Below are 115,343 nucleotides of genomic sequence, written 5' to 3' on the forward strand. Positions count from 1 at the left end.
GGGTGTGCCGATCCGGTTCATCGGGATCAGACGGGTGATGTGGTCGAGGATGTCGGGCGCGGTCGCCGCATTCATAGGGGTCGCGATTACAGCGGGGGCAACGGCATTTACTAGAACGCCGGTTTTCGCGAGTTCCTTCCCGACGGATTTGGTTAGTGCGATCAACGCCCCCTTGGATGCTGAGTACGCGGCGAGGTTGGGATTGCCTTCTTTTCCCGCGATGCTGGAAATGTTCACGATTCGTCCCCACCCGCGCTCGACCATCCCTGGTGCCAAGGCGCGAATGGCCGTGACTGCACCGAACACGTTCACGTCGAAAGTACGCCGCCACTGCTCGAGCTCAGTATCAATCAGAGGAACATCTGGGCCGACGACTCCCGCGGAGTTGACGAGGACACCCACGCCTTCGAGTGGTCCGAGCGCATTCAAGACAGCATGCTCGTCGGTGATGTCGAGAGTGATGTCCGCCCCGCCCTGAATATCTACCCGAATGACGCGCAGCCCGTCCTTCTTGAGGCGGGTGGCTATCGCTTGGCCGAGGCCACTCATCGCCCCCGTGACGACAGCGGTATTAGTCATGTTCTGTCCCTTTTCCTTATAGAGCGTCAGTCAGTCCGGAGAGCAGCCGTGTTCGGCGTCCGGTTCGCCCTTTCAGTGTCACCGTCTCTGGCCGGCGCAACATGGCACCGATGTCGGCTAGAAATACCTACCGGCGAGGATCCGTCAGTGGTTTTCCATTAGGAGCACCGTCACTGCCAGCCAAATCAACCCTCCTCTTCGAGGTCCCGGCGCTTCGTTCAATTTACGGGAACACTGTCTACGCTAGAAGAAAAGGACTAGTGATATCACCAGCTGATTGCCCGAATTTCACTCGGCTGAGCGCGTCTTTCTTGTGAAAATCACGGACAACGTGAGAGAGGCGAGTAACTGGACCGCCCTGCGGAATACTCGCATAAAAGTGTCACTTTTGCGGCCAGTGCCGGTTTTTCTCCATAGAGCGGGTGCCGTGTTTTAAGCATGGAGTAGATGACGTTGCGGCAAGTGCGGGCCAGGCAGATGACATCGGCGTTGTGTTTCTTTCCTTGTGCCCGCTTCTTGTCGTAGTAATCCTCGGACGCCGGGTGGTGGCAGCTGTCAATCCATGCAGATCTGAAGCGCTTTGAGTTGTTTGTCGCCGGAACGGCGGGGACGACCGCGGATCGAGGTGCCGGAGCGTCATTTGACGGGTCCGATGATGTTTGGATTTGCCGACATCGAGAACCCGCAGAAAACAGCGATCTCCTTGCCTAAACACGCGCCACTTCACGTCCGCCGTCTGCAGCCACGACACTCAGTGATGGCACTCACGTTAGAAAGAGGCACCGAACTCCGAAAAGTGGCTGGCTCTGTCGCTATCAGCCATAAAATGAGAGTCTCCGGAACCCCTGACAGCACCCCTTAGGGGTCCCAAGAAAGTCATACCAGGTCCACCACACCAATCCCCGATTCTCGGGGCCCGAAAAATGTAAGTGGGTTGGGGTTATCCCAAGATGGCGTCGACTATTTGTTTAAAACCCCGTGGAACTGCCGACGCGATGAAGTCGGCTTCGTGGATATCGTGAATTGTGCCCGGTTACTGCCGGTCCGCCATGCAATGTCTGCTCACGGCCAATGCACGGCTAGGGGCGGAGGCGCAATCCCAGGCTCTTCGGAGCGACGCTACAGAGAGGTGGCAATCGCATGATGAACACATTAACGGAACACTTCGCCCTTGACGGGCCGGCAAAATGGAAGTACCCTATTTCCGCGCTCGTGGCCCTGATGTTCGGGGGCGCCACGTTAGTCGCGATGCTGGGCGTGGCAACCGTTCCGATGACGACCGAACTTGGATGGACGCTTGCGGACTTCACTAACGGCGCGTCGCTGTCGATCTTCCTAGCCGGGCTGAGCGCGTTGCTGGTGGGGTGGCTCGTCGCCCGCTTCGGCCCCCGGATTCCCGGCGCTCTTTTCGCTCTCGCATATGGCACGTGCATCATGCTCATGTCCACAGTGAATGACAACCCGCTGTCATGGCTTCTCATCGCCGGGTTCAGTGGGGCGACTGCGGGGGCGAATCTGGTCGTCGTGCACTCGGCTGTGGTCACGGCCTGGTTCACGAAGACGCGCGGGCTGGCGCTCGGGCTGATCGCTGTCGGCTACGCGCTCGGACAGATCCTCATGCCTCCAGTCGCACAGGCTCTGGAGTCCAACGTTGGCTGGCGCGGAATGTTTTTGACTGCAGGTACGGCGTTCGTCGTCGTTCCGACTGTCATCTATGCGGTTATCACCAAGTTTCCCCCCGGCTCGGCGATGCAGACCCGTCATCCTGGCGCGCGACAGGATCCCGTCGTTGCTCCGGAGGCTCGTCTCGGGGCGAGCGTCCATACGCGGCAGTTCTGGCTGTTGGTCGTCGGCAGCATCTTGGTCTCCAGCTCGACGGTGGGCATGTCCACACAGGTGTTTCCTATCGCTGCTACAAGAGGCTTCACGCCTGGCGAAGCAGCGGCGCTTCTGTCCTGCTTCGCTTTCTCGACCCTCATTGTCCATCTCATCGTCGGCCCGCTGATGGACCGTCTGTACGCGCCTGGGATCGCTGCAGTACTTTTCGCGCTTGGAGCAATCGGGACGGGCATCCTGTTCGCGATGCCAGACCTCCCCTTGGCATTCCTCGGCGCGGTCCTCGTCGGTGCTGCGCTCGGCGCGGAGAACGACCTGCTGGCCTATATCACCAGTCGCTACTTCCCCGATGCGGTCTACACGAAGGTCGTCTCCCTCGTGATCTCCCTCGCGACGATGGGTGGTGCCGGCGGCGTCTTCCTTGTGGGCCAGCTCTACACCGCGTCGGGCGGCTATACCCTGCCAGCCATCGTGCTGACCGTTCTGGTCGCCTCAAGCGCCATGTGCTTCCTCGCATTCGGACGCTACAAGTACGCCTTCGGGTCGTCCGTTCCTGTGCATTCGGCAGCACCGAACGACCCCGAAAGGTTGGACGGGCACGCCAGCCCTTCGAACAAAGAGAGATGAATGGGAAAGCTAGATCAACAGGTCGCATTCATCACGGATGCAGCTCAGGGACAGGGTCGCGGCCATGCATTGTGACTGGCACGGGAAGGTGCCGGGGTAATGGCCGGTGCTGCAACTGGGTTGAAGGAGACCTCGCGCCTGGTGCGCGCAGAAGGAGGCGCGATCGCCGTCTACGAGCGCGATATGCGTGGCGGTGCAGCGCTGGAATCTGCCGTGAAGGCTGGGAGCGTGAGCTCGATGCCGGAGTTAACATTGTTCCCCCCAATGTCGGCCCGGCGGCGGGGCGGCTCCGTCGTCATCACCAGCTCGTATGCGGGCCCGAACGCTATTCCCAGCACGGGAGCCTACGTCGTCTCCAAACACGGAACTGTAGAACTGATGCGGGCTTTTGCAGCCGAGCTCGCCCCCCGCTTGCTCGATACACCCTTCCCACGTGCTCACGCCAGTGATCGACAACTAGGCCGAGTATGGCCTTCTCGCGGGGCGTGCCGGCTACGGCCACGAAGTGCTCGAAGAAGCCGGATACCAGATGCACGCTCTTCGGTGCCGCGGCTCGAGAGGACATCACCAACGCTGTCCTCTGAATTATCTCTGACGAAGCACGACCCGTCACCGGGATCTCGCTCCCGGTGGATGCTGGCGCACCCCTCGCATTCAAAGCATCACATCTGCCGCGGGAGTAATCAAGCTGCGGTGAGGGTGCGGTCTTGTGACTGCTCTGTACGAGGGCGCACCCTTTTCGGCGTTCAGGACGCGAGCAGTCCACCGCACACGGTCCCATGTCCGGCGGGCAGTGTTGTGCGGGCCGACTATTCTTGTCGCAAGACACAAGCGAGTGCCCCGTGTGTATTCGGTGGGGCGCAACGACATCTAGCGGGGAGGTAGCAACTGGTGCTGCAGCAGGAGGTTTGTGCGGCGGTCCAAGTGGCTCTGGCCGAGTCCGTGAAAAACACGACCAGGATGATCCGAGCCGAGGTACCCGAATATGCCGTCGTTGACGTGGACGAGCATACCGAGCGAACGTTTCGGAACCAGACGCAGCTGCTGCGTTTGTTGGCCGATGGTCGGGAACCGGGTGAGACCGATCTGCGAGCGGCGGCGGACCTGGGTCGGTTGCGGTCGTCTCAGGGCATCGCGGTGGAGTCCGTGATTGCTGCGTACAACGTCGGCAACCAAGAACTGTGGCGTCTCCTGTGCGAGGCTGCGGGAGCGGACAGCGAGGTGTTGGTTAAGCTCGCAACCCGGCTGCTGCACGCGGTCGAGGTGATCACATCGGAGATGGCGGCCGCGCACACTTCGTATGCGCGGGTTCGACAGGCGCAAGATGTCTCGCTGCGGCACCGATTGGTGGAGTTGTTGTCAAGGGAGACGGTGGCAGCCGAGGCGCGGGATATCGTCGCGGTTCTGGGCGCGGATCCGGACGGATCTTTCCGGGCGATGCGTATCGCGCCAGCACAGATCGACGACGACTCCACCCAGAAGCTGGCGCGCGCCCTCGGCACCCGCGCGATCGTGGCTGATTCCCACGAGACCACGGTGCTCTCCCAAGGCCTCACCGAAGAAGAACTCCAGGCCGCCGCCGAACGGTGGACCCCGGGACGCCGTGTGGGCATTGGGCTCGGCCATGGAGGGTTGGAGGGTGCGCACCGGTCGCTGTCAGAGGCGCGGATGAGCCTGGCGACCGCGACGGATCGGACATTGGTGCAGAGCTTCGAGCGGGACTGGTTGTGGGCGACCGTGGTGGCTGCCCGCTCGTCGCTGGAGCCGATTGTGGCGGTGCAGCGCACCACGGTGGAGCAGAACCCTCATCTGGTGGAGACCCTGGAGGCGTTCATGACGACGGGGTTCTCAATGGCGAAGACCGCGCAGCTCCTGCATCTGCACGCCAATAGTGTGGCTTACCGGCTGGACCGGTGGTACGAATTGACTGGGTGGGATCCGCGCACGTTCGCAGGCCTCTGCCAATCACTGCTCGCGATTGCTCTGCTTGCCGACGCGAAGGACAGTTGAGCAGCGACACCACGCGTTTCGCGCCGGGGGTCAGGCCGGGACTGTGTCTGTGAGGCTGATGATCTGCCGCAGCTGCGATCCGTCGGCGAGGTGGTCCATGGCCTCGTTGATCTGATCGAGGTTGATCACGGAGCTGACGAGCTTCTCCACAGGGAGGCGGCCTTCGCGCCACATCTGCGCGAAAATGGGGATGTCGCGAGCCGGGATGGCGGAGCCGAGGTAGCTGCCGACAACGGTGCGGCCCTCAGCGACCAGGCTGAGCGGGGCGAAGGGTATGGTGTCGTCTGCGCGGGGCAGCCCGACGGTGGCGGTTGTGCCACCGGGAGCGGTCCACCGGTAGGCGGATGCGAACACGGACGCGCGGCCGGCGGCCTCGATCGTGCAGGTCACGCGGAGGCTACGCTGATCAGCTTGGTCGGGGGTGAGGGTTTCGTGTACACCTAGGGCGGTGGCGGCGGCGAGTTTGGAGGGGAGTGGGTCGATGCCGATGACGTGCACGTCGGGGTGAGCGAGGGCGACGAGCGCGGCGGCAAGACCAACCCCGCCGAGGCCGACGATCGCGATGCTGCTTCCGGGGGTAGGGCGGGCGGCGTTGAGGACCGCGCCGCCACCGGTGAGGACAGCGCAGCCCAGCAACGCCGCGACGTGTGACGGGATGTCGTCGTCGACGGGGACGATGGAGCGACGGTCCACCACAGCGTGGGTCGCGAACGCAGACACTCCCAGATGGTGGGCGACGCGGTCGCCGTTCTCGTGCAGGCGTCGCCCGCCGTCGAGCAGCTGACCCGCCTCGTTCGCAGCGGAGCCTCGCAGGCAGGGGGCCTTCCCGTCGGTTGCGCATCCGGCGCATTGGCCGCAGCGGGGGAGGAATGTCATCACCACCTGCGCTCCCGGGGCCAGGTCCGTGACCTCCTCGCCGGTGAAGACGACCCGGCCGGCGGCCTCATGGCCGAGCAGCATGGGGACGGGCCTCGATCGGTTGCCGTCCACGACAGACAGGTCGGAATGACAGACCCCGGCAGCGTCCAGGGCGACCAAGACCTCGTGCGGACCGGGTGCGTCGAGCTCGAGTTGGGCCACCCGGAGGGGTCGTGAGGTGCCGAACGGGGCGGGAGCTCCGATGGTATCCAGGATCGCGCCTCGAATCTTCATTGTCGGCCTTTCATTGTCGAGGGAAGTGGGGATGGCCGCTGGGCCTGTTAGGACGTCGCGGCGGTGAAGCGTTGGGTGAGCGCGCCGATGTTCTCGATGCGGCTGGTCAGCACGTCTCCGGGTTGCAACCACCGTTGCGGCTTTCGACCCATCCCGACGCCGGCAGGGGTGCCGGTGAGGATCAGGTCGCCGGGATACAGGGTGAGCACGGCGGAGAGCCGGGAGATCAACGCGGGGACGGGAAAAATCAGATCACTGGTGCGGGAATTCTGCACCGTCTCATCGTTAATTGCACAGCTGAGGCCGAGGTCGTCCGGGTCGTCGAACTCGTCAATGCTGACGACCATGGGGCCGACCGGTGTGAAGTTTGGGTAGGACTTGCCGAGGCTGAACTGGGGGGCGGGGCCAATGTGCTGCAGGATGCGCTCTGAGAGGTCCTGTACAGCGGTCAGACCTGCCACATGCAGCCATGCGTCATGTTGGTGAATTTGGTGTGCGGGCTTCCCGATCACGACGCCGAGTTCGATCTCCCAGTCGGTGTGTCCATTCGGCGGCAGCTCCACGACCCCTTCTGGCCCCGTCAGGGAGCTGACGAACTTCGTGAAGATCGGCGGCAGGTCCTTCGGGGCGGCGAGGCCGGTCTCTTCGGCGTGCTCTCGGTAGTTCAAACCCACCGCGATCACCTGTCGGGGCGACGGTACCGGGTTGTCCAATCTCGTCGTTTCTAGTGGAAGTCCGCCGTCGAGTTGGGCGGATGCTGCCCAACTGCGCACTTCACCCCAGGCCCCGTACACCGCTTGCAGGTCGGGTCCGAACTGCCCGCCGCTGGCGCCTTCTAGATCGAACACCTGCCCGTCGGCCACGATCTGCGCGCGGCCCTTCAGATTTGCGATACGCACTGTTGTTTATCTTCCTGCTTGGTTCGTGGGTGTTCCTATGATCGCGATGGCGCCCGGCCAGGGCCGCCCCCTTGGTTCTGTGGCCCAACGGGGCGGTCGGTCCATAGCCGGGCCCACGCCTTGCGTCAGCTATGGTTGGTTGTGACCGGGTTGCTGGGGGGGCGCGTCCAGGTTGCCCCATAGTCGGGTGTCCGGTGTAGGCGCCCAAGCGCGGGCGAGGTCCTCATTGAGGTTGTAGCCTAGCCCGGGTCTAGTGGACGGGTGCGCGTACCCGTCGCACCATTGGATCGGCTCGTCCAGTAGGTCGGCGTGCGGGCCGGTGAACCGGCCCATGCCCTCTGTGATGAGCAGGTTAGGCACTGTCGCCCCGAACTGCACCGATGCGGCACACACTAGGGGGCCGCCGTACACGTGCGGAGCGATCTTGATGTAGTTCGCTTCCGCGATCGCCGCGATCTTCCTCCCCTCCAACAGGCCCACCTGGCTCAGGTCCGGGTTGACGATGCTGACCGCTTCATCCCGAATCAACCGGGCGAAATCCCACTTGGACAGCAGCCGCTCCCCAGACGTGATCGGGATTGACGTCGCCTTCGCGACCTTCGCCATCTCGCTGGTCAACTCCGGGGGGACAGGCTCTTCGAGCCACATCGGCCGGAACGGCTCCAGCCGTTTCGCGACCTCGATCGCACCACCGGCGGTCATCTGCCCGTGCGTGCCGATGATCACCCCGACCTGGCCGACCCGGACGCGGATGCGCTCCACCGTCGCTACGGCGTGATCCAGGGTCTCCTGCGACCAGTGCACGGGCAACGGCTGCCCGTCGTGGGTGTCACTGCCGAACAGCAGCGGGAACGGGTCCAGTTTCAGGGCGGTGAAGCCCTGATCGACGAGCTCTGCGGCACGCTCGGCGACCGCGTCGGAGTCCTGCCAGAATTCGAACCCGAGGTGCTGCTTGTCCGCAGGCGCGCTGATGTAACTGTAGGTGCGGACCTTCTCTCGGAACCGGCCCCCCAAAAGCTCCGGCAGTGACAGCTTGGCGGCCTTTCCCATGATGTCCCAGCACGCCATCTCCAGTCCGGCGTAGATCGCTGCCTTCGTCAACTCCCCATTGTGGCTGACCGCGCTGTTGTAGCACTTGTGATAAAGGTACTCCAGACGCGTGGGGTCTTCTCCGAGGAAGAAGTCCTCCGCGAACTGTTCAACTACCCGCACGAGCGTGTCCGGTCGCAGATACGTCTGCACGGTGAACATCTCCCCATATCCTGACACCCCTGCATCCGTGTCCAGACGCACGAACAACCACACCGGACCGCCGACATGCGGAGTTGGGTTAGCAACCGGGAATACCTCTATACCAGTGACCCGCATCCGTCAGTCCTCCCGTCCGATTCGGCCGGGCAAGGCCCGCCGGCGTGGCTCATGCCGCCAGGAACAGGCGGACCTGCTCGGCGAACTCGGCGTCATGCTGGAACAAGAACGCGTGACCAGCGTCGCTGTACAGCAGCAGTGTGGCGTTCGGAAGGTTCTCCACTGCGACCACGGATGCCCGGGAATCGATCATCACATCGTGCACACCGTTGGCGTACAGCACCGGCTGGGTGATTTTGGACAGCTGCTCCAGGACGGGCTCGAAAGGCTGGCTGAACAGCGCCCCGATCGCCTGGAACTGTCCTGCAGCCGTCTCGGATGACGCCAACTTCGGCACGCCGCGGGTATTGATGTTACGCAGATGCCGATCACCGGCTGCGACGCCCTCCTTGGTGCGCGGGTAGAAGAGGAACTTCAGATCTTCGTCGCTGGCTTCGTCCTTCACCATGATGGCCTCGACTTCGGGCGGGTTCGTGGCCCGTACCTCGGGCACTGAGCCGGGTGGCTGGCTGCCGGCGACGATCAGGCGACGCACCAGGTTCGGGTGGCGGAAGACGACCAGCTGAGAGATCACCCCGCCCAGCGACCAGCCCAGTAAGTCCACCTGCTCGAGCTTAAGCATCCCAATGAACTCCGCCGCTCCGTCCGCATAGTCCTCCACCGTCGTCAGCGGCTCACCTGACGAGTACCCGACGCCGATGTTGTCGAACAGAATCACATCGTGGTCCTTTGCCAGGTACTCGAGGAACTCCGGGTCCCACCAGTCGATCGTTCCCCGGAAACGGTGAAGCAGCACCAACGGGACCCCGCCTCGCGGCCCGAAACGACGATAAGTAAAGTTCGCGGACGTCCCCTGGACGGTCTCGTTCGGGGCGCTATCGGCGACAAACGTGGTCATGAAATCTCTCCGTTCTTCGGCTCGGAACACCGGACGTCCAAATACGAGGCGCCGTCGCCGAACCTGTAAACAACGATACTGTCGCATCTCACAGCACACCCCCATGTCAGCCACAAAAATCCGGGGTTCTAGCGAGGGCTTTCCTGTTGATTCCACAGATTTGGCGGAAAATAGTAGGAAAATCCAACTCGAGGATAGCCAGGCGGCAGTTCGCTGCTCTAACGTCGCGTTATGACTGTTGTAATGGTGCACGGAAACTTGGAAACCCCCGCCATCTGGGAACCGATGCGGGAACATTTGTCTACCCGCGAAATCGTCCCGCTCTCACCTCCAGGATTCGGCGCTCCTGTGCCAGCTAGCTTCGGCGGTACGTGGGTCGACTACCGAGAATGGCTCATCCATGAACTGGAGCAGATCGCGGAGCCCGTCCATCTGTTCGGTCATGATTGGGGCGGGGGTCACGTCATGAATGTGGCGATGATCCGGCCCGACCTCCTGAAGAGTTGGGCAAGTGATACACTCGGAACGTTGGCTGACGACTTTGCCTGGCACAACCTTGCCCAACTCTGGAGGGACCCCGTTGAGGGCCCAAAAGCCGTTGACGAATTGATGGGCGGTACCCTCGAAGACCGTACACGACGCCTCCTGCCATTCGGGATTCCCGAGGCGACGGCAGCGAAAATCGCTCAGGCTATGGGCCCGGAAATGGGGCGCAGCCTCCTCGCCCTCTACGGCTCCGCCGGCCCGGAAGCGCTCATCGAAATGCGAGAAGGCCTCTCCAACGCAGGCGCTCGGCCCGGCCTGTCCATTCACGCCACTGAGGACCACGACCTTGGAACGATGAGCGGTCGTCACCGTGCTGCCGGGATCGCGCGCGCGATCACGGTGGATCTGCCCGGACGCCATCACTGGTGGATGTTGGAAGACCCGACCCAGGCAGCGTCGATTCTCGAGAGGTTCTGGGAGTCAATCGACGTCCCCTAGCCTCGTCCCGTGTCAGTCCGGCGGTCATCGGTGAGGTCTCTACGGCACCGATGCTCATTTAGTTCTCCAAGTGACGCGACGTAATTATCGGATGGATTTTCCACTGATTCCCCCAAGATATTTCCTTTAGGTGCAATATAGCCTGAACGGGCCGCGCTCTCCTCTTCCGAAGCCGCATCAGGATATAAGTCAGGCTGTCCAAAGCCGAGCCGGATATGGGTCGACAACGACGTAAACCTCATGACTCTCGGCGAGTGGACCCAGGGGCAAAACAACGACCGACGCGACATGCTCTTCCTAAAGGTAGGAACCAGAGTCGGCTCCGGACTCATCATGCACGGACGCCTTCTCCGAGGCGAACGAGGAGCCGACGGAGACATCGGCAATACCCACATCACTAACGACTCCAAACGACTCTGCCGGGGCGGCAAACCCGGGTGCCTTGAAGCAGTCGCCGGCGGCTGGGCACTTCTCATCGAAGCGACACAAAGTGCCCAAGAGAGCCGCACACTCCACTCGGCCATCAGTAAACGTGGACATCTGACACTAGGTGACATCGGTCAGGCCGTCATCGCGAACGACCCCCTGACCATCAAATTGATCGACCAGCGCGCCAAGCAATAGCGGAGGTCGCAGCCAACCTCGTCAACTTCTGCAACCCCAAACGACTCGTCATCGGAGGCGGTGCACTCCGTACAGGCTCCCGATTCCTCAAAGTCGTGGAAAGAACCATCATGGAGCGCTGCACCGATCTTGTGGCCGCAAGCCTTGAAATACGAGCCGCCTCCCTCAACCACCTAGAAGGTGTCACAGGCGCAGCCCTCCTCGCAGCTGAAAGCCTTCTCGACCCAGCAACCCTCACCCTGTGGGTCGTAGAAGGCACTCCGCTCGGCCACGCAGCAGTACTGCAACGTCACGCGGCCGCCTTCAACTAAAGACGGCGAAGGTGATAGCGAACGCGTTCGCTGCAGGCTTCCACCTCATCATCCAGCGTGCCCGACCGCCGCCGGTTGGATCAAGAGACCTGGTGACCAGATACAGGCATTTCAGGGCAGCGGTCTCGTTCGGAAAGTGCCCGCGTGCCCTCACTGCCCTCCGGTAGCGGGCGTTGATCGACTCGATCGCGTTCGTTGTGCAGATCACCCGCCTGATCTCCACGTCGTACTCCAGGAACGGCACGAACTCGGCCCAGGAGGACTCCCAGAGCCGCACGATCGCCGGGTATTGTTGGCCCCATTCGGCGGTGAACTCCGCGAACCGGTCCTTCGCCGCTTGCTCAGACGGGGCCGTGTAAACCGGTTTGAGTGCCTTGACGATGCCCTCGCGGTGCTGGCGTCCGGCGTAGCGGAAACTGTTGCGGATCAAGTGCACGATGCACTGCTGCACCACCGTCCGCTCCCACGTGGTCGTGATCGCCTCCGGCAGGCCCTTGAGCCCGTCGCAGACAGCGATCAACACATCTTCCACCCCCCGGTTCTTCAGCTCGGAGAATACCTGCAGCCAGAACCGGGCACCCTCGCCGCCGTCGCCGGCCCAGATGCCCAGGATCTCCCGCTTACCGTTCACGGTGACGCCCATGACGACGTAGAACGGGGTGTTGCGCACCTGCCCGCCACGGACCTTGACCACGATCGCGTCAACGAAGAGCACCGGATAGATCGGATCCAAAGGTCGGGCCGACCATTCGGCCAATTCCCCGGCGACCTTCTCCGTGATGCGGCTGATGGTGTCTTTGGAGACCTTGGCCCCGTAGACCTCCTCGAAGTGCGCGGCGATTTCCCCGGTGGTCAGCCCCCGGGCGGAAAGCGAGAGGACGATCTGGTCGATCCCGTCCAGGCGCCGTTTCCGCTTGGGCACGATCACCGGCTCGAACGAGCCGTCCCGATCCCGGGGCACCTCAATCTCGACCGGGCCGATCTCGGTCAGCACGGTCTTGGACCTGGTGCCGTTGCGCATGTTGGCTGCAATCGGCGTCTGGCCATGCTCGTGCCCGAGATGCTCGGTCAGCTCGGCTTCCAGCGCAGTCTCCAGCACAATCCTCGTGAGCTGGTTCAGCAGCCCGCCCGGGCCCACCAGGCTCACGCCCTGCTCCTTGGCCTGCGCGAGCAACCGCTCCGCAAGCTCCTTCTGATCGATGATCTCTCCCGTCACAGGATCGATCATCACCCCTGTCATCGCGGTCGTGGACTCAGACACGGCCGTCTCCTTTCGGATCAGGCCGGACCCACACACCGTTATTCCCAGTCCCGGGCAGCGGCCTCGTTCGGAAAGTGCCCGCGGGCCCTCACGGCCGGGACTGCCCCCGGTTTTGTTGACTCCTTGACCTAGCGAGCTTGTGCTCGTGGAAGGATGTTGACCATGCTCACGGCTTATGGGGCGGAGTTCCGCCAGGATGTTATTGATGTGGCCCGCAAGGGCGAGGCGCCGCTGGCGCAGATTGCGAAGGATTTCGGACTATCGGTCACGACCTTGAAACGCTGGAACGCCATCGCCGAGCGCAAGGAAACCGGGGCCGGCCCGGCGGCGGCGGAGTCTGCCGAGGTGTGCGGGAACTGAAGAAGCGGGACCGCCTTTTGGAGCAGGAGAATGAGATTCTGCGTCGGGCTGCGGCCTATCTGGCCAGGGACATCAACCCAAAATGACTCTTCTATGGGTTCTGTCAAGCCATGATGGTTTCGAGTTGCCGGAAGATGGAGCGGCAGACATAGCGTTTGAGGTTCCGGCGGATTTCGCGGTTTGATTTGCCTGTTGCCCGGCTGCGGGCGACGTAGTTCTTGGTTTCGGTGTCGAAGCTCATGCGGGTGCGGACGATGACGTCAAAGGCCCGGTTGAGCTGGCGGTCACCGGAGCGGTTGAGTCGGTGTCGTGTGGTGTTGCCTGAGGACGCCGGGCGCGGTGCGACGCCTCCGAGTGCGGCGAAGGCTGCTTCTGAGCGGATGCGGCCGTGGTGAGAGTAGGCGCATGTGATGATGGCTGCTGTAACGGGTCCGACCCCGGAGATGGCTTGAAGTCCCGGGGCCAATTCTTCGGTGAGCTGTGCCAAGGCTTTATGGTTTTCGTTGAGCCGGCTGGTGAGGTCTTTGACTGCCAGGGCGAGTCGTTTGGCTTCGGCGCGGGCGATCTGGATCACGGGGTCGGTACTGTTTGAGTTCCGCCAGGCAGCAATGGCCGTGATCTGTGCGTCCCACAGGGATGAACGGGCGTCCATTCCGAGATCTGTGCCGCAGAGGAGGGCCGTGAGGACATTGCGGTTGGCGGTGCGTTGGTGATCCAGCAGGGACCGGGACGCCAGCAGTATCCTGATCGCGGCGCGGGTTCCTGCAGCGCGTGGCTCCATCACTTGGTCTTTTGGGCGGCCGAGGACAGAACGGGCGGCGGCTTCGGCATCGATCTGATCCGATTTGCCCGTGTGGGAACGTGATGAGCGGGTTGGCGGCCGGACCTCGCCGACCTCGATGTCAGCGGCAAGCAGGACCTGGGTGACGGCCCCCGTAGGAGGACGTGCCCTCGACGGCCGCGAAGACCTTTTGTCCGCCTGTGCGCCGCCGGATCCAGTTGACCGCACGGTCCATTCCTGCGGAGGTGGTCGGGAAGGCCGCGGTGTCGACCACTGCGCCTGTGGGGCATGAACAACGGTGAAAGTGTGTGTGCGGGCGTGGGTGTCGACTCCGACGACGAAATCGAACTCCTCAGGGATGATCGCCATAGTGCGTTCTCCTTACATTTGAACCGGACAGGTGGCAGGGGCCTGCCTGCCGAGCGGGATGAGCGTTTGGCGTCCTCCTCCCCGGTAGACGGGACCAGGTGGTGGGATCACCTGTGTGATCGGTCGGCGCGCAGCAGCTCGACCGGCGTGCCGAGCTCGCTCTCAAACTGGAAGGCGAGCGTCGCAGGGTGACCGTGAGCGCGCAAGGCGTTGATTGCGCCCTGCGCGACGTCCCCGACTCGCTTGATCTCCTTGCGTAGCTCGACCAGCTCATCGAATCGCTCGACGTTCTCAGCACCGCACCAGTCCCTCAGCACTTCACGGATCGGCGCGGAAAATTCGCGATCTACCTCCTCAGAGATTTCGGGTGAGATATGGTCGTCCCCTCGTCCCCCAGACTGATACTCACCGTGGATCGCGGCGTATCGCGCCTTCCTCTCCTCGGCCTGCACCCGCTGGAGGATCTTCTCCGCGTTCTGCTCAGCTACGGTGCGGGCGACGAGTTCGGTAGCCGGCCATGGCGCGATCACAGCCCCGTCCTCAATGAACGCCTCCGGGTGGTCGGTCAGCTGTTCGGCCCGAAGGCCAAGCCGTGACGCCAGCACCTCTGGCTCCTTGATCGAGGCGAGCTCGGAGTCCACGTACCCCTCCAAGATCTCGCTGGCAGCGTATTCCCGAGGATCCTCTCGGTCCGGGCCGACGGCGCTCACAAGGGCCCAGCGCCCTTCACGCGCCTCGAATTCTGCAGCTTGGCTCCACAGCACCTTGAGGCGGGCCGGCGGGACCCATTCCTCTTTGCCCTCGAACTCGTCAGCGACTAAGCGCACCAGGAGCCGCGCTGGCTTCTGTGCCCCCTGTCGCATGACGCGCACTTCCACCAAGGGGTCGACACCTCGGGCGCGGTAGGCCCATGACTCACCGGGTTCCATACGGTGATCATCCCCCACCATGCCCGGCCGAGCCAGCAGTCAGGACTGCTAATCACTCCTGCACATGCAGGAACGCCGGTGTGCACCTCAAGACGGCAGCATTCCAGAGGTGAAGCGCTGTAGGGCAGCTTTCCTCGAAGCCACGGCGTCAACGCCGGCTATCGGACGTCGATGTACGATTTGCTCTCAGAATATCGGCCAGAATATTTCTGCGTATTTTTGTTGACTTCTAGTTCTAATGATTTTAGGATTGGCGTATGGAACAGCCAGCCCACCCCGAGACAGAACCACTCCTCGGACGGGTCCGGGTGGCAAGAGGACTTACGCAGAGCGCACTGGCAAAGCAGGCGGGAATCTCCCAGGCCCTTCTTTCTAAAGCCGAAAGCGGCCTCGCCGAGCTTGACCCAGTCCGGGCCAAGTCGGTGGCGTCCGCCTTGGAGGTCCCCGAGTCGGCACTGACAGTGCCTGTCTCCGCGCTCTCCGCGAGCATCGTCTTCCACCGGAAACGCGCCACCATGCCGGTCTCCAAAGCGAACCAGGTCCGCGCAATCCTTGATCTGGCCCAGTTGCAGGTAGCCGCCATCCTGGCTGACAGGCGTCCCCCGCTGAAGGTTGAGCGGACGCCTCTTCCCGAAGATGGTTATACGACTCCTGAGGACATCGCCAAGTCTTTGCGCAAGCAGCTGGCCCCTGGCACCGGGCCGATCCGAAGCGTTGTCGCAGCCCTTGAGGACGCAGGGGTTCCCATCGTGGTGCGCGATCTTGAGTCGGCACAGATCGACGCCATCTTCAGCTGGCCGGCCGACGCCCATCCGCTGGTGGTCCTCAGTGACAGGGCCCCCGCGGACAGGCAACGTTTTACACTCGCCCATGAGCTCGGGCACGCCGTAATGCATCAAGTTCCTTCGGAAAACCAGGAAGCCGAAGCGGACAGATTCGCTTCGGAATTCCTCATGCCGGCACGGGGAATCCGCGATGACCTGACAACGGTCAACGTGCCCGTCTTAGCGCGGCTCAAACCGATTTGGAGGGTCTCCATGGCCGCGCTTCTGCGTCGAGCCAGGGACCTAGGACAAATCACCGAGTCGCGATACAAAAGTCTGTCAATCGAGATGTCCGCCGCGGGTTACCGCAAGAACGAACCCGTTTCCATATCTTCGGAGACGCCCGGTCTCATCGGGGCAGTCCTGAGGAACCGGTTGAATGCAGGAGAGACCATCGACAGCTTGGCTGCCGAAGCCCATATGACGCCAGAAGAATTTCGGACCACTTACGGAGGGACGCTCGCATGAGCCCATCTGACCAGCTGACCACACTTCGCCAACCCGCAACCGCCGCGGCGGGGTCACATATTGCCACACGCACCCCAGCCGAGCTGACCAAGGCTGCGGCGTTGCTCCGAGGGCGGATGCTGACACTGACCAGCGCAGATGCACCTCTGCTGGCCCCTCTTCTTGACGTAGAGACCAGCGGCATAATACTCACAGGAACTTCAGGCTATGAAGAGTTGAAACCTCTCCAGCGGCAGAATCCCGGCCTGCTGCTGGCAATGGAGCCGATTTCCGTCACAAAGTACACGGCAACATTCGACAAGCCGTTCCGGCTCTCGACGGACGGCCTCTTCGACCAGACCTTGGCCGAGTTCCTTGAGGGTCAGGCTTCGGCAGGCGCGGCAATCACTATTACACCAACAGGCTTCTTTCCTGCCGGTGACGCCGACCCGCTCAAGGAGGCCGTCAAGCAAGCGAACATCCAGGGCAGGGACGACACCGTCTTGACCATGCCGGTCCACCCCCGTTGGCTCAAGAGCGAGAGTGTTGGACAGCTCATTGCCATTGCGCAGACAAGCATCCACCCCGTCGCATTGGTTGTTTGCAACAGTTACTCAGATCCCCTGGACGAAAAGGGCGTCCCTGTGGGCTACCGGCGCTTCTTTGCCGAAGTCCCTGCTGCGATTGCGTGGCGGACGGACATGGCCGGCTTCGAAGCCATGTCCCAAGGAGCCCTGGCGGCAGCGATTGGAGAGCTACCCAGCCAGCGCCGCGGCATCGTGCCAGGCCACGGCCCGCGCTCGTCCGACAAATCCGACCGGTCTCCCCACGTTCTTTTGCCTGGCATGCTCCGATATGCCCGAACCAGCGCGATGACCCGCAACTGGTTTGCATCCTCAGCTGCCCCGAGTTGCGATTGCATTCACTGCGGAGGCCGAACCTGGGACAGCTTCACAGGTTCACCCGAAGACAAGTTGGCAGCGCACCGTCATAACCTCGGCATCGTCACGAGCATGTTCAACGACATGGGCTCACTGACTGCGGAGAGCCCCAAGGCGTGGTGGCGGCGGCAGCTTTCCCGGGCCGAGATCGAGCACGAGGCGCTTTCGGCCAGCACCTCAGTCAAGATTGGACTTCCTGGCCCTTTGAAAGCCTGGCTGCGCCTCGACTAATGGCTCAGCCTGCCGTTTCCTGGACCGACTGCCATGCTTCCAGGAATGACTCGGCAAACCTCCATGAAGCGCCAGTGAAACGCTCGGGCATAAAAGGAGCGGGGTCAAGAATCCAGTCAAGTCCGTCCCCGCCGTTTCGGCCCAGCGCAATTCCCACACCATAGAAACGGGCCTCAAGCAGCAGCATATCTTCATCAGCGGGCATTGAGGACAAGAGGATGGAACGCCGGCAGTAAGGGGCGAATTTCGTCGCGTGAGTCAGCGCGGTGATCCAGTTCCTGCCCGGCACCATCACGTGCTGCACCGAAGCCGGAGGAACAGCTAGTCGATGCACCGTCGGCTTCCCGTTGCCGTCCGTATCAAAGTGAACAAGGCCCGGGCTCAACCGTCTCAGTTTGTCCCGCTCCCGCCGTGACAGCACAGCCTCAGAGACTGCCTCACCAAGTGGCACGCGCAAAAGGATGTCCAACGTTTCCAGTTCATGGGGAACGTCGATAGAACCAAGTGACCGCCGACGCTGGACCTCTTGCATGTGCGGAACCACCTCTGCGTAAACCCAAGTCCCGGCGCACTTGACCTTCACCTGCGGAGTGACAGCGACATCGACCTCTGTTGTCCCGTTTGCATTCATCATCGGCGTTCCTTCCCTCTCTCTGGCTCCCTCTCGCCACCCATGGTGGGGTTTGAATCCCTCGCGGCGACGGACAGCGTGGACACAGCTTCCCAGAAAGGATGCCCCAGCCGGCGGAAGTACAGCGCGCGGCTGCCAGATGGCTGCGGTTCCTTGGCAATTAGTCCGACCGTGAACAGATCAACAAGCAATCTATGCACCGTGCTCCCGGGAATTCGTGACCTTAGCGCAAGCTGGGACCCCGTGAAAGCCCCGTCCATGGACATGATCATTCCAGCCAACTGCAACATGAACCTATTGCCGAAGAGCGTTTTCGACCAAGCCTGCTCGGCGTCAATCGATACTTCCATGAGTTGCACGATATTTCATATTCCGGAAAATGAAAAACGCCTAGCGATGAACCATTGACTCAACTCCATCCTGATCCAGCCCCGGCGATCTGGCCGGACGTCCTCCGAGACCACGTCGTGACCTGACGCGCCCTTGCTGCAGACAAGTGGAACTAGAGGCCCGACTCGAAGTGCAGCATCCTGTCCGCGCCGCCGCAGTCGGCATTTGATACTCACCATTGAGGAACAATCAGCCGACTAGAGGCGGACCCGCTCCTCGTAAACGAGCAGAAAGACTCCTGCGGATTCGGCACAAACAAGACCTACCACTGTGATCATCACGTACACGCCAATTGCCGAACTCTGGTCGCCGCGATAGAAAACGGAGGTCATGTCTGAGGTCTTGACACCTCGACTCCCCCTGCAGCGGAAGCCCAACGGCATCGTGTCAGGTTCGGATTCGAAACTCCGATGGTCAGCAAAATGCGGATTCAGGCGTTGTCTGGATTGCCGAGTTGCTTGCGCAGCCGTTGGACCTCGGCCACCGCCGCGGCAAGTCGGGCCTCAATCTTCCTCCGGTCGATGTTCGGCGATGAGCCGGGTGCCGGAGCCGTTTTCGAAACCAGCCAACCGATCCGCTTGTAGCCGGTGATCCGCCGCACCTGCATACACGCGAAGCAGTCGCTCTCTGGCGCGGGACGCGGCCAGCACAGGTCGACCATCCTCCGGATGTGGTCGCGCTCGGAGCCCTTTTCAGGCCATACAGTGTTATCCGTTGCTGCCCAACTTTCCTCGAAGTCTCGCCGAATCTCCGAGATGCGCTCTTCGGAAACCCGCTTGGGACCGTCCTCGGGCTTCCAATCCACGTCATTGCAGACCTGGTGATAGGCCCACAGGCAAGGTTGACCCACCAGAACGCCGTCGAGTGTGGCCTAGGCTTCCGAATCTTGCCCCAAATCTCGGCGTCCATCCAGTCGTACTCCGGCTCCTTGAGGTCCGCCGGGAACTCCGTGATCTTTCGATCGACCCATTCGACGATGTCGCGATACGGCTTCTGCGTAGGTCCGTGTTCAGTCGGGCACCAGTACTCGCCCACGGGAAGCCGGCGTCGGGTGATGGGGTCGAGGTAGCTGCGATCGTCTGGGTACTTATCCTCCCCGTGCGTGAAGACCTCGTGAGTGCAGCCGCACTCCAGCCGGACGCGCCAGCGGAACATGTTCTTGGCATCTGGGACGAAGAGCGGCCAGAACACCGGTTCGTACTGCTGACGCAGCTGGGCGGCGCTCTCTTCGAGCTCCCGGAGCGCCTGCTTCAGACGGAACCTGGTGGGTGCATCTTACTGACGATCAGGGCAACGTAGAGAACCGAGGGCCAATCTCTTGGAAGGGTGACGGTACCTTCTACAATCATGGACTGAACTCCGTGGTTTCTTGGATCCCGAGGGGCTACGCATACCGAGGCTCTGGGAGTTGGCAAGAGACGTTAGATGGGTCCTACACGGCCGTGCTGTACAAGCTGGATTCGAGGTTCAGCTAGAGACGAGACTCCGTCGGCTCTGCCGCGGCAGAGCCGTAAAAGAGATGAGTGGCAATGGTACTGGTGGAGATGACAGCGGCGGGTGTGCCACTGCGTTTCGAGTACCGAGGCCGCCGTCGTCGAGCCTGCCCGAGATAGCTTGCCGTTCGAACTCATGTCCGACGGGGATCGTAGGCGTCGGAAGTGCAGGCTTCGGCGGCTTAGTGCCCGTGATGAGACGCGGGACGGCCTGCGTGCGACCCTGGTGGGCGATCTCATCCCAGAATGCGGCGTTGCTACCGGATCGGTTCTAAGATTTCCGGAGGATCTTCTTGTAGCCACCATGTTTGTACCTGAGCCTGCTCGAGGTGCGCAGTGTGTCCAGCGATGTGGACGCCGCGGCGATAAGCAGCACTGCATCGATTTTGAGGGCACCTTGGTCATCGGGCCCGTCTCGAGTACTACGAGACGAGCCCGTCTTCAAGTTGGATACTTGTCAACAGTAGGTGAAGATAGGCAGAAACAACTTCATCTCTGGGGGTTACTGCGTTGCCTAACTACAGCACGCTCAGTTTGGCATCTGTGTTCATGCATCAAATTGCGCTCCATGAACACAACGGTGAAAAGAAGTTCAATGCGTTGCTGACCGATATCCCGGTTGAGTTGGATGCCCGTGATCTGGGATTCCTGACGGACAGGTTCAGTGATGCCCTCGAAAAGCGCGCGCTCAACGTCGTTCCCAGCGAGCACGTTGACAGCCCTTCCCCGGGTGCAGTTGTCTCCCACCTCCGGACAGCCGATCTCAAGACCCTAAGTCAACTCCTCGCTGGACGTCTGGTGGAATCCCAACGACTGAATGCCAAGACCGGTCTGCTCGTCGTGGCCGACGCGGTCCTGGACGGCACGCCAGGGGTGCTTATCGCCAAAGTGGAACACCAGGAAGCCATGCAGGCCGAAGCGACAACTCTCGAAGGTGGCCTCAGGAGCATCTCGATAAAGCGAATTCCTGACCTCGTCTTCGGGGAGCAAACCAGGATTTATAAGATCGCTGTGCTGCAGGCGACTGATAAGAATCCAGTAGGCATTCAGGGATTCTTGGCTGATATTCAGAACGGAGGTGGCTTCGCCAACTACTTTTTGGGTGAATTCTTGGGGCTGAAATTGGCGGACGAGCCGGAGGTACTTACAGAGCGCTTCCTGGACAAGATGACAGAAGCCATTCATCAGAGCAGCCTTGGTGCTGACGAAAAGATCGAGGCCCAAGCGGCACTTGCCGTCGACATCAAGAGTAATTCATCGTTCGTAGATGCCGAATCCTTCATTCGCACGCATATTCCGCCCAGCCACCAGCAGGACATCCGCTCTGCTGCCTTTGCTCGCGGCGTGCCCATGATGAGCTTCACCAAGGATCCCAAGCGAATCAGCGCCCGGCTTAACAACTTGCGCATTAACCTGGGCACAGAAATCTCGCTGGTTGCACCACCTCACCAGATCGGAAGCCAAGGCCAAGTTCGCGTGGAACGTGATCCATCTTCATCAAATGGCGAACTATACGACGTAACCATTAAGGGTGTTCCCTTGGAGTCCGTCACTAACTCCCGTCCGCGATGAGTGCTCCAGAGACCGGGACATGGACTCCCGAACGAACGTTCACTTCATATCTGGGTGCGCAGGAGGAATATGAATCAGCAATTCGAGAGATTCAGAAACGAATCGAGGCGGCTCTCGCGGAATGTGGGATAAAGCCGCACAAGATTGAAACCCGATGCAAGGATCCACTAAGCCTTTTCGTAAAACAGGAAAAGAAGAAGTATCCCCTACCTTGGGCTGATTGTTCCGACCTGTTGGGCGTGAGAGTAATAGTTCAACTTGCTTCAGAAAAGACCAAGGTTCTCCACGCCATCGATCAATCAAAAGACTTTGACATCCTAGAGATCGATGACAAGGAGCTTGAGCGGGACTATCGAGAGCTGGCATATGCTGGGCTGCATCTCGACCTTCATTGTGGCGAACTCTCAACCTCGCTCTCGGAGTCGCTACGATGTGAAGTTCAAATTCGAACTGTTGCTGAGCATACGTGGGCCGAAACCGAGCATGAGTACATATACAAGGGCCCCGGGCTCATACCCAAAGAGACCCAAAGGCAATTCGCAAGGGTTCTCGCCTTAGTGGAGCTGATGGATATCGAACTCGATAGGGGCGTGAAAAGCGTGTCTGAACTCGAATCATATTCCATATTGCGGCTTACAAGGTTTTTATCCAAGTCAGCTCACGACCTGAATTGGGGTCGCGGCAGTCATCACCTATCACTGCAAAATGTCGAGGAGATATGCCGCCGCACATCAATTCCTCCTGAAGATCTTGAGCTAATGACTGGAGGATTTATCTCCAATAGCAAAGCTCAGCTCGATGCGCTTCAGGTCAAAATTGGCCCGAAGTCAGCTTCCTTCGATGTGCGAGTGCACCTTCTGGCGGGCCAACCCGAAGCGCTCCTTGTCGCAGCGCTTTTGGACCATAACGCCTACAAGCTTGCGACTGACATGGAACAGAGCGATCTCTATCAGCAGATTATCCCGATAGCTCGCGTCATGGGGAAACGCTCACAATTCCACTAGTTTGGCCCACTCTTTGAATAGAGACCGGACCCTTCCCGCATGCAAAGGCCCGGGCATCCAGTCCCGCGCGCCGGCAGCCAGATATCAACCGGTCATGACTGACGTGCACATCCTCCTGAAAGCCATCGCCAAGGATCTGGACCTGAACTCTGCACCGTTTACGGCGAGTTCACGGCCCCTAAGCCTCCCTACATTACAGTCGCCTCATGGATGCTGAGTTTTGGGTTGCAGTCGCCGCTGTCCTCATATCGGTAGTTGCGTTGATCCGCGGGGAGATTCTCCAGCGCCGTGGAGGGCCCGAGGCTGCCCGGCGACGTGCCGTGGAGAACGCGGCGGAAGCCCTGGGTGCCGTCGTGGCTCTCATCGAGCATGCTGACACCAAGATGCCGTCGAGCTCCGAGATTAGCGCTGTCATGCAGAACTTCGAGCGTGAATGCCTACGTTTGGAACCCATGCTCCCCACCGGGGCAAGACACGTCCGAGTCAGTGTGCGGCAAGCGATGGCCCATTTTTTCGGTCCTCCTGCATGCGGAGCCATCGACCCGACAGCTGGAGAAAAGCCTGCGCATCCTTTCGACAGATACTGGTGGGACATCGGCACCACGTATCTTGACCATGCAAGGAATTGCCTGGGTGCATGGCTGGTAGACGACCGCCGCAACCGCCAGATGCGACTTCTTCCCTACTATCTCTAGCGGCGCGACGAAGATAACGCTGCAAGAGTTGGCTATTCTCAGAAGCCGCAGGTCAAATCCTCTGACGACTGAGTCGATCCTTGGTTCTGGACGCGGCTATGCGCCCGGACCTACTGATTGGACATTCCATTGCCACAGCACCCTAAGCCACTCAGCGTTTTACAGTCCAAAGTCTTGAAATGGGTCAATGACGGCTGCCCGGGCAGCACCTTCGAAGGCTATTCGCATCGGATAGCTGCCCGAGCCTTGGCAGACGATCGATACATCACTATCGCTGGCAAGGGTCCGAGCTGGACCGCCACGATCACCCAACTGGGGGTGGAGCTGCTCAACAGTATCGATGACTCCGAAGCCTGCAACCGCACCCGCCAATCTGAAGCCGACCTGTTCATACAGAAGCTCATTGCCGCCGGCGGCGTCTTGGAGGTCGACGGCGGCTACCAGCATATGGCAGCAAACGATGCCCTGATCCGTGACGTCATGAAGTCAGCTCTGCGCCCGAAAGGCTACAAGCTCGAGATAACGAGCGTTGGGTCGTGGCAGCGACCAAAGTACGAGGCACACTGGGCGCGTCATTTCCCCGATGATGTCGACGAGCGTCCGGTCCCGGTACCAGATTCAGTGGCCAAATATCACCCGGTTGCCAAAGTGTTCCGAGACAGTACAAAAGGGGTGTCGAAGGAGCACGTCGCCCTTGCAGCCAAACTGCTGCACGCACTGTCCACGGAAAGCGCAGCCCGTGGCTATGAAGTCACGCTGCCGTCGAGCCACAAACGCACGAACTCCCGGGGCATCACGACCCTCGATGGCGACATTGCCATCACCATCGGCACAACCATCGTTGCATTAGAAATACGGGAACTCCCCCCGAACGGCGGCGCTGCAAGGCCATACATCCCCAAATACAACTCCCGCAACCAGTCCTGGACGCTTGTAAACAACATTGATTTCATATCAACAGGGCGACTCCAACTGGAGTTGACGCAAAAATACGCAACTAACGGCCGCCAGGAGCGGTTCCGCGACGGCAAGCGACAGCAACTCGACACCGCCCTGCCGGCCATTCTTCGCGAGATTGAAATTCAACATCTGGAAAAAGAATGGAAGCGCGAGCAAGCCCGCCTCAAGGAGGAGGAAACCCAGCGACGATGGGAAGCGGCAATGGCGCGCGCCCGGATACGAATCCAGGACCACCACAAGGCCCAGCAGCTAAAGATCCAGGCTGACGCATGGGCAGAAGCCGGCATGCTGCGCAGGTACGCGGACGCCCTCCAGGCAAGACTGTCCTCAGAACGCGACGCAGCCCTGGTCAACCGCGGTCTTTCCTGGCTGACATGGCTCGAGACTACATCGATGCCAAGGATCCCCTGCTCCGCCCCATCGAGATTCCCGTCCTGGCAGACTACCGCGATGAAGACCTTGTTCCGTTTCTCGACGGCTGGAGCCCCCACGGACCGCATGGGATGAGATAGAAGTGTGGTGGCCTTGGTACGCGCTGATTTCTGCCGGTTCGGGGCCCTTCCAGAACTGTGATGTCCGGGCGGTGGCAACATTCCCTGGGATTCTCAATCGGGGACTTCCGCAATGCGGTCCATGAGATTGATAAGGCCAGGCACGATGCCGTCAAGGGCATAGTACTTGCCCCCACACGAGCAGTCAGAGCCTGTGGCATCAACAAGGACGAGAAGCTGTCCGGTGCCTCGGGGCGGTTAGTCCTCGATCCTCAGCTGCATCACCCACAGCAGTTTCGATGGGTTTGACGACTACTCGTCGAGTTGCTGCATCCTGACCGCCGCATGGTCCCCAGCGGCAGCGAGCCCGTCGACAATGCGGTGATAACGGCTCAGGTTCTCGCCTTCGAATGCACCGTCCGCGCACAGTTCGGAAGCCCATTCCTCAAAGGTCCAGAGGTGGTTGGCGAAGAGTTCGAATCTCCCATCCATGATGACTTCGATCCATTCCAGGCCAGTTGAAGCCTGCCAACCCGCGGGTGCGCTGCGAGCGAACCTGGTGACAACATCGACGGACTTCGGCTCCCAGCGAGCAAGTGGCAACCAGCGGTCGATAAGCCCCTCCAAGACTTCTGGTTGTACCCAGTTCTCCCTGCATTTCCTTAAGACCCCGTCAATGTCGGGGTCATACGAGTGTGGTCTCGGAACCGGCATGAGAGATGCCGGCACATAGCCGTACAAGTAATCCTCGCGAAGAGCCCCACCATCTCCTACTGTGTCGAGTGCGACACCCATGGCTATCGGCCAGAAGTCGAAGAGTTCATTTCTGATCGATTCGTCATAGGTGAAGACCTCGGCAAGGCTTTCCATCAGTTGGTGCAGGGGTTTTGCAACTGTTGCGAATGATTGGATGTGGCTGGTCAGCGGCTCCCAGTCACCGCTGAGTGCCAGCTCGACAAGACGTCTGGAAATCGGTGCCTGATTGATATGGGACTGGTGGTCGTAGTCCTCTGTCCACCAGTGTTTAAGTGACCGCTCGTGGGCCTTCCAGAGCGGAGTCCACAGTTCCCGAACTTGCTCGGACACACACGCGACATCCCTGGCATCGACCATGCATGACACGGGCATTCTCAGACGGTTCAGAAGGAGATCATCGTCCTTCACGTTTAGAAGAGTGACATGGTACGGCTGGCCCAAGTCGCCCGGGACTCGTCTCTGACTGTCAACGTCGAATGGACCGAGTTCTGCCGCTGCGAGGCTGCCGATGGCGGCGCTCCAGGCTGCAGCGTGGCGAATGCACTGACCCGACCTCGCGTCTATCGCGCATGGGACGTTCCACAACTCCGAACATCCAATAGCCAAACCGGCGCGCACCTCGTCGAACAAGCTGTTCGCCAAGCCCTTCAGACAGCCGATGATCCGGTTTCGGTCAAGAGTCAAAGAATCGAATGCAGGCATCAGAAGCAGGGGGACCGAGACGGCAGCGGCACGGTCCGCCCCCATCGAGAACATGGTGCCCTCGAAGCTCATGCCATCAATTAGAGGGTTCTCGGCCGCGTGCATGATGACATCCGCGGCCCATCGAACATCCTCGTCTTCTAGCTTTGAAAGGCCAAGTGCGTGAGCCCTTACGGCGGCGGCTGCGACAGACGCAACGGGATTCTCTGGCGACATGAACTGTTGTGGGGACTCTCCTTCAATGATCGTGCGTGCTGATTTGATGTCCTCAGACAGAGTGTCCAGTGGCCACTCCTGTGGTTTATCGTTGTGAAACGCGTAGCGACTCTGCAACGCGTAAAGAGTGTTGGTGAGTTGAAGTTGGTGTGCGCTCGGAGCAAGCACCTTCTCCAACTCTGGGGGTCGTTCAAACTGGATGATTAGCCCATCGTCGGCCTTGCTTGCACTGTAGTTCTCGAAATCGAACTCAGCTGCCCAGCTCTCGATCATGGCAAGGTATTCGGGGTCTACCGGGCGGTCTCCAGCCGACGCCTTAGCATTCGCAACGAGTCTTTCGCCGAGCGACTTCAATTGAGCCAGTCGTGTTTCGTCACCTCGCAGCCTGGCGTTGACCACCAAGTGCCCAACAATTTCGTGTGGCGTGATGCGCCTTCGTTCCGTGCCTGTCAGTTGATCGGCACCGGCGTCGCGGACTCTGAACCCATGCTCGCCAACGACTCGTGCGGTCTCCAGGTGCCAGACCTCGGGATGTGCGAGGAAGGCATCGAGCTCCGCGTCCACTTCGCCAAGGTGACGGACGAGGAATCCAACCCCGAGGCCAAGCGTCGCCAAGTTGTTTGAGTCGCGTAGCAGGATCTGTATGACGTTAGCGAGAGGCAGCCTCAGTTGGTTCTTGATTTCATCGGCAAACTTCTCCAGCGCGAGCAGCGCACTCATACAGGGGTACGGGCCGACGGTCGTGCCACGGTACCAGCCCCACACGTGCGAGTCGCCAATATAGGTTCGCCGACCAAACGTCGCGACCGCCATCTCAACCCCCCTGGGCTCGGTGCCTTGACCTAGTGCATCGCCCAGTTCATCGAGGATGCCCACTCGGAACTTCGCTGCGTGGTCGAGCATCCGGTTGATGAAGGCGACTGTCTCTCTCGGTCGTGCCATCAAAAGCCGATAGAACGGGCCGTAGTACCAGGCGGCAAACGGGGGTCCGAATCCGTATCGTGAACCGTGATGCATGTCTCGGATTCCATCATCACCGATGTGTCTACCAGCACCCCAGTGGTCGTTTCGGCGTGGCTTTTCGATGTAGTATGCCTCTGCAAGTTCTAACATCAGCAGCGGGTTGTGCTGCGACATGGCGATGGCGACCGCCACGGACTCGACTGCCTCATTCAAGCGGTGCGGGTCATGGCTTGCGATCTTCCGCAGCCAATCCTCGACTCGGTCATCCAAATCAGCACCGAGGCATGCAAGCGCCTCAACCGCGAAGTCGTCGTACGTAGGGGGGTCGGTTTCGAGGATCCTATCCCGAACTGCCTGCCGCAAGGGATTCGGGGCGCCGTCGGCCAGTGCCATCCCCCTCAGCCAGGCCAGCACGAGCTCCCTGATGAGTTCGCCCAGCGTCTTGTTCTTGATTCGCCCAGCTGCTGCAATGTCCCGCGCTTGCACGTAGGCGACGGAAACGATGCCCGCGAGTGCGTGGACATCCCCGAAGCCACCTTCGGCGAATCTTGCTTGGGCTAGACGCAACAACACCTTGAGGCCCGCGAAGTCGTCATCAGCGAGTTCTGTCCATACTTCGCCGAGAGCTGCTTCAGTGTCGCCGAGGGCCAACAGTGCCTCGTACGGAACATCCATCCACCGTTCCCCATAGGTGTCTGCCAGCAGGGAGAATTCCTGCTCGAGAGCCCGCCACTCAGTTGCTAGACCCCCACGAAGCCTGGCCTGCGCGGCAACCCGCGCAGCTCGGATGGTCCAACGTGGGGCGCCAGCGTCGGCCAGCCCGTTCCATCCTTGCGTCAGGATGTATTTGCTCACGGCGAAGTCGCGGTATAAGTCTGAGGAAAACTCATCGCCGCGTGAGAAGGCAGGGTTCATCTGCGGCTTGAAGACCCCGTTCGACCTGAGCTCGGCCGCGGCTGATCCCGGACGGTCTTGGGCTCCGAGGCCAAGTGCACGCCCGGCGAGAACGAGAGCCGCGCCCTCGCGATCATCAGGGGAGGCCTTCCCGGGCTCGCGGTGCTCGCGGTTTCGAATAAGGCTGTTCCAGACCGTAGAGAAGACATCTGCCTCGCAGAGCGCCGACTCCGGCGCAATCACTTCACCGGTCCTCAAGAGCGCCTCCACGAGACCAGGCCGTCCAAGCAACCATTGAACACGGGTGTCACCTGCGAGGTGGGCCAAGGTTGGGAAATGCGAAGGCAGACTCTGACGCTCTTCGTCTGTGAGCGGTGGAACTTCGAATACCTGTGGAACTGGGTCCGCGCCACTCCGCTGCGCGGCCTGCGCCAGGACCTCTTGGGTTTGCGCTGATCCATCGGTGCGCGTTACAGCAATTACAGCCAGTCCGGTCTTGAGCGCAGAAGTGGCGAGGCTTTGGAGTACCCGTTGCTTTCCTTCTAGGACCGCTTCGGCACCATCAATCAGCAAGAGCCGAGCTGGACCTACTTCGGCCGTTGAAAGTAGTTCCTCTATTGACACCGATCCCAGCAACGCTTCGAATTCGATGACGGTTGGGGGCAGGTCCCGCAGGCTCAGTTGCACAGTCACGGCGCCGTTGGTCTGCAAAACCTCGACTGCTTTCAGGGCGAGCGATGACTTACCGACATCAGGATCGCCTGTGACGACCATGCAGCGGTTGGCACCGCAGGTAGTTGTGATCAACTCACGTAGTTGCGAGGCAATGTCGGCACGCTCCAACTCAACCTGTCCAGCACCGGCACCAAGAGTTGGCTTTACTGAGTCACGGAGTGCATTTCCAAGTCGGTCGAGCACACCCCACGCTGTAGCGTATCTGGCAGATCTTGACAGAGGGTAGTTGCTCAGGCTGCGGCGAATCAGGGACTGCGTCAGCACTGCTGCCTGCGGCGCCCATTCCCCTACGAGCTCTTCAATACGGGAGAATAGCCCATCGGCCACTGCAGTTGTGCCGTTATGAAGCATGCGTTGGAGTGTGTTAACTGCGGTGGTGCGGTCCGCACGGTCATTTCGTTCCAGCCGCAGCCGACGACTGCTGAGACTGGAGAGGAGGCGCCAAGTCAGATCTTCCGCGCTCAATCCACTGACCGAGGAAAGCCCCTCCGATGCCTGCTCAACGAGGCTCTTGATATGGCCGTACCGATCACGAAGGCCTGCATTCGTCCTGCCCGGCTGCGACAAACGGCTCGCCATTTCCTCTCCGTTCGGAAGGGAGCGAGCGAGCTCGGTGAGCTCGGCGAGCTGCGTGATCGCATTTGCGTTGGTGGACACTGCGAGAACCAACCGCCATCTGCCCTGCGACAGCTCAGGCCAGTGGTCGCCGACAACAGCCAAGAAGTCTCGAACCAGGGGGATTGACGCACTGTCACTCTTAGTCAGGGCAGGGCTTCTGCGAACAGCGATGGACGACCGATGCACGTCCCCTTGAGCGTCGCGACCCTCGATCAGGATGTCATCAACTTCGCTTACGTCGCTCGCTTGGAGGCGAATTGACTCCACGGACAAGGCATCGCCGAGCTCGGCCACGGATTCGCCGGCAAGGAGCCCCGCAACCAAACATGCTGCGTACGAATGTTCCAGTCGGACGCCGCCGCCGCCTGTCGAGTAGGGGCTCGAACCGGCGGCCGGCGCTGATGCGGCAGGCATGATTTCCTCCAACCACGCGCTGATCGAGGGGTTCGAGACAACCAACTGCCACAGGGTTGCCCTTCCTGACTTCTTCGACGCCACGAACCCTGCTTCCAACAACGTGGCCAAGGCGCCGTTCGCCGTTGTCGGCGATACGCCCAGGGCTGCCGCAATCTTACGGCCGGAGAGCGCTGTGACACTCTCCGCGAGCACCTTGAGAGTGCTGTACGCCGTACGGCTGAGCGTTGCCTGTAGGGTCTCTCCCGCAGTTGCCATAGCGCAAGGCTAGCACTACATGTCCAGAAAAACTGGACACGCCCAGCGGTGCGTGTCGGGCGACGCGTCAACAGCAGATAAGCCTGGTATACGAGCCCATCGTCATATCTATGTTTAAGGACATAGACCCGGGGGAATGCGCATCGTAGACGTGATGTGCTCGTTTATGAGGCCAAAAGATCCCTGCTAAATCAGCACAAACAAGCCCATTGCGGTGCGATTACCACATACACACTGGTTGGCGAGCTCAGATCCCGCGGTGAAAAGCTGAGGAGACGCCTGACGCCTTGGCATTTCTTCTCCCACACAAGGGGAACCGGGGCGGTGATGGCCATATTGCACGGCGCCTGTCAGCCGAAGCCGCGGGCCACGACATGAGAAGGGGCCGGCCGAAGAATCGCCCGCGCAGTCGAGGCACGCCTATCACCAGCGCCGGCCGCAGGGCCGCAATTGCATGCGGTTTCCACAGACACCACGACTCCCCTATCGGCAGCGGCCCGTTGATGCTGCACTGGAGCCATGCTCAGCTACGAAGACGTCATCCTGCTCGGGGAGGAACGAGTCCTCGTCATCCAGGAACACCAAGACGGCCGCTGCTGGTGCGGCCAGACCTGGGATTCAGCGGCTCCGGGCTAAAGAACTTCGCCACGTTCAATCCGTTTGTGATTGTGTGGGCTATCTAAGCGCTCTCCACATCCTACGGTCAGGCTCACAACGGAACGCCGGTGTTTGCATCGGCGAGTAAGGGACCCAGCTAGTCATCCGAAAATTTGTCGGACCGTCATGGCACACTTTCCAAGGACGTGAAAATCGCGGCCGTCTAACAAGGAGGCAGAAATGGCGCCTAAGCCCGAAAAGCCGGAACATCCCGAACACCCGGAACACCCCGAGCATCCCGAACACCCGGAGCATCCGGATACTACAAATAATCCTGGCTTCCCACCGCGCCCACCCAAACCGGGCAAGGTCGGATAGGTATGCAGCAACTCCGCAAATTGCGGGATGGCCTTCTGCAGCAGGAAATTCTCCTGTTGCAGGAGGCCGGCTATTCCGTGACCGGACACGAGAGCTCAGACGGCAAACTGTGGGAGCTGACTGTGGTTGCTCCCGAGGAAAAGACCGGGATTCAGCCTTTGACGCTGTCGATAACCCTTCCGGATTCCTATCCGCTGCTGCCGCCCCGGGTCATTGCTCGGGACCTTGCAATGGGACACCATCAGCATCCTTTCTCAAACGAACTTTGCTTGATTGAAAGATCCACACAGAATTGGATCCCGGAATGGCACCTTGCAGGACTCCTGGACAACCAGTTGAAGCGTGCGATTGCTGCGGGGCGAGCCGCTCATGGCCAAGGTACGGATGGGTTTGAACAAGGTGAACCATACAGCGCCTACTACGACTACACAGAACCCGCCGGTTTTCTCATCGATTCCAGCCGTATCGCGGTTCCAATCGGCTGTTCAGGGGAACTGGAGGGCTCATTTATCGACCCCGGTGGGCCCGGGACGCGTCTGCTCATTGTCCTGGATCAACTGTGGCGTGGTGCAGAATCGGTTTACGAGGCTCCTGCAACACTTCACCGCGCATTTGGACCCCATCAACCGCTGAATTTGCGCGGTCGATGGGTGAGCTTGGGGGAACCGCCCCGAACCAGTGACCCTCAGGAGATTTGGCGGATTGCCGCTGCGGCAGATCCGCAAAAGCCCCGGCTCGTTCAACTGCCCAACACGGCATCCTTTGAGATTCGCCTTGTCGGCTTTCCGGAGGAACATGGCCCGGAGACCCTTGGCATGGGCTGGATCCTTGTCCTCAAGAAAGCCGGAGGTATCAGTTCGAAAAAGAGCGGGAAGCGGGGCAGGCCGATGCCCGTCAAGACCGCGGATTCCTACAACCTCGTCCGGGCTTACCGGGCAGGACATTCAGATCTGGCTTTTCGTTCCCCGGAGACAAAGGGGCTGGAAAAGAAGCAAGTTGCAGTCCTGGGCTGCGGTGCGATTGGCAGCGTGCTCGTGGAACAGCTCGCCCGCGCCGGGGTCGGTACCTTCCATCTCGTCGATCAGGACACGCTGGAGCCTGGGAACCTGTCCCGTCATGCTGGAGGCCTGGACACGATTTGCATGGATAAGAGTTCTGCGATGGCACAGCGAATTTCCCAGATCAATCCCTATGCAAACGCGATCCCGAGAAAGTTCCATATCGGCTTACCGACCCTCTTGGACGGCCGCTCAGAAACAGACGTCCTTACCGAAATTATCAATACTGTCGACATGGTCATTGACGCCACCGCTGAAGTTGGTGTTCAGCAATACACGAGCCTGCTCGCGCGCGATCTAGCGACCTCTTGGGTTGCCTTGGACGCCACTCCCGGAATCGGCGGAGGCAGTGTCATTAAAATCGATGCCGAATCAGAGATCTGTTTCGGCTGCTTCCAATGGCATCAGCACACAGGGTCCATCCCAGAGGCCCCAGCCGTCGAAGGAGAACTAGTTCAGCCCGTGGGATGTGCCTCACCCACCTTCACAGGAACAGGATTCGACTTATCGGTGATAGCCCTTCAGGCCGCCCGGGTAGTCGTCGGAGCATTAATGCGCCCAGAGACCGGCGGCTACCCTGACGATGGGCACGACGCACATATCCTCACCCTTCGACGGCCTGACGGAACACCGGTTCCTCCACAATGGCAGGGATTCCCCGTAAGCAGGCACCCAAAGTGCGGAAATCACGAGAAGTGGTGACCTCACCCGACGGTTACGTGATCTGGGCCTCAAATATCAAGGCAGCCATGATCCGCGAGGCTGATTCGACATATCCGTACGAAACGGGCGGTATCCTTCTCGGCCGCCACTATCCAGGGCTGCTCCACGTAACGCACATGATCGGTCCAGGGCCGGGTGCCCGTCATTACAAGACCTCATTCATTCCCGATCGAGATTGGCAGTACGAGCAGATCGATGCCCTCCACCACCAACTCAGCGGGTCTTTAAATTACCTTGGGGACTGGCACACTCATCCTCAAGGATCCCTATCACCCAGCGAAACGGACCTCGATCTTCTGGAAGCCATTGCCGCAACGCCGGAAAGCAGGTGCCCAACACCAATCATGTGCATCTTGGCAGGCACAGGAAGCGGTAATTGGTCAGAAACAGTCATCCATTACGGTGTCGAACAAACTAGCACTTGGGAAGGCACAACCAACTAACTGGCTGGGACCAAGATCTCCAAAATCATCCTGCGGCCCGTCCAGTTCTGGGCAGCAATCGGTTTTCCATTTCCGGCGCATTCAGCCCTACCTCAAAGGGACGTTCGTCGCACCGGTCCCTACGTCCACTTAGCTCTCATCAAGGCGGACCGCATGCAGCTGGCTGCGTCGTGCTTCAAAGAATAGTCCTCGGTCATACGTAATGACCGAGACATGGGGCACAAATGCACTCAAGCTGAGAGCTCGATCGATGATCTCTGCGTCCGGCCGGGCCAAGGGAACGTGATCATAGTCATCAATGAGCAATAGCGCCCACGTGTCAGCGATCGCATCCTTCTCCCCTGGTTGCACGCGGGCTAGCTTCACTCGTTCCTGGCCACCTTCGAACAAAGAGTCCAAAGAGCGGAGCGCTTGGCGAGCCAGTGAACTGACTTCGACGCCCTCGTCCCGAACACGCATCTTGCGATGGTTCAGTTTGTTCTTATCAAGTTCGTTTACGACAACAATCGGCACGGCAAGTCCCACCGGAACATGTGGGTCAAGGTCCAGGTGCCCATGCCAGTCAAACGAATGAAGTTCATCGTGGTGGCGAAGGAGAACGTTTGTATCCAGCACAGCCGCATGAAGCTTTTCGCCGCCTAAGCCATTCCAGATCGCCAGATCCGAAGCAATAGCCTTGGCTGCAGTGGACAGTGCCGACTGACGTTCCTGTAACTCAAGACGTACAAAGTTCCCAAGCGCCATGCCGTAGGCGGCCGGGTCCAGACCCTGCAGAGTCCAATACCGCTTTGTCGTTATCAACTTGTCCAGGTGATCATGTCGAAGGATTGACCCCAGGATCCTTGCATGATCGTTGGCCCACGACAGATAACCATTGAACAGGTCTATCGCATAGCCGCCGCGGCCAACAACATCACTGGCAGCACGAGCTGCCTCATTCAGGGCGTCTACAGCTGCTTGGGCATAAACACCGGGTCGCATCGAAATCATGATCAAGACTAACGGCTACGAGCTGACCTGATTCGCCATTGCATTGCAGGGATTTCTGGACAACACCGGCGCGAAAGCTACGGAGTGTACCTATGAAGCTGCCTTGGGGTTCTGCTCGTCATCGATGCGGTTGAACAGTCCGATTGAATCCCAGGTAGACGACAGAAGCGGGTTCTCCCGTCCGGCCGCCGCCTTCGGGGTCGGCGTCATCGGCAATACTCCGTCAACGGAATCGTGAGCTGATTTCGTCAGTAGATCGGCCAGTTCATCGGCCGAGAGCGTGACAAGCGACTCCAAGTCTTCGATGGATAGTACCCCTATGGGGAAATCCGCATCCGGGAGCTGCGCGCGCATCGGCCAGTTTTGGTCCATATAGAAAGGTTCCAAGGTTATGACCAGCCCTACGCGTGGTTTCGTCGGGTCGATTTCCGGGTTGACGGCTGCGATAGCTTCTATATCTCGATGCGACCGGTTCAGCTGGTCAATCCCTTTGCCGATTGAGCCGCTCACTGAATCGAGCCAGCTGTCCATGCCGACCCTAAGAGCCTCAATGGGCTGTCTTGCCTTGCACTCAATAAGCACGAGCAGCCCGGGGAGGTCGAGGAACCAATCACAAGAATCGATGCGGTTCTTCTTGAACAGATACGGAACCTCAGGCTTGTACGAGTAATCACCGCTGATGAGTTCCAGATGACGGCCTACATAATGTTGAAACACATGACCGAGATCTCGAGCAAAACCGTCGCCGAACGCTTGGACACCGAGAAAGTAGATGGCCGGCGGAAGGGCCTTGGCAATGATCGCCTGGCACCAAGGCGCGATCGGCTCATCAGTAATTCCCTCGATGAATGGTCGATTGGCAAGAGGGTTGAACGCGAACTTCTTCTGAGCCGGGGCCGCATGGTCTTGAAATTGACGGTTTACCCGCTTGAACTCGGCTACGGAGGTGACGAGCTGTTCAGTAAACGTCTGCCTCAGCGCGCTAAACGAGAGCACCTCGTCCAGTCCCCGAAATGCTTCGCCGTTTAGCCACTCAAGACTGAACGCGCCGTTGTTGGAGTGGGCGCCAACGGATATGACGAACACTGATCCGACGTAGTCGTCAAGCGTCAGGCCGTTCGCGACCTCCTCGAACCAACCTGGCGTCATCTTTTCCGGCGTAAAGCCGCTTGGATGTTCGCTCATTGAGCCAAAGAGGAGGATGGTTCTTGAGAGTGCTGGGAATATGTCCCGTTGGCCGGGGAACTGCTCGAAGTACATCCGCGTGAGGGTCTTCGCGAAAGCATCAGTCCGATCGGGATTTGAGTGAAGTTCCTCGTCTGGCAGGTGCACGTTCATATTGCAAAGGCGTAGAAGGACTTTGTTGTCAGCTTGTGGTCGTTGGAACGATCCCCATGCAAGTGACGTGCGCGCAACATCGGCAATATTCCAAGGGTTGAGCCCTCGCCGACTCAGGGAATTGTCGCGGTCGTCATTGGGAGTAATCGCTGCACTGGCCGCGGCGCATTGAATCAGGAGACTATCGCGATCAACCCTGCGGATTTGGCCCTTGAAGTCTTCCCAGCTAGGAGATTTCCGATCTTGTTGATAGGGATATCCCAATGTGCTGCTGGTGATGATCATGGTCCGATCCTAACGGGCTAGTTGGTGCCCGGGTTCCCATTGACACTGCCACTGATCACTCGGTCCAGAACGTCCACGGCGACAGTGCCAACACCAGATAATCCTGATATACGAGCGCAACGTCATATCTATGGTTAAGGACAGGGACCCGGCGGACCACAAAGCAGCACGTGATGTGCCCCCGCTGCCGCAACCTCCAAGGCGCGGCGGGCATCGCCCTGCCCCGAGACATCGCAAAGGTCCGGAGCGAGCACGGCACCGACGTCACCGTCTCCCGCAACGTCACCGTCGGCCGGGTCATAATCCAGGGCCAGGTCCTGCGGATCGGCCCCGAAATCAAAGGCAAGGCGAGCCAGGGTCTTGTAGCCACGAACCACTGCACCGGGAACCAACTCTGCCTCGGCGACGTTTGCCTGGGCCACCACAATCTCGTCGTGGCCGGCCTGGACCGCTGCCATGACCGCGGGCAAGATGCCGCGAACCGGCCTCAACCTGCCATCCAGTCCCAACTCGGAGATGAAGACCGTGTCTTCGGTAGAGCGGATATCTCCGGCGGCGCGCAATACTGCCATGGTGATCGCGAGGTCGAACCCCGAGCCACGCTTCGGCAGTGAGGCCGGAATCAGGTTTGCGGTGATCTTTCGGCGACTCAGGGGGATGCCCGAATTCTGCGCCGCGGAACGAATGCGTTCCTTGGCTTCGTTCAGGGAAGCGTCCGGCAGCCCCAGGATCACGAAATTGGGGAGGGTTTGGCCGATGTCTGCTTCGACCTCCACGATGTATCCGTTCAGGCCCAGCAGCGCCACGGAATAGCTTCGACCCACACCCATCTAGCCCACGCCCCTGAGGTGTTCGAGCTTTGGCTCGCCCCCGCCGTCGTCGATGACTCCCACGACATCCACCCGGCGGCGCGGGGCACGCAGTTCGTGATCACGGCACCAGGAAAGGGCCAGGCGATGGAGCCGGGCGAGTTTGGTTGCGTCAACCGCTTCGAAAGGATGCCCATAAGCCAGGTTCTTCCGGGTCTTGACCTCGGCGATCACCAAGGTGTCGCCGTCGAGCGCCACGATGTCGATCTCGCCCTCGGAGCATCTCCAGTTGCGGTCCACAATCCGCATTCCTTGGGTTTCAAGGAAAGTTACGGCCAACGTTTCACCGTGCCGGCCCAACAAGTCTTTGGCTTTCATGACCACCTCCGCTTCCAGCCTGGAGGCGCGGAAATACCAAAGACAGGGGGCAGTTTGGCTATGTGGGAAACTCCGTCTATCAGACGGTGTGGAGGAGTAGTCGGCGGGCTTGCTTAGCCAGCGGGCTTGCTCTTAGTTGCCCAGGTTGCCGAGATCGCCTAGATCGCCGTCCTTTGGCAGGGAAAGCTCTTCACTGCGCGGCAGTTCTTCAACGTTGACGTCCTTGAACGTAATGACCCGGACATTCTTCACGAATCGGGCCGAGCGGTAGACGTCCCAAACCCAGGCATCCTGGAGCGTCAGGTCGAAGTAGACCTCGCCATCGGCACTCCGGGCCTGGAGGTCAACGTGGTTTGCCAGATAGAACCGGCGTTCGGTCTCGACAACGTAGCTGAACAAACCAACGACGTCGCGGTATTCGCGGTAGAGCTGCAGCTCCATGTCGGTTTCGTAGTTCTCAAGATCCTCGGCACTCATAGATCCATCTTGCACCATAGAGGGCGCACGCGACGCCACGATCGGGCAGGCGGCATCCAGGAGAAGGAAAAGCGGAGGCTAGAGCAGGTTCCAGCTGGTCCGGTGGTATGGCGTGGGACCCAATGAACGGATGGCATCGCGGTGGAAGGACGTGGCGTAACCCTTGTTCTCGTTCCAGCCGAAGGGCGGATATTCTTCGTGCAGATCAAGCATGATCCGGTCCCTGGCCACCTTGGCCAGCACGCTGGCGGCCGCCACGCTGAGGCAGCTCAGGTCCGCCTTCACCCGGGTGTGCACCGGCGCCTCACAGGCGGGCCCGGTCGGCTCTGTATCGAACAATGACCCTTGGCTCTGGGGCGAGAGCCAATTGTGGCTCCCATCCAGCAGGACGAGGTCCGGATGCACGCCCGAGGCGAGAAGCTCGAACCACGCGCGTGTTCCGGCGAGGCGCAGGGCGCCCACTATTCCCAACGCATCAATCTCCACAGAACTCGCGTGGCCCACCGCGGAGCCGACCGCCCACGCGCGTACCAGCGGGGCCAACCGCTCGCGGTCCTCGGGCTTGAGAAGCTTGCTATCGCGGACGTCGGCGAGCAGGCCGTGGTCCCTGAGGTCGACGACGGCGATCCCCACTGACACGGGCCCGGCGAGGGCTCCGCGGCCCACTTCATCGACGCCGGCGAGGAGCGTAACCCCCGGAGACAGGAAACTCCGTTCGACATCCAGGGTCGGAAAATCAAGAGCATGCTTCGCCCCCGCCGCAGGTTTTCGCTGCGTTCGAACCGGAATTGCCGCTCCTGTCCCCGCCGGAGCCATCATTTACCCGCTGGAGCCGTGGGTGAAGCCGTGTTCTGGGGCGACGGCGCGGGAACGTTACGGAAGACCTCGGAGTGGTTGTCGAGGATCTGCCAACGGTTGATGGGCCAGGCAATAACCGTGGCCTTGCCCTCGACATCGGAGATGTCGATGAAACCACCATTGACTGATTGGTGTTCGCGGGAGTCGGCTGAGTTATTGCGGTTATCGCCCATAACCCAAATTTTGCCCGCCGGGACCACTACATCGAAAGACTTGGCCATGGGAATCTGGGCAGGATTGATGTAGCTCTCGTTGAGAACCGTGCCGTTGACGCTGACCCGCGCGGAACTGTCGCAACAGGAGACCCTGTCCCCCGGCAGGCCGATCACGCGCTTGACGAGGTGCTGATTGGTCTCGTCCGGGAGCAGCCCGACGAAGACAAGACCGTCCTGGAACCATTTGAAGGGCCCGGGCGTCGCCTTCTGCGTGGGCGGAAGCCAACCTTGTGTGTCCTTGAAGACCACGATGTCGCCGCGCTCCAGTGCGAACGGTTGCGGGACCAGCAGATTGACGAAGATCCGGTCATCAACGTCAAGGGTGTTGACCATGGACTCAGAGGGAATGAAGAAGGCACGGAACAGGAAGGTCTTGATAAGGAACGACAAGACGATCGCGATGGCCACCACGGTGCCGATTTCCCTGAGCCAGCCGAGGAACGGACTGCCGTGGGTTTTGCCGGCAGTTTCGGAGCGGTCGCTTTCGCCCGATTCCGCCCGCGAACCCCGCCGTGCGGCGCGGCGCGGAGACTCATGCTCCCCAGGCTGGGGCGTAGTCGAGCCGGTCTCGCTCTCCGGAGCCCGATCGGCGTCGTCCCCCGCAAGATCCATGGCATGAGCGGACGGTCCGTCCAGGAGCCGGGCGTCGTCGTCGTGCCGTTCCGGCTTCCCGGGAGTTGTCTCGGGCATCTATTGTCCGTTCTTCGAGGTTGTACCGGCCTGCGCGGGGCGAGGTAGTTCTGCAAATCTATCAAGCGGCCAGATAATCCGGACCGGACGCCCTATGACACGCTCGAGCGGCACCATTCCTCCGCCGGGCGCGCCCAGAAGGCTGCGCGAATCGGCCGATCGTGAACGGTGGTCCCCCATGAGCCACAATCGGTCACTGGGAACGACGACGTCGAACTTCTGTTCGCTCGGCGTGTCGCCCGGATACAGATAGGGTTCCCCAAGCGGCTGGCCGTTTACTGTGAGTTTGCCGTCGGTGCCACAACAAGCGACGTGGTCTCCGGGAAGCCCGATGACACGTTTGACGTACGTGGTGTCGCTTCCCGTCAGCCCCAGCCAATGGCCTGTGGCGGCCACGGCGTCGGCAAACGGTCCTTTGCCGCTGTTCAGCGGAGCAAAGGTTCCCCTCCCGTCGAAGACCACGATGTCTCCACGGCGAATAGGCTCTGCGGCGAAATCGGTCCGGGACACGAGGATGCGGTCTCCGGTGCCCAGGATCGGCTCCATTGACTCGGAGGGGATGAAGTAGACGTCTAGCCACAACGACCGAACGAGCCCGCTGATAGCCACAGCAAGGACAAATGCGAGCAAAACAAAACGCCAGCCCTGTTTCCGGGGCTGGCGTTTTGCGTGGTCCATGATTCGTTTCTTGTTGCGTTGCGGATTTCTCCGGCGCAGGCCGGACACGAATCCAGGACCCGCTGTTGGTCGAAAGACCTACTTGCCGGTGGCGAAGTCGCGCTTTTCCTTGATCTTCGCAGCCTTGCCGCGCAGTGCGCGCATGTAGTAGAGCTTGGCGCGGCGGACATCACCCTTGGTGACGACCTCGATCTTGTCGATGATCGGGGAGTGCACCGGGAAGGTACGCTCTACGCCGACACCGAAGGAGACCTTGCGGACCGTGAAGGTTTCACGAACGCCGTCGCCCTGGCGGCCGAGGACGAAGCCCTGGAAGACCTGGACACGTGAGTTCTTGCCTTCGATGATGTTCACGTGAACCTTGATGGTGTCACCCGCGCGGAACTCGGGAACATCGTTACGCAGCGAAGCTGCATCTACGCTATCGAGGATATGCATTAATCCACTCCTGGTGAACGCCACAGGTCATCCACTTTGGGTCACGACGGGCAAGCCCGGGGCGCAAGGCCGTCCGGAAATTACCGCCGAAGATTTTCTTCTCCAGTACCACCACTGATTGGTGGTTCCGGATTGTCAGGCTGTTGGCTACGCTCCCCCTGTGGCAGGCGCGAACCCAGTAGACACAAGGGTTAATTCTGCCATACCCCGCCAGTTCCGGCCAATCCCGGGAATGCGGGCCGGTTCTTGCGGTCAGGTGGAGGATGAAGCTGCCCGACGGCGCAGGTTCAGTCCGGGAGGCCGCTGTCCGGGCGGCGCCGCAAGCGGCCGTCGACGACGTCGTACCCGAGTTCACCGAAAGCCGTCCGGTCCGCACGCGTCAGGTGGCCGGCGTCGAATTCTTCGAGCAAGTCCGGGCGGCGTTCCGCCGTGCGGCGGAACTGTTCGTGCCGCCGCCACTGGGCGATTTTGCCGTGGTTGCCGCTCAAAAGGACAGCGGGCACGTCACGATCGCGCCATGACGAGGGCTTCGTGTAGACCGGGTACTCCAGCAAGCCGTCCGAATGGGATTCCTCCACCAACGATTCGGGATTGCCGACGACGCCCGGAAGCAACCGTCCGATGGCTTCGACCATGGCCAGGACTGCAACCTCACCGCCGTTGAGGACGTAGTCGCCCAAACTGACCGGGCGGACCGTGAAGTGTCCTGCAGCCCACTCCATGACGCGCTCGTCGATGCCTTCATAGCGGCCGCAGGCGAAAACGAGCTGCTCTTCCTCGGCGAGCTCATAGGCAAGGGCCTGGTTGAAGCGCTCCCCCGCGGGCGACGGGACAATCAGGACCGGCTTCGTCGTCGGTCCGTCCGATGAGCCCTCAGTTCCGCCAACCCGTGCATTGGCGATGGATTCCAAGGCCTGGGCCCAGGGCTCCGGCTTCATGACCATGCCCGCACCGCCACCGTACGGAGTGTCGTCCACCGTGCGGTGCTTGTCCGTGGTGAACGTCCTCAAGTCATGGACATTCAGCTCCACAAGGCCGTCCTGACGGGCCTTGCCGATGAGGGAAAGCTCGAGCGGCGCCAGGTACTCGGGAAAGATACTGACGACGTCGATGCGCATTTTAGGCGTCATCCTGTGTCTCGGCGTCGTCTTCTTCCGTATCGGAAGCCGAAGCGTCGGTGTTCAGTTCGAAGAGGCCCGGCGGAGGGGTGAGCAGCACATAGCCGTCCTCGACGTTGACTTCGGGCACGATCTCTTCGACGAAAGGCACCAGGATTTCCTTGCCGTCCGCGTCTTCAATGACCAGCAGGTCCTGGACCGGCATGGTGTTGAGTGCGGTCACCTTCCCAACGGTCTGCGAGCCGACACGGACCTCAAGCCCGACGAGCTCATGCTCGTACCAGCCTTCGTCGTCGTCCTCTTCCAGCTCTTCCGTCTCGATGAACAGCTTCGCGCCGCGGATCTCCTCGGCTTGGTTGCGCGTTGAGATCTCTTCGAAACCGAGCAACAGGATGTCCTTGTTCCACCGGGCGCTGGCGATGGTCAAGGGACCGGCCTTCGCCGGCTCCACCACGAATTCGGTGCCCGGGACAAAGCGATCGCCGGGGGCGTCGGTGAGCACCTGGACAGTGACTTCGCCGCGGATTCCGTGGGGCTTGCCGATTCGGGCAACCTGGAGCTGCATGGGGTTCCTCTGATTTCTTGGCTGGGCCGGCTTAGGACCAGGCTGGGGTTTGCTCGTAAAACAATCCGGCCCCTCCACCATAATCTGGTGAAGGGGCCGGATCTAAGACAAGTATTGCTGAGCGCGTTACCGGCGACGGTCGGTGTCGACGACGTCGACCCTGACCTGCTCGCCGCCCGCCAATGCCGCAATCACAGTGCGCAAAGCGCGTGCGGTGCGACCCTGGCGACCGATCACCCGTCCGAGGTCGTCCTGGTGAACGCGCACCTCGAGGGATTCCCCGCGGCGGTTGTTCTTGGCACTGACCTTGACGTCCTCAGGGCTGTCAACGATCCCACGGACCAAGTGCTCGAGCGCTTCTGCCAGCAACTTACTCAGCCTCGGTGGTCTCTGCTTCAGCGTCAGCGGGAGCTTCAGTTGCTTCCGACTGCTTGGCCTTCTTGGTGATGGCTTCCGGGATGATGACGGAACCCTTCTCCGGTGCAACGAAAGCAGGCTTGGCGACCTTGGTCTTCAGCGTGCCTTCCTGGCCCGGGAGACCCTTGAACTTCTGCCAGTCACCGGTGATCTTGAGGATCGCGGCAACCTGCTCGGTCGGCTGGGCGCCGACGGAAAGCCAGTACTGTGCACGCTCGGAGGCAACCTCGATGTACGAGGGCTCTTCGGTGGGGTGGTACTTGCCGATTTCTTCAATCGCACGGCCATCGCGCTTGGCGCGGGAGTCCATGACAACGATGCGGTAGTACGGTGCGCGCATCTTACCGAAGCGCTTAAGGCGAATCTTTACGGCCACTTTTGTGGTCACTCCTGTTTCTGAAACGGGGTTGAGCCCGTCGTTCTGCACCCGTGGGGCGGGCCATACTTGAGGGTTCCAAGGACAAGATGCACACACGGAGAGAGGGGCCGCGCGGATCGAGTACCTGTCTATTGTGCCAGATGGCGGACAGTATTTCGAACGCGCGGCCCGTGCGGCGGGTTTACTGTGTGGTCACTGGTCTGCGGACCAGACATAGAGGCCGGCCCGCTCGGCCTTTTCGACGTCGCTTGCGAGCGCCGCCAGCTGCTGGACATACAGGCGGGACTGTTGGGCATCAAAGGGCATATCCTCTTGGGCCGCCCAGCGTTCGGCGACGTCGTCGAGGATGCTTCCTTCGCCCTCGGTCTCGTAGCTGAGAAGCTCGGACAGGGCGCGCACCATGGCTTCGGGGACGCCCAGCAGGGCGTCGCTGGTGACGTCCACCAAAGCGAGCTCATAGTCGGCCCCGGCGGCGTGCACGGCCGTGCCGGCGAGGTCGCCGAGTTGTTCTACTTCGAAATCGCTGATCCCCGGGATCCGAACAGCGGCGCCGGATACGTCACTGCCCTTCTCCAGGGCAGCGGCCCTCTTGAGTGCTTCATCGTGGGTGGCAACAAAGATTTCAGCAAAGCCCATGGAAAGTACTCTCATTCATTCGTGGCATCGGAGCTGCGGCGCGGCGGCCGAAATGCGCCACGCCGCAAACTCCAGCCTAGCGGACGGCGACCCGCAGCCGGTTGCGCCACGGGTCCTCGAAGCGCAACTCCTGGCCGGTGTGGTGAGAGCCGATGCCGGCAACCTTGAGGCGGTCGGCGAGCGCGCCAACGTCGTCTCCTGAGGGCACCTCGATGACCACCTCGCCGAGACCGAGGGTGTCCTTGCGGGGACCTGCGCCGCGGCTGTTCCAGACATTCATGGCCATGTGGTGGTGGTAGCCGCCTGCGGAGACGAACAAGGCCTGCCCGTGCCACCCTGCGGTCTGTTCGAAGCCCAGGGTGTCGACATAGAAGTCATGGGCCGTCTGCACATCGCCCACCTGGAGGTGGACATGCCCGACGCCGGCGCCGGCCTCATGCTGGCCCGTCACCGCCGCTTCGCTCAGGTATTGCTGGAGGTAGCACTGGGGCGGGAGCGGCAGGCTGTCCATGACGACCGAACTGCCGTTCCACTCCCAACCTTCGCGGGGCTTGTCGTAGTAGAGCTCGATGCCGTTGCCCTCGGGGTCGGTGAAGTAGAAGGCCTCGCTGACCAAGTGGTCCGCACTGCCGACAAAGGCGCGGGGTTCGTACTGCGCGGCGGAGGCAACAGTTGCGGCGAGCGAGGATTGGTCTTCGAAGAGCAAGGCTGTGTGGAAGAGCCCAGCCTCCCCGCGACCCGGGATCTGGAGCCCGGAGGCCGGCGCGAGGTGCACCAACGGCTTGCCGAGCCTGCCGAAGTAGAGTCCGCCATCCTGTTCCGCGACGACGTCCAGCCCCAGTGCCCGCTGGTAGTAGTCGCCCATGAGCTTCATGTCCCCCACCTTGAGCATGACGGTACCCATGGTGAGTTCGGCAGGAAGGAGATCCTGGCTGGATGTGATGGTCATGTGAAACTCCCGGCTTATTGTGGCGCCGCCCTTCGGCAACCTCTATACATCTAAATTACTTGAAGCTTCAATTTATTCCTAATGCCCGGCACTTCCTGAAATATGCCCCCTCAGCACGGTGCATCGCGGATTCAGCACCACCTCAAGGGACGCCCGGGGATCCTCTGGGTAGAGCACGACGTCGGCACTGGCGCCTTCGCTGATGCCGTCGGCACCCAGCCACTCGCGGGCGGACCAGCAGGCGGCATCGAGGGCAGCGGCAGCCGGAAGGCCTGCACGGTGCAGCTCCAGGATTTCCTCGCCGATCCGGCCGTGCTTGATGACGCTTCCGGCGTCGGTTCCGGCATACACCCGAACTCCGGCGTCGAATGCCTCGCCGACGCGTTCATGCCTGCGTTCCCACAGCCTGGTCATGTGGGCGGCGTAACGCGGGAACTTCGCTTCCGCCTGCTTCGCAATGTCCGGAAAGGTCGCAATGTTGATGAGGGTGGGGACGATCGGCACACCTTGGTCCAGGAGCCTGGGAATGTGATGCGGCAACAGGCCGGTGGCATGCTCGATGCAGTCGATGCCGGCGTCGAGCATGTCGTCGATGGTCCGTTCAGCGAAACAATGGGCGGTCACCCTGGCTCCCTCGGCATGTGCTGCCGCGATCGCGTCCTTGACGATGGCGGCCGGAAAGGACGGGCCGAGATCCCCGGCGGAACGGTCGATCCAGTCCCCTACGATCTTGACCCAGCCGTCTCCGGACCGCGCCTGCTTGCGCACCGCCTCCACCAGGTCCTCCGGCTCGACTTCTTCGGCCAGTCCGGGGATGTACCGGCGTTGCCTGGCAATGTGCCTGCCTGCGCGGATGATCCTGGGCATGTCCGTCCGGCGCTGCAGCCAGCGCGTGTCGCTTGCGGATCCGGCGTCGCGGATCAAGAGCGTGCCGGCGTTCCGGTCGGCCGCCGCCTGCAACCGGGCGGTCTCATCGTCCACCGCTCCGCCCTTGCCCAAGCCAACATGGCAATGCGCATCCACCAGGCCTGGCATCACCCATCCGTCCAGGACGACGTCGGGCGCCGCAGCGGGCGGCAAAAAGGTCAACCGTCCGTCGACCGACCAGAGGCCGCGCCGTTCTTCTTTCGGTCCCGTGAGGACAGCGCCGCTGAACTCGATGATTTCCGCCATGATTCCACCTTAAACGCCGACGCCGATCCCGGCCCGGTCACATTCGTCCTCGGTCACATCTCTCCCGGTTACCAACAGCTGTGGTAGCTTCGTCTACGACCACACGGGGGCCCTTGCAAGGGCTGAGATCGGGCTGACGCAGCCTGCGACCGTTGAACCTGTCCGGGTAATGCCGGCGAAGGAAGTGAGTAATCCTTTGAGCACCAAAGAAACACAGCTGAGCCCTACCCAAATCGGATCGGCGCAAGAGGTGACCCAATCCCTCAAGTCGCATTCCCTCGCGTTCCTGGAAGACACGAAGACGGGAATCCGGGTCCCCGTCACGGAAATCGCCCTGGAACCATCCCCCAACGGCCAGGCCAACGCGCCTTTCCAGGTGTACCGCACCGCAGGGCCGGGAAGTGATCCGGTGGTTGGCCTCGAGCCATTCCGCAGCGAGTGGATCGAGGCCCGCGGCGACACCGAGGCATACAGCGGCCGCGAACGGAACCTGCTCGACGACGGCAAGTCGGCCGTGCGCCGCGGCGCCGCCTCCGCTGAGTGGAAGGGCGCACAGCCGGTGCCCCGCCGCGCCGTCGACGGCAAGACCGTGACACAGATGCACTATGCCAAGCAGGGGATCGTGACGCCCGAAATGCAGTTCGTGGCACTTCGCGAGAACTGCGATGTTGAACTGGTCCGCAGCGAAGTGGCCGCCGGCCGGGCCATCATTCCCAACAACATCAACCACCCCGAATCCGAACCGATGATCATTGGCAAGGCCTTCCTCGTGAAGATCAACGCCAACATCGGCAACTCCGCCGTCACCAGCTCCATCGCCGAAGAAGTGGACAAGCTGCAGTGGGCCACGCAATGGGGCGCGGACACCGTGATGGACCTGTCCACGGGTGACGACATCCACACCACCCGCGAATGGATCATCCGCAACTCCCCTGTGCCGATCGGCACCGTGCCCATTTACCAGGCCCTCGAGAAGGTCAACGGTGAAGCCAACAAGCTCAACTGGGAGATCTTCCGCGACACCGTCATTGAACAGTGCGAACAGGGCGTGGACTACATGACCATCCACGCCGGCGTGTTGCTTCGCTATGTGCCGCTCACCGCCAACCGCGTGACGGGCATTGTTTCCCGCGGCGGCTCCATCATGGCGGGCTGGTGCCTGGCGCACCACGAAGAAAACTTCCTGTACACCCACTTCGACGAACTCTGCGAAATCTTCGCCAAGTACGACGTCGCGTTCTCCCTCGGCGACGGCTTGCGCCCGGGAGCGACGGCGGACGCCAACGACGCCGCGCAGTTCGCCGAGCTCGACACGCTCGCGGAACTCACGAAGCGGGCGTGGAAGTACGACGTGCAGGTCATGGTCGAGGGCCCCGGGCACATCCCGTTCCACCTCGTCCGCGAGAACGTCGAGCGCCAGCAGGAGCTGTGCGACGGCGCTCCGTTCTACACGCTCGGCCCGCTCGTGACCGACATTGCTCCGGGCTACGACCACATCACCTCCGCCATTGGCGCCACGGAGATCGCACGCTACGGAACCGCGATGCTCTGCTACGTCACCCCGAAGGAACACCTGGGCCTGCCGAACAAGGACGACGTCAAGACCGGCGTAATCACGTACAAAATCGCCGCCCACGCCGCTGACCTTGCCAAAGGACACCCCGGCGCCCACGAACGCGACGATGCCCTGTCCAAGGCCCGCTTCGAGTTCCGCTGGCGTGACCAGTTCGCGCTGTCATTGGATCCGGTTACCGCGGAATCGTTCCACGATGAGACGCTCCCGGCAGAACCGGCCAAAACGGCGCATTTCTGTTCCATGTGCGGACCGAAATTCTGCTCCATGCGCATCAGCCAGGACATACGCGACGAATACGGCTCCGCGGATTCCCAGGCGGCCATTGCGCAAATGTACAGCGGGATGCGCGAAAAGAGCGAGGAGTTCCTGGCATCGGGCGGCAAGGTCTACTTGCCCGAGCTCGAGGTTCCCGCAGGAAAGCCCGGAACGAGGTCAGGAAGCCTGAGCTGATCAGGAAGCCTGAACTGATCAGGAAGCCTGGACTGATCCGGCGCGGCTGACGTCCGCGATGAAGGAACGGATGATCCGGTCTCCTTCAACTGAGTCATGAGGCCGGTGTCCTCCAGCCGCAACGCGGTGGAGGGCGCCGGTTTCCTGCAAGTAGCCGGCGATCTCTTCGTAAAGGGGTTCCCAACCACCGGTCAGGACAAGCGTGGGTACCCCCGGCACAATATGCAGCGGCGCTTCCCACGGCGGAGCCTGGAGCCGCAGGCGCCGAGCGGTACGCCGGGCCTCCGGGGTGCTGAGGACGGCCGCCTCCGAGGAAAACGCCCGGCGGACGAATTCGCGTTGGTAATCGTCATCGCTGAGTTCGTGCCGGATCCGGAACAGCGGCTCCATGAGTGCCCGGTAAGCCGCGGTGGCGGGCAACTCGGCCGTCAATGAAAGACAAGCGGGTTCCACCAGCACGAGGGACCGGACCAGGTCCGGCCGCTCCACCGCGGCCAACATGGCTGAAATCGCGCCTTGGGAGTGCGCTACGACATGGCCTCCGCGCGCGTGGCCGGAGGATGAGGCAGGCTCCCGTCCCCCAAGGCACTCCAGGATAATGTCCACATCGGCGGCAACGTCGGATTCCAGAGGCTCGGCCTGCGCATCAAAACCGTGGCGTTTCAGGAACAGCGCGTCGTACTTCAACGCCATGCCGTGTTGTTTCGGCCAAGCGGCAGCGCCGAATGTACCGGCTCCGTGGACGAACACAACCCGCTGTTTTTGCATTCCCCCAGCCTATGGCACGGGGCTGACAACCCAACTAACTGGCAGTTGTTGTCGTTCTGAGCCCTCAAAACGACATGTATTGCCAGTCAGTTGGGTGGGGCGGTTACTTGCCGCCGAGGAACTTCTCGAAGCCCTTGGGCAGGTTCAGCTTTGAGGGGTCGAAGTCGCCGGCACCCTGACCGAATGCCGCGCCCGTGGGGACGGCTTTCGCCCGCTTGTTCTCGGCGTCGCGCAGTTCCTGGGCCGCCTTGGCGGGGTTTCCGGAACGGGCCTTCTTCTTGGGCGCGTTCTTGCTTGCCTTCCGGGAACCGCCGCCACCGAGGCCGGGAATGCCAGGCATCCCGGGCATGCCGCCGCCCTGGGCCAGCTTCTTCATCATCTTCTGGGCCTGCGCGAAACGCTCCAGGAGGCCGTTGACCTCGGAGACGTGGACACCGGAACCACGGGCGATGCGGGCGCGACGGGAACCGTTGATGATCTTCGGAGCCAAACGCTCGTGCGGGGTCATGGAGCGGACAATCGCCTCGACGCGATCGATTTCGCGCTCGTCGAACTGCTCCAGTTGCTGGCGGATGTTCTGCGCACCCGGCATCATCATGAGCATCTTCTTCATGGAGCCCATGTTGCGGATCTGCTGCATCTGGGCGAGGAAATCGTCCAGGGTGAAGTCTTCCTGGTCGGCGAACTTCTTCGCCATCCGGGCGGCTTCATCCTTGTCCCAGTTCTTCTCGGCCTGCTCGATCAGGGTAAGAACGTCACCCATATCGAGGATGCGGGAAGCCATGCGGTCGGGGTGGAACAGTTCGAAGTCATCGAGGCCTTCGCCGGTGGAGGCGAACATGACCGGCTTCCCGGTGACCGACGCTACCGAGAGGGCGGCACCACCGCGGGCGTCGCCGTCGAGCTTTGACAACACGACGCCCGTGAAGTTGACGCCTTCATCGAAGGCAACCGCCGTGTTGACGGCGTCCTGGCCGATCATGGAGTCGATCACGAACAGCACTTCGTTCGGGATGATCGCCTGGCGGATGCGGCGCGCCTGGTCCATCATTTCGGCGTCGACGCCGAGGCGGCCCGCGGTGTCCACGATCACGACGTCGTGCAGCTTCTGGCGGGCTTCCTCGACGCCGGCGCGTGCGACGGCGACCGGGTCGCCCGTGGGAACGTCCAGATCCGAGGTGGTGCCCGGGTGCGGCGCGAAGACGGGCACGCCGGCGCGTTCGCCGACAATCTGGAGCTGCGTCACGGCGTTGGGACGCTGGAGGTCGGCGGCAACCAGCACGGGGCTGTGGCCCTGGGCCTTGAGCCACTTGGCAAGCTTGCCCGCGAGGGTGGTCTTACCCGCACCCTGCAGGCCGGCGAGCATGATGATGGTGGGGCCGGTCTTCGCCAAGCGGATGCGTCGGGTCTCGCCGCCGAGGATCTCCTGGAGTTCCTCGTTGACGATCTTGACGATCTGCTGGCTCGGGTTCAGGGCCGCGGAAACCTCGGCGCCCAGGGCACGTTCACGGATGCGGCCGGTGAACTCGCGGACCACGGGAACGGCAACGTCGGCGTCCAGAAGGGCGCGCCGGATCTCCCGGACGGTGGCGTCGACGTCGGCCTCCGTGAGGCGGCCCTTGCCACGGAGATTCTTGAAGGTTGCTGTCAACCGGTCAGAGAGTGAATTGAACACGCGCCGTGCACTTCTTTCAATGGTCTACGGATGGCGGCCGTTCCGACGCACCAATATCTTGACGATTCCTGCCCCAAACAAATCTGACTCAACTGAGGGACTCGACTATCTAGGGTACCAAGACGCGCCTGCAAGATGGCATGCTGGCACAGTGACCAGCAAAACAACAGTAAATACGTTGCTCATCCTAGGCGCCTCCGGAGATCTGACGGGCCGATTGCTGTTGCCGGGCCTGGCCAGGCTCGTGGCCAACGGCCTCGCGGACGGCCTGAAGCTTGTCGGAGCAGGCTCCGACCCGTGGACGCCAGAGCAGTGGACAAAACGCGTGCGCGGCGCCTTCGAGGCGGCCGCCAAGGATGCAGGTGCCGCGGGCAGGAAAGCAATCGCGGACTTGGAGAAAAGTACCGAATATCATCAAGTGGATGTCACGGCGGACGGCCAGCTCGCCACGCTCCTGGCCGGGCTCGAAGCACCGATCGCCGTTTATTTCGCTTTGCCCCCGCACATCAGCCAGAAGGCCTGCGAGGTCCTCACCGCCGCGCAACTTCCTCCCGGAACAAGCCTGGTGATGGAGAAACCCTTCGGATCCAGTGCCGAATCCGCCCGCGAACTCAACAAGACCCTCGCCGCGTTGGTCCCGGAAGACCACATCCACCGCGTGGACCACTTCCTTGGCAAGGCCACCGTGTTCAACATCCTGGGCCTGCGCTTCGCCAACAGCTTCCTGGAGCCGGTGTGGAACCGGGACCACATCGAGAAGGTCGAGATCATCTTCGACGAAGACCTCGCACTCGAGGGGCGTGCGCGCTACTACGACGGCGCCGGCGCCCTCAAGGACATGATCCAGAGCCATTTGCTCCACATCATGGCGCTGCTGGCCATCGATCCGCCCTCCAGCATCGGCGAGCGCGATCTCCGCGACGCGATTTCAACGGTGCTGCGTGCGAGCAGCATCAGCGCACCCTACAAGAAGTCCACCCGACGGGCGCGGTACACAGCCGGCCGGATCGGCGACCGGGACGTGCCGGACTATGTCGCGGAAGCGGGCGTGGACCCTGCCCGGGAAACGGAGACACTCGCGGAAGTCGAAGTGGGAATCGACACTTGGCGCTGGAAAGGCGTCCCCTTCATCCTGCGTTCGGGAAAGGCGTTGGGTGCCGCGCGGAAAGAGGCCATTGTCACCTTCCGGCCCGTTCCACACCTGCCGTCCGGGTTCGAGGGCGTGGACTCCCCCAACCAGCTGCGCATCGGGTTCGGTCCTGACACCCTGCAGCTCGACGTCGACGTCAACGGTCCCGGAAACATCTTCACGCTCAATCGCGTGACACTCAACGCGGAGTTGAATGCTTCCGATCTGCTGCCCTACGGAGAAGTGTTGGAAGGCATCATTACCGGCGATCCCCTGCTCTCAGTCCGGGGCGACACCGCCGTCGAATGCTGGCGGATCATCGAGCCCGTGATCAAGGCCTGGGCCAAGGGTTCCGTACCGCTCGAAGAGTACGACGCCGGCGGGCCCGGTCCCGCGGACTGGCCCACCGCCGTCGGGGGCTAGCCCGGCCGGCCCACACTCCTTCGGAAGCGCGCACGCAAGAGGGGCCGGGTACCTTTGCAGGTACCCGGCCCCTCTTTTGCGTTGGTGCCTTAGATTGCTGCTGCGCCCCGCTCGCCCGTGCGCACACGGACGGCTTCGTAGACGTCCACGGTCCAGACCTTGCCATCACCGGCACGGCCGGTATTGGAGGAAGCAATCAGGACATCGAGGATGTCGTCTGCCTGCTCGTCCGTGGCCAGGACCTCCACGCGGATCTTGGGAAGCAGGTCCACGTTGTACTCGGCCCCGCGGTACACCTCGGTGTAACCGCGCTGCCGGCCGTAGCCGCTGGCCGCGCTGACCGTCAGTCCCTGTACCCCGTATGCTTCTAGCCCCTCGCGGATGGCGTCGAGCTTCTCCGGGCGGACGATCGCCGTGATGAGTTTCATGCCTGGACACTCTCCTTGCCTGATACGGATGCTTCGTCAGCTGCTTCGGACGGTACCTTGCCCGTGATGAGGTCGTGAAGGGGCTGGAAGCTTCCGCCGTGGCCGCCGACGCCGAACTCGTATGCCGTTTCGGCGTGCAGGCTGAGGTCTGCACCGGCGATCTCCTGGCGTTCGGAGATGCGGAAGCCCATGAGCTTGTGGATCGGGTAGGCGATGATGAAGGTCATGACGCCGGTGAAGACGATCGAGCAAAGCGCCGCAAGGGACTGTGCAACCAGCTGGGTAGTACCGCCGCCGTAGAACAGGCCGGCTGCACCCTGGGTCGGGGTGGCGAGGAAGCCGATGGCCACCGTGCCGATGATGCCGGACACGAGGTGGACGCCGACGACATCCAGGGAGTCGTCGTAGCCGAGCTTGAACTTCAGGCCGACGGCGAGGGCCGAGGCAACGCCGGCTGCAACACCGAGGGCGATGGCGCCGAGCGGGGAAACGTTGGCACAAGCCGGGGTGATGGCAACCAGACCGGCGACGACACCCGAAGCAGCTCCGAGCGACGTGGGGTGGCCGTCACGGATGCGCTCCACGATAAGCCAGCCGAGCATGGCCGCTGCCGGAGCGGTCAGGGTGTTGATCCAGATGAGGCCCGCCTGCTCCACGGTTGCTGCCGCACCGGCGTTGAAGCCGAACCAGCCGAACCAGAGGATTGCCGCACCGAGCATGACCAGGGGCACGTTGTGCGGGCGGTGGTTCGGGTCCTTGCCGAAGCCCTTGCGGTTGCCGATGATCAGGACGAGGATCAGGCCGGCCACACCGGCGTTGATGTGCACCACGGTGCCACCGGCAAAGTCGATGACGGGGGCGAACGTCTGGCCGAACCAGCCGTCCTTGGAGAAGAGGCCGCCGCCCCACACCATGTAAGCCATGGGGGCGTAGACCAGGGTGGCCCAGATCGGGGTGAAGAGCGTCCAGGCGGAGAACTTGGCACGGTCCGCGATGGCACCGGAGATCAGGGCCACGGTGATGATCGCGAAGGTGGCCGCGTAGCCAACCTTCAGGAGGTCGGCGGGATCCGTGAAGTTGTGCAGACCGAAGTGGCTGAACGGGTTTGCGAAGAGCTGGAAGAAGTTGTCCGTGTTGCTCGTGGACATCGATGCGCCCCACAAGACCCAGACGATGGTCACTGTGCCGATGGCGATGAAACTCATCATCATCATGTTCAGGGCGGCCTTGGCACGGGTCATGCCGCCATAGAAGAATGCCAGGCCCGGGGTCATGAACAGCACGAAGGCTGACGCGACCAGGAGCCAAACGAGACCGGCGCTGAATTCCATGGTCTACGTCCTCTCTGCTCTTTGTTGCGGACTTTGCCGCCTGTCCCAACGCATTTGCGTTCTAGGTAAGAGTTTTGCGGGGCAGTGTTTCACCTGCGAAGGTTTTAGATTGCGGGGCTGTTACAAGAACTTCTCGAACGTAAATGGTGCATATCACCCTTGTTACGGATATGTTTCGTCAGTTCCACTTTCCCCGCGTTCCCGCTACCCAGAGGACCCCGACACCATGACCGCAAGCCCCGAAACCCCCGCCAATCAAGGAGCGAGGGCCGCGAAGGCTGCAATGCCACGGGATATCAAGGTGATGTTGGCGGCAGCGTTCCTGATTGCATTGGGTTTTGGCCTCGTCGCGCCCGTGCTCCCCCAGTTCGCCACGACTTTCGACGTCGGAGCAACGGCAGCCGCGGTGATCGTGAGCATTTTCGCCTTCATGCGCCTGGTGTTCGCTCCGGCCGGGGGTGCCCTGATGGGCCGCTTCGGCGAGCGTCCGGTCTACATTGCAGGTTTGCTGATTGTGGCGGCGTCGACGGCGGCCTGCGCTTTCGCCCAGAACTATTGGCAGCTGCTGGTCTTCCGGGGCCTTGGCGGAGCCGGTTCCGTGATGTTCACTGTTGCGGCGATGGGCCTGTTGATCAGGCTCGCGCCTCCGGAAAGCCGTGGACGGGTTTCCGGCGCGTACGCCTCCGCCTTCCTGGTGGGCAGCGTCCTGGGGCCCGTGGTGGGCGGGCTGCTGGCCGGCTTCGGCCTGCGCGTCCCGTTCCTTGCGTACGCGGGCGCACTGGTCCTGGCAGCGTTGGTGGTGCGCACTCAGCTCACCGGCAGTTCAAACACGGCAAAGAAAGGCGGCGCGGCGGGGCCGGCAATGCGCATGAAGGAGGCCCTGGGCGATTCTGCCTACCGGGCCGCCCTGTTCTCCAGTTTCAGCAACGGTTGGGCGACCTTCGGCGTGCGCATGGCTACCGTGCCCTTGTTCGCGGTGGCTGTGCTGGCGGGCGGATCGGCCTCGGCGGGTTGGGCGCTGGCCGTGTTTGCAGGGGGAAACGCGCTGGCGCTGACCTTCTCCGGCCGGATGGCTGACAGTTTCGGCCGCAAGCCCATGATGCTGTTGGGATTGTTCGTCACCGGCGTGGCCACCGCCAGCATCGGGTTGACCGGCAATCTTCCCGCGTTTTTCGCCGCGTCTGCCGCGGCAGGCTTCGGCTCCGGCCTGCTGAACCCGGCCCAGCAGGCCGCCGTCGGGGACATCATCGGTCGTGGCCGCTCCGGCGGCAAGGTGCTGGCAGTTTTCCAGATGGCCTCCGACGCCGGAGCCATCGTCGGCCCCGTCCTGGTCGGCCTGCTGGCCGATGGACTTGGCTACGGCTGGGCATTCGGCGCAACCGGAGGCATCCTCCTGCTCGCCGCCGTCGGCTGGTCCACGGCGCGCGAGCCGATGCAGCCCGGCCCCGAACGCATCGACACACCCAACTGACTCGCAGTTAATGTCGTTTTCAGGGCCGAAAACGACATCAACTGCGAGCTACTTGGGAGGATGCAGCTAGTTCAGCAGGGCGTCGACGAAGGCTTCGGCTTCGAACGGCGCAAGGTCGTCCGCGCCTTCGCCGAGGCCAACGAGCTTGACCGGCACACCGAGGGCCTTTTGGATCGCGACGACGATCCCGCCCTTCGCTGTGCCGTCGAGCTTCGTGAGCACGATTCCCGTGATGTTGACTACTTCGGAGAAGACCTTGGCCTGGTTGAGGCCGTTCTGGCCGGTGGTCGCGTCGAGTACCAGCAGGACTTCGTCCACCTCGGCCAGTTTCTCGATGACGCGCTTGACCTTGCTCAGCTCGTCCATGAGGCCGACCTTGTTTTGCAGGCGGCCCGCGGTGTCGATCATCACGACATCCACTTCCTGCTCAATGCCGGCCTTGACGGCTTCATAGGCGACAGAAGCCGGGTCTGCCCCGACGACGTGCGACCGGACGGTTGCGACTCCGACTCGCTGGCCCCACGTGGCAAGCTGTTCCGCAGCCGCTGCACGGAAGGTGTCTGCTGCGCCCAACAGGACGTCCTTGTCTTCGGCGACAAGAACCCGCGCCAGCTTGCCGACCGTTGTGGTCTTGCCGACCCCGTTGACGCCGACGACGATCATGATTGCCGGGTGGGCTCCCTTGCGGTCCACGTTCAGGCTGCGGTCCATCGTGGGGTCCACGAGTTTGATGAGTTCCTCGCGCAGGAGTGCCTTGACGTCCTCCGGGCTCCGGGTGCCTTGGACCTTTACGCGTGCACGCAAAGCATCAACCAACTGCATGGTGGGCTCGGTGCCGAGGTCGGCAAGAAGGAGTGTCTCTTCGACTTCGTCCCAGACATTTTCGTCGATCTTGTCGCTCGAAAGCAGGGCCAGGAGTCCCTTGCCGAGAATGCTGTTGGACTTGACCAATCGCGCCCGAAGCCGGTTGAGGCGGCCCTCGACAGGCGCAGGTGTCTCCACCTGGATGACTTCCAGTCCCGCGGCGTCGTCCTGAACGTCGGTCTCCGGTACGGCAAGGTCGGAGGGTTCGACGACGGGTCCGGGCGACGTGCGGTCCGGTGCGGTCCCGGGGGCCTCGTCGACGATCGTTCCGCCGCCTGCCGTCGCCCTGTCGACGGGATCGTTGGCGTCGCGCGTTCCAGCGTAAGTCGAGGAGGACTTCCGCGCCTTGAGCAGGACAGGAATCAGCCCTCCGACCACCACGATGGCAGCGACAATGGACAAAATAATGGGGAGGAGATCGTTCACTCCCCTAGCTTCTCACAAAGCTAGACCTCGGCACCGAGCCTCTGGCTGATGACAGTGGACACGCCGTCGCCCCGCATTGTCACTCCGTAGAGGGCGTCGGCAACTTCCATGGTCCGCTTCTGGTGCGTAATGACAATCAGCTGGCTGGACTCCCGCAGCTCTTCGAATATCGTGATGAGCCTGCCCAGATTCGTATCGTCCAGCGCGGCTTCGACTTCATCCATGACATAGAACGGCGAAGGCCGCGCCTTGAAAATCGCCACGAGCAACGCGACAGCCGTCAGCGACCGTTCGCCACCGGAAAGCAAGGACAACCGCTTGATCTTCTTGCCGGCAGGCCTTGCTTCCACTTCGATGCCGGTGGTCAGCATGTCATCGGGGTCTGTCAGCACCAATTTGCCCTCCCCGCCGGGGAAGAGCCGCGCAAAGACGTGGTCGAATTGCTTGGAGGTATCCGCGAAGGCCTCGGCAAAAACCTGCTGGACGCGGTTGTCCACTTCCTTGATGATGTCCAAAAGGTCCTTGCGGCTGGACTTGAGGTCTTCCAGCTGCGTGCTCAGGAATTGGTGGCGTTCCTCAAGTGCGGCAAATTCCTCGAGCGCCAGGGGGTTCACCTTGCCAAGGGCTGCGAGGTCGCGTTCGGCTTTGCGGAGCCGTTTCTCCTGCTCGGCGCGGACAAAGGGAACACCCTCGACAATGGTGTTTCCGTCCTCGTCCACCGGTGCGCGGAGTTCCGCCCATTTGTCCACGGTAGCGGCGGGCACGGGAACGGGCCGCTCCGGACCGAAGTCGGCCACGAGTTGTTCAGCTGACAGGCCGAGCTCCTCGATGGCGCGGGTTTCCAACGCTTCGATCCTGAGCCTTTGCTGGGCCCGGGCGAGTTCGTCGCGGTGGACGGAATCCGTCAGTCCCGCCAGCTCCAGGGCCAATGCCTCGTTACTGCTCCGGACCTCGCCGAGTTCCTTTTCGCGCTGCTCCCGGACGGCTTCGGCAAGGTCACGGGCGCGGGCGGCCAGGTCCACTGACACGTCAACGAAACGCACAGCCTGTTCGACGGCGGAAGCGACGGCGGAGGCCCGCTCGGCTTGGGCTTTGCGGCGCATGGCCCGGCGCGCCGCTTCCTCGCGTGCCCGCCGTTCGCTCGCGGCAGCCCGTTCGAGGGATACCGCCCGGTTGCTGGTTGCGGCGAGTTGTTCCTCGGCACTGCGCAAGCCCAGCCTGGCCTCCATCTCACGGGACCGGGCTTCGCTGGCGGCCCTGGCCAAGGCATCGCGGTGCTCCGTGGAAGGCTCTTCTTCCTGGGGGGCTTCTTCTGCCGCGGCCAGCCGTTCCGCCGCAAGCTCAAGGGATTCCTGTGCCACGGCGATGTTCAGTTCGGCCTTGGCCAGGGACTCCGCCATTCGATCGCGTTCCGCGACGGCGCTGCGCAACTGTGAATTCAGGTGGCCAAGCCTTTCCGCGACGGCAGCCAGGCGGGCATCCGAGTCGTGGAGTTTGTCCAGCGCCGCGTTCGCCCGTTCCTGGGCATCGGCCCGGCGCGCTTCGGCTCCAGCCAGGGCAAACTTTCCCCGCTCAAGACTGGCGGTGAGTGCCTGGAGCCGGGTGTCGGCGTCGTCCACTGCCGCTTGGACCTCAAGGAGCGACGGTGCCGTGGCCGATCCACCCTCCACCGTCAGGGCCCTGAAGACGTCGCCCTCGCGGGTCACCGCAGTGAGCGTCGGGTTGCCGGCAATGAGGCTCGCCGCGGCGTGCAAGTCCTCGACGACGGCGGTGGACGCGAGGATTGTCCTTGCGCCGCTCGCTTCGGGAGCGTCAGCCGCCACCAGCTCGGCGGCCCAGCGCGCGCCGTCAGGCAGCATCGGCAATTCCTGCGGGCCAAGCTCCGGGCCCGCTGAGGATACCCCGCCTGCCACCAAAAGCGAGGCGCGTCCGGCGTCGGCGTCCTTCAACAGTTGCATCGCGGCGACGGCCCCGGCGCTGTCCGCCACCACGACGGCGTCGGAGGCACTCCCAAGTGCCGCGGCCACGGCAGTCTCATACCCGGGCTCCACCGTCAGGAAGGAAGCCAGCGAACCGAGCACTCCGGGGTGGTCCGAGGACAGAAGCCGCGACGAACCATCCTTGCGGTTGAGTCCAAGCTGCAAGGCGTCGCGGCGGGCGGTAAGTGCATCGCGTTCGCGGACTTCATCGCGTTCGGCAGCTTTCAGCGCTTCGATTTCGGCGTTGATCCCGTCAAGAAGCGCGCAGGCTTCCTCGTATTCGGCGTCGAGGCTTTCTTCGCCGTCTTCGACGCCGGCCACTTGTGACTCAAGGGCCGTAAACTCACTTTGTGCGTGCCGGCGGCGCTCCTCGCCAGCGGTCAGCGATTCCCTGAGCCTGTCCCGCTCAGCCTCGGCCGCCTCAGCCCGGGAGCGTGCGGCAGCCAATTGACCTACGAGTTTCGCGAGGCCCTCACGGCGATCGGCTGCCGCCCGCAACACGGCCGTCAGGCGTTTGTCCTCGGCCGCGGCCAGGTTCTCGGCTTCCTGTCTGGCCGCCGTGGACTCCAGTAGCGCGGCTTGCTTCGCCAGGACGTCGTGCTCAAGCTCCGTCTGTTCCTGCCGGACGCGCGCGGCCTGCCGGTCCAGGTGGTCCGGGTCCCGGCCTGAATCCGGGGCGGCATCCGAGGCGCCGAGGAGGCGGCGGCGCTCGGTGGCGAGCGATCCCAGGGCGCGCAGCCGGTCCCTGGTGGCCGACAGCTGGTACCAGTTGTCCCTGGCCGCATTGAGCCTGGGTGTGGCCTCGGCGGCGAGTTGCTCAAGACGGATCTGCCGTTGACGGCCTGCGCCGAGCTCCGCTTCAACTACCTCGCGGCGCTCTTTCAACGCGGCCTCGTCGGCGACGTCCTTCTGCAACGCACTGGTGAGCTGGACGAGATCATCGGCCAACAGCCTGGACTTGGCGTCACGGACGTCGAACTGCACGGTCTGGGCGCGACGGGCCACTTCGGCCTGTTTGCCCAGCGGCGTGAGTTGACGGCGGATTTCCGCCGTCAGGTCGCCAAGGCGTTGCAGGTTCGCCTGCATGGCTTCCAGCTTGCGGACGGTCTTTTCCTTGCGACGCCGGTGCTTGAGGATGCCTGCCGCTTCTTCAATGAATCCCCGGCGGTCTTCGGGGGTCGCATGCAGGACACGGTCCAACTGCCCCTGCCCCACGATCACATGCATCTCCCGGCCAAGGCCTGAATCCGAGAGCAATTCCTGGATGTCCAGGAGGCGGCATGGCGAGCCGTTGATGGCATACTCGGATCCGCCGGTCCGGAAAAGCGTGCGGGAAATGGTGACTTCGCTGTATTCAATCGGCAGGGCGCCGTCGGCGTTGTCGATGGTCAAGGCAACGTGGGCGCGGCCCAGAGGGGGCCGCCCCGATGTGCCGGCGAAGATGACGTCTTCCATTTTGCCGCCGCGCAGGGTCTTTGCACCTTGTTCGCCCATGACCCAGGCGAGCGCGTCAACCACATTGGACTTGCCCGAACCGTTGGGGCCGACAACTGCGGTGACGCCCGGCTCGAAGTCGAACGTCGTGGCCGACGCGAACGACTTGAATCCCCGGACAGTCAAACTTTTCAGATGCAAGGTGTTTCGGTTCTCTTTCAATGGCGGCAGCGGCTGCTTTACGGCCTAAATCTACCGCTCTCCCGCCGAATGGCCCGGATTGGCTGCGGCCGGGCGCACTACCGGACAACTGAAGGAGACCATGCGTGCTCAATGAAGAGGGCAGGCGGCGCGGACGGGTCGGTCCTGATCGACCAGATGTCGCTGTCGGCTTCAGAGCCGTTACGCGGCAGACCGTACAGGAGGGTGGAGTTATCCAGCCATTCAATCTGGTCATCGATGCTCTGCTGCTCGGACAGCACGGTCTCCTTGCCGCTTGCGAGGTCCAGGACGGCGATATGGCGGTGGCCGGTCAGGGACCCGTTGTCACTCTTCTTATAGGCGATGCGGGTGCCGTCCGGGGATACGGAGGGGCATTCGCTCCCCGAGCGGACCACAGTGAGCGTCCGCCCGGCGATGCTGCCCTTTACCAGCCAGATTTTGCCCTGGGAGGAGGCCGTTGCATAGAAAACATCGGGCTGCCCGGGAACGAAGGTGACGCCCCAGATGTTCCTGTCGGTGGCCTTGATCCTGTTTCCGTCCAGGATCAAGGCGAAGCCTTCGAGGTTTCCGCTGACCGGCCCGGACCGGTCCCGGATGACGGTTTCCGTTGAGAATCCGGCTGCCGAGTATGAGTGGCCGGACACGAAAACGGTGGAGGCCAGCAGCGAACCGTCGGCATTGGTCCGCGCCCTGCTGGGGATGCCTGGAAGAGGCCAGCTGGCCGTCTGCTTCCAGCGGCTGTCGTACACCGTGGCCTGGAAGTTTGTAGCCAGCTCGTGTTTCGTCTGCAGGCAGAACGCCATCTCGGCAGTGCCATAGACCCGGTCACAGGCTATTCCGCCCAGTGCCCGCGGGCCACCCGGATCCGTCAAAAGTACCGTCGCCGCCTCGCCGAAGCCCTGGCCCGGGGCAGTGTTGCGGAAGAGAACGAATGGTGCCGCCGGCAACGCCTCGGACGTGGTGACTTCGACAGGCGGCGGCGCGGCTTGGCTCTCCTTGGCACCCTGGAATTCCAGCGCCGCATATATTCCAGCCGCCGAGATGGCCGTCACTGTGATGACAAGCAGCGTTATGAGGCGCTGCTTGCTGATCATCAACCGTTGCCCGCCTGATTCGCCGGTCCGTTCATGGGTGGCGGGCGGGATTGCCGCTCGCCGCGTTGCAGCCGTCTTCCGGCTGCGCGACGTCATGCGAGGGCCGCCGGTTTCCGCGACGTGCCCATGAGCACGGCCGTGGCTGCCAGCACCGCAGCCAACACGACGGCGGCTGTCAGCATGGCAGCCGACGCTCCGATGGCGAACCAGAGGATCCCGAAACCCGCTGAGGCCGCCATCCGGCACAGAGCGACGACGGTCTGGGCTGCGCCGATGCTGGTGGCCACCTTCTCCGGCCTGACCAAGCGGCTGGCGAGCGCTGCCAGCACGCCATCGGTGGCGGCGTAGAACAGCCCCAACAGCATCAGGCAAGCCGCCGTAGCACCGATCCCTGCAAAGGGGGCCGCAGCCAGCACGTAGCAGGCCAGCAGGGCAAGGTGGCCGCCGAGGAACACCCGGACCCGGCCCCAGCGATCTGCAAGCCGCCCCACCGGAACCGCCAGGACGAGGTAGAAGATATTCGTTCCCACATAGAGGAGCGGGAACCATTGCACGGCGAACGAGTCCCGGTCCTGCAGGACCAGGTAGATAAAGCCGTCCCCCACAGTCAGCAGGGCCAACAGCCCGGCCGTCACGAGCAGCCTCGTGAGTCCGGGTTCCTTCAGGTGCCTCCATCCAAAGGCAGGACGCGCGCCTGTCCGCGCCTCTGCCGCGCGCGGCATCCTCCGGTCCGGCACCACCAGGACCAACACGGCTACGCCGATCACGGCGAACGCCAGTGACACAACGAAGACCGTGCCGAACCCGTTCGGGATCAGGAGGAGGACCAGGAACGCCAGCAACGGCCCCGTTGCAGCGCCGATGGTGTCCAGCATCCGGTGCACGCCGAAAGATTTGGCCAGATGTTCCGGCTGGGCTTCAGCCGAGATCAGGGCATCACGCGGCGCCGTGCGGATGCCCTTGCCGATGCGGTCACCGGCGACGACCCCGATGAGCGACCAAAATCCGCCGACGAACAAGAGCCCGACCCGTGCCAGCATGGACAGCCCATAGCCGGCCACGGCCACCCGCTTCGGGTGCCCGGTGCGGTCGGATGCCCAGCCGGCAGCAATTCGCACAATGGCGCTGGCGCCCTGGTTGAGCCCGTCAATGAACCCGTAAGCGATGGTGGACAGGCCTAGGAAACCCGTGACATACAGCGGGAGGATGGCCGAGACGGACTCGGAGGAAATATCCGTGGCCATGCTGACGATTCCGAGCCAGAGGATGACAGGCGACAACCTGAAAGCGACCCCCGGACCGGCCGGCAGTTCCGCGCCTGCTGGGGCCGGGTCCGTTTTGCCGCCGGCGCGGTCAGCCATCGAGATGTACACAGGCCGCCCGTTCCCTCGTCTCCTAACCCGTGGCGTCCGGCGATCCCGGCAGCCGTGGCTTCCATGGCGGCAGTCTGTCACCGGGCGGGAGGAATTGAGTAGCGTAGTACTACCTGTTTTACGTGCCCGTCCGGGGTTTCCGGGCTGCTACCAGCGGCCGTTGCGCGGCTTCGGCTGGCAGATGGGGCAACTGTACGAGGAGCGGTTCATGAATTGTTCGCGTTTGATCACACCCGGAAGTCCAACAGCGGAACAACGCCTGCACGGCTCGCCCGCCCGGCCATAGGCATCCAAGGACCGGGCAAAGTACCCCGAATCTCCGTTGACATTGACGTAAAGCGAATCAAAGCTCGTCCCGCCGGCGGCGAGGGCGTCGCTCATGACTTCCTTCGCGGCGTCGATCACCCTTAGCGCATCGGCCCGCTTTAGGGTGTCTGTCGGCCTGGCATAGTGGAGCCTGGCCCGCCAGAGGGCTTCATCGGCGTAGATGTTGCCGATCCCGGAGATGACACCTTGATCCAACAGGGCACGCTTGAGCCCTGTTTTCCGGGCTTTGACCCTGCGGTAGAACTCGTCAAAGGAAAAGTGCGGATCCAGCGGATCGCGGGCGATGTGCGAGGCTTCCTCGGCAATTTCCGGAAGGGGCGTCTCGCCCTGGCCGCCCGGACCGCCGTCGGACGTCGGTACGAGGGACGTCACAAACAGTCCGCCGAAGATCCGTTGGTCCACAAAGCGCAGCTCCCCGGGCATGCCGTCGGAACTGCTGAGGCGGAGACGGACTTTGAGGTGCTTCTCATCGGGAACCCAGGGCTCCTGCATGAGGAGCTGTCCGCTCATGCCCAGGTGCGCCATCAGGGCGACGCCGGGCATCGCCTCGCCGGTGCCGCCCGGCCCGCGGGGTTCCTCGGTGCGCAGGGGCATCCACAGGAACTTACCCCGGCGGACGACATCCAGAACCGTGGAGTTCTCAAGGTTGCCGATAAAATCTTCCGCGCCCAACGAGTGGCGGCGGATGGAACGGGGGTCAAGGACTTCCACGGACATAATGGTCCGGCCGCGCACCCAACGTGCCAGGCCGCGACGGACCACTTCGACTTCGGGCAGTTCCGGCATGTGGAGTCAGGCGCTGTGCGCAGGATCAGCCGGGGAGTCGGCCCTGCTGTTCAGTGTGACCTTGCTGTTCAGTGTGACTTTGCTGTTAAGGGTGCGCCACGCATCCGCGGCGGCTTCCTGCTCGGCTTCCTTTTTGGAGTGGCCCGTGCCTTTGCCGTAAGCGGTGCCCCCGATCTGGAGCACTGCCTCAAAGCTGCGCGCGTGGTCCGGACCGGAGCCTTCGACAGCATAGTAGATGGACCCGAGCTGCCGGCTCGCGGCAAGCTCCTGCATGCTGGTCTTCCAGTCGGTGCCGGCCCCGAGGGCTGCGGCGTCCTTCAGCAAGGGACCAACGAGCCGCATGACGAGCTGCCGCGCGGTCTCAATGTCGTTGGAAAGATACGTGGCACCGATGAGCGCTTCCATGGTGTCCGCAAGAATTGAAGACTTGTTCTTGCCGTCGGTGAGCCTTTCGCCCTGCCCGAGGTAGATGAATTCGCCGATGCCCAGGTCCCTGCCGATACCCGCCAAGGCGCGGGTGCTGACGACGGCGGAGCGTCGCTTCGCGAGTTCGCCTTCCGGCAGTTCCGGGTTGTCGCGGTAGAGCGAATCAGTCACGGAGAAGCCCAGGATGGAGTCGCCCAGGAATTCGAGGCGCTCATTGGTGGGAATCCCGCCGTTTTCATACGCGTATGAACGATGTGTCAGAGCAAGACGAAGCGTCTCGGCGTCAATGGAGACACCGAGACGCTTCAGAAGCTCTTCAGTTGAAGACATCCTTTGTCAGCCTTGTGGCGGATTTAGACGTCTGCGACCTTGCGGCCCTTGTATTCAAGGAACAGCGCAGTCCCGGCAGAGTCAGTGACGACCTTTGCCTGGTGCGGCAGGCTGTAAACAACCTGTCCGTTTTCGATGGTCTTGACCAAGTTGGGGGCAGTTGCCTTCCACTGGGCACGGCGGGCGCGTGTATTTGCGCGAGACATTTTCCGCTTGGGAACAGCCACGGCTATCTCATTTCTCTTTTAGTCAACACTTACTAATCAGTTTGCCGGTCGGTCTTAGCCAGTTCAGCTAGGGCAGCCCAGCGAGGATCCAGGTCCTCGTGGTGGTGCCCCGGCTCGTCTTCCAGACGCACTCCGCATATTGAGCAAAGGCCCTGGCAGTCTTCCCGGCACACCGGCTGGAACGGCAGCGTGGTTACAACCGCGTCCCGCAACACCGGTTCAAGATCGATTAGATCGTGCTCGACTCGACGTTGCTCTTCATCGTCTTCTTCGTCCGAAAGCTCGACGCCCTCATAGAAGAAAAGTTCTTGCACATTGACCTCAAGGTCATACGCAAGGGGATCCAGGCATCGTCCGCATTCGCCCTTGACTTCAGCGAACACGGTTCCAGATACCAGAATTCCTTCGTGTACGGCCTCAAGCCTCAGGTCGAGCTCGATATCCGAGCCTTCCTGAACGCCAATGAGTGCCACGCCAAGGTCACTTGGCGCGGGTACATGTTCCGTGAGCGTCCGCATGCTGCCTGGACTACGTCCGAGGTCCTTGACGTCCAGCGTCAAAGGCGAACTTGCATCTCGCTTAATGAGAACTCCTGTAGAACATATGACCGACGTACCATCTTAGCCTGAACGCGCGAGCTGACTCAAACCGGGTCAATTACAACGCGTTCTGCCCGAGGTACCGATCCAGCTTACCCGTTGCGGGACTGCTCCGCCGCCGACCCGCCAGCGAGGAGCCTCTTGAGCACCGATTTAGGCACGAAATCGGAGACGTCGCCGCCGAGGAGGAAGATTTCCTTGATGAGCGTGGAGGACAAATGCAGGTAATGGGCCTCCGCCGGAAGAAAGACGGTCTCGACGCCGGACAATTGGCGGTTCATGGTGGCCATCGGAAGTTCGTAGTCAAAATCCGAGGACGAGCGCAGGCCCTTGACGATCGCCGAAATTCCCCGGTGCCTGCAGTATTCGGCCAGCAGTCCCTCGCCCATGGGCTCCACGATGATGCCCCGCAAGGAAGCAAGGGTCTGCCGGGCCATGTCCATGCGTTCTTCGAGGCTGAAGCGGTACTTCTTCGCGTAGTTGGTGGACACCGCGACGACGACTTCATCGAACAGGCCGGCGGCCCTGGCGATGACTTCCAGATGTCCGTTGTGGATAGGGTCGAAGGAGCCAGGGCACACTGCGCGTCTCATGGTTCGAACCTACCGCATCCCGGGCGGCGGGCACTATGGCGTTACCATGGCTGAAACGGCGGGCCGGACGAGCCGGAAGCCAGCACCCCAGGAAGGCAGCCCCACAGTGACTAGCCCGGCCTCTCTCAGCGAGAACACGACCGTTGCCCCTTGGCAACGAGCCGCCAGCGGAGCAAACCTGCTTTCGGCCGACGGCAGCCTCGGAGTGACCATCTTCGAAGAGATGACCACCTTGGCAATATCCACCGGCGCCATCAATCTGGGCCAGGGGTTTCCGGACGAGGACGGGCCGTCGGAAATCAAGGCAGCCGCGCAGGCAGCCATTACGGCGGGAGCCAACCAGTACGCACCGGGCAAAGGCATCCCTGAACTCCGCGAAGCCATTGCCACACACCAGGAACGCTTCTATGGACTGACCCCGGACCCGCAGACCGAGGTCATTGTGACCACCGGGGCCACTGAAGCCATCGCGGCCTCATTGCTCGCATTCATCGAACCCGGCGACGAGGTGCTGACCTTCGAGCCCTTCTATGACTCCTACGGAGCCATCATCGGACTTGCCGGCGCCAAGCATGTGACCGCTCCCCTGTTGGCACCGGACTTCCTCCCGGACGTGGATGCCATGGAGTCGGCATTCAGTGAGCGCACCAAGGTTGTGCTCCTCAACAACCCGCACAATCCCACGGGTGCGGTCTTCCCGCGCGAGGTGCTCGAACGCGTCGTCGAGCTCGCCCGGAAATACGATGCCGTGATCCTCAGCGATGAAGTCTACGAGCACCTCACCTTCGGTGTGCAGCACCTTCCGGTCGCCAGCATCCCCGGAGCGGCCGAACGGACTGTCACGATTTCCTCGGCGGGCAAGACGTTCTCGTTCACGGGCTGGAAGATCGGCTGGCTCAGTGGACCGGCCCGCCTTGTGGCGGCGATCCGCACCGTCAAACAATTCCTCAGCTACAGTTCCGGCACCCCTTTCCAAAGTGCGATCACCGTAGGACTTGCCCTGCCTGATGAGTTCTACACCGGCATTGCGTCCACCCTCCAGCACAAACGGGACATCCTGGCCGAGGGACTGCAGGCCGCAGGCTTCGGCGTCTACACGCCGCAAGGAACATACTTCATCAACGTCGACACGGCGCCCCTCGGCATCAGCGATTCCGTTGACTTGGCACGGAGGCTGCCGGGGCTCGTTGGAGTGGCCGCCATCCCTGTTCCCGTGTTTTGCCACCCGGAGGGCGCGGAGAGGACGCGGAGCCTTCTCCGATTCGCGTTCTGCAAGAAGACCGAAGTATTGGAGGAAGCTGCCGCCAGGCTGGCCACCTTGAGGGACAAGCTCTGACTGTGTCGACCGGGCAAAATCACGAGGGACGGCGTTTCCTTCGGACCACCGGCCAACATGCCGCGATCGAAGCCGACACGCTGATTGACGGCGCCTACATCATGCGCATCGGCGACGCCGAGCAATCCCACGTCAATCTCGCGCATCCCGCGGAAATCTTCTACGAGTACCTGCGCAGGATCGGCAACGTGGTGGATCTGCTCGCGCCAGGCGGGCAAGCCATCACTGCCCTGCATCTCGGCGCCGGGGCCTTGACCCTGGCCCGCTACATCGAGGCGACGAGGCCCGGTTCGGAACAGCACGCCGTCGAACTCGAACGTGAATTGCTCGACTTCGTGCTGCAGAAGTTGCCCATGCCGGACGGCACCCGCTTGGAGACGCATATCGGCGACGCACGCGAAACCCTCGCCGGGCTGCCCGCGGAACTCACGTTCGACGTCGTGATCCTGGACATCTTCTCCGGTCCCGAGGCTCCGGCCCATATTGCCTGCCAGGAGTTCTACGAAGAGGCCGCGGCGCGGCTCCGGCCCGACGGGGTGCTCATCGTCAATGTCGGAGACGAGGCCGCCCTGACCCTGGTGCGCAGCCAGGTCGCCGCGATGCGTCGGGCGATGCCCGACGTCGCGGCCTTCGCCGAGGCCGGCATGTTCGCCGGCCGGTACCCCGGCAACATCATCCTGGTGGGGACGCGCCGGCCGTGGCCGGCCGGTTGGACGGCGGAACTCCTCGCCCGCGGGCCGCACCCCGCGGCGGTGCTGAGCGGAGTGGAGCTGGACCGGCTATCGGGCTAGCGCCGACTATCTGCTAGCGCCGGATCTCCCGCGAGGGATCCGTTAGACGGGTTCGGCGAACCAGAGCTTGGTTTCGCCGTACTTCTTGTCGGCAAACCGTTCGAGGGTGTCCGGCCAGTCCGGTTCCGGGGACCGCGAGGAACGCTCGACGACGACCACCGCGCCTTCATCCAGGTGGAAGGCGAGCTTGGCGAGGACAGCCTTGAGGGAAGGCTCATCCAAAGGATAGGGCGGATCGAGGAACACCAGGTCCCAGAGGACGTCATCCGCCGCGCGTTCCAGGAAGGACTCCACTTTCGAACGGCGGACGGCGACAATCCTGCGTCCCAGCACCTCGTTGGCCATGTCCGCGTTTCGCTGGCAGACCTCGGAGGCGCGTGCGTCGGATTCTACGAGTTCGGCCGAGCGCGCGCCCCGGCTGGCACTTTCGATGCCGAGCGATCCCGAACCCGCATAAAGATCCAGGACCCGGGCATCGTCGATGGCGTCGAGGGCCTCAAGGCGCGAGAACAAGGCCTCCTTGACGCGGTCCGTCGTGGGCCTGGTGGCGATTCCCGGGACGCTGACCAGCGGATTGCCGCCGACCACGCCGGCAATGACCCGGCTCACCGTCCACCTCCCGGGGCGGCACACACACGCGTGCCAACAGGTGCGGATTCCTTAGCCGCGTTCAAGGAACGCCTCCTTTTCGGGGTTTAGGTATTCGTCAATCGCGGCGGCCAGGGCCTGTTGGCCCGCCAACCCGGGATCGTCCGCGACGAGCCGCTGGGCGTCGGTGCGGGCGCGGGCGATCACGTCCTCATGCTCCAGGACCCGCAACAGCTTAAGCGTCGAACGCCCACCGGATTGCGAGGCGCCCAGGATATCGCCTTCGCGGCGCAGCTTGAGGTCTTCCTGGGAAAGTTCGAACCCGTCCGTAGTGGACGCAACAGCATCGAGGCGCCTGCGGCTTGGATGGCCGGGCTCGAGCGTCGTGACCAGCAGGCATGTGCCTGGAAGACCGCCGCGGCCCACCCTTCCACGCAACTGGTGGAGCTGCGAAATACCGAAGCGGTCGGCATCAAGGATCACCATCAGCGTGGCGTTATGGACGTCCACCCCCACCTCGATGACCGTGGTGGACACCAGTAACTGGGTCTGGTTGGCGGTGAACGAGGCCATGGTTTCGGACTTGAGTGCCGGGTCCTGCCGTCCGTGGAGAGGCTCCACCCGCACGCCGCGGAGGGCCGGCTCCTGGCTGAGCGTTTCGACGACGGCGGTCACCGAAGCAAGCTCCCTCGCGGGGCCCTCCTCCGAAAGTTCGGCGTCGCTTGGTTCCGCTTCGCCCGGGCTGAAGTCGCCGTCGTCGTCGTCTCCGATCTTGGGACATACCACGTACACCTGGTGGCCTGCGTCGATCTCTTCCCGCGAGCGTTTCCAGATCCGGCCCGCCCAGCCCGGGTTTTCCGCGAGCCCGACGACGTGGGTGGAGATGGGCGCCCGGCCGGCAGGGAGCTCGTCCAACACCGACGTTTCCAAGTCGCCGAAGACCGTCATGGCAACGGTGCGCGGAATCGGGGTGGCGGTCATCACCAGCAGGTGGGGCGGCCGGTTGGCTTTGGCACGCAGGGCGTCGCGCTGTTCCACCCCAAAGCGATGCTGCTCGTCCACCACGATCAGGCCGAGATCCTGGAACGAGGTCTTGTCACTGAGCAGCGCGTGGGTGCCGATCACAATGCCTGCGTTGCCCGAGGCCGCGTCCAGCATGGCTTGCTTGCGGGCAGCGGTCGGCATGGAGCCTGTCAGCAAGGCGACCTGGACCGATCCGGGGCCGCCCCCGGGGTCACTGTCCAACAACCCGGCCCCGCCCAGCATTCCTGCGCCTCCGAACAAACCGTCGCGGGCAAGCGGGCCCAGGGTCCTCCGGATGGAATCGAAGTGCTGTGCCGCGAGGACCTCCGTGGGGGCAAGCAGTGCCGCCTGTCCGCCGGCATCCACCACTTGCAGCATGGCCCGCAACGCCACGATCGTTTTTCCGGAACCAACTTCGCCCTGCAGCAGGCGGTTCATCGGCGAGTCCTGTGCCAGCTCGTGGGAAAGCGTCTTTCCGACCGCGGCCTGGCCGGCAGTCAGCGTGAACGGCAGCTGCCGGTCGAAGGCAGCAAGGAGGCCCCCGGGCACTGGTCGACGAGCGGTGGCCTCTTCGGCAGCCAGCTGGGCCCGGCGGCGCGCCAGCGCAGTCTGCAGGACCAGTGCTTCCTGGTAGCGGAACCGGTCGCGGGCACGCTGCCAGTCTGCCGCCGTTTCCGGTGAATGGATCAACCGGTACGCTTCCCCCACCCCCAGGAATTTCTCCCGGGACGCGATTTCAGCAGGGAGCGGATCCTCGATGTTGTCCACATCGATGGTGTCCAGGAGCGTGGTGATGACCTTGTGGATGGACCAACTGGTGAGCTTGGCTGTGGCCGGATACACGGGAATGGGCATGGCCGCCAGCTTTTCCGGATCGACGGAACCGGCCAGTTCCGGGTCCTCGTCGAGCAGCATGAAGTCCGGGTTGGTCATGCCCAAGGATCCACCGTAGCGGCTGACCTTGCCGGAGAACATCACCCGGCGCCCCGGCTGAAGCTCAGCGCGGGCACGGAAGCCGTTGAAGAAGCTGATTTTAAGGGTGCCGGGGATCTGCTCGCCGCTGGCCTCGTCCGTGACCACGACGTCCGTCAGCGATCCCCGCCTTGCACGCATTTGCCGGGTTGAATTGGACAGGACCCTGGCGATGAGGGTGGCCTCTTCATCCAACGGCAGTTTGCTGATGGGCGTCAGCTCCCCGCGGCTCAGGTAACGGCGGGGAAAATAGTTCAGGAGCTCCCCGACAGTGTGCAGGCCAAGGTGCTTCCCGATGACGGACGCGGAGCGTTTGCCGATCCTCCGCTCGAGGGGAAGGTGGAGCTCAGTATTCATGCCCGTGCTGGCCTGCCGGAAGGCCTGGGTCGCGCGGCATCGAGAGCTGGCTGACGGAGATGTCGGTGGGGTCGCCGAGTGAGCGGATCACGGCCACGGCAGGTTCAGCTTCCGGAACGTGGACATGCACGCGCCAGCGGTAACTCGCTTCCGCGGCGTCGTCATCGTCATCGTCGTCGTCCCGTGCGTCCCGTGCGTCAGCGCCTCCCGGCGCGCTGCCCGACGGGTTCGCGCTGCCCACCTGGCTCATGATGACGGAGTCGCCGAGTTCGTCCAGGCGCTGGCGGAGCGTGGCCGCGGCAAGCGGTGAAAGGCTGATAGTGCACATGACCTCGACGCCGTCGTCGTCAGGCATTCCGGCGTGGATGTGCGGATCCTGCAAATCGTAGCCGTGCAGCCCGTCCAGGAGCTCATTCTGGAGTTCTTCGCCGAGAACAGCCGAACGAAGGCAGTCCAGGATCAACAACATGCCCACCCCGCCCGCGTCCACCACATGGGCGGCATGTAGCGGAGCGAGTTGGTCCTCGGTTTGCACTACTGCATCCAGCGCGGCATTGACGGCGGCATCAAGGGCCAGCCCCAGCGCTTGGTTGCTGTCATCGCCGTTGTGCGCAGTATCGCAATCGCCCGCTGCCCTGGCTGCGGCTTCGAGAACGGAAAGCATGGTGCCCGGTACCGGCTCGCTTAAGGCCGACCAAGCCCGGATCTGGGCCCGGTTGAGGGCGGCGGCGAGCAGGGGCGCACTGAGGCGCGTGTGCCCCTCCAAGGGCTCAGCCAACGCGCACAAGAAGACAGCGAAGAGTGTTCCGGAGTTACCCCGGGCCTGCTCCATGGCCGCCCGTCCTGCCGAGGCCAGAACGGCGCCGACGTCGTTTACAGGCTCATCCGCGGCCGAACGATCGGCGAACGTTGCCGCAGCGGCGCGGACGGTGAGGTAGAGGTTGGTGCCGGTGTCGCCATCTGCCACCGGGAAGATGTTGATGGCGTTGAGACGGTCGCTGTGGTTCCCGAGCGTCGTCTCCGCTTTGCCCAGCCACCGCTTCATGGCGTGCGTATTGGCGGCAATCTTAGTCTGCAAAGTGATCCCATCCCGCGGTGTCAGCGGGCATTCCCGCTATCCGGACGCCGCTGTGCTGTCCTTCGGCAACGGCCTGAATCGAGCCTATCGCAGTGAAGCCGGAAGGTAGCTGTACATTTGCTGGAAATGTCGCCAGCAGGCCATGGTCCTCTCCGCCCCCCAGTATCCAGTCCATCGGATCAAGGCCAAGAGGGGCCGAGGCGGATTCCAAGGGAACGGCGAGGGCCTTGAGCGCCACGGGGTCGAGGTCGAGTGCGACGCCGCTGGCTTCGGCGAGGCGGCCGCCGTCGCGCAAAAGACCGTCGGAGACGTCCATCATGGCGGTTGCTCCTGCCTTGGCACCCTGCGGTCCTGCAGCAAGGGGCGGCTGCGGCCGGCACTGGCTGTCCATGAGTGCGCGCTGGGCAGCGCTTAGCTTGCCTACGGGTATGGTGCTTTCGAGCAGGGCCAGTCCGGCTGCCGCGCGTCCGACAGTTCCGGCGAGGGCCAAGATGTCTCCCGGACGGGCCCCGGAGCGCAAGACAGCAGGGAGTCCCTGCATTGTCCCGACGACCGCGACGGTCACCGCGATTTCGCCGCCACGGCCCAGGTCTCCCCCGGCAACCGAACAATCAGCAGCCCCCAAACCGACGATGCCGGCCGTCAGGCCATCCGCGAAGTCCTCAACCCACTGCACCGCAGTGCCGGGCGGCATGGTCAAGCTGACCACGAGGGACACTGCGGTACCACCCATCGCGTTGATGTCGCTGAGATTCTGCGCGGCCGATTTCCAGCCGACGTCATAGCCCGTAGTCCGGTATCCGTTGTTCCATTCCAGGCGGAAGTCCTGGTCCTGGGTCTGGGTGTCGATGGAAATAAGGGTCCGGCCATCCGGGGCGGCGACGACGGCGGCGTCGTCCCCGGGCCCGAGCAGCACGCTGCTGCTGTGGTTCAGGCGCGGAAAGATGCGCGCGAGGAGCTCGCCTTCGGAGAGCTCGCCGACAGTCAGTTGTTCTATGGACACAGCTCTACGCTATCGCGAACCGCCGACAACAAAGGGCTGTGCTTTGGCGCCAGGGGCTTGCCGCAGCCGCGATAGGCTTGATGAATGCAACAAACGAAAGCCGCTGTGTACGTCCGCGCCCTCTGTTCCTTGACAGCCGCGGCGGTTTCGGTCCTTGCCCTTGCAGCCTGCTCTCCCGTCGTCGACGTCAAGCCCGCGGCCGATGCCGCAAATGCTGCCTGTGCACCCATGATGGTGTCGCTCCCGGACACCATCGGAGACGCCGCCCTGCGGAAGACCAACAGCCAGGCGACGGCGGCATGGGGCGATCCGTCGGTGTTGATCCTGCGTTGCGGCGTCAACGTGCCCGGACCCACCACGGACCGTTGCGTCACCGTCAACGACGTCGACTGGGTCATCAAGGAAGGCAACCCGGTATGGACCCTGACCACGTACGGGCGCGAGCCCGCCACTGAAATCCTCATGGACCCGAACAAGATCAGCTCCGCCACGGTCCTTGCGGATCTGGCCCCTGCCGCGGCGAAAATCAAGGCCGTTCGCAAGTGCATCGGTCAGCCGGAGCTCCTGCAGAACCTGCCCACCGGCACCCCGGGCAAGTAGCAAACCCAGCAGCCAGGCCGGTTGTCAGCCCAGTCTGGTATCAGCGCAGGCCGGTTTTCCGGTTGAGCGCCAAGTAGATGAGTTCGTCGATCAACTCGGCATAGCCCAACCCGGAAGCCGCCCACATTTGCGGGTACATGCTCTTCGGGGTGAATCCGGGCATGGTGTTGATCTCGTTGATGATGAGTTCGCCGTCCGGAGTGTAGAAAAAGTCCACGCGGCTGAGCCCTTCGGCACCCACGGCATCGAACGCAGCCGCAGCGAGCTCGCGGACGCGGGCAATCGCCTCATCCGGAATATCGGCCGGGCAGCTAAGGGCTGCCGCGCCGTCCTCCACATATTTGGCATTGAAGTCGTAGAACTCGTGATCGCCCGGAGCGACGGCGATTTCCCCCGGCATGGAGGTCCGCGGGGCCGCAGTACCCCGTCCTTCGAGGACGGCGCACTCGATTTCGCGGCCAACAATGCCGGCCTCGATCACCAGCTTGAGGTCGTGCCGCCGTGCTTCTTCGATGGCGGCGTCCAAATCATCCATCGAGTCCACTTTGGAAATTCCCATCGAGGAACCGGCGCGGGCCGGCTTCACGAAGACCGGAAACCCGAGGCGGTCCACGCGCTTGCGCACGGCTTCGGCGTCGTTAATCCATTCACGGTCAGTGACGGCGACATACGGTCCCACCGTAAGTCCGGCGGCCTCGAAAACGACCTTCATGAAATGCTTGTCCATGCCGACGGCGGATGCGAGGACTCCGGCTCCGACGTAGCGGGTGTCGGACAGCTCCAAGAGACCCTGGATAGTGCCGTCTTCGCCCCAAGGGCCGTGGAGGAGCGGAAACACGACATCCACGGAGCCCAGTTCCTCGGGCACCGCATTCGGTGCCGTGACGATCAATTGGTGGGCTCCGCCCACTTCAGCGAGGGTTACGGTCTTTCCCGAAGGCAGGACCTCAGGCAAGGCCGAGGCGCTCAGCGACCACTGGCTGATGTCAGCGGAGGGGATCACCCACTGCCCCGACTTGGCTATCCCGATGGGGACGACGTCGTACTTGCTCTTGTCGATGGCGCCCATGACGCCGGCCGCAGTCACACAGCTGACGGCGTGCTCGCTGGACCGGCCGCCGAAGAGCACGGCGACGCGGGGCCGCCGATGTTCGGCCGACTTAGCGGACTCGGCAGTTCCGGCAGGTCCAGGGGACCCGGCAGTTCCGGCAGACAGGGGTTCTTCGGTCACAGTCAGTAATCGCCTTCGGACTTCAGGGAGCGGGCCAGGAGCCTGGGCCCAAGTTCATCAACGGACAGTTTGCCTTCGAGGACGGCTACAACCGCCGCGGTAATCGGCATGTCGACACCGAGTTTTCCGGCCAGTTCGTAGACAGCGTACCCGGATTTGATGCCTTCCGCCGTCTGCGTCATGCGCTCGGTGACCTGATCCAGCGTCAAACCTTCGCCGAGCAATCGCCCCGCCGTGTGGTTCCGGGACAAGGGCGAAGAGCAGGTAGCCACGAGGTCCCCCAACCCGGCAAGACCTGCCATCGTGCGCGCTTCGCCACCCAGGGCAAGGGCCAGCCGGGAGGTTTCCGCGAGCCCGCGCGTGATAACCGAGGCCTTGGTGTTGTCGCCCATTTGCTTGCCTTCGCAGATGCCGACGGCAAGGGCGATCACGTTTTTCACGATCCCCCCGATTTCGACGCCGACCACGTCGTTGCTCGTGTAGGGGCGGAAGTACGGTGCCGTGCAGTAGAGCGCAAAAGATGCAGCCGTAGCTTCGTCGCTGCAGGCCACCACGGACGCCGTCGGTTCCTGGCGCGCGATCTCCATTGCCAGGTTGGGGCCCGAAACAACGGCGACCCGTTCCTGCGGAATGTCGAGTTCCTCGGAAATGACCTGGCTCATGCGGGAATCCGTACCGAGTTCAAGGCCCTTCATGAGGGAAACGACCACGGCGCCAGGGGCCACCAGTGGCTTCCATTTGCGCAGCTGAAGCCGAAGCGACTGCGCCGGCACGGCCAGAATGACGACTCCGGCGCCCGAAAGGACTTCGGCCACATCTGTTGAGGCCGTGATGGAATCGGGCAGCGCTATGTCCTTCAAGTACTGGGCATTACGGTGCTCCGCATTGATCTGGGCAACCACTTCGTCCCTCCGGCCCCAAATGCGGATGCTGCGCTCCGCACCGCTGGCAATTGCAGCATCAGCCAGGACCTTTGCGAATGTCGTCCCCCAGGATCCAGCGCCAAGGACGGCGACAACACCTGTGTCAGCTATGAGTTCTTCCCCTGAGGTCACTTCTGTCCGTCCGTGCCATTGGTGCCCGGCGTTCCTTCAGTCGCTTGGAAGCGACCGTGCTTCGACTGGTTGTGGGCGGCTGGGTCCCAGCGTTCCTTGGGCGGTTCTTCCCCGCGCAAGGTAGCAAGTAGCTCCGTGATTGCGTCCATGATGATGTCCGTAGCCTCAACCAGGGTGGCACGGTCCAGTGGCCGCCCCTGGAAGGCGCTGAGGTCTACGGGCTCGCCTACCAGGATGCGGGATGTCTTGCGGGGGAAGACATGCAGGCGTTTGGCGTAGCGGGGGAACACCTCGTGGGCACCCCAATGGGCAATGGGAACCACGGGGGCGCCGGTCTGGATTGCCAGGCGTGCGGCTCCGGTGTGGCCCTTCATCGGCCACAAATCCGGATCGCGCGTCAGGGTGCCCTCCGGATAGATGATGATGGCGCCGCCGGCATCCACCACTTCCTGGGCGGCTTGCAACGAGCGGTTCGCCCCCGTCGTCGAGCGCTCCACGGGAATCTGGTTCGTGGCGCGCAACAGGCTTCCCAGGACGGGGGCCTTGAAGAGGCCCGCTTTCGCGAGGAAATGCGGTGGACGCTTCATGTTGTAGAGCATGTGCCCCACGACGATGGGGTCGATCTCGGTGCAGTGGTTCGGGGCGGCGATGAAGCCACCCGCGGGGAGCTTTTCGGTTCCTTCCCACTTCTTTGCCATGAGGATGTTCATGAGCGGTCGCGCAACTCCCGCAAGAACAGCGAACATGGCACGGCTCTGGGCCGATTCCTTCAAGGTGTCCCCCGTTACTTGGATTCGGTGAGGTCGAAATCGGCGCCCAGCCCGGCGAGCTTTTCAGTGAAGCGCTCGTAGCCGCGGTTGATGATGTCAATCCCGGTCACCCTGGATGTGCCGGTCGCGGCGAGCGCCGCAATAAGGTGGCTGAATCCGCCACGGAGGTCGGGAATGTCGATGTCGGTGCCCCTCAGCGGAGTGGGTCCTGAGACGACGGCGGAATGCAGGAAATTGCGCTGGCCGAAGCGGCATGGCACACTCCCAAGGCATTCGCGGTGGACCTGGATGGTTGCGCCCATGCGGGTCAGGGCATCGGTGAAGCCGAAGCGGTTTTCGTACACGGTTTCGTGCACAATCGATACGCCTTCAGCCTGGGTCAAGGCGACCACAAGGGGCTGTTGCCAATCGGTCATGAAGCCCGGGTGCACATCCGTTTCAACGACGAGCGGGCTCAGCTTTCCGCCAGGGTGGTAGAAACGGATGCCGTCCTCGCGGATATCCATGCCGCCGCCCACTTTGCGGTAGGTGTTGAGGAAAGTCATCATGTCCCGCTGGGAAGCACCCTCCACGAAGATGTCTCCGCGGGTCACCAGCGCAGCGGAAGCCCACGACGCCGACTCATTGCGGTCTGCCAGTGCGCGGTGGTCGTAGCCACCCAGGTCACGAACACCTTCGATCCGGATGGTTCGATCGGTCTGGACGCTGATGATGGCACCCATCTTCTGCAGCACAGCGATGAGGTCAATGATTTCCGGTTCAGTGGCGGCGCCGCTGAGTTCGGTGATGCCCTCGGCGCGCGTGGCACTCAGCAGAACTTGTTCCGTTGCTCCCACCGACGGGTACGGGAGTGAGATCTTGGCGCCGTGGAGACCCTTGGGAGCGGAAATGTGGATGCCGCCCGGGCGCTTTTCGACGACGGCGCCAAACTGGCGGAGCACGTTCAAGTGGTAATCGATTGGCCGGTCGCCGATCTTGCAGCCGCCGAGATCGGGGATGAATGCTTCGCCGATGGCATGGATCAACGGGCCACACAGCAGGATCGGGATGCGGGAGTCCCCGGCATGGGCGTCGATTGCCGTACTGGACGCCGTCTTCGCGTTCTTGGGGTTCAGGGTGAGATCACCCGTGACGGGATCCTTCTGAACAGTCACGCCGTGGAGCTGCAACAGGCTGGTGACGACCTCCACGTCCTTGATTTCCGGGACGTTCCTCAGCACTGAAGGTTCGTTGCCGAGGAGGGAAGCCACCATGGCCTTGGGAACAAGGTTCTTGGCACCTCTGACGGTGACGCGGCCGGTCAAAGGGACGCCGCCGCGGATTGTCAGAACACTACTCATCTATACCGGTTTCCTCACGAGTTGACGCCCCCACACTTACGAAGGCTCCAGCTAAGCATAAAAGCTGACGTTACCGATTCGAAATGGCGGGGTGTGGCGAAGGCGGGTTTGCTGGCGCTGAAGGTGACGGAATCGGCATTGCATGGCGGACTTTTCCACATACGACGCGGCGGGCTGGCCTTTCCGCGACGCGGGGTCACTTACGGCCCATGTTGCCGCCCGGCATGGGCCGTAAGTGACCCCGCGTTCGTGCCCGGCGAACCGGAGTGCCCCGCACACGAAAAGGACCGGCGCACCCGTTCCTTCGGGTGCGCCGGTCCTTTCAAGGCGTGGAAGCCAGGCGGGCCGCTGCGCTACTGGGTGCGCGCCGGCAGGGTTTTCGGCTTGAAGGAAGGCCTCGTGGCCTCGTAGGCCGTGATGTCCTCCTCGTGCTGGAGCGTCAGCCCGATGTCGTCCAGGCCCTCCAGCAGGCGCCAACGGGTGTAGTCATCGATTTCGAAGGGTGCTACGACGTTTCCGCACTCGACGGTCTTGGACACGAGGTCCACCTTGACTTCGGTGCCGGGCGCGTTTTCGAGCACTTTCCAGATGAGCTCGATGTCATCCTGGGCAAGCTCGGCCGCCAGGAGCCCTTGCTTTCCCGAGTTGCCGCGGAAAATATCCGCGAACCGGGACGAGAGCACGGCTTTGAACCCATAGTCCTTCAATGCCCAGACCGCGTGCTCGCGGGATGAACCGGTGCCGAAATCGGGTCCCGCCACAAGCACGGAGCCGGTGTTGAAGGGTTCCTGGTTCAGGATGAAGGACGGGTCCTTGCGCCACGCGGAGAACAGGGCGTCTTCGAAACCGGTACGGGTGATCCGCTTCAGGTAGACCGCCGGGATGATCTGGTCCGTGTCCACATTGCTCTGGCGCAGCGGGACACCGATGCCGGTGTGGGTGGTGAACTTTTCCATGGGGATCCTCCTAGGCGGCGTCGGTGGTGGTGGATGCGGACACTGAGGCGGGCTCGAGGTCCGACGGCGAGCTCAGCGTCCCGCGGACTGCCGTGGCTGCAGCTACCACCGGCGAAACCAAGTGCGTGCGGCCGCCCTTGCCCTGGCGCCCCTCGAAGTTGCGGTTCGAGGTGGATGCGCAGCGCTCCCCCGGTTCCAGCTGGTCCGGATTCATGCCCAGGCACATGGAGCAGCCGGCAAAGCGCCATTCAGCGCCGAATTCCTTGAACACCTTGTCCAGGCCCTCTGCTTCGGCCTCAAGGCGGACGCGTGCCGACCCGGGAACCACGAGCATCCGGACCATCGGGTCCTTTTCCCGACCGCGGATGACATCGGCGGCGGCCCGGAGGTCCTCGATGCGGGAGTTGGTGCAGGATCCGAGGAAGACCGTGTCCACCCGGATGTCCTTCATGGGCGTGCCGGCTTCGAGGCCCATGTACTGCAGCGCGCGCTCGGCCGCCAGCTTGGCGTTCTCGTCGCCGAAGTCGCCGGGGAACGGTACGGCCTCGTTGAGCGAAACGCCCTGTCCCGGGTTGGTCCCCCAGGTCACGAACGGCTCCAAGGTATCGGCGTCGAGGTCCACCTCGACATCGAAAGCGGCGTCGTCGTCGGTGTGCAGCGTGTTCCAGTATTCGACCGCGGCATCCCACTCCTCGCCCTGCGGGGCGTGCGGGCGGCCGTACATGTAGTCGTAGGTCGTCTGGTCCGGAGCCACCAAGCCAGCGCGGGCTCCGGCTTCGATGGACATGTTGCAGATGGTCATGCGGGCATCCATGGAGAGCGCCCGGATGGCCGAGCCGCGGTACTCCAGCACGTAGCCCTGGCCGCCGCCCGTGCCGATCTTGGCGATGACTGCGAGGATGATGTCCTTCGCCGAGACGCCAGGGCGCAGGGTGCCTTCAACGTTGATGGCCATGGTCTTGAATGGCTTGAGGGACAGCGTCTGGGTGGCCATGACATGTTCCACCTCGGAGGTGCCGATGCCCATGGCGAGCGCCCCGAAGGCGCCGTGGGTCGAGGTGTGGGAATCGCCGCAGACTACCGTCATGCCGGGCTGGGTGAGGCCCAGTTGCGGGCCGACGACGTGCACAATGCCTTGTTCGGCGTCGCCGAGCGAGTGCAGGCGGACTCCGAACTCCTTGCAGTTGTTGCGCAGGGTCTGGATCTGCGTGCGGCTGGTCAGATCCGCGATCGGCTTGTCGATGTCCAGGGTCGGCGTGTTGTGGTCTTCCGTGGCGATGGTGAGGTCGGGGCGGCGCAGGGTGCGTCCGGCCAGGCGCAAGCCCTCAAAGGCCTGCGGTGAGGTCACCTCATGCACGAGGTGCAGGTCGATGAACAGAAGATCGGGCTGGGCGTTGGCTCCTTCGCCTTCGCCCTTGCGCACCACGTGCGCATCCCAAACTTTCTCGGCCAGTGTTTTTCCCACGGCCTGCTCCCTTCACTGCGGTTGGCTTGACTACTTCCACTGAACATCAGCGATCCGAACTTCGCCAGCGAAACAACTTGCATCTCAGATATTGAGACGGCAATATCATTACATGGACAATTCTAGTGGAGTCGGCGTCATCGATAAAGCGGCCCAGGTGCTCGACGCGCTTGAGGCCGGGCCAACCACCTTGGCCCAACTTGTGGCAGCAACAGGGCTGGCCCGCCCCACCGTGCACCGGCTGGCGCTGGCACTCGTCCACCACCGCCTTGTGAGCCGTGACATCCAAGGCCGTTTTGTCCTCGGCAGCCGCCTTGTTGAGCTTGCTTCGGCGGCTGGCGAAGACCGGCTCATCGCTTCTGCGGGCCCGGTCTTGATCCAGTTGCGCGACGCCACGGGAGAGAGCGCTCAAATCTTCCGGCGCCAGGGCGACTGGCGTGTCTGCGTCGCCTCGGCCGAACGCCCCATCGGCCTGCGCGACACCATTCCCGTGGGCACCCAGCTTTCCATGAAGGCCGGCTCCGCCGCCCAGATCCTGCTGGCATGGGAGGACCACGACCGCCTCCTGGACGGACTCCAGAATGCCCGGTTCACGCCGACCGTCCTGGCAGGAGTACGACGCCGGGGCTGGGCCCAGAGCCTCGGCGAACGCGAGCCTGGGGTTGCCTCGGTTTCCGCACCCGTGCGCGGGCCTTCAGGCCGGGTCATTGCTGCGGTGTCCATCTCGGGCCCTATCGAGCGCCTGACCCGCCAGCCGGGACGCCTCCACGCCGAAGTCGTCTGCAACGCCGCCCGGGTACTGACCGAAGCGCTGCGCAAAAACAACGACTAGGCATTTCTCCCCTCTATGCCCATGGGCGCCTTCCTTTTGATGGGCGCAGGTAGGGTAGGCGCATGAACAGCTTTGCCGTGTTCCTGCGCGGAATCAACGTGGGCGGGATCAACATCAAGATGGCCGACCTCAAAGCAGCCCTCAAGGCATACCCCTTCACTGACGTCAAGACCCTGCTGGCCAGTGGCAACGTGGTGCTCCGGAGCGAGCTCGACGCGGCGGGAGTCAAGGAGCAGTGCGAAAAGTGCTTGAGGGAAGCATTTGGCTATGACGCCTGGGTGGTGGTGCTGAGCGCGGAACGGGTTGCCCAACTCGTGGAAGCCTGCCCTTATCCGGCCGATGACAAAACCACGCACAGCTACATCACCCTCGCCTCGGACACGGCCATGTTGGACGAACTGTTCGACGCCGGCACGGCCCTCGGCGCCCCCGGGCAGGGCGGCGTAGAGCATGTCCGGCTGGGGCCCGAGGCCTCGGCGTGGCTCGCCCCGGCGGGAGGCACCTTGGACAGCCCCTTCAGCAAGCTCTCCGCAAAGGCCCGCTACAAGGCGAGCACGACCACCCGGAACCTGCGCACGCTCATCAAGGTCAGGGACGCCGCAGAGGCCCTTCAGAAAGACAGCGCCTAGCGCCTTCCCGTACCGTTCTCCCCTCTTTTGAGAAGGGAAAGCGCTTGCGACACGGCGAGTCGCGACATTTGGAGGCTTTCGGGCGGCAAACACGGGGAGAAAGGTACGGCCCCAAGCGACCCAGACCTCGATGGAGGGCCATCACGGCGTGGAGGCGTGGGGCCGTTCTCCTGGGAGGCCGGAGCGCTGTCCTGACCTTCTTTGGAATGGGAAAGCGCTTGCGACACGGCGAGTCCCGTCATTCCCGGGCTTTCGGGCGGCAAACAAGGTCAGGACCGGCCGCCCCAAGCGACCTAGACCTCCCTGGAGGCCATCACGGCGTGGAGGCGTGGGGCTGTTCTCCCGGGAGGCTTCCCGTACCGTTCTCCCCTCTTTTGAGAAGGGAAGGCACCCACGACACGGCGAGTCCCGACATTTGGAGGCTTTTGTGCGGCAAACACGGGGAGAAAGGTACGGCAAACAAGGGATTCGGGGACGGACCCAAGGCAAAGAAAAATCCCCCGGAACCTGCTGGTTCCGGGGGATTCATTTTGTGACCCCAGCGGGATTCGAACCCGCGTTACCGCCGTGAGAGGGCGGCGTACTAGGCCGCTATACGATGGGGCCTTGCACTTTATCGAAGTAGTTGTACTTCTATTTACCACACTTTTGAATACCGCTTCCGGCATTCAAGCTGAATGAGTATTTCATACATTCAACATTGTTTCAAACCGGCGAACCGTTTTGAAACTCCGAATTCCCGCATAAGCCTGCGGATTATTCAGAGCTGGGATACCAGGACTCGAACCTAGAATGACGGTACCAGAAACCGTAGTGTTGCCAATTACACCATATCCCATTGGCACTTTTAGGCCGGATTCGATGGCGTAAACCTTCGCTCCGTGCCCCTCAGCACGAGTAATTACTTTACCCGAGACTTTCGATGCACACAAATCGAGCGGCAGGCCCTCGCCCGCCCGGCGCGCACCGTCAGCGGTCCGCTGAGGTCGATCCCGACATGAAAAACCCTTGCAATCAACCGGATCTTAGGTTTACTCTCGGTAAGTTACCAATCGGTAACCAGCGCCATGCACTTGTTTCGTGGCGTAGCTGCAGGTCAATTCGCCTGTTAGCTGCGTCACATGGGGGGATCCCTGGCAGCAGCGCCGCTGCCAGGAAGTCATCGAGAGGAATTGCCCATGACACCGAACCCTGCAATTGCCACCAGAACACGAAGCCGTGCCCAGATAATCGCTATTGCCGTGCTCGCCCTCCTGCTCATCGCGCTCTTCGGCTTCTACACCTTGGTCATCGGGAAAATCGCGGCAGGGTCGGCGCAGCTCAATGACGGTGCAGGTCAAGCATCCGCCGGCGCCGGCCAGCTCAAGGACGGCGCGGCCCGGCTCGCGGGCGGAGCTGCGGAAGCCGGAACCGGTGCGGCCAAGCTCGCGGATGGCGCGTCAAAAGTCCAAAACGGAATCCAAGGCAAGCTGGCTCCGGGAGCCCAGCAGTTGAAGGATGGAGCCGACAAGCTCGCTACAGGGGCCGTGAAAATACAGAATGACGTCAATGCCAAGCTTGCGCCGGGAGTCTACAAGGTGGACGACGGCGCACAGAAGCTCGCGGCCGGCGCCGTGCAGCTTTCCGCGGCGTTGACCCCGACGCCGGGCGGCAACGCCGAAAACAATCTCGGCGACGGCGCCACTCAACTCAACAACGGCGCGAACCAGCTCAACAACGGAGCCGCCCAGCTCGACGCCGGTGCTGCCCAACTCGATGCGGGCGCGGCCAGGCTCGCGGCGGGCACCGATCAGCTCAAAGGGTACCCGGGAGCCGGAGACGATCCCACCAGGGGAACAGGCTCGGCCGCATTGGCCCAAGGCCTCCAGCAACTCGCCGACGCCGCCAACGGCATCCAGGGCGTGGTGCCCCTGGCCGCTCTGAAAGCGCAGATCAATGCGCTCAACGATGGCGCGCATCGCCTTGACGCCGGAGCCTCGCAATTGCGGGCCGGAGCGGGCCAGCTTTCAGCCGGAGCGGCGCAACTGCACGACGGCGCCGGACGGCTCGCCGACGGCACCGGGAAACTCGCGGCGGGGACCGGCAAGCTGACGGCAGGTTTCGCCACTCTCGCCCAGAAGCTCAACAGCCAGGATCCAGCGTCCCCGGGCGTGGTTCTGGGAACCCAAATGCTCGCCGATGGAACCGCAAAGATCCGCGTGGGCATGGACGGCGTACCTGGCGACCCTGAGCATCCGGGTCTCCTCAAGGCGACGGCCAGCATGACGGACGGGACGTCCCGCCTGGCTGCGGGCACGGACTCGTTGTTGACGGGAATCAAGGGCAGCCCTGCTGATCCCGCCTCCCCCGGTCTCCTGGACGGTTCCACCGCGTTGGCAGCGGGTGCCTCCAAGTTGTCCGATGGAAATGCCAAACTGGCCGCGGGCTCGGCCCAATTGTCCACCGGTGCCGACAAACTCGCGGACGGAAATGCGCGAATCGCGGCGGGCACAGCGGAACTGCATCAGGGAGCTGCGGCGGTATCGCCGTCGAGCATGGCCGAAAAGTCTGACACCGGCACGGCGCTCGGACTGGTGGGCGTCCTGGGAGCGGGTTCGGTCGGAACGTTCGTCTTCCTGCGGAGGTTCCGGCTGGGCGCGTAGCTGCGGAAGCCTCAGGCGAGCAGCCGGGTCAGGGAGTCTATTTCCCGGCCGGAAAAGTCGGAGGCGGGCTCGCCGGTGCGATTCAGCCAGATGCCCAGCAAGCCGGCGGCCGTGGCGCCGTCGGCGTCGAGAAGGCGGTTGTCTCCCACAAAAAGGGTCTCTGCCGGGGTGGTGCCCAAGCGACGGACCCCTTCCAGGTAAATGGCGGGGTCCGGCTTGGGCACGCCCACAGTGTCCGTTCCAACCAGGACCGAGACCCGGGCGAGTCCCGCACTGTCGAGCTTGACCCGCTGGTAGTCATGGACGTTGTTGCTCACGGCGCCATAGGGGATGCCCGCGGCGTCCAGTGCATCGAGGACGGGCAGGACATCGCTGAAGGCCCTGACATAACTGGGCTGCAGGCGCGAGTAGTCATTGAGCCACGTGTGGGAGTCCTCGCCTCCCAGTTCCACGCCGAAATGCCCCAGGGCCGCGCGGCCGCGGAGGAGGCGCTGTTCGTTGAACGTCAATTCACCGGCGAGGTACCGGTCATAGAAATGCGTGGTTTCGTGCGTGAAGATCCGTCCGAACTTCTCCCACCCGGCCTGGTCCAGGCCGGGCAGGAGGTGTTCGCTCACGTCACGCAGGGCCGTGGTCATGGCGTACTCAAGGTCCACCAGGGTGTCGTCGATGTCGAACAGGACACCCCGGACCGTGCCGAATGACTCATGAAGCGCGTTGATCACGGAGTGCCTGAACTAGCGGCGAAATGCGCGCAAGCGGGTGAGCGAGGAATCCTTGCCCAGGATGACCATGGATTCGAACAGCGGAGGCGAGATGCGGCGGCCGGAGATTGCCGTGCGCACGGGGCCGAATGCGAGGCGCGGCTTGAGGCCTAGGTCCTCCACCAAGGCCTGCTTGAGCGCTGCCTGGATGCTTTCTGCTGTCCAGTCGGCGAGGGGTTCCAACGCAGCCAACGCGGCGTCCAGCACCTCGCCCAGGTTCTCGGGGAGACCCTTGCGGGCGTCGTCGGCGACGTCGATCGCATCGTCGTTCTTGAACAGGAAGGCGAGCATCTCGGGAGCCTCACCCAGCAGGGTGATCCGTTCCTGGATCAGGGGTGCTGCCTGGGCAAGGATCTCTTCCTGGCGGGGAGTCAGGATCTCCCCCACAAAGCCGGCGGCACGCAGGTACGGCACAAGCCGCTCGCGGAAGTCTTCGGGAGCAAGCATGCGCACATGCGTTCCGTTGATGGCTTCGGCCTTCTTGATATCGAAGCGCGCCGGGTTGCCCAGGACGTCGTGGATGTCGAAGTTGGCCACGAGCTGCTCCACGGTGAAGATGTCCTCGTCGGCGCTCAGGGACCAGCCCAGAAGTGACAGGTAGTTGAGCAACCCTTCGCGGATGAAGCCTCGTTCACGGTGCAGGAAGAGGCTGGATTCCGGATCGCGCTTGGAAAGTTTCTTGTTGCCCTGGCCCATGACGTAGGGAAGGTGGCCGAACTCGGGCATGTACTCAGCCACACCGATGGCGTAGAGCGCACGGTACAGGGCGATCTGCCGCGGAGTGGAGCTGAGCAGGTCTTCGCCACGCAGGACGTGAGTTATGCCCATGAGTGCGTCATCAACAGGGTTCACCAGCGTGTACAGCGGGGCTCCGTTGGCACGAACCACGGCAAAGTCGGGCACGGAACCCGCCTTGAACGTGATCTCCCCGCGCACCAGGTCGTTGAAGGTCAGGTCTTCGTCCGGCATGCGCAGGCGCAACACGGCATTGCGGCCCTCGGCCTTGTACTGGGCGAGCTGCTCCTCGGTAACGTGGCGGTCAAAGCCGTCGTAACCGAGCTTCGGATCGCGGCCGGCGGCGCGGTGCCGAGCTTCAATCTCCTCGGGAGTGGAGTACGACTCGTAGATGTGACCGCCGGCCTTGAGCTTGGCGATGACGTCCTGGTACATGTCGCTGCGCTGCGACTGGCGGTACGGTTCGTGCGGGCCGCCCACTTCGACGCCCTCGTCCCAGTCGATGCCGAGCCACTTCAACGCGTCAAGCAGTTGGTGGTAGCTTTCCTCGCTGTCGCGGGCCGTGTCGGTGTCCTCGATCCGGAAAATCAGCTTGCCGCCGGTGTGCCGAGCGTAGGCCCAGTTGAAGAGGGCCGTACGGATCAACCCGACGTGCGGAGTTCCCGTGGGTGAGGGGCAGAACCGGACGCGGACCGGGGTTTCGGCGTTCACGGCAGGAATGGCGGCAAAGTTCGACGCAGCAACAGTAGTCATAATGGTTCCAACTTTACCCCGTGCCGCCGGGCGGAAAGCCCAGGGCCGCCGGGCAGAAAGCGGCTCGCGGGCGGACCGCCAAACCTCTACCGGCGGACTACCGGGTTGGACAAGCGGCCGATGCCTTCGATCTCGATCTCGTAGCGGTCGCCCTCCTGGACCAGGCCGACGCCGGCAGGAGTCCCGGTCATGATGACATCACCCGGAAGCAAGGTGAAAGCCTGCGAAACGATCGACACGAGCTCCCGCGCGCTGCGGATCATCTGGTTCGTACTGCCGTCCTGGCGCAGTTCACCGTTGAGCCAGCCTTTGATGGCCAGGTCCTCGGGGTCGAGTTCGGTCTCGATCCACGGGCCGAGCGGCGCGGAGGTATCGAAGCCTTTGGCCCGTGCCCATTGCAGGTCCGTCTTCTGAACGTCACGGGCCGTGAGGTCGTTGCCGCAGGTGTAGCCGAAAATGACGTCGTCCACCCGGTCTTCGGGCACATCCTTGCAAATGCGGCCAATGACAACGCAGAGTTCTGCCTCGAAGGAGACTTCCTCCGAGAACTCGGGCAACACGATGGGATCGTTGGGGCCGACGACGGCGGTGTTCGGCTTCAGGAACAGCAGGGGGTGCTGCGGGACCTCATTGCCGAGTTCCCGGGCATGCTCGGCGAAGTTCCGTCCGACGCCGATGACCTTGCTGCGCGGAATGATCGGTGCCAGCAGGCGCACGTCTTCCAGCTTGTGGCGGACCGAGGTCCGCTCGACGCCGTTGAAGAAGGGGTCGCCGTGGATGACAGTGATGACTTCACTGCCGGGCTCACCTTCGACGACGCCGTAGACGGGATCAGAATCAACAACAAACCGGGCGATACGCATGGGTTCTAGCGTACCGTCCGCAGACGGCGACTACGCGCGCTGCAGGAGGTGTCCGCTAGCCGCGCAGATAGTCCAATTGCGCCGCCACCGAGGTTTCAGCTGCCCAACGCACGGAAGGATCGACGTCGGGATACACCGCATCGGTGACGGCCTGGACCTCTGCTTGGGCACCGAGCCGAGCCAGCGCTTCGCGGATCTGGTCCAGCCGCATCTCCCTGTGGGCCCGGTACTCGCGGCACACGGCGTCGACGGCCGGCAGCACTGGTCCATGCGCGGGCAATAGCTTTGCAGGACCAAGGCTTTCGAGGGTGTCGAGGCTGGAAAGGTAGTCCCCCAACCTTCCGTCGGGATAGTCCAGGACGGTCGTTCCGCGTCCCAGGATGGTATCGCCCGTCAGTACCGAGCCGTCCGGTCCGTCACCTGGAAGGTGGAAGCAGACCGAATCCGAAGTATGGCCCGGCGTGGCAAGCACCCGGATCTGAACGCCTGCAGCCTCGATGACCTCGCCGCCCCGCAACGGTTCGCCGCCGTGGCAGTGCGCAGGATCCGCCGCACGGACGGGCGCGCCGGTGAGTTCGTGGAAGCGCGCGGAGGCCTCCGTATGGTCCTTGTGGCGATGGGTGATGAGAACGAGCTCCACAGTTCCCATGGCGGCCAAGGCCGCGAGGTGCGGTTCGTCGAGCGGCCCGGGATCGACGACGACAACCCCGGCAGCATCCGGGGCGGCAATGACGTACGAGTTGGTGCCCTCGAGGCTCATCGGACCCGGATTGGGCGCGAGCAGCGAACGGGTGAACGGGCTGCTGGTCTGGAAAGAGGCGTCTTTGACCGGATTCACTTCTCCATCTTGGCACAAGCCAAGCGGCCGGAGCCGGGAAGCCCTGTTCGAAGAGGCGGGAGCCAAGAGGCAGGCACGGCACACGACGTACCATGGTGCCAAAGCACTGGGACGGATACAGGCGGACAGTTGCGAAGGAGGAGTCGAATTGTTGCGGAGCCACACACGACGACGGGAACTTCTGCGGACGACGACGGCGATCGCCACCGTCTGCTTTTCGGTCCTCGCATTCCTCAGCGCTTGTTCCTCCGACACTGGACCCCCGTCGGCGGCGGCCCAGGCCACCGTGGTGATCATCGGAGACTCCCTCAGCACGGGTCACGGGACCTCCCCTGCCGAGGCCTGGCCCAATCTGGTGGAGAACGATCCCGGTTTTCAACAGTTCCAAGCGACCATCGTCAATGCCGCGCATGACGGCAGCGGCTATGTCAGCGTTGGCGGGAACGGATCGACCTTCGGTTCCCAAGTGGACACGGCGGTAACCGACGAGACCCGCTTGGTGTTGTTCTTTGGTTCGGAAAACGACATGGGCACCGCCCCGGGAGAAACCGAGGCCGCGGCCGCCCGGGCATTCGCCTCAGTCAAATCCCGCGCTCCCCAAGCCGACATCCTGGTGATCGGGCCTCCGTCGTACACGAGCACGCCCGAAGCGGAAAGGCTCGACATCCGCGACCAGGACAAAGCCGCTGCCCTGAAGGCCGGCGCCGACTTCGTTGATCCGATCGACCTCGGCTGGATCATGGACGATGCCGCAGACCTCATTGGCCCCGACGGCGATCACCCCTCCGCGGCGGGCCAACAGTATTTGCAGGCCAAGATGGAAGCCCTCATCGGAGCGCGGATCCAGCAACCCGGCCCCGGCAACACCCCGCTCGCTGGTTAAACAGCGACGGCTTAAACAGCGACGGCGACCCGCCCACCAAAGTGGGAGGCCGCCGTCGGGCGCTCTGCTGAACCTTATGCCAGGCGGGTGAGCCAGCCGTGCTTATCCTCGACCGTTCCGGTCTGGATGCCCAGCAACTGCCGGCGGATGGCCATGGTGGTTTCGCCCGCCTTGGCGTCCTCGGAGCCGATGAACTCGGTCTTGTCCTTGAGCACGCCGATCGGGGTGATGACGGCCGCGGTTCCGCAAGCGAAGACCTCGGCGATTTCGCCGGAGGCCACACCGTCGCGCCATTCAGCGAGGGTGATCTTGCGCTCGGAAACCTCGCGGCCCATGTCCTTCGCCACCTGGATGACGGAAGAACGGGTCACACCTTCGAGGATGGTTCCGGTGAGTGCCGGGGTGACGAGTGAGCCGTCCTTCATGACGAAGAAGACGTTCATGCCTCCGAGTTCCTCGACGGCATCGTCGTTGAAGTGGTCCAGGAAGAGGACCTGCTTGCAGCCGTTCTCCTCGGCTTCCATCTGGGCAATCAGGGATGCCGCGTAGTTTCCGCCACATTTGGCTGCACCGGTTCCGCCACGGCCGGCACGCGCGTATTCGCGGGAGATCCAGATGGATACCGGCTTGAGCTCGCCGCCGAAGTAATTGCCGGCCGGAGAAGCGATGACTCGGAAGGAAACCTCGCGGGCAGCGCGGACACCCAGGAACGCTTCCGTCGCGATCATGAACGGGCGCAAGTACAGGGCTTCGCCGTCCCCGGACGGAACCCATTCCTTGTCCGCTTGCACGAGTTCGCGGATGGCACCAAGGAAGTATTCCTCGGGCAGTTCCGGGAGGGCCAAGCGACGGGCCGACTTATTCAATCGGGCGGCATTAGCCTCGGGACGGAACGTCCAAACGGAACCGTCAGCATGGCGGTAAGCCTTCAGGCCTTCGAAGATCTCCTGGCCGTAGTGCAGCACTGCCGCCGAAGGATCCAGTGAAATCGGTCCGTAGGCCTCGACGCGGGCGCTGTGCCAGCCGCCCTTGCCCTCTGCGTCAACGCTGTAGTCGACAATGACGGTGTTGTCGGTGAAGTAGTCGCCAAATCCCGGGTTTGCCAGGATAGCTGCACGCTCCTCAGCAGACTTCGGGGTCTCCGAGAGCTGCTGGCTGAATTCGACGCCGTGGGCAGTCTGAGTCATGTTTCCTCCAGTCGGCTACCAGGCAGAGCGAACCATCTCTTGGAGGATATGGTTCAGCGACGGACCACGGCAGCAGGTAAATAATTCAAGTAAAGCTTACGCCCGGGCACAGACCCTGAAGTGCCAGTGCAGCCCCTAAAGCGCGGCCGCGATCGCGTCGCCGATGGCCGCGGTGCTGCGGCCATCGCCGTTGCGGCTTTCGATGTCGGCGACGACGGCGGCTTCGATCCTGCGGGCAGCGGTCGTGTAGCCGAGGTGGTCCAGCAACAAGGCCGCGGACAGGATGGCAGCGGTGGGATCCGCTTTCTGCTGTCCGGCGATGTCCGGGGCGGAACCGTGGACGGGTTCGAACATGGAGGGCGCGGTGCGGTCCATGTTGATGTTTCCCGAGGCTGCCAGCCCGATGCCGCCTGTGATGGCCGCGGCGAGATCGGTGATGATGTCTCCGAAGAGGTTGTCGGTGACGATCACGTCGAAGCGGGAGGGATCGGTCACCATGAAGATCGTCGCGGCGTCGATGTGCAGGTAGTCGTGGGTGACCTCGGGGAATTCCTTGGCCACGGCCTCAACGGTGCGCTTCCACAAGTGGCCGGCGAAGACCAGGACGTTGTGCTTGTGGACGAGGGTGACGTGCTTGCGGGGACGCTCGCTGGCGCGGCGGAAGGCGTCCCGGACAACGCGCTCGACGCCGTGGGCAGTGTTGAGCGACACTTCGGTGGCAACCTCATGCGGGGTCCCGCCGCGCAGCGTGCCGCCGTTGCCGACGTACGGGCCTTCGGTGCCTTCTCGGACCACGATGAAATCGATGTTGCCTGGGTTGGCCAGCGGGCTGCCCACCGTGCCATAGAGCCGCGAGGGGCGCAGGTTCACAAAGTGGTCCAGGCTGAAGCGGAGCTTGAGCAGCATCTCGCGTTCGATGATTCCGGAAGGGATGCGGGTGTCCCCCGGGGCGGCGCCGACAGCGCCGAACAGGATGGCATCGCGGGTGCGCAGATCGGCCAGGACCTCGTCCGGGAGGGTTTCGCCGGTTTCGAGCCAGTGCTGGGCTCCAAGCTTGTATTCGGTCTGCTCCAAGGTGACGCCTTCTTCGGCGACGACCTTTTCCAGGACCTTGAGGGCTTCGGCAATGACTTCGGGGCCAATGCCGTCGCCGGGAATGACAGCCAGGTTGATCGTTGCGGAAGGTTGCGTTGCGCTCATGTTTTCAGACTGCCAACGCATCCACATGTTGGTCAAAATCGTCTCACCATTTGAGCGTCCAGGGTGCTATTGGCACCCTCCGCGAGGAGCTATTGGCCCTATTGGCCGGGAACAGGTGAAGCGACCACTGCGACATTCTTGCCCCAGAGATCCTGGGTGTAGCAGCTGATCAGGACGAGGCGGTTGGGCACGGCCATCCAGACGGGACTGTCTTTCAAAGTGGATTTTGTGTATGTCGTGACGGATTCGACTTTGTATGTCAATGTTCCCGTCGCAGTGGCGACTTTGAGCTCATCCCCGGGGGCCGCTGCAGTGCTGAGATGGTTGAACGGCGCGTCGAGGCCTTCCCAACTGTGCCCGATCACGTAAGTGGTATTCGTTGAGCCGGCTCCAGGGGTTCCGAACGTACTGAGCCAGTATCCATCCATGGTCTCCGGCGGCTCAATGTTCTGGCCGCCAGCTGGGTCCGGCCGCAGCGGGTGAACCACCACATTGAGGCCAACGGCAGGGTATGTAACTTGCAATGGGGCCGACGCCGCAGGCAGAGGCGTTCGCGCCGCAGTGGCAGGAGCGGCCGCCGCCGCACGGTTCGGCCCGGGCGTGACCGCAGCAGCCGGCGACGAAAGCGCCGGCTGCCCTGGGTTGGACGCGGGCGGATTCGCTGAGACGGATGCACCGTAAACCAGCCAGGACGCAAGCAGCCCCCCGAGGCAAAGCGCCAATAGGAGAAGATCCCTGGAACTGATGAGCAGTCCGCCGATTCCGGCTAATCGGGGCTGCCGCGCGTAACGGTGACTTCCCATGATCCCTCCCGGAGACTGCGAAGAAGGTGGATGGGTGCCGCACATTCCATTGCGGCACCCATCGGTGTTTGGCTAGCGGTGGACCTTCCGGGCCCGCACACCGCTCCTCACGACGATAAACCCGGCCACTGCACTGAAGAGGGCAGTCAGGCTGGCAAGCCAACCCGGGATACCTGCTTCCGCCTTCCCGCCAACGGCCGTCTGGACGTTATAGCCCACGTTGGTTATCGAGGGGTCCGGCGCGGCTGCGGCACCGGCGGCCGCGGGGGTGGCGGCTGCGGGAGCAGCGACGGGTGGAACCACAGGCGTGACGGCAGGCGGCGCGACTGGCTCAAGCTGCTCCACAGGAACCCCCGGGCTCGCGGGCGGGTTGACCACCGGATCTACCGGCGGGCTTGTCACAGGATCCACCGGCGGGCTCGTCACCGGCGGGCTCGTTACCGGCGGGCTCGTCACCGGCGGACTTGTTACCGGGGGATCCACCGGCGGGCTCGTCACCGGCGGGCTTGTCACCGGCGCGCTCGCGACGACGCAGCCGGCGTTAAGGATGGCGATGTTCTCCGGGGTCAGATTTTGACCGTTGGGCATGAAGTCGCCCGCGTTTGCGGGAACAATGTCGGCAGTGTCTGTGACATGCTCGGACAGCGCCGACAGGCTGATGGTCACTGCGACGTACGGGTTCGACGCCGAATGCGTGGCGTGACAGATGGTGATCTTGTCTGAGGGTGCAGCATTCGCCGACACTGTGGCGCCCAGCAATCCCAGGCCCACAACCCCCATGGTGGCAATAGTTCGTTTCATTTCGGTCCCTCCAACCACGTCAGGTTCGAGCTGACCAGACTTTGCGGGAGTAACCGTCTTCGAGACCCAGGAAAGACGAGTACGGGAGACCTCAACCAGCGAGATGAATCTTGACAGTTACTCCCCAGAAAGTGTCATCAGTTCGCTTGCTTTTCAGGCTAGGTTTCCGGCTACTAATTAACGCGAGTGGCGGGTACGCGTTTACAGGTGGGCTCCAGGCCGCCTTATCCCGGCCGCTACCTGCTCCGGCCGGATCTCCACTCGCTGGCGCGACGGTACCACTTGGAAGTCCAGCCACCCGTCGGATCCATCGCAGGGCCTCGCCAAACTCGGCACCGCGTCACGCCACGCACATTTTTGGCGTCCACACTGCTCCGAAACCCCGGAATCCCGGGCTCGCAGTCCGTTGGGGGCGCCGAAAACCTGCTCGGCGTGACGCGGCGCGGAGGTGTCGAGGGGTGGTGGGCTCCGCGATGAGCGATGTCCGGGTGCAGGTCCCTGAAGAAGTTTTGGGCATTCGAGTTGGACAGCTCCATACCCCCGCCCCGGAGCCGACCCCGCCGCGTGGACCACCACGTCCGGATGGTTCGAAAGTTCGATGGCCACAAGCAGCGAATTGGTCGCTGCCGTGCCACGAAAATCTCTGCGGATTGTCCTCGCCACGCTAAGCGCGGTTGTTCCCACATCCAGGACTATGAACTGCATCGGCTCCAGCAACGAGGCAGGACATCGACCGGTCATGCGACCAGGAAAAAGAACGCCCCCTCACCCGGCGGGGTGAGGGGGTGTCACGCGCGGCTTAAGTGAGCGGGCGTCCGCCCAAAAGACGGCTTAAGTGAGCGGGCGTCTAGGACTCGGCGGGCTCCTCGTAACGCGGGAAGACCGGAGCCGGGGCCGGAAGCTCGGTGCCGGGGACGATCGGCGTTGCGATGGCCGCGAACTGGCGGGCCTCGCCTTCCGGCTGTCCCAGCACCTCAAGCAGTTTGGCGGCCGACGTCGGCATGACCGGCTGGGTGAGGATCGCCACGGTGCGGACAACCTCCAGCGTGACGTACAGGACCGTGTTCATGCGCTCGACGTCGGTCTTGCGCAGCACCCACGGGGCCTGCTCGGCGAAGTACGCATTGGTGTCGCCCAGCACGGCCCAGATTGCCTCGAGGGCCCGGCTGAATTCCTGCTTCTCGAAAGCGGCGCGGGCCGCGTCCAGCAGTCCAGCGGCCTGGGCCAGCAGCGCGGTGTCCTCTGCCGAGAAATCGCCGGGAACGGGAACCTTGCCTTCGCAGTTCTTGGCCACCATGGACAGCGAACGCTGGGCCAGGTTGCCGAAGTTGTTGGCGAGATCTGCGTTCATGCGGCCCACGATCGCCTCGTGGTTGTAGCTGCCGTCGGCGCCGAAGGGTACTTCCCGAAGGAAGAAGAAGCGCACCTGGTCCAGTCCGTACTGCTCGACGAAGTCCTTGGGAGACACCACGTTGCCGAGGGACTTCGACATCTTGACCCCGTTGTTGGTCAGGAAGCCATGGATCATGACGCGCTTAGGCAACTCCAGGCCTGCGCTCATCAGGAAGGCGGGCCAGAAGATCGCATGGAACCGCGAGATGTCCTTGCCGATGACGTGGACGTCCGCAGGCCAGAACTTACGGAACGCCTCCGATTCGGCATCCGGGTACCCGATGCCCGTCAGGTAATTCGTCAGGGCATCAACCCACACGTACATAACGTGCTTGTCGTTCCCCGGCACCGGGACACCCCAGTCGAAAGTCGTCCGGCTGATCGACAGGTCCTGCAGCCCCTGCTTGACGAAGCTGATGACCTCGTTGAAGCGGTACTGGGGCGCGCCGAATTCCGGCTGCTCCTCGTACAAGGCCAGCAACTTGTCCTGGTAGGAGGACAAGCGGAAGAAGTAACTCTCCTCGGCGGTCCACGTCACTTCGGTGTCGGTACCGCGCGAGTAGCGGACGCCGTCGTCCTTCAGTAGCGTCTCGTCCTCGGTGTAATAGGCCTCGTCGCGGACCGAGTACCAGCCCTCGTACTTGGACAGGTAGATGTCCCCCTTGGCTTCCATCTTCTTCCAGATGGCTTGCGAAGCGGCGTAGTGATCGGCGTCCGTGGTGCGGATGAAGCGGTCGTAGGAGATGCCCAAGGCAGCGTGGGCGGCCTTGTAGATTTCGGCATTCCGGTCGACGAGTTCCTTCGGCGTGATGCCTTCCTTCTCCGCCGCCTGGGCAATCTTCATGCCGTGCTCGTCCGTACCGGTCAGGAACATCACGTCGTAGCCGTCGAGGCGCTTGAACCTGGCCATCGCATCGGTGGCGATGTACTCGTAGGCATGCCCGATATGCGGCTCGCCGTTCGGGTACGTAATGGCTGTGGTGATGTAGAACGGGGGTTTATCTGGAGACGTCACTCTACGAAGTTACCTTCTCTTGGAGATGGAAAGACCGGACCGGCCGCATATGACGGCCGCTCCGCAGGCATCGGCTGCTAGTTCAATTCAGTCAGCGTATCGCTGAGCCTGACAAGCTCGTGGTCGTGCGACGCCACGAGCACTGCAATCCCGTCCTTGGCGGTGTCCTTCAGGATGCTGATGATGCGGTTTGCGGAGGTACGGTCCAGGCTGGCCGTTGGTTCGTCGACCACCAGCACGCGGGTGCCCAGGATCAGGGCCCGGGCGATCGCAACACGCTGGCGCTCACCGCCGGACAGCTGCGCCGGACGATGCCGCATGCGCCGGCCCAGCCCCACAAGGTCCAGCAGGTCCTTGGCCATTTCGGTGCGCTGCTCCACCTCGCCGTCGGGAACGGCAGGCAACAGCACATTCTCCAAAGCGCTCATGCCGTCGATCAAGGCGCCGCCCTGGTCCACGTACCCGATCAGCGCGCGGCGGCGGTCGGCGATTTCGTCGTCGCCCATCTTCTCGAGGGAGTCGCCCTCCCAGAGGACACGGCCCGACGTCGGGAGCGTCAGTCCCGCTCCGACTGTCAGGATGCTGGTCTTGCCTGAGCCGCTTCGCCCGGCGACGCAGTGCATCTCACCGGCGTGCAGGGTCAGGTTGAAGTCCTCGACGACGGTGACCGGCTCCGCGCCACCCTTGTCACCGCCGTAACGGATGGTGATGTTGCTCAACTGCAGGGGCATGCCGTGGTCCGAAGCCCGCACAATGGTATTGGCGCGGGTCTGGAACGACTCGTCGGTGGATTCCGTGGTCGCAGTCAGATCGGGTTCGAGATTGTCAGTCATTTGACCACTTTCGTTGCAATGGGAATCCAGCAAATTACGGCCAGCACACCGGCCAAGGCGGCCCAAAGTGCGGCATAGGGGGCGAGCAGCAGGCCCAGGCCCAGCGCCCCCAGGACGCCCAGGATCAGGGCCGCGGCTCCGACCAAGGCATTTTCGAAGAATCGGACCTGCCCCAGCATGTCCGGGTTCCAGCCCATGGCCCGGAGCGTGCCGAGCTGTTCGCGCCTGGCCTGGAGTTCGAACCGACCCGTGACCAAGGTCAGCACGAGGCCCACGAGCACCCCGCAGACTGCCAGGATGACGCTCGGCAGCGCGATCGTGGCGGAGGCGAGCCCGCTGAGGGCGCTGGCTCCGGCTGCCCGCGGGATGTCAATGAGCAAGGCGATCAGCGCACCAACGGCCGCCCCGAACACGCCCACGGCCACGGCCAGCGCCACTGAGCTGAAACGGTGGGTGACCAGCTGGCGGTACGCAAACGTCAGCGGTGAATCCACCGGTATCAGTCGTTCATCGTGTTGGGGTTCCTGGTCAACGACGTCCCGGTGCCGCAATTGCTGGGCCGCGATATAGGCGGCAGCGCAGTAAATGAGCAATACCGACGCGGAAACAATGACCGTAGCCAGGTTCCAGCTCAGAAGGCTCAGCGCGATGCCTGCCACTGCAACGATCCCCGCCCCGATGCCGAATTCCTCCAGGACCCAACTTCGGATCTTCCTTTGGGTCCAGCCCATGGCGCGGAGGATCCCCGCCTCGCTGCGTCGCTGGCGGATATAGCTGACTGTGGAAGCGCCGGTGAGGAGGGTGGCCCCGCACAGCGTCAGGAAGAGGAGGGTGATGTTGGTGCCCGTCAGGGAACCGGAAACGGCATCGGCGGCATCTTGCCGAACCCACGACTGCTGGACAGTGCCCAGCGCGGATTCCTTGCCGGCGTCGTCCTTGGAGTATCCCGGGACGAAGATGTTGGCGTCTTCCCGCGCGGAGCCTGCCACCACTGTGGCTTCCAGGCCCATGTCGCGGATCTGGGCTGCGAGCTTGTCGACCTCCGGTTGGGCTTGCTTCCAGTTGCCTGGCGCGCTGGCGCGGACCCGGATGGCGTCGATCACGTTGGCGTTGGAATCGTAACCGCGGGCGGCGGCAAGGCCGTAGTAGTCGGTAATGGCCCCGGCAGACTGGCTGACCAGGCCGGTGGCGCTCAGCGAGGGCTTGAGGCCCTTGGCTGACGTGGCATTGCCGGACGCGTCCTTCTGGAGCGTCATCGGGGCCGGGTCGTAGCCACCCAGGGGCAGCTTGTTCACATCGCCTGCTGCTTTCTGGATCTGGGCCGGATCGAACGTCCCGTAGACCATCGGCAGCGGGGTAGCGGGCTTCGATCCGGTGGCAAGGTTCTCCCGGTACGAGCGCTCGTCGACAGGCTTGCGCTGGCTCTGGTCCACGATCGCCCCGAAGGCCGACTTCTCGGGCAGCTTGTTGACGGTAACCCAGTCCCCCGGTATGGCGGACTTGCCGACGGCTCCATTCGCGGAAGTTTCGCCGTCCTTGTACTTGGGTGCGGCTGCGAAGTCCGTGCTCCACTGGGCCGGCTGGTACAGGCCTTGGCTGAAGTTGCCCGTGTTACCGAGCAACTGGCTGTGGTCCGTGGATCCTGGCCATGACAGAGCGAACGGCGACTTTGACACGAACGGCAGGTAGTCCTTGTCCAAGGAACGCGAGACAGTGCCGACGTCGTTGACGACCTTGCCCGAATTATCGATTTCCTCGATCTTGACCGAGTACTTCAGATCCAGTGAGGTTCCCTGCCGGACGATCAAAGGAATGGCTTGCGAGGCATCCGTGATCTGGCCGGACAGCTTTGCCTGCTGGTATTGGGTCATCAGGGGTGCCCAGTATTTGAGCTTGACACCCATGAAATCCGGGCCTTGCTCGAGTTCCTGCTGCGTGGGGCTCTTGGCAAAGAGTTGTTCGAAGTAGCGGCCGATCGCACCGGCGTTGCGGGTGTCGGCCGGCGGCGCCTTTTGCAGCGGTGCGAGGAAATCTCCGGCCGAGCCCAGGAGGGCGCGTTCAGCGGTCGGATCGACGGCGACCACCGATTCTGTGACCTGCGGAGCCATGGGCAGCGCCACGGAAAGGTTGAAGAGGTTGTGTTCCGAGCCACCGGCAGGAGCAGGGAACTTGATGCCGGTCTCCCCCGCAGGGCCGGCGATGCGGATGCTCTTGCCACCGGCGGTCTGCTGCTCTACGACCTGCCCCTTGCCAAGCGTGCCTTCAGCGCTGGTCTGGAAGAGGGTTTGCTGGGACACTCCGTCGGAGCTCACGGCCGTGGCAGTCAGGCGGTACTTCTTGGGCTGGGCTGGAAGCACGGATTCCGGCGCGGGCCAGCTCTTGGAGTCGGTTCCAGTCGGATCCCCCGCTGTGGCTCCGCCGGCCAGCCCGGCGTTGTAGCCGAGGTAGTCCATTGCATTCAGACGCGGGGTTTCAAGGTTCTGTGTCACCCGGGAAACGAGGCTGATGGGCGCCGCGACCGCCGCGCCGCTCAGCCCGCGGATCTTCTCCAGTTGCGGGAAGCTGATGCCGCCCTGGCCGTTCGCGATGTCCGGCTGGAGGAGTGCCCCGCCGTCCTTGGTGTTTGCGGACTTGGCCTGGACCAGGATGTCGTACAGGCCGCGTGAGTTCTCATCCACCGTCCGGTTCAGCGCGGCCTGCGACTGGCTCTGGATGAAGACGGACAAACACATGGCGACGATCAAAATGGCCGCGGTCAACAGAAGCACACGGCTTCGGATGAACCTCTGGACGGCGTTCATAGGGCTCCCTGAGTCCTGGATTGCGGGTGTGCACACTGCTGTCCCAGGAACCATGCCGAAGCAAGAGGAATCCACCGGGTGCGTGCAAAAGATATTGGCCGGCCTGCCGCCGGTTCCGAATTTCGGACCAAGCCATTGTAGGCAGACCGGCCAATAATATGTGGCCGATGTGAACTGCGGCACACTTTTCTAGCTCAAACGGTGCGGATGCTAGTCCTCCAGATCCACTTCACGAACCATGTCAGCGCCGATGCCGGCCTTGATGGCTTCAAGGACCTGCTGCGGCACAGAAGTGTCGATCGTCAGCAGCGCCAGGACCTGGCCGCCTTCGCTCTGGCGGGCCACCTGCATGCCACCGATATTGATGTTGTTCATGCCCAGGATGTGGCCGATGGTACCGATGACACCGGGACGGTCCGCGTAGGAAACAACCACCAGGTGCTCGCTGATCGGGATTTCGACGTCATAGCCGTTGACGCCCACAAGCTTCTGGACCTGCTTGGGCCCGGTGAGCGTGCCGGCCACGGAAATCTGGGAGCCGTCGCTCAGTGCGCCGCGGATGGTCAGGACGTTGCGGTAGTCCTCGGCTTCCGACGTCGTGATCAGGCGGGTGTTGATGCCGCGCTGCTCGGCGATGACGGGCGCGTTGACGTAGGAGACCTGCTCGGTCACAACGTCGGCGAACACCCCCTTGAGCGCTGCCAGCTCGAGGACCTTCACGTCCAGGCTCGCGATCTCTCCCGCGACCTCGACGTCGATCTGCGTCAGGGATGCGTGGGTCAGGGCCGTGAAGATCCGGCCGAGCTTCTCGATCAGCGGGATTCCGGGGCGAACGTCGGAAGCGATCACGCCGCCTGCAACGTTGACCGCGTCCGGGACGAGTTCGCCGGCGAGGGCGAGGCGGACGGACTTCGCCACGGAGACGCCCGCCTTTTCCTGGGCTTCGTCCGTTGACGCACCGAGGTGGGGCGTCACGATGACGTTGTCCATGCCGAAGAAGGGAAGGTCGGTGCTCGGCTCCTTGACGAAAACGTCGATGCCGGCGCCGGCGATCTGGCCGTCCTCCAAAGCCTCGTGGAGGGCTTCTTCGTCGATCAGGCCGCCACGGGCGACGTTGACAACGTAGGCCGTTTCCTTCATCTTCTTGAAGGCATCGGCGCCCAGCATGCCCACGGTTTCCGGGGTTTTGGGCATGTGGATGGTGATGAAGTCCGACTTCTCCAGCAGCTCGTCCAGGGTGACAAGCTTGACGCCGAGTTGCGCGGCGCGTGCCGAGGTGATGTAAGGGTCGTAGGCGAGGATCTCGGTCTCGAAGCCTTGGAGGCGGGCAGCCACGAGCGCTCCGATGCGCCCGAGGCCGATGATGCCGATCTTCTTCTCGAAGAGTTCGATGCCCGTGTACTTGGAGCGCTTCCACTCGCCGCCCTTCAGGGCGGAACTGGCCTGCGGGATGTGGCGGGCGAGGCTGAGGATGTGGCCGACCGTAAGTTCGGCAGCGGACACAATGTTCGACGTCGGAGCGTTGACGACCATGACGCCGGCCTGGGTGGCGGCCTTGATGTCCACGTTGTCCAGGCCGACACCGGCACGCGCGATGATCTTGAGGTTCTTGGCTGCGGCAATTGCTTCGGCGTCCACCTGGGTGGCTGAACGCACGAGGATGGCGTCGACGTCGACGATTGCGGAGAGCAGCTGGGAGCGGTCCGCGCCGTCGGTTTGGCGGATCTCGAAGTCCGGACCAAGGGCCTCGATCGTGGCGGGCGAAAGTTCCTCAGCGAGGAGTACTACTGGCTTGGTGCTAGTCACCGGCGACCTCTTTAGCTCTCTTTTTCAGGTGGGGTTTTGGTGAAACGATTCTTTGACGACGAAGGCCGGACCCGGTATACCGGGTCCGGCCTCCATGCCGGGCGGCTTCATTTCGAGCCTATCCCGAACGGCGTTCTGTGTTGAATTGCTACGGCTCCTGCCGCGGCTTCAGCGGGTGCCTTGACTAGCGGGCTGCGGAGCCTTCGACGTAGTCCTCGTCCTGCTGCTGCCAGGAGAACAGGGAACGCAGCTCGCGGCCGACACCCTCGATCGGGTGCTGCTCGGCCTTGGCCCGCAGTTCCTTGAACTCGACGGCGCCGTTGTCCTGGTCGTCGATGAAACGCTTGGCGAAGGCGCCGGACTGGATGTCGGCGAGGACGCCGGCCATGTTCTCCTTGACCCGGGGGTCGATGACGCGCGGGCCGGAGACGTAGTCGCCGTACTCTGCGGTGTCGGAAACGCTCCAGCGCTGCTTGGCGATGCCGCCCTCCCACATGAGGTCAACGATGAGCTTGAGCTCGTGCAGAACCTCGAAGTAGGCGATCTGCGGCTGGTAGCCGGCTTCGGTCAGGGTCTCGAAGCCGTACTGGATCAGCTGGGAGACACCGCCGCACAGGACAGCCTGCTCGCCGAAGAGGTCGGTTTCGGTCTCTTCGGTGAAGGTGGTCTTGATGACGCCGGCGCGGGTTCCGCCGATTGCCTTCGCGTAGGACTTGGCCAGTTCCCAAGCGGAACCGGATGCGTCCTGCTCGACGGCGATGATGTCCGGGATACCGCGGCCGGCTTCGAATTCGCGGCGCACGGTGTGTCCGGGAGCCTTCGGAGCGATCAGGATGACGTCAACGCCCTCGGGCGCCTCGATGTAGCCGAAGCGGATGTTGAAGCCGTGGGCGAAGGCAAGGGCCTTGCCGGGGGTCAGCTTGTCCTTGATGGAGTCGTTGTAGATCGCGCGCTGGTGCTGGTCCGGCGCCAGGATCATGATGACGTCGGCCCATTCGGCGGCGTCGGCAACGTTCTTGACCGTGAAGCCTGCGTCCTGTGCCTTGGCGATCGACTTCGAGCCTTCCTTGAGCGCGATGACAACCTCGACGCCGGAGTCGCGCAGGTTCAGCGCGTGGGCGTGGCCCTGGGAACCGTAGCCGACAATGGCGACCTTGCGACCCTGGATGATCGACAGGTCTGCGTCGTCGTCGTAGAACATTTCAGTCACTTGCGTAACTCCTCTTGAGTGGTTTTGTAGATATTGTCTGTGGTTCGGTATCGGGCTACTACGCAGTACCTAAGACAGTGCCTAAGCGCTGCGCAGAGCCCTGTCACTCATGGAGCGGGATCCCCGCCCAACGGCCAAGGTGCCGGACTGCACTATTTCGCGGATGCCGAACGGCTCAAGCACTGAAAGCAGCGCTGCAAGCTTTTCCGGGGTACCGGTTGCCTCAATGACCACCGAGTCTGTGGAAACGTCAACCACTGAGGCACGGAACAAGTCTGCAGCTTGGGTGACCTGCAGGCGTGTCGCGGCATCCGCACGTACCTTGACCAGGATGTGGTCACGTTGCACGGAAGATTCTGAAGTCAGCTCGACAATCTTGATCACGTTGATCAGTTTGTTGAGCTGTTTGGTGACCTGCTCGATGAGGTCGCCGTCGGCGTCGACGACGACGGTCATCCGGGAAATCCCGGAGACCTCGGTGGGCCCGACGGCCAGGGAGTTGATGTTGAAGGCCCGCCGGGCGAAGAGGCTGGCCACGCGGGTCAGCACGCCGGGCTTGTCTTCGACCAGAACGGACAGTGTGTGGCGGCTCATGGCTAGTCCTCCTCTTCCCATTCCGGGGTCATGTTGCGGGCAACCTGGATCTGGTCGTTCGAGACTCCGGAGGGGACCATCGGCCACACCATGGAGTTCGGGCTGACCACGAAGTCGATGACCACGGGACGGTCATTGATTTCCAGGGCCTTCTGGATGGTTGCGTCGATGTCCTCGTCCCGGTCGCAGCGGAAAGCGGCACAGCCGTAGGCGTCTGCCAGCTTGACGAAGTCCGGGATACGGACGGTGTCGTGGCCGGTGTTCAGGTCGGTGTTGGAGTAGCGGCCTTCATAGAAGAGGGTCTGCCACTGGCGCACCATGCCCAGCGAGGAGTTGTTGATGATGGCAACCTTGATGGGAATTTTGTTGATAGCGCAGGTCGCCAGTTCCTGGTTGGTCATCTGGAAGCAGCCGTCGCCGTCGATCGCCCAGACCACGCGGTCCGGTTCTCCGACCTTGGCGCCCATGGCTGCCGGCACGGCATAACCCATGGTGCCGGCACCGCCGGAGTTCAGCCAGGCGTGGGGACGCTCGTACTTGATGAACTGCGCGGCCCACATCTGGTGCTGGCCAACGCCTGCAACGTAGATGCCTTCAGGACCCGTGAGCGCACCAATGCGTTCGATGACCCGCTGGGGGGCACTGAGTCCGTCGTCCGGTTCAGTCCAGCCCAGGGGGTAGGTGTCGCGGAGGTTGTTGAGGAACGCCCACCAACCATCGAGGTCCGGGGTGCCGGACTGTTCGAAAGCGTTACGGACGGCCTCGCTCAGCTCCGGAATGATCTCCTTGACGGAGCCCACGATCGGAACGTCAGCCGTGCGGTTCTTCGAAATCTCCGCGGGGTCGATGTCCGCGTGGATGATCTTGGCATGCGGAGCGAAGGTGCTGAGGACACCAGTCACCCGGTCATCGAAGCGAGCGCCGAGGGTGATCAGGAGATCGGACTGTTGCAGTGCGGTGACCGCGGAAACCGTGCCGTGCATGCCGGGCATGCCGACGTGCTGCGGGTGGGAATCCGGGAACACGCCGCGGGCCATGAGGGTGGTCACCACGGGTGCGCCGGTCAGCTCTGCGAGTTCGCGCAGTTCTGCCGAAGCGTGCGCCTTCACCACACCGCCCCCGACATACAGGACAGGCTTGCGTGCCGCAGCGATCAGCCGGGCAGCCTCGCGCACCTGCTTGTTGTGGCCCCGGACCACCGGCCGGTAACCCGGCAAATCGATCTTGGGCGGCCAGGAGAAGGTCATGGTGCCCTGCTGGGCATTCTTGGCGATGTCCACCAAAACCGGACCGGGACGCCCGGTGCTCGCAAGGTAGAAAGCTTCGGCCATGACATGCGGAATGTCATTGGGATCCGTCACCAGAAAGGAATGCTTGGTGATCGGCATGGTGATGCCGACGATGTCTGCCTCCTGGAAGGCATCCGTGCCAATGACCGAAGCCGATACCTGGCCGGTAATGGCAACGAGGGGCACGGAGTCCATGTGGGCATCCATGATGGCGGTAACGAGGTTGGTGGCACCGGGGCCCGAGGTGGCGATGCAGACGCCAACCCGTCCGGTAACCATGGCGTAGCCTTGGGCTGCGTGGCCGGCTCCCTGTTCGTGACGGACCAGGACGTGATTCATCTTGGAGGCCATCAAAGGGTCATAGGTGGGGAGGATCGCGCCACCGGGCAAACCAAAAATATCGTCCACGCCGAGTTCTTCGAGCGAGCGGACAATAGCTTCCGAGCCGGTCATCACCGTTGGGGGTACAACGTTGTTCGGCCCGAGTACAGGAGAGAGAGTTGCAGCATTGTCGACGACGGCGTCAGCCGTACGGTCGACCTTTTCCGGAGCCTTGGGGGCTCCAGCGGACTTTGCAGCCATCAGCGAGGGGCTGATCGGCGATCCTTTGCTCATCGGACTCTTCCTTTGGGGATCTTCAATTAGTGAAAGTTACTGCGTGGGTACTGCGGTCATGCGGGTTCTTGCTTCGCGCGGTCCCCTGCGGGAAATAAAAAAACCCCTCAGCCTTGCGGCTCTTCGAGGGGTTGCGCGTGACGGTTCGTTACCAGTCGGGCTAGGAGGCCACGCGCTTGGTAAGTACGACAGTGCCCACGGTGGCGCCGACAGTAACGAATGCGATCATGCGTTCAGTGTTCCCTCTTTGTGAGATGAGTGTCAAACGATGAAGAGGTCATCTCACTATGTGGACTCCGTTGTCCACAGGCTGGTCATGTCCGGCCGCCCAACTGACTCGCAGTTGTTGTCGCTATGAGGCGTCAAAACGACAACAAGTGCGAGCCAGTTGGGCCGGAACCCGGAATCAGCCGCAGTAGGCGCCGGTGGAGGCGCTGTGCACCAGTTTGGCGTACTTGGCGAGGACGCCCTTGGTGAACTTGGCCTGGAGGGGCTCCCAGCCGACCTTGCGGGACTCGAGTTCGGCTTCGTCCACCAGGAGGTCGAACGAACGGGCGGCGATGTCCACGCGGATCTTGTCGCCGTCCTTGACGAAGGCGATGGGTCCGCCGTCGACGGCTTCGGGCGCAACGTGCCCGATGCACAGACCGGTGGTACCTCCCGAGAAGCGGCCGTCGGTCAGCAGGAGCACGTCCTTGCCGAGGCCCGCGCCCTTGATGGCACCGGTGATGGCGAGCATCTCACGCATGCCCGGGCCGCCCTTGGGTCCTTCGTACCGGATCACGACGACGTCCCCGGCCTTGATCTCGCCCTTGTCCAAAGCGTCGAGGGCTCCCTGCTCGCGCTCGAACACGCGGGCGGTTCCTTCGAAGACATCGGCGTCGAAGCCGGCGCTCTTCACGACGGCACCTTCCGGCGCCATGGAACCGTGCAGGATGGTGATGCCGCCGGTCTTGTGGATCGGGTTGTCCAGCGCGCGGAGGATCTTGCCGTCCAGGTCCGGCGGGTTGATGGAGGCCAGGTTCTCGGCAAGGGTCTTGCCCGTGACCGTCAGGCAGTCGCCGTGCAGCAGGCCGGCGTCGAGCAGTGCCTTCATGATGACCGGCACGCCGCCGATCTTGTCGACGTCGGTCATGACATAGCGGCCGAAGGGCTTGAGGTCGCCCAGGTGCGGGATCTTGTCGCCGATGCGGTTGAAGTCGTCAAGCGTGAGTTCGACCTCGGCTTCACGGGCGATCGCGAGCAGGTGCAGGACGGCGTTGGTGGAACCGCCGAAGGCCATGGTGACGGCGATGGCGTTCTCGAACGCCTTCTTGGTCATGATGTCCCGGGCGGTGATGCCGAGGCGGAGCAGGTTGACCACTGCCTCCCCGGACTTGCGGGCAAAGTCATCACGACGGCGGTCTGCCGAGGGCGGGGCGGCCGAGCCCGGCAGGGACATGCCGAGGGCTTCGCCGATGCACGCCATGGTGTTGGCCGTGTACATACCGCCGCAGGCGCCTTCGCCGGGACAGATCGCGCGTTCGATACGGTCCAGGTCGCCCCTGCTCATCTTGCCGGCAGCGCACGCGCCCACGGCTTCGAAGGCGTCGATGAGGGTGACTTCCTTCTCCGAGCCGTCCTCGAGCTTGACCCAGCCCGGCATGATGGAACCGGCGTAAAGGAAGACGCTGGCGAGATCCAGTCGGGCGGCTGCCATCAGCATGCCCGGGAGGGACTTGTCGCAGCCGGCCAGCAAAACAGAGCCGTCAATGCGCTCGGCCTGCATGACGGTTTCCACGGAGTCGGCAATAACTTCGCGCGAAACAAGGGAAAAGTGCATGCCCTCGTGGCCCATGGAAATGCCGTCCGAAACGGAAATGGTGCCGAACTGCATGGGGAAACCACCGCCGGCGTGAACGCCTTCCTTGGCGCCCTGGGCGAGTCGGTTCAGCGAGAGGTTGCAAGGCGTAATTTCGTTCCACGAGCTCGCGACGCCGATTTGCGGCTTGGCGAAGTCGTCATCGCCCATGCCTACGGCCCGGAACATGCCTCGCGCGGGGGCGGCATGGATACCGTCCGTTACGACCCGGCTGCGTGGCTTGATGTCCGGCTGGTTGTCTGTCGCAATTGGGGTGTGGTCACTCATGGGCACGAGTCTATGACTCTTGAGCTGTGGCCAACGAACATGATCGGCGGGTTAAGGCGAATTTAGCGCTATTTCATTCAATATTTCAGTCAAATAATGGACAGTCATCTCGATATGTGAGACATCAGTCTCGTTGCCGGCCGCAGTTGCCTCCGACAGGAACGCGGACGCGCTGACGGCCGCGAATCGATTGACTAACCTAGACAGCCCCGTGACACGGACGTAACGTCAAATCACGACAGCTGCGCCACTCGAACAGACAGAAGGGCTCCTCCCATGGATTGGTTGATCTGGGTCATCGTCATCGTGTTGATCGTCGCGATTGTTTGGTGGCTCCTGAGCCGCAATAGCGCGAAGTCTTCGTCTTCCTCGGGCGCCATGGCCCCGGCTTCACCGTCGCCGACCGCCTCGTCACCGCAAACGGATATCGCCTCCGCAGCCCTGACAGGCTCCGCCCCTTTGGTCGCTACAACCGCGACCGCCGATCAAGACCCGGCCGGGTCCCGCGCCGCCGAACCCGAGGCCGAACCCGAGCCGGAGGCGGCAACCGAGGCTGACGGCGTCGACGTCGACGACTGGGAGGGTCCTGTCCCTCCCCTCAAGACCAGAATGGCCGCCCCGGAAGAGTCCTCCGCGTCCGGAACCCCTGCGGAAGAACCCGTGTTGAAGGAGCCCACGCTCTCGGAACCCGTGCTTTCCAATGACGCGGTTTCCGAAGCGGCCGCACCGATCGCTGCCGAGCCGGAACTTGAGGGGGGCGTCACGGCCGACGACGTTACAGCGGCCGACAGTGCCGAGTGGGAAGCCACCTGGAGCGAAGGCGGCGCACCAGCGGCGCCCGCCCCTGTCCACCACCGCGAATACACGGACGCCCATGCACCGACGCTTCCGGGTGCGGAATCAGCCGCGGCGGAAGCAGTCGACGCTGCTGCGGAAGGGGTGCAAGACGACCGGGCCGGAGCTCCCGACGCGGTCCCGGCGCCTGTTGAGTCAACCACCCTGGCCCAGGATTCCGCGGGCGCGTCTCCGCTGGGCGGGCATCTGGCCGCCGAGCAGCCGTACGGTGAAGGCTCGGCTGCGGCCGGCGCTGACGGGAGCGGCCCCGAAGGCTACACAGTCAAGGGCAACGCGGACACCATGACCTACCACGATGAAGACAGCCCGTCCTACGACGAGGTCAAGGCCGAGGTCTGGTTTATTTCGAGCGCCCACGCCGAGGCAGCCGGATTCCGTCCGCCTCGCAGGAACCGCCGCTGAGGGCCCCAAGGACCTGAGGATCCGCGGCGGCAAGCGGCCCTGCAAGCAGGACAAGCAATGAACCACGCAAAGGCGGGATCGGGGAGCGTTTTCCGGCCCCGCCTTGCGCTTGCCCGGACTCTGATAGCGGTGGCCTTCCTCGTGGCTTTGCTGCTAGCCGCCTGCACAGGGAGTGCACCCAGCCCCGGGCGTACCGAAGGCAATGGACCGGAGCTGCTTCGGAAGCTTGACCTGAATCTGACACTCCCATGGTCCATCGTGTTCCTCGGCGACGGAACTGCCATCATCTCCGAACGCGACACCAAGCTGATCAAATCGGTCCGGAACGACCGGTCCACGACGGTGGGCGAGTTTCCCGGCGTCGTACCCGGCGGCGAAGGCGGGCTGCTGGGACTCGCGCTCTCCCCCGAGTTCGCCAGCGACCGTCTGCTTTACGCATATTTCACCGCCGAATCGGACAACCGGATTTCGCGCACCCGCCTGGAGCAGGCCGCGGACGGGCGGCTGAGCCTCGGCACACCGGAAGTCATCTTCTCAGGCATCCCCAAAGCCTCGACCCACAACGGCGGCCGCATCCGTTTCGGCCCCGACGGGTTCCTCTACGTCGGCACGGGAGATGCCCAGCATCCGGAGCAAGCACAGGACCGCAATGCGCTCGGCGGGAAGATCCTGCGGCTGACCCCCGAGGGGAAAGCCGCGCCGGGCAACCCGTTCGCCAACCCCGTTTACAGCTACGGACACCGCAACGTGCAGGGTCTGGCATGGGACAGTTCCGGAAGGCTATGGGCAAGCGAATTCGGCCCCGACGTCAACGACGAACTCAACCTCATCGAAGCGGGCGGCAACTACGGTTGGCCACAAGTGACCGGGGCGCCCGGCCGTACCGGCTACATCGATGCCAAGGTTGTCTGGCCTTCGACGGCGGATGCCTCGCCGAGCGGGCTGGAAATCGTCAACGGAACAGCGTTCACGTGCGCGCTGCGCGGGCAGCGTTTATGGACGGTACCGCTGAACGGAAAGACAGCGGGGAATCCCGTGGCATACCTCACAGCTGCCTATGGACGTTTACGGGACGTTTCGCTTGCGCCGGACGGCACTCTTTGGGTCCTCAGCAACAACGAAAACCCTGACTTTGCGCTGGTCCTGAAGCCTCCCGCCCAGTGACGCGCAGGAGGCCCGGGCCGATTTCACACTTGGGCAAGTGTCGTGTAGAGTTACATGTCGTTGCGGAGATCAACGAGGGAAGAAAAGCCTTCAGCTGATCGAAATCGACAAATGCACCTCTAGCTCAATTGGCAGAGCAATTGACTCTTAATCAATGGGTTCCGGGTTCAAGTCCCGGGGGGTGCACCAAAGGGAAGGACCCTTGAGCGGCAGCAGCCGCTCAAGGGTTATTTCTTTGCGTTGCGAGCAACAAACAATTGCACCTCTAGCTCAATTGGCAGAGCAATTGACTCTTAATCAATGGGTTCCGGGTTCAAGTCCCGGGGGGTGCACCAAAGGGAAGATCCCTGGATGGCTGAATGGCCGTCCAGGGATCTTTTTGCTTTTCTGCCGGCTTCGCCGCGTGCTGGAGCTTCGCCACTGGGCTTCGCCGCGGGCCGGCCTGCGGAAGCCTAGTTGGAAGCTTCACCCGGTTCCGAATCCACTGCGGCCACAATGTCGCTTACAGAAGCAGCCGACGAATGGTTGTTCGCCAGTTCGCGTACCAGTGCCTGGAGCTCCCGCCGCAGTTTGGCGGTGTCCACGGGCACAGGTGCAAGCACTTCCCGTTCCAATTGCGTGGCCAGGCCCAGGGCATGCTCCCCGGCCTCGGTCAAACTGACCACCTGGCTCCGGCGGTCGGACACGCTGCGTGCGCGGCTGACGTGGCCGTGGGCCTCCAGCCTGGTGAGCGTCTTCCCCATTGTTTGTGCCTGGACCCGGACGATCTGCGCGAGCATCGACTGAGTGGTCGGTCCTTTGACGGCGAGTACTTCCATGACAATGACCCCGGCATGGGTCAGCTCCATACCGCGCAGTTTCTCATTCCAGGCATGCTCCACGAGTCGCGCCGCCGTGGAGAGCAAGCGCCCGGTGGGCCACCGTTCCATATCAGGCATAAGGGCCAGTATATAGACCGCTGCGCGCAGGTCAGGTCCAGGGTTCAATTCGTGAAGCGGCCAGCCCATCACTAAGCTGAGTGATCGCGAACCTAGCAAGGAGCACAAATGGCTGAACGACTCATTCCAGGCGATACTGCCCCGGACTTCACACTCAAGGACCACACGGGACGCGAGGTCAGCCTGGCATCGCACCGCGGCCGCAATACAGTCATCTACTTCTACCCCGCGGCTTCCACGCCGGCATGTGCCAAGCAGGCCTGCGACTTCCGGGATTCCCTCGCAACCCTTCAGGCTGCCGGCTACGACGTCCTTGGCATATCGCCGGACACCGTGAAGGATCTGGGCAAATTTGTGGCCGAAGAATCGCTGACCTTTCCCCTACTGTCCGACGAAGGGCACCACGTGGCTGACGCCTATGCGGCCTGGGGCGAGAAGAAGAACTACGGGCGTACCTACCAAGGGTTGATCCGCTCAACGATTGTGGTGGACCCCGACGGAAAGGTGGCCTTGGCGCAATACAACGTGCGAGCCACAGGCCATGTCGCCAAACTTCGCAGGGACCTCAAACTGGACAAGTAGCCACCGCTAAGTGGCATGGGCGAGGCGGGAACTGCTCGCGCTAAACCGCGGGTACAATGGAGGCCGGTATATGACCGGAGCGGGAATCCTTGGATCCCGGTCCGGCTAGCAAACACCAGCGCGAGTGGTGAAATTGGCAGACACGCAGGATTTAGGTTCCTGTGCCTTCGGGCGTGGGGGTTCAAGTCCCCCCTTGCGCACATTCAGGAAGTGCCCCGGTCCTTGGCCGGGGCACTTCCTGTTTCCAGCCGGGACTCAGGGCCCTGAACTAGACTGGGCTGCGGTCCGGCTGCCGCGGGCCCCAGCCCGTCCAACTGCCTTGAGGGGACAAGAGTGGTAAGCAGCAAGCTTCGCCGAGTCACGCTACAAATCGGCGCAGGCCTTCTGGCCGTGGCCTTGACATCGTGCACGGTAAGCCCTGGACCGACACCGTCGGCCTCGGCTGCGGGCAGCGCTGCGGCAGAGCCAAGCAAGACCTTCAACTTTGGCACCCCGTCGATGCCGCTTGGGCTCGATCCTGCCGTGACGAGCGACTCCGAATCGTATCGCATCACCCGGCAAGTGATGGAAGGCCTCGTAGGCGTCGACGCATCCACTGGCCAACCGACTCCCCTGCTTGCCACCTCCTGGTCGCAAGGCAATGACGGACTCAGCTACGACTTTAACTTGCGCTCGAAAGTCACCTTCCAAGATGGGACCGTCTTTGACGCCGCGGCCGTCTGCAGCAACTTCAACCGTTGGTTCAACTTCCCCGCGACCGTGCGCCAGCAGGCACCAGGCATCGCATTCAAGCGCGTCTTCAAATCCTTTTCGGACGAAGCTTCGCTTTCGCTGTTCAAGAACTGCAAGGTCGTTTCTCCCGACCACGTCCAAATCAACCTGGCCAAGCCCTTCACGGGCTTCCTTCAGGCCTTGACGCTGCCGGCGTTCGCGATGTCATCTCCGAAAGCAATGGCCGACGGCAAGGCCGACGTCCTGGACAAGAAACTGTCAGGACAACCGGCGTCGGCCTACGCCTCCCACCCCGTGGGCACAGGCCCTTACGTTTTCTCCTCGTGGAGCCAAAACCGCATCACACTCACCAGCTACAAAGGCTATTGGGGCGACCGCGGCGAGATAGCCACGGTCAACTTCATTCCGTTCGACTATCCGCAGGCCCGGCTCCAGGCCCTGCTCGCAGGAACCATCGACGGATACGACCTCGTCACCGCCGGCACCTTCGACCAACTGGTCAAGAAGGGCATGCAGATCGTCCAGCGGGATCCGTTCTCCGTGATGTACCTGGGGATGAACGAGTCGGTGGCGCCCCTCCAGAATCTTGGGGTGCGCCAGGCAATCGAGATGGCCATCGACAAAGACACCCTCATCCACAAGTTCTTCATCGACAACACGTCACCGGCGACCCAGTTCGTTCCCCCCAAGCTGAGCGGCTTCAACAACAACGCACCGTCCTTGGGATACGACCCGGACAAGGCCAAGCAACTGCTCGCCAAGTCCGGCTACAAGGGCGAGGAACTCAAGTTCTACTACCCGCTCAATGTCACACGCGCCTACCTTCCCACTCCGGAGAAGATCTACGCGGAGATCAGCGCAGAGCTCACCGCCATCGGACTGAATATCAAGCCCGTACCCGTGAATTGGGACGACGGCTACCTCCAGAAGGTCCAATCCCCTGGTGACCATGCGCTCCATTTGCTCGGCTGGAATGGCGGCTACTCGGATCCGGACAACTTCGTGGGCACGCTCTTCGGTGAAAACAACGGGGAGTTCGGCTACAGCGATCCACAGGTGTTCTCAAAGATCGACCGGGCCCGGGGACTCCCCGACGGCGCTGACCGCAACTCCCAGTACCAGACCATCAATGCCCAGATCGCAGCGACGGTTCCGGCTGTACCCATCGCCTTCCCCATCTCGGCTTTGGCCCTTTCCGACCGCGTCGAGAAGTACCCTTCGTCGCCTGTCTTAAACGAAGTTTTTACAAACGTTCGCCTGAAGTCTTGACGTCCCGCCGCAATTTCAGTTATGTGCCCACGCGGGGATATTCTGTGACAGCCAGTGCCGCCGCTATCGGAGATAGATCGTGACCTTCATTTCCAAGACACACCACGCTGACGTCGTCCTTATTGGGGGCGGGATCATGAGCGCAACCCTGGGTGCGTTCATCAAGCAACTCGAACCCAGCTGGACCATCTCCCTCTTTGAGCGACTCGACGAAGCCGGCCTGGAAAGCTCCGGACCGTGGAACAACGCGGGAACCGGGCACGCAGCGCTCTGTGAGCTTAACTACTCGCCTGCAGCGAAGGACGGCTCCGTTGACCCGTCCAAGGCCCTCCACATCAACGAGCAATTCCAGCTTTCCCGGCAGTTCTGGTCCCACCTCGTGGACAACAAGTTGATCGGCTCCCCCAAGGGCTTCATCAACACCGTTCCGCACATGAGCTTCGTCATCGGCGACAAGCACGCAGACTTCCTCAAGACCCGCTACGAGGCGCTCAAACCCAACACGCTCTTCCGCAGCATGGAATACACGGAAGACCAGGAACAGATCGCCAAGTGGGCTCCCCTGATCATCAAGGGCCGCGACGCCAAGCAGCGCGTTGCCGCCACCCGCGCGGCGGAAGGCACCGACGTCGACTTCGGCGCCCTGACCCGCGAACTGACCGGCTACCTCGCTGCCAACGGCGTTGAAGTCAACTTTGGCCACAACGTCACCGATGTGAGCAAAGCCTCCGACGGCGGCTGGGACCTTTCGCTCAAGCACCCCGCTTCCGGCGAGCACGGCCAGATCCACGCCAAGTTCGTTTTTGTGGGCGCCGGCGGCGGAGCACTCCACCTGCTCCAGGCATCGGGCATCCCGGAAAGCAAGGGCTACGGTGGTTTCCCGGTATCCGGGCAGTTCTTCCGTTGCACCGATGAGACCATTGCCGGCCAGCACAGCGCCAAGGTGTACGGCCAGGCCTCCGTGGGCGCCCCCCCGATGTCCGTGCCGCACCTTGATACCCGCTACGTTGGCGGCAAGCGTTCCCTGCTTTTCGGCCCGTACGCCGGTTTCTCCACCAACTTCCTCAAAACGAGCAGCTACCTTGACCTGCCGCTGTCCATCCGCCCAAGCAACATCATCCCGATGCTGGCCGTGGCCAAGGACAACATGGACCTGACTGCGTACCTGATCAAGGAAGTCGCCAAGCGCCACGATGCCAAGGTGGAGTCCCTCCGCGAGTACTACCCCCAGGCCGACGGCGGCAACTGGGAGCTCATCACCGCAGGCCAGCGGGTGCAGATCATTAAGAAGGACTCCAAGAAGGGCGGGGTGCTGCAGTTCGGCACCGAAGTCATCACGGCTCGTGACGGCTCCATCGGAGCACTGCTTGGCGCCTCCCCCGGCGCTTCCACCGCAGTCCCGATCATGATCGAGATGCTCCAGCGGTCCTTCCCGAAGAACTTCAAGGGCTGGCAGTCCAAGCTCAAGGAAATGATGCCAGGCTACGGCGTCAAACTGAACGACAACCCGGAACTTGCGGCCGAGCTGGAAGCGAGCACTGCCCGTTCGCTCCAACTTGAGCCTGCCGACGCCGTCCAGCACTAGCAACCGTCCGGGCTGCGGCCGGTTCGGGACAAGAAACAGACCGTAGATCCCAGGAGACAGTGCAATGTTCCGTCTGGCAAAGCTTTCATTGGCGAACAGGGCACTGATCGCGCTGATCACCGTCTTCGCGGCGGTGTTCGGCGTGATCACCATGTCTTCCCTCAAGCAGGAACTCATTCCCTCGATCGAGTTCCCGCAGATCTCAGTGATCACCGCCATGCCGGGCGCGTCCCCGGAAGTCGTCGACAAGCAACTCAGCCGCCCCCTCGAAGCAGCACTGAACAGCGTCGAGGGCCTGGAATCGACTACGTCCACGTCGCGGAACGGTGTTTCGCAGATCTCCATGGTGTTCACGTACGGTTCGAACCTGGACCGTGCCCGCAACCAGATCGATCGCGCCATCTCCAACGCCAAGCGTGTGCTGCCGGCCGACGTCGAGCCCCGGTCTTTTGCCGGCAGCATCAGCGACTTCCCGATCGTGTACCTGGCGGTGTCTTCGGACAAGCCTCTCAGCGAGCTGAACACTGACCTGCAGCGCTTGAGCGTTCCCCGGCTCCAGAAACTGGACGGGGTCCGCAGCGCCGACGTGACAGGTGGTGCAACCCAGCACATCCTGATCCAGCCTAAAGCCCAGGCCATGGCCGCAAGCGGCGCCACGGTTCAGTCGCTCACGAATGCCCTCAAGAACAACGGGACGCTGGTCCCGGCCGGAACCATCGAGGACCAAGGCAGGACGCTTTCCCTGCAGATCGGCAGCCCGGTGGACTCCCTCGACGTCATCAGGGGCTTGCCGCTCACCGGCGCCAAGGGCGGAACCACGATCGGCGGCGTCGCCGACGTGAGCATCAAGGACGACGCCGCAACCTCGATCACCCGGACCAACGGGAAGCCG

The 115,343-nt window shown here is 62.8% G+C and carries 99 protein-coding genes, 5 tRNA genes, 3 pseudogenes and 1 riboswitch (2 of these 108 only partly in view); of the genes and pseudogenes, 35 read left to right on the forward strand and 72 right to left on the reverse strand.

Annotated elements, in window-relative coordinates; all coding sequences use genetic code 11:
• Positions 1 to 579, reverse strand: the 5' portion of a protein-coding gene (locus tag AB0323_RS00790) for an SDR family NAD(P)-dependent oxidoreductase (protein ID WP_366175703.1). Its footprint begins 99 nt before the window's first position; the window shows 579 of its 678 coding nt (coding positions 1-579); its start codon is at positions 577 to 579; its stop codon lies off the left edge, out of view.
• A 1,140-nt stretch (positions 580 to 1,719) separates the two neighbouring features.
• On the opposite strand from AB0323_RS00790, the gene AB0323_RS00795 reads away from it, so the two are divergent.
• From AB0323_RS00795 to AB0323_RS00805, 3 genes are all read left to right on the forward strand, one after another.
• Entirely contained in the window at positions 1,720 to 3,042 is a 1,323-nt protein-coding gene (locus AB0323_RS00795; RefSeq protein WP_366175704.1) for an MFS transporter, read from the forward strand.
• Positions 3,043 to 3,306: 264 nt separating this feature from the next.
• The gene (locus AB0323_RS00800) at positions 3,307 to 3,927 is read left to right on the forward strand and encodes an SDR family oxidoreductase (protein ID WP_366175864.1); all 621 of its coding nucleotides are present in this window, start codon (positions 3,307 to 3,309) and stop codon (positions 3,925 to 3,927) included.
• A gap of 6 nt (positions 3,928 to 3,933) precedes the next feature.
• Positions 3,934 to 5,052: a helix-turn-helix domain-containing protein gene (locus AB0323_RS00805; protein ID WP_366175705.1), complete on the forward strand. Its 1,119-nt coding sequence runs from the start codon at positions 3,934 to 3,936 to the stop codon at positions 5,050 to 5,052.
• A 30-nt stretch (positions 5,053 to 5,082) separates the two neighbouring features.
• Here AB0323_RS00805 and AB0323_RS00810 read toward each other — a convergent pair whose 3' ends face one another.
• From AB0323_RS00810 to AB0323_RS00825, 4 genes are all read right to left on the reverse strand, one after another.
• Positions 5,083 to 6,204, reverse strand: a complete 1,122-nt coding sequence (locus tag AB0323_RS00810; protein ID WP_366175706.1) for an alcohol dehydrogenase catalytic domain-containing protein — start codon at positions 6,202 to 6,204, stop codon at positions 5,083 to 5,085.
• Positions 6,205 to 6,251: 47 nt separating this feature from the next.
• The gene (locus AB0323_RS00815) at positions 6,252 to 7,103 is read right to left on the reverse strand and encodes a fumarylacetoacetate hydrolase family protein (RefSeq protein ID WP_366175707.1); all 852 of its coding nucleotides are present in this window, start codon (positions 7,101 to 7,103) and stop codon (positions 6,252 to 6,254) included.
• Positions 7,104 to 7,232: 129 nt separating this feature from the next.
• Complete coding sequence (locus tag AB0323_RS00820) at positions 7,233 to 8,471, reverse strand: mandelate racemase/muconate lactonizing enzyme family protein (RefSeq protein ID WP_366175708.1); 1,239 nt, start codon at positions 8,469 to 8,471, stop codon at positions 7,233 to 7,235.
• A gap of 49 nt (positions 8,472 to 8,520) precedes the next feature.
• Positions 8,521 to 9,369, reverse strand: a complete 849-nt coding sequence (locus AB0323_RS00825) for an alpha/beta hydrolase (protein ID WP_366175709.1) — start codon at positions 9,367 to 9,369, stop codon at positions 8,521 to 8,523.
• Between the two features lie 231 nt (positions 9,370 to 9,600).
• Here AB0323_RS00825 and AB0323_RS00830 point away from each other — a divergent pair, with 231 nt between their 5' ends.
• From AB0323_RS00830 to AB0323_RS00840, 3 genes are all read left to right on the forward strand, one after another.
• A complete protein-coding gene (locus tag AB0323_RS00830; RefSeq protein ID WP_366175710.1) occupies positions 9,601 to 10,353 on the forward strand; it encodes an alpha/beta hydrolase in 753 nt (250 codons plus the stop codon).
• 213 nt (positions 10,354 to 10,566) lie between these two features.
• Positions 10,567 to 10,977 (forward strand): ROK family protein, encoded by a 411-nt coding sequence (locus AB0323_RS00835; RefSeq protein ID WP_366175865.1) that lies wholly within the window; start codon positions 10,567 to 10,569, stop codon positions 10,975 to 10,977.
• Positions 10,978 to 11,027: 50 nt separating this feature from the next.
• Complete coding sequence (locus AB0323_RS00840; RefSeq protein WP_366175866.1) at positions 11,028 to 11,288, forward strand: hypothetical protein; 261 nt, start codon at positions 11,028 to 11,030, stop codon at positions 11,286 to 11,288.
• On the opposite strand, the gene AB0323_RS00845 is transcribed toward AB0323_RS00840, so the two are convergent.
• On the reverse strand, positions 11,281 to 12,516 hold the full coding sequence (locus AB0323_RS00845; RefSeq protein ID WP_366175867.1) for an IS256 family transposase: 1,236 nt from the start codon (positions 12,514 to 12,516) through the stop codon (positions 11,281 to 11,283). The two genes, AB0323_RS00840 and AB0323_RS00845, sit on opposite strands and share 8 nt — an antisense overlap.
• Positions 12,517 to 12,711: 195 nt before the next feature.
• Here AB0323_RS00845 and AB0323_RS00850 point away from each other — a divergent pair.
• A pseudogene (locus tag AB0323_RS00850) lies at positions 12,712 to 12,992 on the forward strand (IS3 family transposase); the annotation flags it as partial.
• A gap of 20 nt (positions 12,993 to 13,012) precedes the next feature.
• Here AB0323_RS00850 and AB0323_RS00855 read toward each other — a convergent pair.
• Positions 13,013 to 14,059 (reverse strand): annotated as a pseudogene (locus AB0323_RS00855) (IS110 family transposase).
• Positions 14,060 to 14,166: 107 nt separating this feature from the next.
• Entirely contained in the window at positions 14,167 to 14,886 is a 720-nt protein-coding gene (locus AB0323_RS00860; RefSeq protein ID WP_366175711.1) for a hypothetical protein, read from the reverse strand.
• 359 nt (positions 14,887 to 15,245) lie between these two features.
• Here AB0323_RS00860 and AB0323_RS00865 point away from each other — a divergent pair, with 359 nt between their 5' ends.
• Together AB0323_RS00865 and AB0323_RS00870 are read left to right on the forward strand one after the other, a co-directional pair.
• Complete coding sequence (locus AB0323_RS00865; RefSeq protein WP_366175712.1) at positions 15,246 to 16,280, forward strand: ImmA/IrrE family metallo-endopeptidase; 1,035 nt, start codon at positions 15,246 to 15,248, stop codon at positions 16,278 to 16,280.
• A complete protein-coding gene (locus tag AB0323_RS00870; protein ID WP_366175713.1) occupies positions 16,277 to 17,431 on the forward strand; it encodes a hypothetical protein in 1,155 nt (384 codons plus the stop codon). Before AB0323_RS00865 ends, AB0323_RS00870 begins: the two co-directional genes overlap by 4 nt.
• A gap of 4 nt (positions 17,432 to 17,435) precedes the next feature.
• On the opposite strand, the gene AB0323_RS00875 is transcribed toward AB0323_RS00870, so the two are convergent.
• The 4 genes from AB0323_RS00875 to AB0323_RS00890 all read right to left on the reverse strand — a co-directional run bounded on the left by AB0323_RS00875 (position 17,436) and on the right by AB0323_RS00890 (position 19,059).
• Complete coding sequence (locus tag AB0323_RS00875) at positions 17,436 to 18,065, reverse strand: hypothetical protein (protein WP_366175714.1); 630 nt, start codon at positions 18,063 to 18,065, stop codon at positions 17,436 to 17,438.
• Complete coding sequence (locus tag AB0323_RS00880; protein ID WP_366175715.1) at positions 18,062 to 18,412, reverse strand: hypothetical protein; 351 nt, start codon at positions 18,410 to 18,412, stop codon at positions 18,062 to 18,064. The genes AB0323_RS00875 and AB0323_RS00880 overlap by 4 nt, the downstream gene beginning before the upstream one ends.
• Before the next feature lie 237 nt (positions 18,413 to 18,649).
• Complete coding sequence (locus AB0323_RS00885) at positions 18,650 to 18,784, reverse strand: hypothetical protein (RefSeq protein WP_366175716.1); 135 nt, start codon at positions 18,782 to 18,784, stop codon at positions 18,650 to 18,652.
• Positions 18,785 to 18,882: 98 nt separating this feature from the next.
• The gene (locus AB0323_RS00890; RefSeq protein WP_366175717.1) at positions 18,883 to 19,059 is read right to left on the reverse strand and encodes a hypothetical protein; all 177 of its coding nucleotides are present in this window, start codon (positions 19,057 to 19,059) and stop codon (positions 18,883 to 18,885) included.
• 398 nt (positions 19,060 to 19,457) lie between these two features.
• Between AB0323_RS00890 and AB0323_RS00895 the strand changes: the two genes are divergently transcribed.
• From AB0323_RS00895 to AB0323_RS00915, 5 genes are all read left to right on the forward strand, one after another.
• A complete protein-coding gene (locus AB0323_RS00895) occupies positions 19,458 to 19,751 on the forward strand; it encodes a hypothetical protein (RefSeq protein ID WP_366175718.1) in 294 nt (97 codons plus the stop codon).
• A 704-nt stretch (positions 19,752 to 20,455) separates the two neighbouring features.
• A complete protein-coding gene (locus tag AB0323_RS00900; protein ID WP_366175719.1) occupies positions 20,456 to 21,517 on the forward strand; it encodes a hypothetical protein in 1,062 nt (353 codons plus the stop codon).
• Positions 21,514 to 22,521 (forward strand): RelA/SpoT domain-containing protein, encoded by a 1,008-nt coding sequence (locus AB0323_RS00905; protein ID WP_366175720.1) that lies wholly within the window; start codon positions 21,514 to 21,516, stop codon positions 22,519 to 22,521. Before AB0323_RS00900 ends, AB0323_RS00905 begins: the two co-directional genes overlap by 4 nt.
• A 206-nt stretch (positions 22,522 to 22,727) precedes the next feature.
• Complete coding sequence (locus tag AB0323_RS00910) at positions 22,728 to 23,216, forward strand: hypothetical protein (RefSeq protein ID WP_366175721.1); 489 nt, start codon at positions 22,728 to 22,730, stop codon at positions 23,214 to 23,216.
• A gap of 174 nt (positions 23,217 to 23,390) precedes the next feature.
• Positions 23,391 to 24,683: a hypothetical protein gene (locus AB0323_RS00915; protein WP_366175722.1), complete on the forward strand. Its 1,293-nt coding sequence runs from the start codon at positions 23,391 to 23,393 to the stop codon at positions 24,681 to 24,683.
• 296 nt (positions 24,684 to 24,979) lie between these two features.
• Here AB0323_RS00915 and AB0323_RS00920 read toward each other — a convergent pair whose 3' ends face one another.
• A complete protein-coding gene (locus AB0323_RS00920) occupies positions 24,980 to 30,223 on the reverse strand; it encodes a hypothetical protein (protein WP_366175723.1) in 5,244 nt (1,747 codons plus the stop codon).
• Positions 30,224 to 31,200: 977 nt separating this feature from the next.
• Here AB0323_RS00920 and AB0323_RS00925 point away from each other — a divergent pair.
• Positions 31,201 to 32,958 carry a ThiF family adenylyltransferase gene (locus AB0323_RS00925; protein ID WP_366175724.1) on the forward strand — a complete coding sequence of 586 codons (1,758 nt, stop codon included), beginning with the start codon at positions 31,201 to 31,203 and terminating at the stop codon, positions 32,956 to 32,958.
• Entirely contained in the window at positions 32,952 to 33,422 is a 471-nt protein-coding gene (locus AB0323_RS00930) for a Mov34/MPN/PAD-1 family protein (protein ID WP_366175725.1), read from the forward strand. Before AB0323_RS00925 ends, AB0323_RS00930 begins: the two co-directional genes overlap by 7 nt.
• 129 nt (positions 33,423 to 33,551) lie before the next feature.
• Here AB0323_RS00930 and AB0323_RS00935 read toward each other — a convergent pair whose 3' ends face one another.
• The 16 genes and pseudogenes from AB0323_RS00935 to AB0323_RS01010 all read right to left on the reverse strand — a co-directional run bounded on the left by AB0323_RS00935 (position 33,552) and on the right by AB0323_RS01010 (position 45,815).
• Positions 33,552 to 34,412 (reverse strand): PIN domain-containing protein, encoded by an 861-nt coding sequence (locus AB0323_RS00935; protein WP_366175868.1) that lies wholly within the window; start codon positions 34,410 to 34,412, stop codon positions 33,552 to 33,554.
• Between the two features lie 90 nt (positions 34,413 to 34,502).
• The gene (locus AB0323_RS00940; RefSeq protein ID WP_366175726.1) at positions 34,503 to 36,035 is read right to left on the reverse strand and encodes a hypothetical protein; all 1,533 of its coding nucleotides are present in this window, start codon (positions 36,033 to 36,035) and stop codon (positions 34,503 to 34,505) included.
• A 146-nt stretch (positions 36,036 to 36,181) separates the two neighbouring features.
• Positions 36,182 to 36,865, reverse strand: a pseudogene (locus AB0323_RS00945) (magnesium chelatase domain-containing protein); the annotation flags it as partial.
• The gene (locus AB0323_RS00950; RefSeq protein ID WP_366175727.1) at positions 36,866 to 37,222 is read right to left on the reverse strand and encodes a YraN family protein; all 357 of its coding nucleotides are present in this window, start codon (positions 37,220 to 37,222) and stop codon (positions 36,866 to 36,868) included.
• 132 nt (positions 37,223 to 37,354) lie between these two features.
• Positions 37,355 to 37,699 carry a DUF2469 domain-containing protein gene (locus AB0323_RS00955; RefSeq protein WP_059387678.1) on the reverse strand — a complete coding sequence of 115 codons (345 nt, stop codon included), beginning with the start codon at positions 37,697 to 37,699 and terminating at the stop codon, positions 37,355 to 37,357.
• Positions 37,700 to 37,777: 78 nt separating this feature from the next.
• Positions 37,778 to 38,518, reverse strand: coding sequence for a ribonuclease HII (locus tag AB0323_RS00960; protein WP_364537958.1), 741 nt, complete (start codon positions 38,516 to 38,518; stop codon positions 37,778 to 37,780).
• Positions 38,515 to 39,462 (reverse strand): signal peptidase I, encoded by a 948-nt coding sequence (gene lepB / locus AB0323_RS00965; RefSeq protein WP_366175728.1) that lies wholly within the window; start codon positions 39,460 to 39,462, stop codon positions 38,515 to 38,517. Before lepB (AB0323_RS00965) ends, AB0323_RS00960 begins: the two co-directional genes overlap by 4 nt.
• Positions 39,463 to 40,140 carry a signal peptidase I gene (lepB, locus tag AB0323_RS00970; RefSeq protein WP_366175729.1) on the reverse strand — a complete coding sequence of 226 codons (678 nt, stop codon included), beginning with the start codon at positions 40,138 to 40,140 and terminating at the stop codon, positions 39,463 to 39,465.
• A gap of 78 nt (positions 40,141 to 40,218) precedes the next feature.
• Positions 40,219 to 40,578 (reverse strand): 50S ribosomal protein L19, encoded by a 360-nt coding sequence (gene rplS / locus AB0323_RS00975; protein ID WP_284984571.1) that lies wholly within the window; start codon positions 40,576 to 40,578, stop codon positions 40,219 to 40,221.
• Positions 40,579 to 40,865: 287 nt separating this feature from the next.
• Positions 40,866 to 41,696 carry a tRNA (guanosine(37)-N1)-methyltransferase TrmD gene (gene trmD, locus AB0323_RS00980; RefSeq protein WP_366175730.1) on the reverse strand — a complete coding sequence of 277 codons (831 nt, stop codon included), beginning with the start codon at positions 41,694 to 41,696 and terminating at the stop codon, positions 40,866 to 40,868.
• Between the two features lies 1 nt (position 41,697).
• Positions 41,698 to 42,261, reverse strand: coding sequence for a ribosome maturation factor RimM (gene rimM, locus AB0323_RS00985; RefSeq protein ID WP_366175731.1), 564 nt, complete (start codon positions 42,259 to 42,261; stop codon positions 41,698 to 41,700).
• Between the two features lie 126 nt (positions 42,262 to 42,387).
• Positions 42,388 to 42,630, reverse strand: a complete 243-nt coding sequence (locus tag AB0323_RS00990) for an RNA-binding protein (protein ID WP_028267532.1) — start codon at positions 42,628 to 42,630, stop codon at positions 42,388 to 42,390.
• Position 42,631: 1 nt separating this feature from the next.
• Positions 42,632 to 43,054 carry a 30S ribosomal protein S16 gene (gene rpsP, locus AB0323_RS00995; RefSeq protein WP_234752296.1) on the reverse strand — a complete coding sequence of 141 codons (423 nt, stop codon included), beginning with the start codon at positions 43,052 to 43,054 and terminating at the stop codon, positions 42,632 to 42,634.
• A 195-nt stretch (positions 43,055 to 43,249) separates the two neighbouring features.
• The gene (locus AB0323_RS01000; RefSeq protein ID WP_364537969.1) at positions 43,250 to 43,693 is read right to left on the reverse strand and encodes a hypothetical protein; all 444 of its coding nucleotides are present in this window, start codon (positions 43,691 to 43,693) and stop codon (positions 43,250 to 43,252) included.
• Positions 43,694 to 43,769: 76 nt separating this feature from the next.
• Positions 43,770 to 44,642, reverse strand: a complete 873-nt coding sequence (locus AB0323_RS01005) for a VOC family protein (RefSeq protein ID WP_366175732.1) — start codon at positions 44,640 to 44,642, stop codon at positions 43,770 to 43,772.
• A 78-nt stretch (positions 44,643 to 44,720) separates the two neighbouring features.
• Positions 44,721 to 45,815, reverse strand: a complete 1,095-nt coding sequence (locus AB0323_RS01010) for an amidohydrolase family protein (protein ID WP_366175733.1) — start codon at positions 45,813 to 45,815, stop codon at positions 44,721 to 44,723.
• Between the two features lie 93 nt (positions 45,816 to 45,908).
• Positions 45,909 to 46,016, forward strand: a riboswitch (TPP riboswitch).
• Here AB0323_RS01010 and thiC point away from each other — a divergent pair.
• On the forward strand, positions 46,012 to 47,841 hold the full coding sequence (thiC, locus tag AB0323_RS01015; protein ID WP_366175734.1) for a phosphomethylpyrimidine synthase ThiC: 1,830 nt from the start codon (positions 46,012 to 46,014) through the stop codon (positions 47,839 to 47,841). (Overlaps the previous riboswitch by 5 nt.)
• 18 nt (positions 47,842 to 47,859) lie before the next feature.
• Here thiC and AB0323_RS01020 read toward each other — a convergent pair whose 3' ends face one another.
• The gene (locus tag AB0323_RS01020; protein ID WP_366175735.1) at positions 47,860 to 48,609 is read right to left on the reverse strand and encodes an alpha/beta hydrolase; all 750 of its coding nucleotides are present in this window, start codon (positions 48,607 to 48,609) and stop codon (positions 47,860 to 47,862) included.
• 103 nt (positions 48,610 to 48,712) lie between these two features.
• Entirely contained in the window at positions 48,713 to 50,284 is a 1,572-nt protein-coding gene (gene ffh / locus AB0323_RS01025; protein ID WP_366175736.1) for a signal recognition particle protein, read from the reverse strand.
• A gap of 151 nt (positions 50,285 to 50,435) precedes the next feature.
• Between ffh and AB0323_RS01030 the strand changes: the two genes are divergently transcribed.
• A complete protein-coding gene (locus AB0323_RS01030; RefSeq protein ID WP_366175737.1) occupies positions 50,436 to 51,836 on the forward strand; it encodes a glucose-6-phosphate dehydrogenase in 1,401 nt (466 codons plus the stop codon).
• A gap of 89 nt (positions 51,837 to 51,925) precedes the next feature.
• Here AB0323_RS01030 and AB0323_RS01035 read toward each other — a convergent pair whose 3' ends face one another.
• Positions 51,926 to 52,264, reverse strand: coding sequence for a P-II family nitrogen regulator (locus tag AB0323_RS01035; RefSeq protein WP_028264639.1), 339 nt, complete (start codon positions 52,262 to 52,264; stop codon positions 51,926 to 51,928).
• The gene (locus AB0323_RS01040; protein ID WP_364537982.1) at positions 52,261 to 53,595 is read right to left on the reverse strand and encodes an ammonium transporter; all 1,335 of its coding nucleotides are present in this window, start codon (positions 53,593 to 53,595) and stop codon (positions 52,261 to 52,263) included. Before AB0323_RS01040 ends, AB0323_RS01035 begins: the two co-directional genes overlap by 4 nt.
• Before the next feature lie 226 nt (positions 53,596 to 53,821).
• On the opposite strand from AB0323_RS01040, the gene AB0323_RS01045 reads away from it, so the two are divergent.
• Entirely contained in the window at positions 53,822 to 55,066 is a 1,245-nt protein-coding gene (locus AB0323_RS01045; protein ID WP_366175738.1) for an MFS transporter, read from the forward strand.
• A 66-nt stretch (positions 55,067 to 55,132) separates the two neighbouring features.
• On the opposite strand, the gene ftsY is transcribed toward AB0323_RS01045, so the two are convergent.
• The 9 genes from ftsY to coaD all read right to left on the reverse strand — a co-directional run bounded on the left by ftsY (position 55,133) and on the right by coaD (position 65,746).
• The gene (gene ftsY, locus AB0323_RS01050; protein WP_366175739.1) at positions 55,133 to 56,356 is read right to left on the reverse strand and encodes a signal recognition particle-docking protein FtsY; all 1,224 of its coding nucleotides are present in this window, start codon (positions 56,354 to 56,356) and stop codon (positions 55,133 to 55,135) included.
• A 20-nt stretch (positions 56,357 to 56,376) separates the two neighbouring features.
• Entirely contained in the window at positions 56,377 to 59,970 is a 3,594-nt protein-coding gene (gene smc / locus AB0323_RS01055; RefSeq protein ID WP_366175740.1) for a chromosome segregation protein SMC, read from the reverse strand.
• 98 nt (positions 59,971 to 60,068) lie between these two features.
• Positions 60,069 to 61,085, reverse strand: a complete 1,017-nt coding sequence (locus AB0323_RS01060) for a hypothetical protein (protein ID WP_366175741.1) — start codon at positions 61,083 to 61,085, stop codon at positions 60,069 to 60,071.
• Between the two features lie 92 nt (positions 61,086 to 61,177).
• Positions 61,178 to 62,458 (reverse strand): MFS transporter, encoded by a 1,281-nt coding sequence (locus AB0323_RS01065; protein ID WP_366175742.1) that lies wholly within the window; start codon positions 62,456 to 62,458, stop codon positions 61,178 to 61,180.
• Between the two features lie 147 nt (positions 62,459 to 62,605).
• Complete coding sequence (mutM, locus tag AB0323_RS01070; RefSeq protein WP_366175743.1) at positions 62,606 to 63,571, reverse strand: bifunctional DNA-formamidopyrimidine glycosylase/DNA-(apurinic or apyrimidinic site) lyase; 966 nt, start codon at positions 63,569 to 63,571, stop codon at positions 62,606 to 62,608.
• Between the two features lie 6 nt (positions 63,572 to 63,577).
• Positions 63,578 to 64,327: a ribonuclease III gene (rnc, locus tag AB0323_RS01075; RefSeq protein ID WP_364537994.1), complete on the reverse strand. Its 750-nt coding sequence runs from the start codon at positions 64,325 to 64,327 to the stop codon at positions 63,578 to 63,580.
• Positions 64,328 to 64,350: 23 nt separating this feature from the next.
• Entirely contained in the window at positions 64,351 to 64,554 is a 204-nt protein-coding gene (rpmF, locus tag AB0323_RS01080; protein ID WP_028264646.1) for a 50S ribosomal protein L32, read from the reverse strand.
• A gap of 32 nt (positions 64,555 to 64,586) precedes the next feature.
• Complete coding sequence (locus AB0323_RS01085) at positions 64,587 to 65,114, reverse strand: DUF177 domain-containing protein (protein ID WP_366175744.1); 528 nt, start codon at positions 65,112 to 65,114, stop codon at positions 64,587 to 64,589.
• 131 nt (positions 65,115 to 65,245) lie between these two features.
• The gene (gene coaD / locus AB0323_RS01090) at positions 65,246 to 65,746 is read right to left on the reverse strand and encodes a pantetheine-phosphate adenylyltransferase (protein WP_364537998.1); all 501 of its coding nucleotides are present in this window, start codon (positions 65,744 to 65,746) and stop codon (positions 65,246 to 65,248) included.
• 46 nt (positions 65,747 to 65,792) lie between these two features.
• Between coaD and AB0323_RS01095 the strand changes: the two genes are divergently transcribed.
• Positions 65,793 to 67,082: an aminotransferase class I/II-fold pyridoxal phosphate-dependent enzyme gene (locus tag AB0323_RS01095; protein ID WP_366175745.1), complete on the forward strand. Its 1,290-nt coding sequence runs from the start codon at positions 65,793 to 65,795 to the stop codon at positions 67,080 to 67,082.
• Positions 67,083 to 67,084: 2 nt separating this feature from the next.
• Positions 67,085 to 67,873 (forward strand): fused MFS/spermidine synthase, encoded by a 789-nt coding sequence (locus tag AB0323_RS01100; RefSeq protein ID WP_366175746.1) that lies wholly within the window; start codon positions 67,085 to 67,087, stop codon positions 67,871 to 67,873.
• Between the two features lie 42 nt (positions 67,874 to 67,915).
• On the opposite strand, the gene rsmD is transcribed toward AB0323_RS01100, so the two are convergent.
• The 4 genes from rsmD to thiL are packed head-to-tail and all read right to left on the reverse strand — an operon-like array spanning position 67,916 to position 72,894.
• Positions 67,916 to 68,482 (reverse strand): 16S rRNA (guanine(966)-N(2))-methyltransferase RsmD, encoded by a 567-nt coding sequence (rsmD, locus tag AB0323_RS01105; protein ID WP_366175747.1) that lies wholly within the window; start codon positions 68,480 to 68,482, stop codon positions 67,916 to 67,918.
• Between the two features lie 51 nt (positions 68,483 to 68,533).
• A complete protein-coding gene (locus AB0323_RS01110; RefSeq protein WP_366175748.1) occupies positions 68,534 to 70,813 on the reverse strand; it encodes an ATP-dependent DNA helicase RecG in 2,280 nt (759 codons plus the stop codon).
• Positions 70,803 to 71,858, reverse strand: coding sequence for a DAK2 domain-containing protein (locus tag AB0323_RS01115; protein ID WP_366175869.1), 1,056 nt, complete (start codon positions 71,856 to 71,858; stop codon positions 70,803 to 70,805). The genes AB0323_RS01110 and AB0323_RS01115 overlap by 11 nt, the downstream gene beginning before the upstream one ends.
• A gap of 22 nt (positions 71,859 to 71,880) precedes the next feature.
• The gene (thiL, locus tag AB0323_RS01120) at positions 71,881 to 72,894 is read right to left on the reverse strand and encodes a thiamine-phosphate kinase (RefSeq protein WP_366175749.1); all 1,014 of its coding nucleotides are present in this window, start codon (positions 72,892 to 72,894) and stop codon (positions 71,881 to 71,883) included.
• An 84-nt stretch (positions 72,895 to 72,978) separates the two neighbouring features.
• Here thiL and AB0323_RS01125 point away from each other — a divergent pair, with 84 nt between their 5' ends.
• Complete coding sequence (locus tag AB0323_RS01125) at positions 72,979 to 73,494, forward strand: DUF3515 family protein (RefSeq protein WP_366175750.1); 516 nt, start codon at positions 72,979 to 72,981, stop codon at positions 73,492 to 73,494.
• 40 nt (positions 73,495 to 73,534) lie between these two features.
• On the opposite strand, the gene AB0323_RS01130 is transcribed toward AB0323_RS01125, so the two are convergent.
• The 6 genes from AB0323_RS01130 to leuC form a co-directional block, all read right to left on the reverse strand.
• A complete protein-coding gene (locus tag AB0323_RS01130; RefSeq protein WP_366175751.1) occupies positions 73,535 to 74,725 on the reverse strand; it encodes a D-alanine--D-alanine ligase family protein in 1,191 nt (396 codons plus the stop codon).
• 2 nt (positions 74,726 to 74,727) lie between these two features.
• The gene (locus tag AB0323_RS01135) at positions 74,728 to 75,780 is read right to left on the reverse strand and encodes an NAD(P)H-dependent glycerol-3-phosphate dehydrogenase (protein WP_366175752.1); all 1,053 of its coding nucleotides are present in this window, start codon (positions 75,778 to 75,780) and stop codon (positions 74,728 to 74,730) included.
• Positions 75,777 to 76,553, reverse strand: a complete 777-nt coding sequence (locus tag AB0323_RS01140) for a lysophospholipid acyltransferase family protein (protein WP_366175753.1) — start codon at positions 76,551 to 76,553, stop codon at positions 75,777 to 75,779. Before AB0323_RS01140 ends, AB0323_RS01135 begins: the two co-directional genes overlap by 4 nt.
• 11 nt (positions 76,554 to 76,564) lie before the next feature.
• Positions 76,565 to 77,890, reverse strand: a complete 1,326-nt coding sequence (gene murA, locus AB0323_RS01145; RefSeq protein WP_366175754.1) for a UDP-N-acetylglucosamine 1-carboxyvinyltransferase — start codon at positions 77,888 to 77,890, stop codon at positions 76,565 to 76,567.
• Positions 77,891 to 78,243: 353 nt separating this feature from the next.
• On the reverse strand, positions 78,244 to 78,846 hold the full coding sequence (gene leuD, locus AB0323_RS01150) for a 3-isopropylmalate dehydratase small subunit (protein WP_366175755.1): 603 nt from the start codon (positions 78,844 to 78,846) through the stop codon (positions 78,244 to 78,246).
• A 10-nt stretch (positions 78,847 to 78,856) separates the two neighbouring features.
• Entirely contained in the window at positions 78,857 to 80,311 is a 1,455-nt protein-coding gene (leuC, locus tag AB0323_RS01155) for a 3-isopropylmalate dehydratase large subunit (protein ID WP_366175756.1), read from the reverse strand.
• A gap of 112 nt (positions 80,312 to 80,423) precedes the next feature.
• On the opposite strand from leuC, the gene AB0323_RS01160 reads away from it, so the two are divergent.
• Both AB0323_RS01160 and AB0323_RS01165 read left to right on the forward strand, forming a co-directional pair.
• Positions 80,424 to 81,143: an IclR family transcriptional regulator gene (locus AB0323_RS01160; protein WP_028264661.1), complete on the forward strand. Its 720-nt coding sequence runs from the start codon at positions 80,424 to 80,426 to the stop codon at positions 81,141 to 81,143.
• Positions 81,144 to 81,205: 62 nt separating this feature from the next.
• Complete coding sequence (locus AB0323_RS01165; RefSeq protein ID WP_366175757.1) at positions 81,206 to 81,772, forward strand: DUF1697 domain-containing protein; 567 nt, start codon at positions 81,206 to 81,208, stop codon at positions 81,770 to 81,772.
• Between the two features lie 533 nt (positions 81,773 to 82,305).
• Here the strand turns inward: AB0323_RS01165 and AB0323_RS01170 are convergent.
• Positions 82,306 to 82,378 (reverse strand) — tRNA-Glu (locus AB0323_RS01170).
• 160 nt (positions 82,379 to 82,538) lie between these two features.
• Positions 82,539 to 82,610 (reverse strand) — tRNA-Gln (locus AB0323_RS01175).
• Between the two features lie 340 nt (positions 82,611 to 82,950).
• Between AB0323_RS01175 and AB0323_RS01180 the strand changes: the two genes are divergently transcribed.
• Positions 82,951 to 84,414, forward strand: coding sequence for a hypothetical protein (locus AB0323_RS01180; RefSeq protein WP_366175758.1), 1,464 nt, complete (start codon positions 82,951 to 82,953; stop codon positions 84,412 to 84,414).
• A gap of 11 nt (positions 84,415 to 84,425) precedes the next feature.
• Here AB0323_RS01180 and AB0323_RS01185 read toward each other — a convergent pair whose 3' ends face one another.
• From AB0323_RS01185 to AB0323_RS01200, 4 genes are all read right to left on the reverse strand, one after another.
• Positions 84,426 to 85,139 (reverse strand): HAD family hydrolase, encoded by a 714-nt coding sequence (locus AB0323_RS01185; protein WP_364538021.1) that lies wholly within the window; start codon positions 85,137 to 85,139, stop codon positions 84,426 to 84,428.
• Between the two features lie 12 nt (positions 85,140 to 85,151).
• Entirely contained in the window at positions 85,152 to 86,666 is a 1,515-nt protein-coding gene (gltX, locus tag AB0323_RS01190) for a glutamate--tRNA ligase (protein WP_366175759.1), read from the reverse strand.
• An 86-nt stretch (positions 86,667 to 86,752) separates the two neighbouring features.
• Positions 86,753 to 87,529, reverse strand: a complete 777-nt coding sequence (locus tag AB0323_RS01195; RefSeq protein WP_366175760.1) for a fumarylacetoacetate hydrolase family protein — start codon at positions 87,527 to 87,529, stop codon at positions 86,753 to 86,755.
• Between the two features lie 55 nt (positions 87,530 to 87,584).
• On the reverse strand, positions 87,585 to 88,367 hold the full coding sequence (locus AB0323_RS01200) for an MBL fold metallo-hydrolase (protein WP_366175761.1): 783 nt from the start codon (positions 88,365 to 88,367) through the stop codon (positions 87,585 to 87,587).
• A gap of 151 nt (positions 88,368 to 88,518) precedes the next feature.
• On the opposite strand from AB0323_RS01200, the gene AB0323_RS01205 reads away from it, so the two are divergent.
• Positions 88,519 to 89,250 (forward strand): SGNH/GDSL hydrolase family protein, encoded by a 732-nt coding sequence (locus AB0323_RS01205; RefSeq protein ID WP_366175762.1) that lies wholly within the window; start codon positions 88,519 to 88,521, stop codon positions 89,248 to 89,250.
• 74 nt (positions 89,251 to 89,324) lie between these two features.
• Here AB0323_RS01205 and AB0323_RS01210 read toward each other — a convergent pair whose 3' ends face one another.
• The 13 genes from AB0323_RS01210 to ilvD all read right to left on the reverse strand — a co-directional run bounded on the left by AB0323_RS01210 (position 89,325) and on the right by ilvD (position 106,924).
• Positions 89,325 to 90,437, reverse strand: a complete 1,113-nt coding sequence (locus tag AB0323_RS01210) for a branched-chain amino acid aminotransferase (protein ID WP_366175763.1) — start codon at positions 90,435 to 90,437, stop codon at positions 89,325 to 89,327.
• 135 nt (positions 90,438 to 90,572) lie between these two features.
• The gene (locus tag AB0323_RS01215; protein ID WP_366175870.1) at positions 90,573 to 91,664 is read right to left on the reverse strand and encodes a 3-isopropylmalate dehydrogenase; all 1,092 of its coding nucleotides are present in this window, start codon (positions 91,662 to 91,664) and stop codon (positions 90,573 to 90,575) included.
• A 71-nt stretch (positions 91,665 to 91,735) separates the two neighbouring features.
• On the reverse strand, positions 91,736 to 92,485 hold the full coding sequence (locus AB0323_RS01220) for a class F sortase (protein ID WP_366175764.1): 750 nt from the start codon (positions 92,483 to 92,485) through the stop codon (positions 91,736 to 91,738).
• A 27-nt stretch (positions 92,486 to 92,512) separates the two neighbouring features.
• Positions 92,513 to 93,241 carry a hypothetical protein gene (locus AB0323_RS01225; protein WP_366175765.1) on the reverse strand — a complete coding sequence of 243 codons (729 nt, stop codon included), beginning with the start codon at positions 93,239 to 93,241 and terminating at the stop codon, positions 92,513 to 92,515.
• Positions 93,242 to 93,442: 201 nt separating this feature from the next.
• The gene (locus AB0323_RS01230) at positions 93,443 to 93,982 is read right to left on the reverse strand and encodes a hypothetical protein (protein ID WP_366175766.1); all 540 of its coding nucleotides are present in this window, start codon (positions 93,980 to 93,982) and stop codon (positions 93,443 to 93,445) included.
• Positions 93,983 to 94,088: 106 nt separating this feature from the next.
• Positions 94,089 to 95,648 carry a methionine--tRNA ligase gene (gene metG / locus AB0323_RS01235; RefSeq protein WP_366175767.1) on the reverse strand — a complete coding sequence of 520 codons (1,560 nt, stop codon included), beginning with the start codon at positions 95,646 to 95,648 and terminating at the stop codon, positions 94,089 to 94,091.
• Between the two features lie 77 nt (positions 95,649 to 95,725).
• Entirely contained in the window at positions 95,726 to 96,481 is a 756-nt protein-coding gene (locus AB0323_RS01240; RefSeq protein WP_366175768.1) for an ATP-binding cassette domain-containing protein, read from the reverse strand.
• Positions 96,478 to 99,282, reverse strand: a complete 2,805-nt coding sequence (locus AB0323_RS01245; RefSeq protein ID WP_366175769.1) for an FtsX-like permease family protein — start codon at positions 99,280 to 99,282, stop codon at positions 96,478 to 96,480. Before AB0323_RS01245 ends, AB0323_RS01240 begins: the two co-directional genes overlap by 4 nt.
• A gap of 210 nt (positions 99,283 to 99,492) precedes the next feature.
• Positions 99,493 to 101,088 (reverse strand): phosphoglycerate dehydrogenase, encoded by a 1,596-nt coding sequence (gene serA, locus AB0323_RS01250; protein WP_366175770.1) that lies wholly within the window; start codon positions 101,086 to 101,088, stop codon positions 99,493 to 99,495.
• A 184-nt stretch (positions 101,089 to 101,272) separates the two neighbouring features.
• Positions 101,273 to 102,298, reverse strand: coding sequence for a ketol-acid reductoisomerase (ilvC, locus tag AB0323_RS01255; RefSeq protein WP_366175771.1), 1,026 nt, complete (start codon positions 102,296 to 102,298; stop codon positions 101,273 to 101,275).
• 81 nt (positions 102,299 to 102,379) lie between these two features.
• On the reverse strand, positions 102,380 to 102,892 hold the full coding sequence (ilvN, locus tag AB0323_RS01260) for an acetolactate synthase small subunit (RefSeq protein WP_028264679.1): 513 nt from the start codon (positions 102,890 to 102,892) through the stop codon (positions 102,380 to 102,382).
• 2 nt (positions 102,893 to 102,894) lie between these two features.
• A complete protein-coding gene (locus tag AB0323_RS01265; RefSeq protein ID WP_364538042.1) occupies positions 102,895 to 104,796 on the reverse strand; it encodes an acetolactate synthase large subunit in 1,902 nt (633 codons plus the stop codon).
• A gap of 406 nt (positions 104,797 to 105,202) precedes the next feature.
• Positions 105,203 to 106,924, reverse strand: coding sequence for a dihydroxy-acid dehydratase (gene ilvD, locus AB0323_RS01270; protein ID WP_366175772.1), 1,722 nt, complete (start codon positions 106,922 to 106,924; stop codon positions 105,203 to 105,205).
• A 276-nt stretch (positions 106,925 to 107,200) separates the two neighbouring features.
• On the opposite strand from ilvD, the gene AB0323_RS01275 reads away from it, so the two are divergent.
• The 4 genes from AB0323_RS01275 (at position 107,201) to AB0323_RS01290 (ending at position 109,680) form a co-directional block, all read left to right on the forward strand.
• On the forward strand, positions 107,201 to 108,181 hold the full coding sequence (locus AB0323_RS01275) for a hypothetical protein (RefSeq protein WP_366175773.1): 981 nt from the start codon (positions 107,201 to 107,203) through the stop codon (positions 108,179 to 108,181).
• 57 nt (positions 108,182 to 108,238) lie between these two features.
• The gene (locus AB0323_RS01280; RefSeq protein WP_366175774.1) at positions 108,239 to 109,345 is read left to right on the forward strand and encodes a PQQ-dependent sugar dehydrogenase; all 1,107 of its coding nucleotides are present in this window, start codon (positions 108,239 to 108,241) and stop codon (positions 109,343 to 109,345) included.
• 113 nt (positions 109,346 to 109,458) lie between these two features.
• Positions 109,459 to 109,534 (forward strand) — tRNA-Lys (locus AB0323_RS01285).
• A 70-nt stretch (positions 109,535 to 109,604) separates the two neighbouring features.
• Positions 109,605 to 109,680: transfer RNA gene (locus AB0323_RS01290), tRNA-Lys, on the forward strand.
• Between the two features lie 117 nt (positions 109,681 to 109,797).
• Here AB0323_RS01290 and AB0323_RS01295 read toward each other — a convergent pair.
• Positions 109,798 to 110,274 carry a MarR family transcriptional regulator gene (locus AB0323_RS01295; RefSeq protein WP_364533839.1) on the reverse strand — a complete coding sequence of 159 codons (477 nt, stop codon included), beginning with the start codon at positions 110,272 to 110,274 and terminating at the stop codon, positions 109,798 to 109,800.
• Positions 110,275 to 110,391: 117 nt separating this feature from the next.
• Between AB0323_RS01295 and bcp the strand changes: the two genes are divergently transcribed.
• The 5 genes from bcp to AB0323_RS01320 all read left to right on the forward strand — a co-directional run.
• Complete coding sequence (bcp, locus tag AB0323_RS01300) at positions 110,392 to 110,865, forward strand: thioredoxin-dependent thiol peroxidase (RefSeq protein WP_366175775.1); 474 nt, start codon at positions 110,392 to 110,394, stop codon at positions 110,863 to 110,865.
• Positions 110,866 to 110,983: 118 nt separating this feature from the next.
• A tRNA-Leu gene (locus AB0323_RS01305) sits at positions 110,984 to 111,065 on the forward strand.
• A gap of 133 nt (positions 111,066 to 111,198) precedes the next feature.
• On the forward strand, positions 111,199 to 112,866 hold the full coding sequence (locus AB0323_RS01310) for an ABC transporter substrate-binding protein (protein ID WP_366175776.1): 1,668 nt from the start codon (positions 111,199 to 111,201) through the stop codon (positions 112,864 to 112,866).
• A gap of 79 nt (positions 112,867 to 112,945) precedes the next feature.
• Positions 112,946 to 114,451 (forward strand): malate:quinone oxidoreductase, encoded by a 1,506-nt coding sequence (locus AB0323_RS01315; RefSeq protein WP_366175777.1) that lies wholly within the window; start codon positions 112,946 to 112,948, stop codon positions 114,449 to 114,451.
• Positions 114,452 to 114,515: 64 nt separating this feature from the next.
• Positions 114,516 to 115,343, forward strand: partial view of an efflux RND transporter permease subunit gene (locus tag AB0323_RS01320; RefSeq protein ID WP_366175778.1) — the beginning only. 2,397 nt of this gene lie beyond the right edge of the window; the window shows 828 of its 3,225 coding nt (coding positions 1-828); it begins with the start codon at positions 114,516 to 114,518; its stop codon lies off the right edge, out of view.

This window comes from Arthrobacter sp. NPDC080031, assembly GCF_040702485.1.
GTDB lineage: Bacteria > Actinomycetota > Actinomycetes > Actinomycetales > Micrococcaceae > Arthrobacter.

Excerpts from the sequence above, each read along its gene's own strand:
- AB0323_RS00795 (WP_366175704.1), top strand. The coding sequence starts at position 1,720 with ATGATGAACACATTAACGGAACACTTCGCCCTTGACGGGCCGGCAAAA.
- AB0323_RS00800 (WP_366175864.1), top strand. The coding sequence starts at position 3,307 with ATGTCGGCCCGGCGGCGGGGCGGCTCCGTCGTCATCACCAGCTCGTAT.
- AB0323_RS00810 (WP_366175706.1), bottom strand. The coding sequence starts at position 6,204 with ATGAAGATTCGAGGCGCGATCCTGGATACCATCGGAGCTCCCGCCCCG.
- AB0323_RS00820 (WP_366175708.1), bottom strand. The coding sequence starts at position 8,471 with ATGCGGGTCACTGGTATAGAGGTATTCCCGGTTGCTAACCCAACTCCG.
- AB0323_RS00825 (WP_366175709.1), bottom strand. The coding sequence starts at position 9,369 with ATGACCACGTTTGTCGCCGATAGCGCCCCGAACGAGACCGTCCAGGGG.
- AB0323_RS00830 (WP_366175710.1), top strand. The coding sequence starts at position 9,601 with ATGACTGTTGTAATGGTGCACGGAAACTTGGAAACCCCCGCCATCTGG.
- AB0323_RS00845 (WP_366175867.1), bottom strand. The coding sequence starts at position 12,516 with ATGATCGATCCTGTGACGGGAGAGATCATCGATCAGAAGGAGCTTGCG.
- AB0323_RS00865 (WP_366175712.1), top strand. The coding sequence starts at position 15,246 with ATGGAACAGCCAGCCCACCCCGAGACAGAACCACTCCTCGGACGGGTC.
- AB0323_RS00870 (WP_366175713.1), top strand. The coding sequence starts at position 16,277 with ATGAGCCCATCTGACCAGCTGACCACACTTCGCCAACCCGCAACCGCC.
- AB0323_RS00875 (WP_366175714.1), bottom strand. The coding sequence starts at position 18,065 with ATGATGAATGCAAACGGGACAACAGAGGTCGATGTCGCTGTCACTCCG.
- AB0323_RS00880 (WP_366175715.1), bottom strand. The coding sequence starts at position 18,412 with ATGGAAGTATCGATTGACGCCGAGCAGGCTTGGTCGAAAACGCTCTTC.
- AB0323_RS00885 (WP_366175716.1), bottom strand. The coding sequence starts at position 18,784 with ATGACCTCCGTTTTCTATCGCGGCGACCAGAGTTCGGCAATTGGCGTG.
- AB0323_RS00890 (WP_366175717.1), bottom strand. The coding sequence starts at position 19,059 with ATGCAGGTGCGGCGGATCACCGGCTACAAGCGGATCGGTTGGCTGGTT.
- AB0323_RS00905 (WP_366175720.1), top strand. The coding sequence starts at position 21,514 with ATGAGTGCTCCAGAGACCGGGACATGGACTCCCGAACGAACGTTCACT.
- AB0323_RS00910 (WP_366175721.1), top strand. The coding sequence starts at position 22,728 with ATGGATGCTGAGTTTTGGGTTGCAGTCGCCGCTGTCCTCATATCGGTA.
- AB0323_RS00920 (WP_366175723.1), bottom strand. The coding sequence starts at position 30,223 with ATGGCAACTGCGGGAGAGACCCTACAGGCAACGCTCAGCCGTACGGCG.
- AB0323_RS00925 (WP_366175724.1), top strand. The coding sequence starts at position 31,201 with ATGCAGCAACTCCGCAAATTGCGGGATGGCCTTCTGCAGCAGGAAATT.
- AB0323_RS00935 (WP_366175868.1), bottom strand. The coding sequence starts at position 34,412 with ATGATTTCGATGCGACCCGGTGTTTATGCCCAAGCAGCTGTAGACGCC.
- AB0323_RS00940 (WP_366175726.1), bottom strand. The coding sequence starts at position 36,035 with ATGATCATCACCAGCAGCACATTGGGATATCCCTATCAACAAGATCGG.
- AB0323_RS00950 (WP_366175727.1), bottom strand. The coding sequence starts at position 37,222 with ATGAAAGCCAAAGACTTGTTGGGCCGGCACGGTGAAACGTTGGCCGTA.
- AB0323_RS00955 (WP_059387678.1), bottom strand. The coding sequence starts at position 37,699 with ATGAGTGCCGAGGATCTTGAGAACTACGAAACCGACATGGAGCTGCAG.
- AB0323_RS00960 (WP_364537958.1), bottom strand. The coding sequence starts at position 38,518 with ATGATGGCTCCGGCGGGGACAGGAGCGGCAATTCCGGTTCGAACGCAG.
- lepB (WP_366175728.1), bottom strand. The coding sequence starts at position 39,462 with ATGCCCGAGACAACTCCCGGGAAGCCGGAACGGCACGACGACGACGCC.
- lepB (WP_366175729.1), bottom strand. The coding sequence starts at position 40,140 with ATGGACCACGCAAAACGCCAGCCCCGGAAACAGGGCTGGCGTTTTGTT.
- rplS (WP_284984571.1), bottom strand. The coding sequence starts at position 40,578 with ATGCATATCCTCGATAGCGTAGATGCAGCTTCGCTGCGTAACGATGTT.
- trmD (WP_366175730.1), bottom strand. The coding sequence starts at position 41,696 with ATGCGCATCGACGTCGTCAGTATCTTTCCCGAGTACCTGGCGCCGCTC.
- rimM (WP_366175731.1), bottom strand. The coding sequence starts at position 42,261 with ATGCAGCTCCAGGTTGCCCGAATCGGCAAGCCCCACGGAATCCGCGGC.
- AB0323_RS01000 (WP_364537969.1), bottom strand. The coding sequence starts at position 43,693 with ATGGGCTTTGCTGAAATCTTTGTTGCCACCCACGATGAAGCACTCAAG.
- AB0323_RS01005 (WP_366175732.1), bottom strand. The coding sequence starts at position 44,642 with ATGACCATCACATCCAGCCAGGATCTCCTTCCTGCCGAACTCACCATG.
- AB0323_RS01010 (WP_366175733.1), bottom strand. The coding sequence starts at position 45,815 with ATGGCGGAAATCATCGAGTTCAGCGGCGCTGTCCTCACGGGACCGAAA.
- AB0323_RS01020 (WP_366175735.1), bottom strand. The coding sequence starts at position 48,609 with ATGCAAAAACAGCGGGTTGTGTTCGTCCACGGAGCCGGTACATTCGGC.
- AB0323_RS01035 (WP_028264639.1), bottom strand. The coding sequence starts at position 52,264 with ATGAAACTCATCACGGCGATCGTCCGCCCGGAGAAGCTCGACGCCATC.
- AB0323_RS01040 (WP_364537982.1), bottom strand. The coding sequence starts at position 53,595 with ATGGAATTCAGCGCCGGTCTCGTTTGGCTCCTGGTCGCGTCAGCCTTC.
- AB0323_RS01045 (WP_366175738.1), top strand. The coding sequence starts at position 53,822 with ATGACCGCAAGCCCCGAAACCCCCGCCAATCAAGGAGCGAGGGCCGCG.
- AB0323_RS01060 (WP_366175741.1), bottom strand. The coding sequence starts at position 61,085 with ATGATCAGCAAGCAGCGCCTCATAACGCTGCTTGTCATCACAGTGACG.
- mutM (WP_366175743.1), bottom strand. The coding sequence starts at position 63,571 with ATGCCGGAACTGCCCGAAGTCGAAGTGGTCCGTCGCGGCCTGGCACGT.
- rnc (WP_364537994.1), bottom strand. The coding sequence starts at position 64,327 with ATGTCTTCAACTGAAGAGCTTCTGAAGCGTCTCGGTGTCTCCATTGAC.
- coaD (WP_364537998.1), bottom strand. The coding sequence starts at position 65,746 with ATGAGACGCGCAGTGTGCCCTGGCTCCTTCGACCCTATCCACAACGGA.
- AB0323_RS01095 (WP_366175745.1), top strand. The coding sequence starts at position 65,793 with ATGGCTGAAACGGCGGGCCGGACGAGCCGGAAGCCAGCACCCCAGGAA.
- AB0323_RS01110 (WP_366175748.1), bottom strand. The coding sequence starts at position 70,813 with ATGAATACTGAGCTCCACCTTCCCCTCGAGCGGAGGATCGGCAAACGC.
- AB0323_RS01115 (WP_366175869.1), bottom strand. The coding sequence starts at position 71,858 with ATGAAGCGGTGGCTGGGCAAAGCGGAGACGACGCTCGGGAACCACAGC.
- AB0323_RS01125 (WP_366175750.1), top strand. The coding sequence starts at position 72,979 with ATGCAACAAACGAAAGCCGCTGTGTACGTCCGCGCCCTCTGTTCCTTG.
- murA (WP_366175754.1), bottom strand. The coding sequence starts at position 77,890 with ATGAGTAGTGTTCTGACAATCCGCGGCGGCGTCCCTTTGACCGGCCGC.
- leuD (WP_366175755.1), bottom strand. The coding sequence starts at position 78,846 with ATGGAAAAGTTCACCACCCACACCGGCATCGGTGTCCCGCTGCGCCAG.
- AB0323_RS01160 (WP_028264661.1), top strand. The coding sequence starts at position 80,424 with ATGGACAATTCTAGTGGAGTCGGCGTCATCGATAAAGCGGCCCAGGTG.
- AB0323_RS01165 (WP_366175757.1), top strand. The coding sequence starts at position 81,206 with ATGAACAGCTTTGCCGTGTTCCTGCGCGGAATCAACGTGGGCGGGATC.
- AB0323_RS01180 (WP_366175758.1), top strand. The coding sequence starts at position 82,951 with ATGACACCGAACCCTGCAATTGCCACCAGAACACGAAGCCGTGCCCAG.
- gltX (WP_366175759.1), bottom strand. The coding sequence starts at position 86,666 with ATGACTACTGTTGCTGCGTCGAACTTTGCCGCCATTCCTGCCGTGAAC.
- AB0323_RS01195 (WP_366175760.1), bottom strand. The coding sequence starts at position 87,529 with ATGCGTATCGCCCGGTTTGTTGTTGATTCTGATCCCGTCTACGGCGTC.
- AB0323_RS01210 (WP_366175763.1), bottom strand. The coding sequence starts at position 90,437 with ATGACTCAGACTGCCCACGGCGTCGAATTCAGCCAGCAGCTCTCGGAG.
- AB0323_RS01215 (WP_366175870.1), bottom strand. The coding sequence starts at position 91,664 with ATGTGGATGCGTTGGCAGTCTGAAAACATGAGCGCAACGCAACCTTCC.
- AB0323_RS01220 (WP_366175764.1), bottom strand. The coding sequence starts at position 92,485 with ATGTGCGGCACCCATCCACCTTCTTCGCAGTCTCCGGGAGGGATCATG.
- AB0323_RS01225 (WP_366175765.1), bottom strand. The coding sequence starts at position 93,241 with ATGAAACGAACTATTGCCACCATGGGGGTTGTGGGCCTGGGATTGCTG.
- AB0323_RS01230 (WP_366175766.1), bottom strand. The coding sequence starts at position 93,982 with ATGACCGGTCGATGTCCTGCCTCGTTGCTGGAGCCGATGCAGTTCATA.
- AB0323_RS01240 (WP_366175768.1), bottom strand. The coding sequence starts at position 96,481 with ATGACTGACAATCTCGAACCCGATCTGACTGCGACCACGGAATCCACC.
- AB0323_RS01245 (WP_366175769.1), bottom strand. The coding sequence starts at position 99,282 with ATGAACGCCGTCCAGAGGTTCATCCGAAGCCGTGTGCTTCTGTTGACC.
- ilvN (WP_028264679.1), bottom strand. The coding sequence starts at position 102,892 with ATGAGCCGCCACACACTGTCCGTTCTGGTCGAAGACAAGCCCGGCGTG.
- AB0323_RS01265 (WP_364538042.1), bottom strand. The coding sequence starts at position 104,796 with ATGAGCAAAGGATCGCCGATCAGCCCCTCGCTGATGGCTGCAAAGTCC.
- ilvD (WP_366175772.1), bottom strand. The coding sequence starts at position 106,924 with ATGAGTGACCACACCCCAATTGCGACAGACAACCAGCCGGACATCAAG.
- AB0323_RS01275 (WP_366175773.1), top strand. The coding sequence starts at position 107,201 with ATGGATTGGTTGATCTGGGTCATCGTCATCGTGTTGATCGTCGCGATT.
- AB0323_RS01280 (WP_366175774.1), top strand. The coding sequence starts at position 108,239 with ATGAACCACGCAAAGGCGGGATCGGGGAGCGTTTTCCGGCCCCGCCTT.
- AB0323_RS01295 (WP_364533839.1), bottom strand. The coding sequence starts at position 110,274 with ATGGAACGGTGGCCCACCGGGCGCTTGCTCTCCACGGCGGCGCGACTC.
- bcp (WP_366175775.1), top strand. The coding sequence starts at position 110,392 with ATGGCTGAACGACTCATTCCAGGCGATACTGCCCCGGACTTCACACTC.